This is a genomic window from Variovorax sp. LARHSF232, assembly GCF_052871435.1.
Genome location: NZ_JBIXJS010000009.1, coordinates 1 through 94,088 on the forward strand (window position 1 = coordinate 1; position 94,088 = coordinate 94,088).

Genomic DNA, 94,088 nt, shown 5'->3' on the forward strand with positions numbered 1-94,088 from the left:
GGTGCAATTCGCGGCGCCAGCCTAGGCGCCGGCGAGGCCGTGTGGCTGGCCACACAACGAGCCGGCAACAACGGATGGCGCCGCGAATTGCACCGGCCCGAAGGGTTGGGCCTGCAAGGGGGCGCATGCGTCGTTGCAACTGCTCGCCGGGTGTTCAACCCGGCTCAATGCGGTGGCCAGGCCAGCAGCAGAACGCCCACCAGGGCCACGAGCAGCGCCAGGACGATCCAGACAAGGGGCATGCGCGAAGAAGGATGCGGGGGCAGGCGGTATTCCTCCAGCCGGCCGGGCAGGGTGCTGACGATGTCGTCGATGTCGTGATCGGGGTCCAGGCGCGGATCGGCTCCGATGGCATCGAGCAGCCTGTGCAAGGTGTCGTCGTCGCGCACGTCGTCGGCGCCGTGCAGGCGCTCGCCGCGCATGCGCCGGCAATAGGCCGAGAAGATCTTGCCTTGTGCCGTGAGCCCGATGTGTTCGCCGCTCATCGCGAGGATCCCATGCTCGATCAGCGCATCGAAGCCCCGGCGCACCGACGGCCGCTCCTGCACCGGCACGCGCAACTGCAGCCCGGTGCGCGAGGTGCGATTCGATCCGGTTTCCGCGCAGCGCTGGCGCACCAGCGTCACCAGCACGGCGGCAAAAGTCGCGCGCTCGGTCAACGCATGCTCGCTGCTTTTTGCTGCGGTGTTCATCATGACGAATCCGACGAGGATGTCCTCGGCTGGATTTTGTCAGCCGTTGCTGCCCGAAGATGTGTCCGAATGCGTTTGCGGCTGTCGGTCGATGGCGCGTTGCCAGGCCGGCCAAATGGCTACATGGCCCAGATTCGCGGTGGGGTGGCGTTCATCTGCCATAGCTCGCCGCGCCAGGCGCGCCAGACTTGGCGCAGCAGTTGCATGGCGGGTTCCACCACAGGCGCCAGCACGCGCAGCACGATCACTTCGTCATGCGGGCTGGTTGCGCCGGCGCTGGCCTCGAGGCTGCTGGCCTCGCACAGGCCGCGCGCCAGCTCCAGCGCCGCCTCGCGCCGTGCGCGCGCAATGGGCGAGCCGGCCACGAAGAACAGCGAGGCCAGGCAGCGCTGGCCGGCCAGGCCCAGTGGGCCGTTCATGAGGCGCGCATCGGCCGCATCGATGCGGCCGCGCTCCAGCCACACGCCCGGCACTTCGATGTGCTGCAGCAGGCTGCCTCGCTCGAAGGGTTGATCGGCGCCGGGAAGGCCCAGCGCGGCGACGTCCCAGCCGATCAGCTCGGCACCGGGCGCGGCCTCGATGCAAAGGCGGTTCTCGGCCCGGCAGGCGTTGTAGCAGATGGCTTCCAGCGGCAGCCATTCCAGGCGCGCGCCGGCCTCCAGCGTGACGCGGGTGCGCTGCAGTGCCAGCTCGCCTTCGCTGCGGTAGAAGCGGCTGGCGCCCGGGGTGGTGATCAGCCCGTGGCTGCCGCCTTCGGCGCGTACCGTGATGTCGAGCGTGTCGCCGCCCACCAGCCCGCCGGGCGGATGGATCAGCACGTTGTGGCAGACCGCATCGCCCTCGGGGTACAGGCTTTGCAGGATGCGCAGCGGGCCGCTGTGGCTGAAGCGGGCGATGCTGCGTTGCCGGGCCTCGTCGCGCTGATAGTGAAGATCAAGCCGGGCGTGCCAGGACATCGGGCCTCTTCATTCCTTCCAGGCGCCGATGTGCGCGGCCGAGGCTTCGTCGACCAGCGCCGGCCCGATGCATTCGATCTTGTGCGGCGAGGCACGGAACACGTCGCGGCAGGACAGCTCGGCATCGCGCTGCTCGCCGCGCGCGCCGCGAAAGACGCGCAGGCGCTCCGCATCGATGCCGTAGACCACTCGTCCGATGGCCGACCAGAAGATGGCGCCGGCGCACATCACGCAGGGTTCGGCCGATGAGTAGAGAGTGGCCTTGGCCAATTCGTCGCGCCCGATCCTGCGTGCGCCCAGCATGCGCACCGCGTTGGTCTCGGCATGGCCGGTGCAGTCGCCGGTTTCGCTGCTGTTGCAATAGGCCTCGGCCAGCACTTCGCCGGCTTCGGACACGACCACCGCGCCAAAGGGCCGGTTGCCGCGCCGGCGCGCCGCGTGCGACCAGACGATGGCCTTGCGCAGATAGCGGCCATCGCGTTCGTTCAGGGTGTTTTCTTCAGGGAAGCTCATGCCATGCAATCATGCATGAGCTGTGCCACGCACTTTTTTGGGGGCCTATTCGGCCCGGATGTCGTTCTTTTTCACCACTTCGCCCAACAGCTTGTAGTTGTCGCGCGTCATCGCGCCCAACTCTTCGGGCGTGCCGCCACCCGGCTCGTCGCCGCGGTCGGCGATCGTCTTTTGCACCTTCGGGTCTTTCAGCGCGGCGTTGGTGGCGGTGTTCACCTTCTTCACGATGTCGGAGGAAAGGCCCGGTGGGCCGTACATGCCGATGAAGGAGATCACCTGGAAGTCCTTGATGCCGCGCTCGGTGGCGGTGGGCACGTCGGGGAAGGCCGGGATGCGCTTGGGGCCGGTGGCCATCAACGCCTTGAGCTGGCCCGACTTGACGAAGGGCGCCACCACCGAGGCGGCGTCGAACATGCAGGGGATGCGGCCCGCCACCAGGTCGGTCATGGCCGGGCCGCTGCCCTTGTAGGGCACATGGCTCATCTTGGGTTTGCCGATGCGCTCGCGGAACAGCTCCATGGTGGTCTGCACCAGGCTGCCGGGGCCACCGGAGGCGTAGTCGACGATCTTGCCTTCCTTGTCCTGCGCCTTCACCCAGGCGATGAATTCTTCCACCGTCTTCACCGGCAGGCTGGTCGGCACCACCAGCAGCAGGCCCGAGGTCAGGATCAGCCCGATGGGCACGAGCTTGAGCGGATCGGCCACGGCGGTGGTCCGGTAGGTATGGGGGTTGAGCACCATGTTGCTGCCGTTGCCCACCAGCAGGCGGTAGCCGTCCGGCGGCTGCTTGGAAACGTAGTCGGTGGCGATGTTGCCGTTGACGCCCGGCTTGTTGTCGATCACCACGCTCTGGCCCAGGCTCGCCTGCATGCCGGCGGTGAGCACGCGCCCCGCAAAGTCGGTCTGGCCGCCGGGTGGATAACCCACCACCAGGGTCACGGGCTTGCTGGGCCAGGCGTCTTGCGAAAGCGCCAGTTCGGGCCACAACAAGGCGGCACCGAGGCCGCCGGCGCCGATCTGCAGCATGGCGCTGCGGCGCGAAAGAAGAGAGAGCTTCGAGTCGTCTTGCGTCATCGCCTGTCTCCTCTTGGCGAGGCCAAGTGGCACATGATAGGCATATAGGCCGCTGGCTCACCACTTCGAAACGCTGGCCAGCAGAAAATCCACCATGGCCTGCACGCGCATCGGCTGCTTGCGCCGCGGGGCGTGCACCAGGTGCGCCGTCTGCGAAGGTCCCGTCCATTGCGGCAGCAGGCGTACCAGCGTGCCTTTGCGCAGCAGCTCGGCAACCATCCAGGAAGGCTGCAGCGCGATCCCCGCGCCGGTCTTGACCGCCTCCAGCATGGCGATGGCGCTGTTCACCCGGTAGCGCGCGGCCAGGGCCACCGTCGTGCTGCCGCCGCGGCGGCAGCCCAGGGTGAGCACGTCGCCCTGGCCCGCATAGCGCAGGTAGTCGTGCCGGGGCAGGTCTTGCGGCCGCCGGGGCTGCCCCTTGCGCTGCAGGTACTCGGGCGATGCAACCAGGTAGCGCGGCCACACGGCCAGCGGCTTGGCGACCAGGTCCGAAGGCAGAGCGCCGCCGATGCGCACGGCCAGGTCGATGCGCTCTTCGATGGGGTCGACAAAACGGTCTTCCAGCACCAGCTCCACCTCGAGCAGGGGATGCTGCTGCAGGGCCTGCAGCATCAGGCCGTTGAGGCGCAGCTCGCCGAGCGCCACCGGCGCCGAGATGCGCACCAGGCCCTTGGGCTGGCGCACGCGCTGCTTCAGCTCGGCCACGGCCTCGTCGTATTCCTCCAGCAGTTGCTTGGCGCTGGCGAGAAAGCGCGCGCCTTCATCGCTGGGCACCACGCGCGAGCTGCTGCGCTCCAGCAGGCGCGCGCCCACCGAGTGCTCCAGCGACGCCACCAGCTTGCTCACCGTGGGCTGCGTGGTCTGCAGCTCCCGCGCGGCGGCCGACAGGCTGCCCAACTCCACCGCCCGCACGAAGGCGCCCATGGCTTTCAGTCGATCCATCGATCATTCCAATTTCGAATGCTGTGTCTTCCATTTTAATGTCTGTTCATGCAAATCGGAAGAGGCCAAAGTCGCGGCTCTTGCAACCACCATCGAACAAGGAATTGCCGTGAGCTACCGCTACTTCATCATCAGACGGGCCTTGGCCGCCGTTCTCGCCGGCGCCATGAGCCTTGCCGCTGTCGCGCAGGCCGCCGAGCGCTGGACCACCAGCTGGATCGCGCCGCCCGAGCCCACCTGGGGCAGCGACTTCGCCTTGCCGCTGGGCATGCCGGAGCACTTCGAGAACGCCACCCTTCGGCAAAGCCTGCGCCTCGCCGTCGGCGGCGAGCGCATCCGGCTCGTCATCGACAACCGGTACGGCGACAAGCCGCTGAAGGTCGGGCGTGCGCATGTGGCGCTGGAGGCGGGCGGCGAGCGCGCAGAGAAAGGCGCCGCCTGGGCCCGCTTCCAGGGCAGCGGCGAGGTGCTGGTGGCCGCCGGCGCCAAGGCCGTGAGCGACCCCATCAGCCTGCCGGCCGCCGCAGGTGCGCGGCTGCGGGTCGACCTGTACCTGCCGCTGCGCACCCAGCTGGCCGGCTTTCACTGGGATGCGCGGGAGCGCACGCTGCTGCTGCCGGGCGACATGAGCGGGCAGGTCGCAGCCGCCGCCAATGGCCAGGCCTTCACGGCACGCGCCTTCCTGTCCGCCGTGATGGTGGAGAGCAGCAGCAAGCGCGAGCCTGTGACGGTGGTCGCGCTGGGCGACTCGATCACGGATGGCAATGGCTCGACCCCCGGCGCCGATCAGCGCTGGCCCGACTTCCTGGCCCGTCGGCTGGCGCCGCAGGATGTGGCCGTGCTGAACGCGGGCATCTCGGGCAACCGCTTGCTGCGGCCCGGCATGGGCGAGAGTGGATTGGCGCGGCTGGAGCGAGATGCGCTGCAACAACCGGGCGTGCGCGCGCTCATCGTCCTGCTCGGCACGAACGACATCGGCTGGCCCGGCGCCGCCTTTGCGCCGCGCGAAGGGCAGGTGCCGCTGGAAGAACTCGTCGGCGGCTTTCGCCAGCTGGTGGCGCAGGCGCACCTGCGCGGCGTGCGGGTGATGGCCGCCACGCTCCCGCCCTTCGAAGGTGCGCTGGCGGGCACGCCGTTCGAGGGGCACTACAGCCCGGCGAAGGAGGCGGCGCGCCAGGCGCTCAATGCCTGGATCCGCGAGGCGGGGGCCTTCGACGCGGTGGTGGATTTCGACCGGGTGCTGCGCGATCCCGCAAGGCCGATCCGCCTGCGCGCGGAATTCGACTCGGGTGACCACCTGCATCCCAACGACGCCGGCTACCGCGCGATGGCGCAGGCCGTGGACCTCGAGGCGCTTGGTCTGGGGCTACATTAGGCCGGCCGCGCGCGCAGTGGGCCGCGCGGCGAACCGAAGGAGCGCATCGTGGGATTGTTGGATGGAGTGCTTGGCAACGCGTCGAAGATCGACCCTGCAAGGATCCAGGAGGAGTTCAGTCAGATCCTGGCTCCGGGCGAGAAGGTCGAGCATGCGTATCAGTTGATCCGCGACTACTTCGTCTTTACCGACAAGCGCTTCGTGCTGGTCGACAAGCAGGGCATCACGGGAAGCAAGACCGACTACCACTCGATCCCCTACAAGAGCATCACGCACTTCAGCATCGAGACCGGTGGGACCTTTGATCTCGATGCCGAACTCAAGATCTGGATCTCCGGCACCGCGGCGCCGATCCAGAAGCAATTCAACAAGAAGCTCAGCATCTACGAGGTGCAGAGCGTGCTCGCGAGCTACGTTCTCAGGTAGCGCGAGCGAACTCGCGCGCACCCCTCAGAAGCGGTCCGCCAGCCCCATCGCCGGATCGCTGACAGAGTGCCGGCCGGTCTCGACGCGGCCCGCAAAGCGCCGCGCGTAGGCAGCGTCGGCATCGCAGCTGACCAGGAAGTCGTACCAGTGGCCGCTGCCGCCCAGGCTCCAGCGGATGGTGGCGTGGCCCCCGCCCTTGACGCGAACGTTCCAGCTGCCGTCGTGGTTCTTGTCGTGGCCTGCACGGTCGTCGCGATCTTCGTTGTTGCCGTCCCCCCGGGCTTCGGGGCGCGCGTAGGCCTTGTTGGATTGCACGGTGAAGCGGCAGTCGCGCCGGCCGTCGTTGCGCAGCTGCAGGAAGAGGTCGCCGCCAAGCTTCTCGTAGCCCACGCGGATCTCGGGCACCGGTGCACCGTCGGCGCGCTGGCGATTCAGGTCGCCCTTGAAGTGGCGGTGAAAGCCGTTCGGCCCCAGCACCCACAGGTCGTACAGGCCGGCGTCGTCGGTCATGGCGGCCCAGAAGTCGTTGAACTGCTTGCCGGGTTCGACCACATAGCGGCGCGGCAGGCGGTCCGACAGGTGCAGCTTGTCGTAGACATGGAACACGGCGGCGGCGCTGCCGCTGTTGGCAAACAAGAGCTGGACGCGGCCATTGAGCGTGTCGGTGCGCGCGCTGGTGTGCAGCTCGTAGGGCAAGGCGCGCGAGGGACGCACGCCGGTGGCCTGCGCCGGCAGCAGCAACGCATCGGCGGGCGGAATGATCTTCGGCAGCGCCTGCTGGGCGGCGGTCAGCGCATCGGCCTCGTCCTTGGTCTTGCGTCCTGCCAGCGTGGGCAGCGGCTCGTCGTTGGGACGCTCGAAATTGAAGGCGCTCGTGAGGTCGCCGCAGACGGCGCGGCGGTAGTGGCTGATCTGCGGCTCGGCCACGCCGAAGCACTTCTCCAGGAACAGCAGCGTGGAGGTGTGGTCGCAGACCTGCGAATTGACCCAGCCGCCGCGGCTCCAGGGCGACACCACCCACATCGGCACGCGCGGGCCGGGGCCGTAGGGCCGGCCGTCCATCGCGGGCTGGTTCGAGGTGGCGGGCGTGTAGTTGTGATACTCGACGGCGGTGTCGGCGTCGGCCATCGTCGAGCCGCCGGCAAGCGTGCCGTCGGCATTGCGCGAGGGCACGGCCGGCGAGGGCAGGTGGTCGAAGAAGCCGTCGTTCTCGTCGAAGTTGATCAGGAGCACGGTCTTGCTCCAGACCTCCGGGTTGGCCGTGAGCGCGTCCAGCACTTCCTGCACGTACCAGGCGCCCTTGGCCGGGCTCGACGGCCCGGGATGCTCGCTGTAGGCGGATGGCGAAATGATCCACGACACCGCCGGCAGGGTGCCGTTGCGGATGTCCTCGCGAAAGGTCTCCAGGAAGCCGTAGGGCATGGTGTTGCCGAAGCCCTTGGCCAGCGGGCTGAGCGCGTCGTCGACCACCGGGTCGTAGAACGGGCCGGCGGCGGTCACCGGCTGCGTGATGTCGGTCTTGGGCACATAGACCGGGCGGCGCGCCGGCGGCATCCGCTCGATCGCCGAGCGCCAGTGGCGAAAGCCCATCATCTCGTTGCAGCCGTAGTTGTCGATCAGGCTCTGGTAGACCTTCCAGCGCACGCCGGCCTTTTCCAGGCGGTCGGCGTAGGTGGTCCAGGTCCAGCCTTGCGTGGACGGCCCGATGTCGTTGCCGCCGTTGAACTGGTTGTTTAGCGCCGCGACCTGCACCTTGCTGCCGTCGGCCGGGCTGATGCCGTTCGGGCCATTGGTGCCGCTCCAGTAGAACAGGCGATTGGCGATGGTGCCGGTGTGCATGCCGCAGTGGTAGTGGTCGCACAAGGTGAAGGCTTCGGCCAGTGCGCGCTGGAACGGGACTTCCGCCGTCTCGTAATAGCCCATCGACAGCTGGTTCTTGGCGTCCGGCCACTTGTACATGCGGCCGTGGTCCCACGCCGCCTGCGAATCGGACCAGCTGTGCGGTGTGCTGCCTGCGCGTTGCGCGTTGCCCTTGCTGGCGTCCAGGTGGTAGGGCACGAAGGTGCTGGGCGGCGTCGTCTTCGTGTAGGTCTGGTGGAAGATGTTCTTGCCATTGGGCGCCGGCACGGTGAAGCGGTCGCCGAAGCCTCGCACGCCCTTGAAGGTGCCGAAGTAGCTGTCGAAGGAGCGGTTCTCCTGCATCAGCAGCACCACGTGCTTGACGTCCTTGATGGTGCCGGTGTCGTGATGCGCGGGAATGGCCAGTGCGCGGCGGATGCTGGGCGGAAATGCGGTCAGCGCGGCCGAGGCCATGCCGGTGGTGGCGGCGCCTTGCAGGAACTTGCGGCGCGACGAGTCGTTGGTCATGTTCTTTTCCTTTGCGGGGGTCAAGGGATCGGTTTTTGAGCGACGGGTCGCGAGGCTAGAGGGCAGCCGTGTCATGCCCGTGACGTTGCACCCCCGCTGCTACGATCACGCTCCCTCCAAGGAGCAAGCCCAATGAGCATCTCAGTGCGCCGCGACGACATGGCCGGCATCCGGCACCGCGTGCAGATTCGCCAGCACGCCTTCACGGTGGACTCCGGTCCCGCCGCCGGCGGCAAGGACGAGGGGCCGAGTCCGCACGACCTGTACGACGCGGCGCTCGGCTCCTGCAAGGCGCTCACGGTGCTGCTCTATGCCAGGCGCAAGGGCATGCCGCTGGAAGACGTCGAGGTGCAGGTCGAGCGCGACGACAGCCAGGAGCGCCAGGGCACCTACCGCCTCAAGACCTCGCTGCGCCTGGTCGGCCCGCTGGACGAGGCGCAACGCGCCGAGCTGCTGCGGGTGGCCGGCAAATGCCCGGTGCATCGGCTGATGAGCGAGGTGACGACCGAGATAGAGACGGTGCTGTTGGTCTAGCAGATGCCAATTTCGATCGGATGGGGTGTCGTCGCGGTTGGTGGTATGTGCCAATGGAGACATCCATGCCGTTGAGCCTCATGCGTTCTGGTAGACGCCATCCCATGACGCGCATGATCATTCTCGCTGCGGCCTTTATGGGCCTGTTGAGCCAATCTGCGCTTGCCTCGCAGACTGCCTGCCAGTTTTCAACTGGCCAATCGCCTCACCACTACGAACTGGAGTTCGTCGCCTACAGCGATGCAAAGCCGGTGATTGTCTATAGCTCGACGACCTTTGGTTCCGGCAAACGCCTTACGCTGAGCCCGGAAAATTATTCGCTCAAGAACTTCAACCAAAAGGAGGGAAGGGTCGACCTGGAGTTTCGCAACCCGAACGACCTTGCGCTGCCGCCGTCTTTCGGACTCGTCGGCATCGGTGGTCGCGGCTTGTTCAAATCTGGCTCCGTGATCGTCGAGGGAAGCTTCAAATGCGACAACTGAGACCAAGCCGACACTGGATCCTTGCCGCACTGGCGGTGCTTGGCGCCTTTTTGGCCGCGGGCATTGCCGGCTCGGCAGCGGCCGGCGCATTGGGCTTCTGGCACCTGCCCGGCGCCGGCTTCAGTGCCGCCCTGGCGGTGGTCTTGTCCTCGTACTTCGCGCCTCCAAGCCGCAGATTCGTCTGCGCATGCTGCGCCTTTGCCATTGGTGCCATCCTTGCCTGGATGCTTCTCGAACCGTCCTGGTACCCCGAGCGCTACGGGGCACTTGCATACCAGCCGACCCATCTGCCAGTGATCGCTACATACTTGGGTGGCCTTGTCGGGCTCGTGACTGCCGGCGTCCTCAGCCTGCGGTCGGGGTCCAGGTTGTTCAGGCACTAGAGGAGAGAAAAGCCATGCATCACTCCCGACTCTGCGCGCTGCTGATCGACTGCAACACCTCCGATATCGATCAGGCTGCCAGCTTCTGGGCTGCGGCTTTGGGGCGCGCCATCGACATGGGCCATCCAGGCACGCGAGGCAACTACCGCATGCTGGAGACGCCGCCGGACGAGCCCATCGTGCAAATTCAGCGCGTGGACCACGAGAGCAGGGTCCATCTGGACATCGAAACCGATGACATCCCCGCCGAAGTCGCGCGTCTGGAAAAGCTGGGTGCCACGGTCGTCGATCGCCTGGAACGCTGGGTCGTCATGCAAGCGCCGACCGGGCAGCGGTTCTGTGTCGTTCGCATCCAGCGCCCCGGATATCCGAAGAATGCAAATGTCTGGGCCTGAGCGGCTCACGGGGAGTGCTCGATGAAAACAGTCTGGGTGATCGACGGTGCGTACCTGTTCAACTATGGCCGCACGCGCCCCTTCGACTATCTGAAGCTGAAGAACGAACTGGTACGCCTTGGCGGCGGGAGCGCCATCCACGAAAGCTACTACCTCAACGCCACGCGTGACCCGGCAGCCGATGGGCAGAACGCGTTCCACACCTGGCTGAAGTCCGCCGCGCCAAGAGGGCCGAAGATCCGCGTGCAGCTGTACCGGTTGAAGGAGATGCACGTCACGTGTGGCCACTGCGGCAATCAGTTCGACCGGGAAGTGCAGAAAGGTGTCGACGTCGGAATCGCGACGCTCATCGTGAAGCTGGCGGCCCAGAACGTGTACGACCGTCTCATCCTCGCGGCCGGCGACGGTGACTTCGAGGACGCCATCGACTACGTGAAGTCCGATCTGCACAAAGAGGTCTGGATCTGCGGCTCGCAGGCGAATCTCTCGCCCGACCTGCAGTCTTACGCCGACAACGTGGTCTGGCTGGAAGACCTTCATCCTGCGATTGACAAAGAAACCTGAGCTCGGAAGGAAACCGCGCGCACATGAGCGAAAAGAAATCGATTCGTCGTCCCCAGGTCTGCGTGCTGGGCAGTGCAGACCCTGGATCCGCAGCCTATGAACTGGCCGGCGAGGCCGGAGCGCTTCTGGCGAAGCTGGGCATCACGGTGGTCAGCGGCTGTGGAAGCCCGGCGACCCGGGTCGCGGCCGAGCGAGCCATTGGCGCAGGCGGACTGGTGCTGAGCATCGTCCCGCCGGATCAGATGCCTTCGGCAGACTGGCCTGCCACGGTGGTCATCCCCTGTGGAATGGGTGATGCACGCAACCTGCTGATGGCGCTTGCCGGCGATGCATGCATCGTGATCGGTGGGCGGGCCGGAACGATCTCGGAAGTCTGCCTGGCCTGGCTGCACAAGCGGCCATTGCTTCCGCTGGTCGGCTGCGGCGGGTGGTCCGACGACCTGCCGTCCAATCCCCCCGACGAAAGGCAGAACTCGCCGATCCTGCCCTGGGGCTCGATGGCGGAGCTCGAGCGCCAGCTTCGCGGCCTGGCCCTGGCTGGCTAGTTGTCGATCACCTTGCGCGCAAAGCGCTCCAGGTAGTCGAGCAGGCGGTTCGCGCCGGCCACGGCCGCCGCCTCGCTACCACTGGCGATGCCCTGCGCCAGTTCCATGTGGGCCTGGGCCGCCTCGATGATCTCGCCCTCGTGCTGGTAGGCATACCAGAAGCGGCGGCACTGCACGATCAGCGGCGCCACGCTCTTCACGGCCGAAAAATTGCGGCTGGCCTGGTGGTTCACGCAGTCGAGCTCGTGGTCGGCCTGCATGTAGTCGTCCAGGTGGCCGCGGGCGGCCGCCTTCATCATCTTCTCGGCGGCGCGCACGATGTCCTTGCGCTCGGTGCCGCTGGCGCGGCGCGCCGAGCAGGAGGCGATCAGGTTCTCCAGCACGCGCCGGGTGGCCAGCACGTCCAGGTGATCCGCCAGGTCGATGCTGGACACCAGCAGGCCGCGCCGCGGCTGCTGCGCGATCAGGCCGATCGAGGTCATGCGCAGCAGCGCCTCGCGCACCGGCGTTCGGCCCAGGCCGGTGCGCTCGGCGATCTCGGCCTCGACCACCGGGCTGCCGGGCTTGAGCTGCAAGGTGGCGATCAGCGTCTCGATGGCGTCGTAGGCGATGTCGGCGGCGCGGCGCGAGGGGGCGGCGGCCAGCGAGGCGCGGGTGGCTACAGCGGTGTTGGGTGGGGTCATCGTCATGTCTGCTGGCGCTTATTGTGTGCCGGGATGCGCCGGTGTCGGAGCGGTATCGGCCCCAAGGCCGGCGAGGGTCGCAATGCGCACGGGCGACAGCGGTGGCCGCGGCGAGGCTGGCGTCCAGCCGAACAGGAATTGCGCGGCATCGCCGCACACGCGGCCCTGGCAGGGGCCCATGCCGCAGCGCTGGTGCAGCTTGGCATCCGGCCATTCGCTGCAGGCGGCCAACTGCCCGAAAGAGACGTCTTCGCAGCGGCACACCAGGGTGTCGGGTCGCGGCAATGCGCGGATGGCGGGCGCCAGCGCAAAGTGCCGGTGCAGGCGCGCAGCGAAGGCATCCCAGCGGGCACGTTCGCTGTGCAGGCGCTGCGCCGCCTCCTGGTCGCCGACGGCCGCATGGCCCGCGATGGCGCCCTGCGCCAAGGCGCGTTCGCTACCGCCAAAGCCGGTGCACTCGCCGGCCGCATAGACGCCTGGCAGGCGGGTGGCCTGCCAGGCGTCGACCGCCAGCGCCGGCGTGTCGCCGGTGCCGGAAAAAGGCGTGAGCGCGCAGCCGAGCAGTTGGCCGAGCCCGGTGTTGGGCACGAGGCCAAAGCCCACGGCAAGCCGGTCGCAAGCCATCTCGTGCTCGCGCCCGCCTTGCACGAGCCGCACCGATTCGAGCCGCGCCCCGCCCTCGGCCGCGATCACATGCGAGGCCCAGCGATAACGCGCATCGGCCAGCTGCAGGGCCTGCATTGCCTTGCCCGGCCAGCGCACCAGGCTTGCCGCAAAACGGATGACCGACGCAGCCGATGCCTGCTCGGCGATGCGCAGCACCTGCGCGCCGGCCTGGCGCGCGGTGGCCGCGGCGGCCAGCAGCAGCGGGCCGCTGCCGGCGATGACGATGCGTTCGCCCTGCACCGGCAGGCCTGCCTTGATCAGCGCCTGCAGGCCGCCGGCGCCGGTCACGCCCGGCAGGGTCCAGCCCGGAAAGGGCAGCAGGCGCTCGCGCGCGCCGGTGCAAAGAATCAGGCGCTTCCAGTGGATGCGCCAGGCGCGCTGGGCGTCTTCGACCAGCAGTTCGTTCGGTGCGGGTGCGGCGATCACGCGCGCGCCTGGGCAGACGCGGATGTTGGCGCAGCGCGCCAGCGCATCGCGGCGCTCGCGAGCGGCCGGCGGCAAGCGGGCGCCGGGCCCGTCGCGCCAGATCTGGCCGCCGGGCGCGGGGTTGTCGTCGATCACCACGATGGAAGCGCCGCTGGGCGCCGCGGCCAGCGCGGCCGCCATGCCCGCGGGGCCGGCGCCCACGATCAGCAAGTCGCAGCTTTCGCGCTCGATGACGGGCACGCTCATCGCAAGGTCTCCACGCGCATGCCTTCGCGGCAAGGGGTCTGGCAGGCCAGCAGGCGGCGCCCGTCGACCTGCACGCGGCATTCCTGGCAGATGCCCATGCCGCAGAAGGGCGCGCGCGGCTGGCCCGTGACCGAGATGCGGGCAACGCCGCCGGCCATCTGCAGCGCGGCCGCCAGCGAGGTGCCTTCTTTCACGCGCACCGCCTGGCCGTCGATGTGGAGCTGCAGGGTGCCGTTCATGCTGCGGTCTCGATCAGCAACCGTTTCGGCGCGAAGGGCGCCGGGTCGAAAGGCGCCGAGCTGTCTGTCATCAGCGCGGCCAGCAGGCTGGCGCTGCCGGTGGCGGTGGTGACGCCCAGGCCTTCATGGCCCAGTGCAAGCCATAGCGATTCGCGCGATGGATGCTTGCCCAGCAAGGGCAGGCCGTCGGGCGTGGCGGGGCGCAGGCCGGTCCAGCTGCGGATCGCGTTGAGATCGCCCAGGCCGGGCAGGTAGTCGATGGCGCGCTCCAGCATGCGCGCCAGCATCAGCGCCTCGACCGCTGGATCGGTGGTGTCGAACTGGCGCGAAGAGCCGATCAGCAGTTGCCCGGTGGGCCGCGGCTGCACGTTGAAGGCCACCGAATCGCCCTGGGCGTGATGGGCGCTCGTGACGTAACCCAGTTCCACCAGTTGGTGCCGCACCGTGCCGGGGTAGCGGTCGGTGATGAGGAGGTGGCCCTTCTTCGGGCGCAGCGGCAGCTCGGGGCACAGCGCCAGCGCCTGCATGCCGGCGGCCAGCAGCACCTGCGGGGCGCGGCGCCAACTGCCGTCGATGAGGCGCACGGCGCCGTCGTCCTCGATGGCAACGACCCGGGCCCGCTCGACCTGGATGGCATCGCCATGCTGGGCCAGCAGCCAGCGCGCGGCGTTCGGAGCGTAGACGATGGCGTCGCCGGGCACATGAAGCGCGCCGGCCAGGCCGGGGCGCAGGGCGGGTTCGGCATCGGCCAGCGCCTGTGCGCCGAGCACGCGGCTGTCGATGCCGTGCTCGGCCAGGCGCAGCCGCTTGCGTTCGGCCTCCTGCATTTCCTCGTCGTTGGCCGCGATCCACAGCGTGCCGCAGGCCACGTAGGCGCAGTCGGCCGGCAGGCGCGGCGCCAGCGCGCGCCATTGCATGAGCGAATGACGGCTCAGTGCCAGCTCGGCCGGGTTGTCGTCCATGTGCACCAGGTGGCCCATGCCGGCCCCCGTGGCGCCGGGCAGGCCGGCATCGATCACGTGCACGCGCCGCCCGGCTTGCGCCAGTGCGTGCGTACACGCGGCGCCGACGATGCCGGCGCCGATCACGATGACGTCGGCCCGATGCATCAGAGGCGGATGCCCCAGGCGAAGGGATCGTTGTCGTCGACGAGCAAGGTGCACTCCGCGCTGATGTGCGCTCGCCCGCGGATGGTGGGAATTACGCGCCCTTCGGCGTCCAGCACGTAGCTGGCCTCGAATCGGCTGCCGATGATGCTGGCCTGGGTCCACACCTCGCCGGGCGCCAGCTTGCCCTCGGCCGCCAGGCAGGCGATCTTGGCGCTGGTGCCGGTGCCGCAGGGCGAGCGGTCGTAGGCCAGGCCCGGGCACAGCACGAAGTTGCGGCTGTCGGCACCCTCGCCGTCGTCGCCGAAGAGCTCGATGTGATCGATTTCCGCGCCCTCGGCGCCGGTGATGCCCTGCGCCGACAGCGCCGCGCGCAGCTCGGCGCAGTAGGCGGTGAGCTGCACCAGGTTGTCGCTGGCCACGCGCTGGCCGTGGTCGCTGGCCAGAAAGAACCAGTTGCCGCCCCAGGCCACGTCGCCATGCGCCGTGCTGCCGTCCGCGAGGCGCACCGCCACCTGGCGCCGGTGGCGAAAGGCGGGCACGTTGCGCACGCTGACCGAGCCGTCGTCGTGCAAGGTGGCGCTCACCGTGCCCACCGGCGTCTCGATGCGGTGCTCGCCGGGGCCGATGCGGCCCATGTGGGCCAGGCTCGCCACCAGGCCGATGGTGCCGTGGCCGCACATGCCGAGGTAGCCGCTGTTGTTGAAGAAGATCACGCCGGCGGCCGCATCGCTGGCCACCGGCTCGCACAGCAGCGCACCCACCACCACGTCGCTGCCGCGCGGCTCCAGCACGGTGGCGGCGCGCCATGGGTCGTGCTCGGCGGCCAGCAGCGCACGGCGCTCGGCCATGCTGCCGCTGCCGAGATCGGGAAAGCCTTGGACGACGAGGCGCGTGGGCTCGCCGCCGGTGTGGGAGTCGATGACCTGGATGCGCTGCATGTGCGGTGCCTCAGTAGCTTGCGAGGGCCTTGGGCGCCGCGTCCTTGAAGGTGAACACCGTGATCGGCGCCTGCTTCAGGTTGCCCTTGTCGTCGTAGGCATAGGTGGCGGCCACGCCCTTGTAGCTGCTCTTGTAGAGCTCGGCGCCCACCTTGTCGGGGTCGATCGAGTTGGCCTTCTTCATGGATTCGGCGATGAACATCACCTGGTCATAGTAAGAGGCCGCATAGGCGTCCGCATCGGCGTTGAAGCGCTTCTTGAACTTGGCGCGGAAGGCGGGGCCTTGCTCGGCCTTCTCCACCATCGAGCCGCCCTGGGCGCAAAAGACCGTGTCGTTCACCGCATCGCCGCCCAGCTTGCCCATGGCGGGGCTGCACAGGGTGTCGCCGCCCAGCAGCTTGGTGTCGGTCATGCCCAGCTGCTTGAGCTGGCGCGCCATCGGCGCGCCTTGCGGCGCGTAGCCACCGAAGAAGATCGCCTGCGGCTGCTTGGCCTTGAAGTTGGTGAGGATGGCGTTGAAGTCGATCGCCTTGTCGGTGGTGAACTCGCGGCCTACTACCGTCAGGCCCTGCTTCTGCGCCTCCTTGCCGAACTCCTCGGCCAGCCCCTGTCCGAAAGCGGTGCGGTCGTCGATCACGCCGACCTTGCTGACCTTGAGCACCTTGGCCGCGTACACGGCCATGCTGGCGCCGATCTGGTTGTCGCTGGCGATGATGCGATACAGGTTCTTGTAGCCGCCGTCGGTCACCTTCGGGTTGGTGCCCACGGTGGAGACCAGCACGTTGCCCTGGCCGTAGACGCGCGAGGCCGGAATGGCCACGCCCGAGCAGTAGGGCCCCATCACGTACTTGATGTTGTCGTCGACGAACTTCTGCGCCACCGCGACGCCGCTCTTCGGATCGCACTGGTCGTCTTCGGACGAGAGCTCGAACTTGAGCGTCTTGCCGCCCACCACCATCTTCTTGGCGTTCAGTTCCTCGATGGCCAGGCGCACGCCGTTCTCGTTGTCCTTGCCGGCGAAGGCGTTGGGCCCGGACAGCGGCCCGCTGTGGCCGATCTTGACGATCTGTTCCTGGGCCTGCGCCTGGGATGCCAAGGCGGCGCAGGCGAGCAGGCAGTAAAAGGGGATCGACTTGGCTTGTCTCTTCATTTTCTGTTTTCCTCGATCAAGGGTGGTGGGACAAAAGGAAGCTCTGTTTACGCCAGCTTGGCGCCGATGGCGCGCAACTGCGCGATCTGCGGCGCCTTGGGCAGCCAGATCTTGTCGAACTCGGCGATCAACGGCGCCGGGTTGAAGTCGCCGGCGTTCCTGAAGGCGATGCCGCTGGCCTTGAACTTGTCGACCAGCCCCAGTTCGGTGGTGACGATGTCCTTGATCTGCGCGTCCAGCGACTGCTTCACCAGCTCGCGGATCAGTTCCTTGTCCTTGGCGTCCAGCGTCTGCCAGATGCGCCCCGAGACCAGCGGCGCAAAGGGCATGAACAGCGCATTCATGGGCATCAGCACCTTGGAGACGCGGTCGAAGCGCTGGTTCCAGGAGAACTCGATGTCGGCCTCCAGCCCGTCCACCTGGCCGTTGGACATGGCGTCGAACACCGCCGGCGTGGGAATCGGCGTGGGCGCGGCGCCCAGCAGTTGATAGAAGTCGCGGTACACGGGGGTTGGGTTGATGCGCAGCTTCATGCCCTTGAGATCGGCCGGGCTGGCGATCGGCTTGGTCGCGAACACCACCCGCATGCCGGTGATGCCCCAGCCCAGGCCGATGGTGCCGGTCTCGCGCGGCAGCACGTCCAAAAGCTTGAGCGCCTCGGGTGTGCGCACCAGCGAGGCCACTGCCGTGGTCGAGCGCACCAGGTAGGGCGCGTTGATGGCCGCCACGCTGGCCACCCGTGAGCCCAGCTCGGCCGCCTGGATCCAGCCCATGTCGAGCGCGCCCGACTGCAGCTGCTGCATCATGGCCGACTCGTTGCCGAGCTGGCCCGAATGGAACACCGTGACGGACAGGCGCCCATCGGTGCTCTTTTTCAGCGATTCGCCAAAGGCCAGCGCCGCCCGGTTCCACGAATGGCCGGCCGGCGTGATGAGGCCGAGGCGAAATTCCTTGGCCGCTGCCGCGCGCGAGGGCGTGCTGAAAGCCAGCAGGCTGGACGCGGCGCCGCCGGCGGCGGCTTGAACGAAGTGTCGACGGGTGAGGGACATGCAAGTGCTCCGGTGGTTGACAAGAAAGAAGAACGGGACGGCTACTGCGGCTTGAGCAGCGCCAGCGACAGGCTCGGGAAGATCGACAGCAGCACCAGCGCCGCGCAGCAGATCAGGAAGAAGGGCAGGGTGACCATGAACATCTTTCCGGGCTTGGCGCCGGTCACGGCCGAGGCCACGAAGAAGCTCAGGCCCACCGGCGGCGTCATCAGCCCCAGCACCAGGTTGACCACCACCACCACGCCGAAGTGGCGCGGGTCGATGCCGTAGATCTCGGTGGCGATCGGCAAGAGGATCGGCACCGTCATGATCAGGCCCGGAATGCCGTCGATCACCGTGCCGATCACCAGCAGGATGGCGTTGGTGATCAGCAGAAAGCTCACCGGGTCCTTGGCGACGGTCTGGATCCAGGCCGCCGCTGCCTGCGGCACCTTGCCGTAGATCAGCAGCCACGAGAACACGGCCGCCGCCGCCACCAGGAACAGCACCACCGCCGAGTAGATGGCGGACTTGAGCAGGATCTCCGGCATCGACTTGAAGCTGAATTCCTTCGTGACGTAGCGCCCCACCAGGGCCGCCGCCAGCGCGCCCACGGCCGCGGCCTCGGTCGGATTGGCAAAGCCGGTGAGGATGGAGCCGACGATGACGATCGGGATCAGGAGCGTGGGGCAGGCCGTGGCGATGGTGGAGAGGCGCTGGCGCCAGGTGCGCTTCTCGGTGCGCGGGTAGTTGTAGATGACGCCCATGCCGGCGATCACCACGAAGAAGAGCAGCGTGAGCACGATGCCTGGCAGGATGCCCGCGATCAGCATGTCGCCGACCGCGACCTGCGCCAGCACGCTGTAGACCACGAACATCACCGAAGGCGGAATGATCGGGCCGAGCATGCCGCCATACACCGTGAGGCCGGCGGCGAAGGTCTTGTCGTAGCCCTCGCGCTCCATCTGCGGCACCATGATCTGGCTCATGATCGCCACCTGCGCGGTGGCCGAGCCGATGATGGACGACACCAGCATGTTGGCCAGGATGTTGACGTAGGCCAGGCCGCCCTTGACCGAGCCGATGAAGGCCAGCGCCAGCTCCACCAGGCGCCGGGTGATGCCGCCGCCGTTCATGATTTCGCCGATCAAAATGAACAAGGGAATGGCGATCAGGCCGTAGCTGTCGACCCCACCGAACATCTGCGTCGGGAAGGACTGGAACAGCACCGTGTCGCCCGAATTCAGGATGTAGACGATGCCGGCCAGACACAGGCAGGCGCCGATCGGCACGCCGACCAGAAGCACGAGGAGAAAGAAGGCGGAGGTCAGCATGAGTTCTCAGTTCACTGCGTCGGCGTTGACGACGTGGAATTCGGTGTGCACTCGCTTGGGCTGCAGCCCGATGTCTTCCAGCAGATTGGCCAGCGCATGCACGCTGAGCGTGATCGAGAAGATCGGCAGGATGAGTTGCACCACCCACACCGGCCAGTTCAGGGTCTGCGTGGTCTCGGTGTAGAGAAAGTTGAAGGACTCGGCGGCGTATTCCTTGGCGTCGAAGCCAAAGCGCACGATGCCCACGGGATCCAGCCAGACCCAGCACATCACCAGCAGTGCCAGGCCCAGCAGCAGCACGCCGGTCGAGGCGCTGGCCTTGGCGGCGGCGGCGGCGCGCGCCGGCAGCTTGTCGGTCAGCAGGGTCACGGCAAAGTCCAGGCGCAGCCGCGTCATGGCCGAGGCGCCGATGAAGGTCAGCCAGACCACGGTGTAGACCGAGGCCTCGTCGACCCAGTAGAGCGGCGCGCCGGCGTAGCGCGTCACCACGTTCAGCAGGATCAGCGCCACGAGCAAGCCCATGAGGCCGGTGAGCAGATGGCGCTCGCAGGCGAGGACGGCGTCCGACGCGTCAAGCACAAGGCGGCTCATTCGCCCCAGGGCCTTGGTCTTCATGGCGATCAGGCGACCGATTGGTACTTGGCCGGCCGCGTGGCCAGCGCCTTGGCCACGATGGCTTCGACGGCGTCGCGCTCTTCGCCGATCAGCGGCAGGCGAGGGCGGCGCATGTGCTCGGTGCCCACGCCGACCAGCAGGTCGATCAGCTTGAGGTTCTGCACCAGCTTGTTCGACACGTCGAGGTGCAGCATGGGCGTCATCCACTGGTAGAGCTTGAGCGCTTCGGCGAACTGGCCGGCCTTCATCAGGTCATACAGCGCCACGGTCTCGCGCGGGAAGGCGCAGCCCACGCCGGCCAGCAGGCCATCGCAGCCCAGCGCCAGGCCCTCGTAGGCCAGGTCGTCCACCCCCAGGAAGAGCTGGTAGCGATCGCCCACCGCGTTGCGCAGGTCGGTGATGCGGCGGATGTCGCCGGTGCTTTCCTTGATGGCGGCGATCCATTCGCAATCAGCGAGCTCGAGCATGTGCTCGGGCTTGAGGTCGACGCGGTAGGCGACCGGGTTGTTGTAGATCATCAGCGGCTTCTGCGCGGCCTTGGCCATGGCGCGCACGTTGGTCATGGCTTCGCGCGCATCGGCCACGTAGATCACCGAGGGCATCACCATGAAGCCGGCCACGCCGAGCTTGTTGGCGCCGGCGATGTAACGCAGCGCCTCGCGGGTGCTGGTTTCCGACACGTTGGCCAGCACCGGCACGCGGCCGGCGGCGGCGTCGATGGCGATCTTGGCGACTTCCAGCTTTTCTTCCAGGCTCAAGGTGCTGGCTTCGCCCAGCGAGCCGCAGGTGACGATGCCGTGCACGCCATTGCGGATCTGAAAGTCGATGTGGCGCGCGGTGCCTTCGGCGTCGATGCGTTCATCGGCGAAGAACTTGGTGGTGATGGCGGGAAAGATGCCTTGCCAGCGGGGGTTGCTCACGGAGGTGCTCCTTGGATGGGTGGGTGAGGGATGAAAGAACGTCGTTGTTAATATATTAGTGAGATATCAAAGGTATCTTGTCAGGGTATTTAGCAGCTTGCGTGCCAGCTTGAAATGGGCGATCGAGGTGTTGGATGCCGCGATTTGCCCCATGCGCGTGCGCAGCGTGGTGCACGCGCACCGAAAGTGCCGAGTACTTTCGGGGGATGGGACTGCTCCCGATGCGGGGCAGCCCGAATTACACAAAGATACAAATCACGGCTGCAATGGCCGCTGCTCTTGCTTCTTGCTGGTTGTGCACCTCCCGGAGGACCCCATGAAAATCTGCGCGCGTTCGATCGTCACCACGGCTTGGCTGGCGCTGGCCGCGCATGCCGCCATGGCGGCGCAGATCGTCGTCGGGCAGGTGGCGCCGATGTCGGGCCCGGAGGCTCGCCAGGGCCGCGCCTACGGAGTCGGCATGCAGATGTACTTCGATGCCATCAACAAGGAAGGCGGCGTCAACGGCCACACCTTCACTTTGGTGCGCAAGGACGACTTGGGCCAGCCGGCCGAAACCGTGGCGCTGACGCGCAAGCTGTTGGCCGACGAGAAGCCGCTGGTGCTGGCCGGCTACTTCGGCAGCCGCAACATTTCGGACCTGGTGGCCTCGGGCATGCTGGAAAGCGAGCGCGTCGCGCTGGTGGGTTATCGCAGCGCCGAGATCCGCGACGAGACGCCGTTGCTCTACAACGTGCGCGCCGGCCTGCGCGACGAGCTGGCGCGCCTGACCTCGCACCTGTCCACCGTGGGCATCCGCAAGCTGGGGCTGTTCTATGAAGACGGCCCCAATGCGCAAGCTTTGGTGGCGGCAGCCGACGCCGCGGCCAGGAAGGTGGATGCCATCATCATCAAGCGCGCGTCCTACCCAGCCAACACGGGCAAGGTGAGCGACGCGGTCAACCAGTTCGTCGAGGCCAAGCCGCAGGCCATCATCATGGTTTCGAGCGGCGCGGCCGCGGCCGCCTTCATCGAGAGCTACCGCAGCTCCGGCGGCACGGCGCAGATCTTTGCCCACTCGGGCACCGAGCTGGAGCAGCTGTCGCAGCGCCTGGGCGAGGAGCAGATGGCCGGCGTGGTGATCGCCCAGGTCACGCCCAGCCCCTACAAGATCAGCGGGCGCCTCAGCAAGGAGTTCACCGACACCGCCAAGGCGCAGAAGGTCGATTCGCCGGTGAGCTACGCCATGATGGAAGGCTACATCGCCGCCCGCGTGATCGTCGAAGCCGTGCGCCGCCAAGGTGCGCGCCCGACGCGCGAGGGCATGGTCACGGCGCTCAATTCGATGGACGCGTTCGACATGGGCGGGTATGCCGTGGCCTTCAAGCCGACCCAGCGCACGGGGTCGCGCTATGTGGAGCTGTCCATCGTGAGTAGTGTGGGGAAGATTCGGCAGTAGGCTTTGTTCGGGGTGGCGCGGCAGGTGTTTGCCGCGGCGGGCTCATGGTGCGGCGGTCGATGCTGCGCATCGACTCCACTGCGATGCTCGCGCAGGAGGCGTGCGTCGCAGAACTCGCGACGTTCACCTCGTTCACTCTGCTCAAACAACTGCGACGAGTCAGATGTTCGCCGCCGCACAAATCGCTCGCCGCGGCAAACACCTGCCGCGCGGGAGCGCTGCCGTAGATCAACCCGGAAACCAACGGCCGATCAGGCGCCTGGCGTCTCGGCAAGGGCCTGTGTGCCCCTGTGCCGGCGCGCCTCCCGGGCGCCGAGAAGCGCAGCGGGCGCGGCCCGCACGCGTGCCGAAGGACACGCGTGCTTCAACCTCTAGCTTGCGGCAGCTGTCTGAGCAGAGTGAACGAAGTGAACGCCGCGAGTTCTGCCGCAGGGCCGGGCTCGCGAGCATCGCAGGGGAGTCGGCGCTACGCGCCGACCGCCCGAGCGAAGCGCCGGCGCAGGGGCACGCAGGCCTTTGCTGCCCCCAAGCCAAAAACACTAGATCAAATTCCGCATCGCCTGCGCCGTCTCCCGCAACACCGGCAACACCCGCGCCACCGCGTCCTCGCTCGACTCATGCCCCATCGGCATCGTGATGTTCAAGGCGCCGACCAGCTCCCCGCGCCGGTCGCGCAAGGGCACGGCGATGCCGCGCGAGTTCAGGTCCAGCTGCTGCTCCGACAAGGCCCAGCCCTGCGCGCGGATGCGTGCCAGCTCCAGCCGCATGCGGTCCTTGCTCGAGATGGTGTGCTGCGTGAACACCGCCAGCTCGTGCGTGGCCAGCCAGGTGGCCTGGTCCTCGTCGCTGCGCATGGCCAGCATCAGCATGCCCGAGGCCGTAACCTGCGCGGGCACGCGCGCGCCCAGCACGTAGCCGGTGCTCATGCTGCGGTTCGGGCCGTTGCGGGCGATGTAGACCACTTCGTCGCCGTCCATCACGCTCAAGTAGGCGATCTCGTGCGTGCCGGCCGCCACGCGCTGCAGGAAGGGCTGCACGATGCGCGGCAGCCGCGCCGATTCCAGGTACGACTGCCCCAGCCGCAGCACCCGCGGCGTCAGCCAAAAGAGCTTGCCGTCGCTCGCCACATAGCCCATGTGCTGCAGGGTCAGCAGGTAGCGCCGGGCGGCGGTGCGGGTCATGCCGGTGCGCTGGCCGGCCTGGCTGGCGGTCATGCGCGCGTTGGCGTCGTCGAAGGCTTCGATGACGCTCACGCCGCGCTCCAGGCCGGCGATCCAGTCGCGCTTGTCCAGGCCGGCGGGTGGCTGCTTTTCATCAAGGTTCATGGTCGTCGATGCTAGGTGATTCCCTGGAATTGCTCCATTGTCGTACGTCAATGTTCGATGATCGATCCTTTGAGTGCTTCTGCGCTTGCCATTGCCCGATCTGCGGCTAAAGTCCGAGCCTGCCAAAAAGCCGGCAGAACGATAGTCGAACATCCGGAGACGCGCCATGCATTCCATCCAAGGCAGCACCGACCTCTTCCTGATCCCGGGAGATCCGGTGCTCAACGTGCGCCTGCCGCGCATGTTCAACGCGGTGTTCGAACGATTCGAGATCGACGCGGTGCTGGTGCCGGTGCGGGTGCCGGTGCGCGACCTGGCGGTGTTCTTCAAGGCCAGCTTTCTGGCCAAGAACCTCCGGGGCATGGTGATCGCGCCGCCGCACAAGCCGCTGGTCACTCACCTGCTGGACGGCTGCGGCTTGTTCGGCCGCGTGGCGGGTTCGGTCAACGTGGTGCGCCGCACCGAAGACGGCGCGCTGGAAGGCGACCTCTTTGACGGCGAAGGCTTCACCAGTGCGCTGGAGCACTTCAACATTCCCTATCGCGGCAAGCGCGTGCTGATTCTCGGCGCGGGCGTCACCGGCGCGGCCATCGGCGTGGCGCTGGCCGACGGCGGCACGGTGAATGGCGCCGAGCACGTGGCCTTCCACGATCCGGTGGCGGGCAAGGCGGCCGGTTTGGCGGCGCAGCTCGATGCCTTCTTCGACGCCACCGTGGCGGCGGTGGATGAAAGCGACCCGGCCGGCTACGACCTGGTGGTCAATGCCACGCAACTGGGCTTGCAGCCCGGCGATGCGCTGCCCTGCGACGTGTCGCGCATGGAGCCGCACGCGGCGGCATTCGACGTGCTGCTGCGCGGCCAGCCCACGCCCTTCGTGCGTGCGGTGCGCGAACGGGGCCTGCATGCGCAGCCGGGCTTCGAGATGCTGATCCAGCAGATTCCCTACTACCTCGACTACTACGGCTACACCGAGGCAGCGCAAGGCGTGCGCGATGACGCGGGCTTCCTGCGCGACCTCATCTACCCGGCCGAGCTGGCGGATGAAGCCCGCAACCCGCGGCGCTACCACTCGGACAGCGTGGCCTGAGCACAGATTGAGCGCACACGTATTTTCGGAACGACACCATGAGCATTTTCGAAGGCTTTCTCTCCACCCCGGAGGTGCTCGACGCCTTCAGTGATCACCATTTCGTCGACGCCATGCTGCGCTTCGAAGCGGCCTTGGCGCGCGCCCAGGCGCAGCTCGGGCTGATCCCCGAATCGGCCGCGCATTCCATCGTCGGCAGCTGCAAGGTCGAGCTGTTCGACGTGGCCAAGATCGTGCGCGACAGCGGCCGCGCCGGCAGCGTGGCGATTCCGCTGGTCAAGTCGCTGAAGGAGGCCGTGGGCCTGTTCAACGCCGACGCCGTGCCCTATGTGCATTTCGGCAGCACCAGCCAGGACGTCATCGACAGCGCGATGGCGCTGGTCACGCGCAATGCCGTGCAGCTGATCGACGCCGACCTGGGCAAGGCGATCGGCGCGCTGCTCCAGCACGCCAGGCACCATGCACAGACGCCGATGCTCGCGCGCACCCTGATGCAGCCGGCCTCCGTCACCAGTTTCGGCCTCAAGTGCGTGAACTGGGCGGCGCCGCTGGTGCGCAGCCGCGCGCGCATTGCCGAGGCGGCGCGGCATGCGCTCAAGCTTCAGCTGGGCGGCGCCGTCGGCACGCTGGCGCAGATGAAAAGCCTGGGCCCGGACGTGCGCGCGCGCATGGCGCAGGACCTCGGCTTGGTCGACGCCGGTGGCGCCTGGCATACGCAGCGCGACGAATGGGTGGCCCTGGGCTGCGAGCTTGGCATTTTGGTGGGCAGCCTGGGCAAGATCGCCGGCGATATCGCGCTCATGGGCCAGTACGAAGTCGGCGAGCTGGCCGAACCCAGCGAGCCCGGGCGCGGCGGCTCGTCCGCCATGCCGCACAAGCGCAATCCGGTGGCCTCGATGGTGGCGCTGGCCGCGGCGCAGCGCGCGCCGCAACGGGTGGCGGCGCTGCTTGCCGCGATGCCGCAGGAACACGAGCGCGCCCTGGGCGCCTGGCAGGCCGAGCTGGCCGAATGGCCGCAATTGCTGATGAGCGCGCACGGCAGTGTCCGAGCGCTGGCAGGGGCCTTGCCCGGCCTGCAGGTGGATGCGGCGCGCATGCGTGCCAACATCGACGGCTTGCGCGCCGAGCTGCCGCGCGAGGCGGCCGACGAATGGTTCGATCCGGCGCTGTCGCAGCCGGCCGGCGCCATCGCGCTGGTGCAGATCGAGGCGCTGCGCGCGCAGGCCGCCTTGGGCGCCGGAAAGGAAGCCACTCGATGACATCCAAGAACGAGAACAAGGCGCCGAGCGACTACGACGCCGGCATGATCAACCGCCGCCGCGTGCTGGGCGATGCCTGGGTCGACAAGTCGCTGGCCAACCGCAATGATTTCAACGCCGAGTTCCAGGACCTGATCACCCGCCATGCCTGGAACGACATCTGGGGCCGGCCGGCCCTGGGCGACAAGACGCGCCGCTTCATGGTGCTGTCGATGCTGCTGGGCATCAAGGCGTACGAAGAATTCGTGATGCACGTGCGCGCCGCGCTGGACGGCCCGCCCGAGTCGCGCCTGAGCCCCGAAGACATCAAGGAAATCATCATGATGTCGGCCATCTACGTCGGCGTGCCGGCCGCCAATCACGCCTTCGGCCTGGTGACGGCCATCTTGCGCGAGCGAGGCCTGCTGCCGCTGCTGCCGGACCCCGGCGCGTGAAGCCTTCGGCCGCGCCGCCACTGAGCTTCGCGCTGCTGCTGCCATTGCTGCTGGCGGCGCAGCCGGTGGCCACCGACAGCTACCTGCCGGCACTGCCGGCGATTGCCACCGAGCTGGGTTCGGCCAGCAACAGCCTGACCATGTTCGTGCTGGCCTTCGGCATCGCGCAGATCCCGATCGGCAGCCTGGCCGATCGCATCGGCCGCCGGCCCGTGCTGCTGGCCGGGCTGGCGTTCTACGTGGTGGCGGCACTGGCCGGTGCGCTGGCCGACAGCGCGGCCATGCTGGCCGGCGTGCGTGCGCTGCAGGGCGCGGCGATGGCGGCCATCCTGGTGTGCTCGCGCGCCGCGGTGCGCGACCTTTATCCGGCGCACGAAGGCATGCACGTGATGGCGCGCGGCCTCACCGGCCTGGGCGTGGTGGCGCTGGTGGCGCCGGTGCTGGGCGCCTTCATCGTGCAGTGGGCCGGCTGGCGCTGGGTGCTGGGGCTGATGGCGCTCTATGCCGCCATCCTGCTGGCGATGTGCTGGCATTCCTTTGGCGAGACGCAGCCGGCGCGCGATGCCGCGCAGCCGGCTTCTGCAACCGGCGGCGGGCTGCGCGAGGTGTTCGCCAGCCGCAGCTTCCGGATCTGGAGCAGCGTCTCGGCCGCCAGCTATGGCGGCATCTTCTGCTTTCTGCTGCTCTCGCCGCTGGTCTACATCGGCTACCTGGGCCTCCCGCCGGCCGTGTACGGCTGGATTCCATCGGGCGGCTCGGCCATCTACATCGGCGCCACCATCGCCTGCCGCAAGCTCCTTTATCGCTGGGGGCCGTTTCGCACGGCGCGGGTCGGCGCGCTGCTGAGCCTCACGGGCGCCGTCATCCAGGCGCTGGGCTGCTGGCTGCTGCCGCTGAGTGCCTGGCCGCTGCTGCTGGGCCATGCGGTGTTCTGCATGGGCCACGGCATCCACCAGCCCTGCGGCCAGGCCGGCGCGGTGGGTGACCTGCCGCGGCTGGCGGGGCGCGCCGTTTCGTGGTCCGGCTTCGCCATGATGGCGGTGGCCTTCTGCGTCGGCCAGCTGGCCGCGCATTTCATGGAGCTGCCCGGCTATCCGCATGGCGCCTGGCCGATGGTCGTGCCGATGCTGGTGGCCGGCACGGCGCTGCTGCTCATCGCCTTCGCCTGGCTGCCGCTGCTTCAGCAGCAACAACAGCAGCAGCAACAGCAACATCACACCTACAAGGAGAAAACATGATCCAACTCAACATCCGGCGTGAAGGGCAGGGCCCGGTCGTCGTGCTGAGCCACGCGCTGGGCTGCGACCTGCACATGTGGGACTTTGTTGCCGCCCTGCTGGCGCGCACGAACACCGTGCTGCGCTACGACCACCGCAACCATGGCGGCTCGCCCGTGGTGGCCGGCGCGCTGACGATGGAAACGCTGGCGCAGGATGCGGCCGCGCTGATCGAACGCGAGGCCGGCGGCGCTCCGGTCCATTTTGTCGGCCTGTCGATGGGCGGCATGACGGCGCAGGCTTTGGCCGTGCTGCGGCCGGACCTGCTGGCCAGTGTGGTGATTGCCAACTCGTCCGCCCACTACCCCGACCAGGCGCCCTGGCAGGCGCGCGAAGCGGCCGTGCGGGCCCAGGGCATTGCCGCCATCGCGCCGGGTGCGGTGGCGCGCTGGCTCACGCCGGAATACGCCGCCACGCCCGAGGGCGCCGCGCGCGCCAAGGCCCTGCACGACACCCTGGTCGCCACCGATCCCGAGGGCTACATCGCCAGCTGCAACGCCGTGGCGGCGATCGACTTCCGCAAAAGCAACCGCCGAATCGCCCGCCCGACGCTGGTGATCGCCGGCACCCGCGACGAAGCCACGCCGCTCGCCATGTCCGAGGCCATGGTGGCCGCCATCCCGGGCGCGCGCTTGGGCCAGATCGAGGCAGCGCACCTGAGCGCGGTGGAGCGGCCGGCCGAATTCGTGCAGTTGCTGCAGGGTTTCCACGCCGCGTTGTAGCCGGCGGAGCAGCCGGCCGAACGCTAGTACAAAAGAAAAAACCGCGCTCTGGCCGCGTCAGCCGGCCGGGGGGAGAATGGGCGGCATGAGCACCCCCCACTCCACCCCCCAACGGCAGCTGCGCATCGACTTCGTTTCCGACGTCTCCTGCCCCTGGTGCGCCGTCGGCCTCGGCGCGCTCGAGCAGGCGCTGGCGCGGGTCGCGCCCGAGATCCAGGCCGAGCTGCACTTTCAGCCCTTCGAGCTCAACCCGCAGATGCCGCGCGAAGGGCAGGATTCGATCGAGCACCTGACCGAGAAATACGGCATCAGCGAAGAGCAGGTGCGCGCCAATGGCGAGAACATCCGCCAGCGCGCTGCCACGGTGGGCTTCGACTTCAGCCTGGACCGCCGCAAGCGCGTGTGGAACACCTTCGACGCGCACCGCCTGCTGCACTGGGCCGAGCTGGAAGACGTGAACAAGCAGCGTGCGCTCAAGAAATCCCTGTTCAAGGCCTACTTCACCGACGGCCTCAATCCCTCGGATGCCGACCTGTTGATCCGACTGGCCGGCGAGGCGGGCCTGGACACGGTGCGGGCCCGCGAGATCCTGGCCAGCGACCTGTATGCGGCGGAAACGCGCGAGCGCGAGCGCCTGTACACCGGCGCCGGCATCCATTCGGTGCCGGCCATCATCATCGACAACAAGCACCTGATTTCCGGCGGCCAGCCGGCGGAGATCTTCGAGCGCGCGCTGCGCCAGATCGCCGGCGCCGCGCCGCGACAGCAAGAAACTGCACAAGCCTGAGCGAGAAAGAGAGGGGGACCCCATGGCCTCGTCGTCGATCGCCCAACTGCTGGGCACCCAGCTGCCGCTGATCCAGGCGCCGATGGCCGGCGCACAGGGCAGCGCCATGGCCGTTGCCGTCAGCAATGCCGGCGCGCTGGGCTCGCTGCCCTGCGCCATGCTCACGCCCGACGCCATGCGCGCCGAGCTGACCGCCATCCAGGCGGCCACCGGCGGCAAGCCGTACAACGTCAACTTCTTCTGCCATCACGTGCCGGTGCCCAGCCCGCAGCGCGAAGCGGACTGGCGCCAGGCCCTGGCGCCTTACTACGCCGAGTTCGGCATCGACCCGGCAGGCATCGCGGCCGGTGCGGGGCGCAACCCGTTCAGCGCCGAAGCGGCGGCCGTGCTGGAAGAGTTCAAGCCGGCGGTGGTGAGCTTCCATTTCGGCCTGCCTGCCGACGATCTGCTGGCGCGCGTGCGCGCCTGGGGCGCCAAGGTGCTGTGTTCCGCGACCACGGTGGACGAGGCGCGCTGGCTGGCCGCGCGCGGCGTCGACGCCATCATTGCCCAGGGGCTGGAAGCCGGCGGGCACCGCGGCCACTTCCTGTCGCCCGACCTGACGCGCCAGATGGGCACCTTCGCCTTGCTGCCGCAACTGGTGAAGGCGGTGGACGTGCCGGTGATCGCGGCCGGCGGCATTGCCGACGCAGACGGCGTGCGGGCGGCCATGGCCCTGGGCGCGGCCGGCGTGCAGGTGGGCACGGCCTACCTGCTGTGCCCAGAGGCCACCATCAGCGCGCCGCACCGCCTGGTCCTGTCCGGCAAGATCGGCGCGGCGCACCTGCACACCGCGCTCACCAACCTGTTCACCGGCCGGCCGGCGCGCGGCATCATGAACCGGCTGATGCGCGAGCTGGGGCCCCTCGGCGACGTGGCACCCGAGTTCCCGATGGCCACCGCCGCCATCGCGCCGCTGCGTGCCAAGGCAGAAAGCCAAGGCAGCGGGGATTTTTCTCCGCTATGGTCGGGTCAGAACGCGAGCGGCTGCAAGCCGATCCCGGCGGCCGAACTGACACGCGAGTTGGCGGCCGGCTTTTCAGCGCGCAGTTGATCAAACCGAATCACGAGTTAATGAGAAAAGGACCTTAGCCACATGCCTGAGCGCGACGACCCACGAGAGTTCAGACCCGTTCGCGAATCGTCCGTGTGGACGGCCGTCATCCTGGTGCTGGTGCTGCTGGGCGCCGGCGCCCTGTGGTGGCGCTGGTCGCAGACCCAGGCGCCGAGCGAACCCGCGGCGGTGAGCACGCCGCCCGCCGGCGCCCCGGCGGATGCGCCCGCGCCGCCGCCGGTGGCCGCGCAGCCCGAGGCCAGCGCGCCGCAGAACCCCATCGAGGCGCCGCCCGATGCCTTCCTGCCGCAGCTGTCCGATTCCGACGCCAAGGTCACGGCCGCGCTCAACGAGCTGCTGGGCCGCAAGAACGTGGCCGGTTTTCTCAACACCGACGGCTTCGTGCGCCGCTTCGTCGCCACGGTGGACAACCTGCCGCGCGAGCACGCTCCCTCGCGCATGTGGCCGGTGCAGCCGATGGCGCCGCGCTTCCTGGCCGGCGGCAGCGGCGAGACGCAGACCGTCAGCGCGGACAACGCCCAGCGCTACACACCGCTGGTGCTGCTGGCCGAGCAGGTGGAACCGACCGCCGCGGCCACCATCTACTTCAAGCTGTATCCGCTGTTTCAGCAGGCTTTCGAAGAGCTGGGCTACCCCGGCAAATACTTCAATGACCGCCTGATTGCGGTGATTGATCATCTGCTGGCCGCGCCCGAGCCCGAGGGCCCGGTGCGCGTGCGGCGCGTCGAAGTGAAGAGCGACATCCCCACGTCCCAGCCCCTGGTGCACTACGAATACGCCGACCCGCAGTTCGAAGCCATGTCGGCCGGGCAGAAGATCATGGTGCGCATGGGTCTGGTCAACGAGCGGCGCCTGAAGGCGCGCCTGAAGCTCTTCAAGGCGCAGGTGGTGGCGGGCGCCGCGACGGCGAAGAAATGAGAGCAGGGAGCCACAACGCACCCATCCGGGTCGCCGACATCGGCGATTTCGACGTTCTGATCGATGCGCGCTCGCCGTCCGAATACGCGCTCGACCACATTCCCGGCGCCATCAACTGCCCGGTGCTCGACGACGAAGAGCGCCGCATCGTCGGCACCCTGTACAAGCAGACCGGCGCCTTCGAAGCGCGCCGCGTCGGCGGCGCCATGGTGGCGGCCAATCTGGCCAGGCACTTGCGCGAGCGCTTTGCCGACCAGCCCCCCAACTGGAAGCCCTTGGTCTACTGCTGGCGCGGCGGCCTGCGCAGCGGCTCGATGGTGACCTGGCTGCGCCTGGTGGGCTGGGACGCGCAGCAGCTGGCCGGCGGCTACAAGAGCTACCGGCGCCATGTGATCGACCGCATCGACGAACTCTGCCCGAAGCTGGACCTGCGCGTGATCTGCGGCGCCACCGGCAGCGCCAAGACGCGCGTGCTGCAGACCCTGGCCGCGCGGGGTGCGCAGGTACTGGACCTGGAGGACTGCGCCCAGCACAAGGGCTCGCTGCTGGGCGCCTTGCCGGGTGTGCCCCAGCCTTCGCAAAAGAACTTCGAGACCGGCCTCGCCACCGCGATCGAGAAGGTCGACCTGTCGCAGCCGCTGTACGTGGAAGGCGAAAGCGCGCGCATCGGCAAGCTGTCGTTGCCGCTGTCGCTGGTGGCGCGCATGCGCGAGGCCCCGCGCATCATCGACATCGAGGCCAGCAGCGAGGCGCGCCTGGCCTATCTGCTGCGCGACTATGCCTACCTGGGCGACGACCGCGAGGCGCTGGCCGAGCAGCTGGGCAAGCTGAAGGAAATGCAGGGCAAGGAAAGCGTGGCGCGCTGGCAGCAGTGGGCAAGGGCGGGCGAGCTGTCGCCCCTGTTTGCCGAGCTGATGGCGCTGCATTACGACCCGCACTACCAGCGCTCGCAGGAAAAGCACTTCAAGGCCTGGGCCACGCGCGAGCGTCTACACGCCGACGATCTGTCGGATGCCGCGGTGGCCGACCTCGCGCAGCGCGTGCTGGCGCTGGGTTAGACGCCGTAGTAGCCGTTGACGGCCGCGCCGTAGGCCTCGTCGTAAGCGGGCGCCGCATCTTTCGAATAGCGCGGCGCGCCTTCCAGCTTCGGCGTGGACAGCGGCACGACATAGCCGCCCAGGCCCTTGTCGTAGGTCAGCAGGCGCCAGGGAATCGGATAGCGGTCGCTGCCGATGCCCAGGAAGCCGCCGAACTCCATCACGGCGTAGCGCACCTGGCCGGAGAACTTGTTGATGATCAGGTGGTCGATCGTGCCGAGCTTGTCGCCGTCGGGGTTGTAGACGTTCGTCCCCTGCACGCGCCCGGAAGAGATCATGGAATTGATGGGCATGTTCATCATGTCTTTCATGCTGGCTCGGCACGCGCCTGCGCTGCAATCGGAAGGGGCCAACACCGCATGTAGGCCTGCGCGCACAGGCCTCGCGAGGGCTCGCCAGAGGCCCACTTCGCCGGACCCATTACACTTCCGCCCGCCCCAGCATTGGCGGGGACGCCGCTGGCAACGCGGCGCGAACACATCAAGGAACCTAAAAAATGAACCGCATCGAACTGGTCGAGAAGATCGCCACCGCCCACACCCTGAGCAAGGCTGAAGCCGCGCGCGTCCTCGAAACGGTCACCGGCGCCATCGTCAACGCAGTGAAGAAGGGCGACGCCGTCCAGCTCGTGGGCTTCGGCACCTTCAAGCAAGCCGCTCGCGCAGCGCGCTCGGGCTTCAACCCCCAGTCGGGCACGAAGATCAAGATCGCCGCCGCCAAGGTGCCCAAGTTCGTGGCCGGCGCCGCCTTCAAGGCCGCCGTCGACCCGAAGCTGGCCAAGCGCAAGGCCGAGAAGGCCGCCGTGGCCAAGCCCGCTGCCAAGAAGGCTGCACCTGCGAAGAAGGCCGCTGCGCCCGCCAAGAAGGCCGCCGTGGCAGCCAAGCCTGTCGCCAAGAAGGCTGCTGCAAAGAAGAAGTAAGCTGGTCTGCCCGGCCCCTTTCCGGGCCGGCAGTCTGCAAGCAGGAAACCGCCTTCAGGGCGGTTTTTTTGCTTTTTTGCCCCATCCATGAACCACCCTACAGAACCGCAACAGAGCTTCGAGCGCGCCAAGCAGCACTTCCTCGATGGCCTTGAATCGCTGGGGAAAGAACGCCTCGAAGAGGCCGAGCAGTCCTTTTCCGCGTCGCTGGCGCTGCTGCCCGATCGTGCCTCCACGCTGATCAACCTGGCGGCGGTCCGTGTCAGGCTGTCACGGCCACAGGACGCGCTCGACACCGTGGAAACCTTGCTGAGGCTGGAGCCGCAGAACGCGGAAGCCTGGTTCCACCGCGCCGAGGCGCTCGCCCAGCTAGGCCGAAGCGAAGAGGCGCTGCAGAGCTTTCGCCAAGCCGGCGAACTGAACCCAGCGGCCATGCCCTGGTACCGCCACGGCCAGGTCCTGCAGTCACTCGACCGGCATGAGCAAGCCCTGCATTCCTATGAGCGCGCACTGGCGGCCGATGCCACCTTCGCGCCGGCGTGGACCAACAAGGGCAACATCCTGCGCGAGATGTCGCGCCTGCCGGAGGCGGCGCAGGCATTCCGCGAAGCCGTGAAGCACGGCGGTGCCGACGAGCTCAATGCCTACTACCTCGCGTCTGTCACGCCCGGTGGTGGCGGCGCGGGTGCGGCGGCCTCGCCCGCAAGCTACGTGGAGGGCCTGTTTGACGCTTATGCCGACGACTTCGATCACCACATCGTCGACGTGCTGGGCTACCGCGCCCACGAGGTTCTGGCGAACGAACTCATCCGCCTGACGCGTTCGCGGCGCTTTCATTCGGCACTGGACCTGGGCTGTGGCACCGGCCTGTGCGGCGCCTTGCTGAAGGACGTGTGCGACCGAATGGCCGGCGTCGACCTGTCGAGCCAGATGCTGGCGAAGGCCCAGGCAACGGGCTGCTACGAACAGCTCGTCCACGGCGACATCGACGGCTTTCTGCGAAGCAACACGGACCGCCATGACCTGGTGGTGGCAGGGGATGTCTTCATCTACATCGGCGATCTGGAATCCATCTTCACCAGCGTCGGACGTGCGGTCCCTTCCGATGGCATGTTCTGCTTCTCGCTGGAAGTGCTTCCCTCGAACAAGGACATGGACTTCGAATTGCAGCCCAGCCTGCGTTTCGCGCATTCGGAGCACTATGCGCGGCGCCTGGCCGAAGCCAACGGCTTCGAGGTGGTGCAAGCCTTGCGTGCCCCGCTGCGGCAGGACCAGCGTCAAGCGATCGAAGGCCTGTTCGTCTTCCTGCGCAAGCGACCGGCGTAGCAGGCAGTCAGGCCGTGCCGCCCAGCTGCGCCTTCAGGAACTCCACCGTGCGCGACCAGGCCAGCTTGGCGGCAGCCGCGTCGTAGCGCGGCGTGGTGTCGTTGTTGAAGCCGTGCTGCGTGCCGGGGTACTGGTAGGCCGTCAAGCGCACGCCGGCGGCCTTCAGCGCGGCCTCGTAGGCCGGCCAGGCGGCGTTGATGCGGTCGTCGATCTCGGCGCGCTGCACCAGCAAGGGCGTCTTCACCTTGGCGGCCTGCGACGGATCGGGCGTGTTGCCGTAGAAGGGCACGCCGGCCGCCAGGTCGGGCAGGCGCGTTGTCAGCTCGTGCACCATGCCGCCGCCCCAACAGAAGCCGACGGCGCCGATCTTGCCGTTGGTGTCGGACCGGGTCTTGAGCCAGGTGACGGCGGCGATGAAGTCCTCGCGTGTCTTGGCCTGGTCGAGCTTGCCGAAGGCGGCGCGTGCCGCGTCTTCGTCGCCGGGGTAGCCGCCCAGCGACGTCAGCGCGTCGGGGGCGAAGGCCATGAAGCCGTCGAGCGCGAGGCGGCGCGCGATGTCCTCGATGTGCGGATTGAGGCCGCGGTTCTCGTGAATGACCAGCACCGTGGGCAGCTTGCGCGTGCCGGCGTCGGCAGGCCGCGCCAGGTAGCCCTTCATGGTGCCGCTGCCGGCGCTCGCCGGATAGCTGATGCGCTCGATCTTGAGCCGTGCATCGGTGGGCGGCACCTGCTGGCCGGCCGCGAAGTTGGGGCTCAGCATCGCCAGCAGGCCGGCGGCCGTCATGCCGGCCTTGGCGAATTTTCTGACCCCGGACAGGAAACCGCGCCGGTCGATGTCGCCGTGCACGTAGGCATCGAAGAGGACGAGCAAGTCCTGGTCGAAGTCACTGGCGGTGAGGCGCTGTGGTGGTGGCTGCTGCATGGGTGATGCTCCTATAACCATCCTGCTCGTCGAAATCGGTAGTAGAGGTAGCTGCACACGCTGGCAATCAGCACCAGCGCGGCTGCATAACCATAGCGAAACGGGGCGACCGCATGCTTGACGACCATGACACGCTGCTTCAAGTCGTATAACTGCTTGATGCTTTCTCTGGCGGCGCCCTTGGTGAAGATCTGCTGCTCGATCTTCTCCAGTTCAACCTCCAGCGCATCGATGATGGGGAAGTACCGATCGACCACGGCATCCATCAGCGCGTACAGCACAAATCCGGAACCGTTGCGCAGCAGTTCGGGTTCGCGCTCGCAGCGCTGCCTGACGCCCAGGAAGCCTTGCTTGCTCCGGTTTCGAACCGACAAGATGTAGTTGTGGCCCACGAACACATCCACCTCTCCGGAATTGAAGTCGCCGGGGCGCTCCGGCTCGGGCTCCAGCAGGTGCATCACCACAAAAAGAGAAGGGCCGTATTCCTCGATCTTGGGTCGCTGATGTCCGTGTTGCGCGTCTTCAACGGCCAGTTCGTGCAAGCCGAATTCTTCGCGCATCTCGTCCAGCTCAGCCGGCGTTGCGTCAGCCAGGGCGACCCAGACGAAGCAGCCGGACCGCACGATGTATTCGCTGATGTCGGCCACCGGGATGTCTGCAAGCTTGGAGCCGTTTTCGTAGGCAACGCAGTTGATCAGCATCGAAACCTCGGAGGTGCATAGGGGGGCCAGGCGATGGTGCCACAGGACGTCGTCAGGCCGAGGGGCCGCTTGGCTGTCCACGGGCTCCACCGTTTGGATGATGCGTCGCCTGCCGGCACAAGCGTTCAATGTGCGCGCCCCGCAGCACCAAAGGAACAAGATGCGATTCAAGTCCAAGGCCCAGCGTGGCTTTCAGGTTTTCGCCGTCACCGGTGTCAATACCGTGAGCTTCGGAATCACCGCCACGGCGGCCGCTCGCAAGGGGCTGCTCGGATTCGCCGTGGAGCGCATCGACCCGGTCGAGAACGAGACCTACATGATGGAGGGCATGAAGGTATTTCCTTCGGTGGTGCCGGCGCCGGACGAGAAGACCCGCGTGTCGACCTGGGACCACCCGATCCAGAGTTTTGTCTGGGACGACTTCACGGCCAAACCGGAGCGCAGCTACACCTACCGCTTCCATCCGGTGCGCGGGCGCCCCAAGAATCTGGATCACAGCGCGCCTTTTGTCGAGATCGAGGTCGAGACCGAGGCGCTGTTTTCCAAGCAAGTGCACGACGTCTTCTTCAACCGAGGCGTCGCCAGCAGCCAGGCCTACGCCCGCAAGTTCAAGAACCAGCAGCCCGATCGCATCCGGGACCCTGCGCTCAAGCAGCGGGCGCTGGACTGGCTCAGCCGGGAGCTGGACGACGCCATCCTCAAGTTCATCCGGCAAGCCAGGGCGGGCGATGTCCTGCTGGGCTGCTTCTACGAGTTTCGCTACATGCCGGTTGCCGCGGAACTGGCTGCCGCCATCGAGCGCGGCGTGGACGTGCGCCTGATCGTCGACGGCAAGGACAACTCCCACATCGACAAGAAGACGGGCAAGCGGGTCGAGGCCTTTCCGCGCCAGGAGAACCTGAAGACCCTCCAGGACGCGGCCATCCCGAAGAAGCGGGTGCTGATGCGGCAGATGCGGCCCGACAGCATCCAACACAACAAGTTCATGGTGCTGTTGCCCAAAGGCAAGAAGCCCACGCAGGTATGGACCGGGTCCACCAACCTGTCCAACGGGGGCTTTCATGGGCAGACCAATGTGGGCCATTGGGTCCGCGATGCGGCAGCGGCCGAAGCCTTCCATCAGTATTGGCAATTGCTGTTCAAGGACCCGGGCGCCATGGAAGGGAAGTCACCCGAAGGGCGCAAGGCCAACGCCGAGTTTCGCGCGGCCGTGGAGCAGATATCGCCATCCATCGCGTCGGTCGATTCACTGCCCCAGGGCATTACCCCCATCTTCAGCCCGCGCAAGGGCCTGGCCGCAGTGCAGACCTACATCGGCCTGCTGGACAACGCGCAATCGCTGGCCTGCATCACCCTGGCTTTTGGCATCAACAAGGATTTCGAAAGTGCGTTGGCCGATCACACTGGCAAGAGCGCGCTCAGCTTCATCCTTCTCGAAAAGCAGGACAAGAAAAAGGACAACAGCCAGACCGCCTGGGTGAGCCTCAATGCCAAGCAGAACGTCTACCAGGCGTGGGGTTCGTTCCTGAATGACGCGGTGTACCAGTTCGCGCGGGAAACGAACGCCAGAAAGCTGCAGCTGAACCAGCACGTGAGCTACGTGCATTCGAAGTTCATGCTGGTGGACCCCTTGGGCAAGGATCCCATCGTCGTGACCGGGTCTGCCAACTTCTCGAACGCGTCGACCTCTGACAACGACGAGAACATGCTGGTGATTCGCGGCGACCAGCGCGTGGCGGACATCTACTTCACGGAATTCAACCGGCTGTTCTTTCACTACTACTTCCGCTCCGTGGTCGAGGTGACATCACGGATGGCCGAAGAATCGGCGTCGGAACTTCCGCCAAAGAACGCGCCGCAGTTTCTGAAGGAAAGCCCCGAGGAGTGGCTGAAGGACTACGCCCCCGGAAAGCTCCGGACGAAGCGGGTTGCCGCGCTCGCTTCGATGCAGAGCACGCGTTGAGCCGCGCCTTGCGTCACATCGCCTCGAGCCCCACCTTCTTCATCATCGCTTGCGTCAAGGCCATCTCCTGCTTGAAGCCCTGCACATAGGCGGCGGAATCCTGCATGTCGACTTGCCCGCCTTGCTGCTGCAGCGCGGCGACGACCTTGGGCTGCGCCATGGCCTGGCGGAAGGCCGAGCGGATGCGGTCGACCACCGCGTCGGGCGTGCCGGCGGGCACCGAGATGCCGCCCCAGCTGGTGAGCTCCACGCCCTTGATGCCCAGCTCGGCCAGCGTGGGCACGTCGGGCAGGGTGGCGTTGCGCTTGGGGCCGGCGACGGCCAGGGCGCGCAGCTTGCCGGCTTGGATCATGGGATAGGCCACGCTGAAGATCGGCGCGCCGAAGGCCACCTGGTCGCCCATCACCGCGTTGACCAGCTCGGACGCGCCCTTGTACGGCACGTGCATCACCTTGGCGCCCGATGCGTCCAGCAGCATCTCCACGCCCAGGTGCGAGGGCGTGCCGACCCCGCCGGACGAATAGCTCAGCGCATCGGGCTTGGCCTTGGCGCTTGCCAGCAGGTCGTTCAAGGTGCGGATGTCGGAAGTTGCCTTGACGACCACCACGATGTCGGAGCTGGTCAGCCGCATCACGTGCCGAAAGTCTTTCAGCGCGTCGTAGCCCGGGTTCTTGTACATGTGCATGTTGGCCGCCATCGGTGCTGCCGAGTAGACCCAGGTGTAGCCGTCCGCCGGCGACTTGGCCGCGATGCGCGCGCCGATGTTGCCGCCCGCGCCGGCCTTGTTCTCGATCACCACCGGCTGGCCCAGGATCGGGCCCACCGCCTCGGCCAGGATGCGCGTGGTGGTGTCGGGGCCGGTGCCGGCCAGGTAGGGCACGACCCACTTGATGGGGCGGCTGGGGTAGGGGTCCTGCGCCAGCGCGAGGCCCGGCGTCGTCGTCATCATCAGGGCCAGGGCGGCGAGCGAGCCTTGCTGCAGCAGGCCGCGGCGGGTCGATTGGGTGGTGGTCATTTCGTTGTCTCCTTCTCGCTCAAGAGTTCCTTGGCGATGGTGTTCTTCTGGATCTCGCTGGTGCCGGTGAGCACGCGGTACATACGCAGCATGCGGAACAAAAATTCCACCCGCCGCCCCTGCACGATGCCTTCGCCGCCATGCACCTGCACCGCGCGGTCGGCCACGCGGAACGCCGTCTCGGAGCAGAACAGCTTGGCCATCGAGGCCTCGGCCCGCGCCTCGGCGCCGGCGTCGAGCTGGCGCGCGGTGCAAATCATCAGCGCGCGGGCCGCCGCCAGCTCGGTGGCCGCCTCGGCCAGCATGTGCTGAATGGCCTGGAACTGGCCGATGGCGCGGCCGAACTGGCGCCGCTGCATGGCGTAGTCGCGCGCATCGGTAAGCGCCACCGTGGCCAGGCCCACCATCGCCGGGCAGTGCAGCAGGCGGTTCACCGTGATGCGGCCCAGCGCCAGCGCCAGGCCGCGGCCCGGCTCGCCGATGAGGTTGGCGGCCGGCACGCGGGCGCCTTCGAGCACGATGTCGCCGGTGCTGCTCTGGCCGGCCATGGTCTTGTAGCCTTGCTCCACGCGCACGCCGGGCGCCTTCAGATCGACGAAGAAGGCCGACACCTCGCGCTGCTGCGCGCCCTCGTCGGCGGTGGAGGCCATCAGCACCGCGTAGTCGGCAAAGGGCGAGCCGGAAATGAAGCGCTTCTTTCCTGTGATGACGTAATGGTCGCCATCCTTCACCGCGCGCGTCTGCACCGCGCCGGCGTCCGAGCCGGCCTCGGCCTCGGTGAGGGCGAAGCAGATGGCCTTGTCGGCCTGCGCCACCGGGAGGATGAAGTCGCGCATCTGCTCGGGCGTGGCCTGGCGCGCCAGCGCGCCCACGCGCGGCGGGCCGCTCAACTCGCCGAACACGTGCGGGGCAAAGGGCGAGCCCGTGGCGTAGATGGCTTCCTTGATGAGTACGTGGTCGAGCACCGTGAGGCCCAGGCCGCCCATCTTGGCGGGCAGCGTCATGCCGTAGAAGCCCAGCGCGTGCGAGCGGCGCCACACGCGCTGAAGCAGCTCGCGCGGCGCGCCGTGCTCGTGGTCGATGTGGTGCTCGCGCGCCAGCTCGGCCAGCTCGCCGTTCAGGAAGGCTTGCACACGGGCGATGATCTCGGCGGCGCGCTCGGAGCCTTCGAAGGGGCCAGCGAAGATGGGCGCTGAAGTCGTGTTGGGGGTTGTGGTCGTTGCGTCCATGATCAGTTCACCATCCGTTCCTGTCCGGCCCAGTAGGGCGCCTGCACGGCCTTTCGCATCACCTTGCCGTTGGGGTTTTTCGGCAGCGTGGTCACGAACTCGATGTGGCGCGGCCGCTTGAAGCCGGCCAGCCGCTCGCCGCAGAAGGCGTCGAGCACGGTGCGCACATCGGTTTGCGCGCGGCCCGCCTTGAGCACTACGTGCGCCGCCACCGACTCGCCCCACTTGTCATCCGGAATGGCGAACACGCAGGCGTCCTGCACCGCCTCGTGCTGGTAGAGCACAGCTTCCACCTCGGAGGGATAGACGTTGAAGCCGCCGCTGATGACCATGTCCTTCTTGCGGTCGACGATGTAGACGTAGCCCTCTTCGTCCATGCGCGCCAGGTCGCCTGTGTGGTAGCGGCCGTTCTTCAGCACCTCGGCCGTCAGCTCGGGCGCGCGCCAGTAGCCGGCAAACACGTCTTCGCCGCCCACCACGATCTCGCCGATCTCGCCCGTGGCCACCGGCTGGCCATCGTCATCGAGGATCTGCACGTCGCATTCCAGCAGCGGCCGGCCGCACGAGGCCAGCCGCTCGGGCCGCGCCGCGCGGGCATGCAGGTGATCGGCCACCGTGAGCGCGCACACGCCCGAGGTGGTCTCGCCCGCGCCATAGCCCTGGGACAGCACCGGCCCGAACACGTCCATGGCCCGCAGGATGCGCGCCGGCGCCATCGGCGCTGCGCCATACCCCAGGCGCACCAGATCGGGCAGCGGCCGGTACTGGCCTTCGAGCTCGGCCAGCAGCATGTTGATCATGGTCGGCACCATGAAGGTGTGCGTCACCCGGTCCGCCTTCATGTCGGCGATGAAGCGCGCCGGCTCGAAGCTGTCGAACAGGCGGATGCTCACGCCGCAGCACAGTGCCGGCACCAGCTGCATGCCCGAGGCATGCGTGATCGGCCCCACCAACCCCAGCACGTGGCCTTCGTGCATGCCCTCGCTGCGCAGCAGGAACTTGCGCAGCTGCGCCAGGCGGTTGCCGAAGGTCTGCATGGCGGCCTTGAGCACGCCGGAGGAGCCGGAGGTGTAGTGCAGCACGGCGACTTCGTCGGCGTGGACGGTGACGGGCGTGAAGGTGTCGCTGGCGCGGTCGAGGGCGGATTCGTAAGTGCTCTTGTCGTCGCCGCTTGCTGCTTCATCGACCAGCAGCAGGTGCGGCATTGCCCCGCGGATGTGCGGGCGAAAGGATTCGGCGCGCGCGGCGGTAGTGACGATGACCGCCGCATCGCTGTTGGCCGCGGTCTCGCCCACCTCGCTGGGCGAGAGCCGCGCGTTGAAGGGCGCCTTGATCAGCCCGGCCTTGTAGCAGGCCAGCTCGACCTCGACGATCTCCGGGCGGTTGGGCAGGTAGATGCCGACGCGGTCACCGCGCTTCAGGCCCAGGCCTGATGAAGAAGAAAGCAGCGCGTTGGCCAGGCGGTTGGAGCGCTGCTCCAGCTCGGCGTAGGTCAGGCTGCGCGTGGCGGTCTTGACGGCGATGCGCTTCGCATTGGCGCGTGCGCTGCGGGCCACTAGCGCGCCGACGTTGGCGACGGGGCGCGAGGTGGCGCTGCCCAAGGGAAGAGGGGGTGCGGTAGTGATGGCTGTCTCCTGGAACTGGTGCTCTTCGCTGCTGTGGTGGCAGTGAGGAAGGGCTTGGGGGCAGTGTTCCAGGGGACGGGGATATCAGGGAAATACTGTTTGGTGATGGTGGGATATCAATCGGATGTATGGAGCACGGCCAGCGCGCTTCGAACAGGCGTCCGCCGCGACTGACCAGATGTCGGGCATCTCCGCCAGTGGGGGCATCGGCGAAGTCCGATGGCGCATTCCTGGCAACGTCAGGAGAATGTTCCTATGGCAGCAATCTCAAAGGAGAATCCATGAGCAAGGCCAGGAACCCTTCTGAAAGTACCGGTACGCAGCACAACAAGGCGGGGACGCATCAGCCGACGCAAAGGAACGAAGGACGGCGTACACCCGACAGCCGCAACGACCGCGAGAGTCAAGCGGGCAGTTCCAATCAGACGCAGCAGCGCAGAGGTCGCACGGGCGCTTAGCCCATTGAGACACTGGACTCGGAACCACCTTCTCTCAGGCTAGCCAGCGGGCGGCCGCTTTTCCGCAGCGGCGATCATCACGCCTGACAACGTGCCGTAAGCCGTTTCCCAGGCGATGCGCACGTCGGGGGTGAAGTCGGCGCCCAGGCCTTCGTCGAGCGTGCCGATCAGCGCTGCGCCGACCACCGCGTAGTGCGCCGGCACCGCACCGTAGCCGACGTGGCGCTCCGCCAGGCGCTCGGCCACCGGCACCAGTGTGTGGAGCTGATTCAATTGACGCGTCACGCTGCCGAGCATCGTCATCAACTTGCGGCCCTGCTCGACCATGTCGCCTTTGAACAGTGCACGAACCTCCGGCGCCAAGTCGAACAGGCGCGAATAGAAGATCGCCGCGGCCTGGTCGGAGATCAGCGCGACTTTGGCAAAGCTGGACTGCACCAGCTCGATCTGGGTGGGGGTCATCTGGAAACTCCTCGGTTGGTGGTTGCGGGTCTGTCGGGAATCAGTAGGTCTTGTAGGCAGGACCTGCCGAAGCGAGATCAAGCCCATCAACTCAGGCAGCGGGAAAATGAGCTTCAGGGCTGCGTAAGCCGTTTGGGGGGCGGATCGCGCTGGATGGGTGCTTTCCGTATCCGCAAATCTAGGCGCACGCGCCAAATTGATGCAGTACCAAATGCATGGCAATGGAGTGACTTTTGTCACTCCGGGGTTGTGGGATACCTGCCCCGTCGAGGCCCCGCCCTAGCTTCCTGCCGGTATTGCGCTGACCAGAAGGTTTGCGTGGTGGCGTCGATCGGGAGGCAGCATCGCTGCCCCGAAAAGCGCATCATCTTGTCTGACGGACCACGATGCGGGCTGATGCGAGGCAGAACGTGGCAAGGTTCAGAAGGATTCTCTGGATTGGCGCTGGGCTCGGCGCCGTGGTGGCGCTTGTCGCGTTCACGGTGGACGAACTGAAGACATCCCGGCTGCAGTCGGCGCTGTGGCGGGATCTCGCAAACGACGCCCGGTTCAGCGTCGACGCCGGCACCAGCGACGCCATCCGTTTTCCCCACACCGGGCCCTACGACGAGCGACTGGGCTACCACGATCTGCCCGGCTACATCGATCGCCTGCAGCCCCAGGGCTATGTTGTCACCCGCCAGGCGCGCATGTCGCCGCGGCTGATCGAGCTGCAGGAGCGCGGGCTTTTCATCCCCTACCGCGAGAAGAACCAGGCGGGCCTGACCGTACGCGACTGCCGCGATGCCTCACTGCTGCATACGCGCGTGCCAAAGCGCGTGTACGAGCGCTTCGAGGACGTGCCGCCGCTGCTGGTGAGCGCACTGCTGTTTGTCGAGGACGGCCACTTGCTGGACGCGCAGCCGGCGCAGCGCAACCCCGCGCTCGACCCGGAGCGCTTCACGAAAGCCGCATTCGAACAATTGCTCCGGGCGGTCGATCCGAGCCGGGCGGCGGCGGGCGGCAGCACGCTGGCGACCCAGATCGAGAAGTACCGCCATTCCCCCCAAGGCCGCACCGCGTCGATCAGCGAGAAGCTGCGCCAGATGGCGTCGGCCTCGCTGCGCGCCTACCAGGACGGCGAGGACACATTGGCTCGGCGCCGCCAGATCGTCGTCGACTACCTCAACACGGTGCCTCTCGCCGCACGCCCGGGCATCGGCGAAGTGCACGGCCTGGGCGACGGCTTGTGGGCCTGGTATGGACGCGACTTCGGCGAAGTCAACCGCCTGCTCGCAGCCGACGACGCGGGTGCCACGCCCACGGAGGAAGCACTCCGGCGCCGGGCCGAGGCCTTCAAGCAGGCACTGTCGCTGATGATCGCGCAGCGCCGCCCGACGCAGCACCTGCTGGGCGACGGCGCAAGTCTGGCGCGACTGACGGACAGCTACCTGCGGCTGATGGCCGACGCGGGCGTGATCGCGCCCTCGCTGCGCGATGCGGCGCTGCCCCTCCCCTTGTACCTGCGGCCCGAGCTGCCGCCGGCTCCGCGCCCCGACTTCGTCCAGCGCAAGGCCGCGAACGCGCTGCGTACCCACATCGCCACTCTGCTCGGCGTGCCGCGCGTCTACAACCTCGAGCGCCTCGACCTCGAGGCCGAAACCAGCCTGGACGGTCAGGCGCAGGCGCTCGCCGCGCGGGTGCTGGCGGGACTGCGGAAGCCCGCCGCGGCGAAGGAGGCGGGACTGGTCGGCTTCCATATGCTCCACCCGGGCGCGGACCCCGCCCCCCTGGTCTACAGCTTCACGCTGTTCGAGCGCGGCGCGCAGGCGAACCTGCTGCGCGTTCAAGCCGACAACATCGACCAACCCTTCGACGTGAATCAGGGCGCGCGGCTGGACCTCGGCTCCACGGCCAAGCTGCGCACCCTGGTGAGCTACCTCGAAATCGTCGCCGAGCTGCACGCGAGCTGGGCCGATCTGAGCCCCACCGAGCTGTCGGCACTGGCGGTGAGCCCGCGCGACCCACTGGGCGCGTGGGCTCGGCAGTACCTGCTGCGCGCCAATGACCGCGACCTCGCACCGATGCTCGAGGCGGCCATGGAGCGCCGGTACTCAGCAAGCCCGGCGGAGGCCTTCTTCACCGGCGGCGGCCTGCATCAGTTCGAGAACTTCGAGCGCTCGCGCAACAGCAGCTCGATGACGGTGCGGGAGGGTTTCAAGCATTCGGTCAACCTGGTGTTTATCCGCCTGATGCGCGACCTGGTGCGTCACCGGATGTTCGGCGGTGAGTCGAACGCCGAGCGCCTGCTGAGGGATCCTGCCGATCCGGGCCGGCGCGAAATGCTCGCTCGCTTTGCCGACCGCGAAGGCTCAGCCTTCCTTGTTCGCTTCTATCGCAAGTACCAGGGCAAGTCGGCCGCGGACGCCGAAGCGCTGCTGCTGCGCGGCGTGAGGCCAACGGCGCCGCGCCTGGCGAGCGTGCTGTTCACCATCGAGCCCGAAGCCAGCGAGGCGCAGCTGGACGAACTGCTGACCCGACAACTCGGCCACGGCGCCGGCTCGCCGCGCGCACTGCGGGCAATGCGGAGCACCTACAGCGCCCTGTCGCTCGCCGATCGCGGCTATGTCGCACGCGTGCACCCGCTCGAGCTCTGGTTGGTGGGCTTCTTGCGGCGTCACCCGGGCGCGACATTGACCGAGGTGCTGGACGCCAGCGCGCGCGAACGCCAGGAGACTTACGCCTGGCTCTTCAAGACGCGCCACAAGAACGCGCAGGACAAGCGAATCCGCGAACTGATCGAGCTCGACGCCTTCGCGCAGATTCATCGTTCGTGGCGGCGACTGGGGTATCCGTTCGCATCGCTCACGCCTTCCTACGCGAGCGCGATCGGCGCCTCGGGCGACCGCCCGGCCGCGTTGGCGGACTTGATGGGCATCATCGTTGGCGACGGCGCACGGCTGCCGACGCAACGGGTCGGCGCGCTGCACTTCGCCCGCGACACGCCCTACGAGACCCGGCTCGAGCCGCGCCACGCGACCGTCGAGCAACTGCTGCAGCCCGAGGTCGCCGCGACGGTGCGCCGCGCGCTCGTCGAGGTGGTGAACGACGGCACTGCGCGGCGCCTCAAGGGTGCGCTCACCGACGCTAGCGACCGCCAAATCGAGATCGGCGGCAAGACCGGCACTGGCGATCACCGCTACGAGATCATCGGCCGCGGCGGACGGGTGATATCAGAGCGCAAGATCGCCCGCACCGCCACCTTCGTGTTCTTGATCGGCGATCGTTACTTCGGCACCATCATGGTCTACGCGCGCGAACCCTATGCCGCACGCTTTCGGTTCACGAGCGCGTTGCCGGTGCAGTTGCTGAAGTCGCTCGGCCCGCAACTGCTGCCCGTGCTCCGGCGCGGCGGGTGTACGGAGGATTGATTGCGTTGGGGTGCTTCGCGACGAGCACCGACGGACGATGAGATCTCCTCTTCGACAAAGCGCAGAACCGCCTCGATCAACGCCTCCCGCGGATAGGCGTTCTGTGTCACCACAGTCGCCGCGATCGCCGCCCGGGTGCGATTGAGCGGCACTGCAATCGCCCAGTGGTCTGCATTGAGATATCCCATCAGCCCGCTCCCCGGCACGATCTGGTCGTAGAAGATCACCTGGCTGTCATTGCGAGCGTCGATCTGCGCCAGCTTGTTCCGGCTTCCCCGCAGGATGAGCGAGACGCGCTCGGGCTGCGGCAGCGTCACCAGCGAGAAGTAGCGCACCTGCGGCGGTAGCGTGGGGTTCTGCGCCAGCCAGGCCTTGCGTACTTGTGGGCGCAGCGCTTCCACGGCGCCGTTGTCGCCCGTATCGCAACTGGCCCCGGGAAAGTGCTTCATCAAATTGGCCTGGTCTTGCGTGGCGTCGTTGGCCAGTGGCGAGCCGCCGACAGCGCCGGCCACGCTTACCATCGCCGCGACGCGCGCACGGATCTCCGGGTAGGTCACCAGCGCATCCAGAATGTCGGGCGCCCCCTTGGAATAGCCGACGAGCACGATGCGGGGCAGACCTTCCTGCGCTGGCATCGCCATCAGCGCGTCGCGGATCATTCGCGCGTTGCGGGCCGTGCTCGACAGCGGATCGACCTTGAGCAGGTCCAGGTCGTAGCCGAATTGCGCCACGTGCCGCTTGGCCGTTCCCGGTGGCTGCAGCCAGGGCTCGAAGCATTCATATCCCACCCCCGGCACCACCATCGCAACCAGCCGCCGCCTGGAGGCGCCGAGCTCGACGTGGCGGCCTGTGCCGCTTGGCTCGCCATCCAGGCGCGTCAGCGCATCGTCGCAAGGCCGGTAGTCCTCGATCTGGTTCTTGCGCGCCTCGAGCACGGCGCAAAAGATCTCGCGAAAGCGCGCCCGTTGATCCTCCACGCCCGCCTGCGCCGCCGGCACCAGCACCAGCGGCGGGCCTTGCGTGTCAAAGGGCACCAGAGGCGGTGACGTGCAGGCGGCCAGCAGCGCAAACAGGCAAGCTGCAGTGGCGCTGGCAGCGACACCAAGAGATCGGCGCATGGCCGTGAACATCATCATGGCCATGGCCTTTCAATCTCAGTAGTAGTAGCGCCAGTCGAAGATCAGCCGAAGCCCCAGCGACCAGACGGTATCCAGCTTCGGCGCCGGCGCACCAATTGGAAAGCGCACCGATTCGCCACGCGGCACGTCGGCCGCGGCGTACAGCTGCAGCAGCACGGACGAACTCTGATTCGTTGAAAAAGACCGGTACGGCCGGTACTCGAAGATGGGCAGCTCGTACGACGTGGACTTGAAGTTGACGACCCGGCCGAAGTCCCCTGGGTTGGCCCCCGGGGCCAGCAGCTGGTCGTCGCCCGACAAGCCATAGAAGGTGATGCCCAGCTCGCGCCCCAGCACGAACTGGAAGCGGCCCACGGGCGTTGCCCAGCCCGACTGCAGGCCGAGCAGGCCGCCATTGCCGGCCGACACCGCCATGTCCGCATAGGCCTTGGGGTTCACGAAGTACAGCGGCGAGGCCAGCAGCAGATCGCCCGGCACGATGTAGTAGGGCATGCGCAGCCGCAGCGACAGGCCGGTGCGCGCCGGCAGCGCCGCGCTCAGGTTGCCGCCCAGCGCGGCGGCGCCCGCGCTGCTGTTGCTGAACTGGTTGGTCGAGGGCGAGTCGGCGCGAAAGCCGACCGACGCATAGACCAGCCCGTCGCCGGCTTCGCCCATCACGCCGTCCAGGCCAAAGCCTGCGCGCACCGACAAATCCAGCCCGACGACGGCGCCGTTGCTGGTCTGGCCCGCGACAAAGCCACGATCGATCGCGCGCGTGTCGAGCGAACCGGCCAGGCCGATGAACGGCCCCACCTCGCTGCGAAAGCGCGGCATGGCCCCCAGGCCCGGGCCGAGGCCGGGCACCGCCGTCGCCGTCAGGGTCGATGCGAGAAGGGGGATGTCTTCCTGCCGCACGCGCAGCTCCGGTTCGCGGCGCGGGAAGTTGCTGGTGCGGCACACGTCGAAGGCATCCGGCTCGGCGGGCGCGCCCGGCAGCGGGGCGAACTGGGCCGCCGTCATGCGGCCCGAGGCCACGTCCAGCACCTGCTGCAGGCTGGCCTGGACGGACGCGGATGCCACCCGGGCATCTTCGATGCGCATGTGGGCATCGCCCATCAGCACCACCGAGCTGCCGCCGCCGCGCCAGGTGAAAACTTCCAGGCCGCTCTGGTTGTAGAAGTCGTGGGTGCCCTGGCGCTGCGACGCATCGCCCCAGGCGCCGGCGATGTGGCCCGCCGCGAAGGTGTCCTGCAGAAAGTGCAGCGCGAAGGCTTCGTCGGCCAGCACCGCGCGCGCCAGCGCATCGCGCTGCGCCGCATCCAGCGTCTCGCCGCTGCTGCGCAAGCGGCTGGCCTTCTGCAGGGCGCTCAGGTGGAACCACGAGTACACGCCGATGGCATTGAGGTCGGAGCCAGGGCGCAGCGTCAGTTCCGCATAGTCCGTGGGTTTGACGTCGGTGGTCGGCCGGGCCAGAAGGAAGTGGGCGTTGTTGGAGCCGGCCCGCGTCGCGTACTGCGGATCGGCGCGCTGCAGGCGGATGTCGGCGGTGCGCAAGGCATTGACGCGCTGGGCGCGCACGGCTTCGCTGGCGAGCCGGCGTTGCGCGTCCGACAGCACGTCGGTCGCCTTGCCGCTCAGCTCGGGCTGGGCGGTGACGGGCAGGCGCGCCAGGTCGACCTTCAGCTGGGCGGCGACGTCGGCCACCGAGAGCACCCACGGGGCGTTGCGTGCCGTCTCCAGCATCTCCCGGCTCGAGCAGGAATGATCGCCGGCGATGGCCGAAAGGGCGGCCCAATCGATGCAGGAGGGCGCGAGTTCCTGCGCGGCGTCGGCGCCCTGTTCGCACAGGCGCTGCTCGCTGCCGGCGCGCGCGCTTCGCCACAACTGGTCGAAGACGGCCTTGTGCTCGCTGTCGAGCTGCTGCACCGCCATCAAGGCCAGCTCCCGGTGTTCGGGATAGACCCAGGCCGACGCCGGGCCCGCAGCCGACAGAGCGGCCATGCAGGCCAACCACACCTTCACCTTGCGCGCATCAAGCTTGGACACTTGGATACCTCGCTGCAGCGTTGAACGGGAGATCGGGACTTTAGCGAGAACCATGCTTTCGGCAACATGCCATGGCCGCGGCCTGGCGGGAACAGGATGGCCCCTGGCTCCATCCAATGGGCACAGGGGTCAAAAAAAATGCCAGTGCATCCATCCGTCACCGCCGGCACGGCGCCAGGCCCTGCGTCTGATGCCGAACTGGCTACCCGCGCCGCCCGCGGTGACACCGACGCCTTTCAGCAAATCATGCGAAGGCACAACCGCCTGCTGTTTCGCACCTGCCGCAGCATCCTGAAGAGCGACGAAGAGGCGCAGGACGCGCTGCAGGAGGCCTACCTGAGCGCCTGGCGCTCGATTTCCAGCTTCCGCGCCGAAGCGCGCCTGTCGACCTGGCTGGTGCGCATCGTGGTGAACGAGGCGCTCGGGCGCTTGCGCCGCAGCAAAGGCGCAAGCGCCCAGGTGCTGCCGCTCGACGCTGCCGCCGTCGACTTGGCGGGCAGTGGCGGCGATGCGCAGGAAGAAGAGGCCTGGATGCAGGCCGACGCCCGCGAGCAGCCCGAATGCCTGGCGATGCGTGGCGAGATGCGCCGCCTGATCGAGGCCCGGATCGATGCCTTGCCCGAAGTGTTCCGCACCGTGTTCGTGCTGCGTGCCGTGGAAGACATGAGCATCGAGGACGTGGCGGCCGCGCTGGCAATTCCCGAAGCAACCGTGCGCAGCCGCTTCTTTCGCGCCCGCGCCCTGCTGCGCGAAGCGCTGTCGCGCGAAGTCGACGTCGCGCTCGGCGACACCTTCAGCTTCGGCGGCGCCCGCTGCGACGCCATCGTCGCGCACGTCCTGGCCGCCATGGATGACGAAGGAGCTCCCCATGATCACCCCCACGCGTGATTGGCTGAACGTGGGCGCAGCGGCAGCCATCGCTGCTGCCGCCCTGGCCGGGTGCGGCGGCAGTGACGATGATGATGGTGCCGCCGACTCGGCCGCGCAGCAGCAGGCTGCGCTGGTCGCCCAGGGCAAGCGGATCTTTCGCTTCGACACCTTCGGCGACGAGGCCCAGTGGACCGACACGCTGCGCATTCACGAGGTGATCCGCACGGCGGTCAGTCCCCAGGCCGCGCTGGCGGTCGGCCTGAAGGTCGACGCCGAGGCGCTGCCCCCGCCTGTGGTCAAGGGCATCCAGGACGGGAGCATCGATCTCAACAGCCCCGACACGACCGTCGCCTTGCTGAAGCTGGACGCGGTGGTCGGCCTCAAGGGCAGGGTGGAGGCAGTCGCCGGCAAGGATGTGCTGACTCGCGTCGGCGTCACCTGCGCGCTGTGCCACTCGACCGTCGACAACTCCTTCGCGCCGGGCATCGGCAAGCGGCTCGATGGCTGGCCCAACCGGGACCTGAACCCCGGCGCCATCATTGCACTGTCTCCCGCGGTGGACGCCGCCAAGAAGGCCGCCTACCTCTCCTGGGGCAAGGGCAAGTACGACCCGCGCTTCAACATCGATGGGATCAGCAAGCCCGTGGTGATCCCGCCGGCCTATGGGCTGGACGGCATCCATGCCATCACCTTCACCGGCGACGGCAGCGACATCGCCTACTGGAACCGCTACGTGGCCGTGACGCAGATGGGCGGCCAGGGGAGCTTCTCCGAGCCGCGCCTGGGCGTCAGCATCACCAACGGCACGACGGACCTGGTCTCGAGCAAGTTGCCCGCTCTGCAGGCCTACCAGTTGTCGTTGAAGGCCCCCGCTGCGCCGGCGGACAGCTTCGACCCCGCTGCAGCCGCACGCGGCAAGCTGGTCTTCGACGGCGCGGGCAAGTGCGTGACCTGCCACAGCGGCGCCTTGTTCACCGATGCCAACGCGACGCTGCATCCGCCCCTTGACTCGATGGCGGAGCCGGAAACGCCCAGCTACGCATCCCGCTCGGCCACCAAGATGTACCGCACCTCGCCGCTGCGAGGCGCCTGGCAGCACCCACCTTATTTCCATGACGGGTCGGCCGCCACGCTGGAGGACGTCGCGGCCATCTACAACAGCAAGCGATCGCTGGGCCTCAGTCCGCAGGAGATCGCGGATCTCGCGCAGTATCTGAAGTCGCAGTAAGGCCGGCCCCTCCTGGGTGTATGGTCGCGCTTCCCAGCGCCAAGCCGGCGCTGGGCCCGCCCCAGGAGATCTCGCCATGCCCGCGCGCAGCCTAGTTCCCGCTCTGACAGTCGCCCTTGCAGCCACCTGCCTCGCATGGGCGCCATCAGCCGCGGCGCAGTCCGGTGCCGCCGCATTGCGCGCCACCTACGACAAGCTCGCCCCAGCCTTGGCGAACAGCCAATTCGGCCGGCCGATGGTCCTGAATTCGGCCGAAACGGGGAACACGCTGCAAGGCGAGGTGTACGGCGTGCTGGACCGTCCGCTGGCCAAGGTCAGCGCTGCCCTGAACAAGCCGGCGCAGTGGTGCGAGATGATGCTGCTGCACCTCAACAATCGCGCCTGCCGTCTCGACGCGGCCAACAAGACCCTGACACTGAGCGTGGTGCGCAAGTACGACATCCCCGTCGAGCAGGCCTTCGAGCTGAGCTTTCGCGGTCGCCTCGTCAGCGCCACGCCCGACTACTTCGAGGCCAGGCTGAACTCAGGCAAGGGACCGTTCGGCACAAGCAACTATCGCATTGCGCTGGAAGGCATCCCGCTGAAGGACGGCAAGTCGTTCATTCACTTCAGCTACGCCTACGACCAGAGCTCCGCGACCCGCGTGGCGTCCAAGAGCTACCTGGCCACCTTCGGCCGCGGCAAGGTGGGCTTCACGGCCATCGGCGGCGAGCAGCAGCAACAACAGCAGCCATCCGGCGATGCGGAACTGATCGGCGGCATGCGAGGTCTGGTGGAGCGCAACGCGATGCGCTACTTCCTGGCCGTGGACGCCTACTCGGCGGCGCCGCAAGATTTCGAGAAGCGGCTGGCGCTGTGGTACGCGGCAACGGCGAAATATCCGCGCCAGCTGGACGACCTCAGCGAGGCCGAGTACCTCAAGCTCAAGCGCATGGACCGCCAGCGCCAGGGCGGCGCGTCTTAGTAGATGGCGCCCGCCCCACTCAGTTGACCGCGACGTTCTTGTCGCGGATGACCTTGCCCCACTTGTCGAAGTCGGTGCGGATGCGCAACGCCATCTGCGCCGGGTCGCCATAGGCCGCCGCGGCACCTGCCTTCACCAGGCGCTCCTGCACGTCCTTGTCGGCCAGGATCTGCTTGACCTCGGCGCTCACGCGATCGACCACCGGCTTGGGCGTGCCGGCCGGCGCCAGCAGGCCGCCCCAGGAGACGGCGTCGAAGCCCTTGAAGCCCTGCTCGGCCACCGTCTTCACATCCGGCAACTGCACGACGCGCTGCGGCGAGCCGACGGCAATGGCGCGCAGCTTTCCGGACTGGATGTGCGGCAAAGCAGCCACCAGGTCGGCGTACATCACCGGCACCTGGCCGCCCAGCAGGTCGGTCACCGCGGGCGTGCCGCCCTTGTAGGCGATGTGCTGCATGTCGAAGCCGCCCAGGTCCTTGAGCATTTCCATCGTCAGGTGGCCGAAGCTGCCCGGGCCGGAGCTGGTGTAGTTGAGCTGGCCCTTCTCGGCCTTTGCCTTGGCGATCAGGTCGGGCAGGGTCTTCACATCCGGCAGCACGGTGGGATTGACCACCACGACGATGGGCAGGTCGTACACGCTGGCGATGGGCGCGAAGTCCTTGGCCACGTCGTAGCCGGCTGACTTGTACAGGTGCGGCGCCAGCAGCGTGGGCGTGGCCAGCATCATCAAGGTGTAGCCGTCGGGCGCGCTCTTGGCCACGAACTGCGCGGCGATGGTGCCCGAAGCGCCGGCGCGGTTCTCGACCACCACCGGCTGCTTGAGGCGCTCGGCCAGCTTCTGGCCGACCACGCGCGAGGCGGTGTCGGTGGGGCCGCCGGGCGGAAAGGGCACGATCAGCTTGATCGGGCGCGCGGGCCAGTCCTGTTGCGCGATGGCCGGGGCGGCCGCGACGACGGCCAGCGAGGCAATGCCGATCGCCGCCAAAGCCTGGCGGCGGGTGAAGTTTTCGAATCTCATCAAGGAGTCTCCCGTTTCAGAAAATCAAAGAACGCCGCCCTGCCGAAGCGCGGCAATGGCCTGCGCGTCCATGCCCAGCAGCTCGCCGAGCACGCGCTCGGTGTCTTGCGCGAGCAGCGGCGGCGCGGCGCGCACGGGCATGCGCTGGCCGTCGAAGCGGTAAGGAGGCGCCAGCACCTGCACCCGGCCCGTTTCGGGGTTGGGCAGCTCGGCCAGCAGGCCGGCCTCGGTACTGCGCGGCGACTGCAGCGCCTCCAGCAGACCCAGCACCTCGCCGCAGGGAATGCCGGCCGCCGTCAGGCGCGCCAGCAGCAGCTCGCGCGGGCGGCGGGCCAGTTCGGCGCGCAGCTCGGGCAGCAGCACATGGCGGTTCTGGGAGCGGGTGAGGTTGGTGGTGAAGCGCTCGTCGGCCGCCAGGTCCGGCCGCTCCAGCACCTCGATGCAGAAGCGCTGGAACTGCGCGTTGTTGCCCACCGTGATGACCACCGGGCCGTCGGCCGCATCGAACACGCCATAGGGCACGATGGAAGGATGCGCGTTGCCGTACTTGGGCGGGTCGTTGCCCATCAGCAGCGCCTCCATGCCGTAGTAGGCGGTGATCATCAGGCCGCAGTCGTACAGGGCCATCTCGACATGCCGCCCCTGCCCAGTGCGCTGGCGGTCGAACAGGGCGGCCAAGATCGCCTGCGCCGAGTACATGCCGGTGAACATGTCCACCGCCGCCACGCCAAACTTCAGCGGGCCCTGGCCTTCCTCGCCGTTCAGTGCCATCAGGCCGGCCTCGCCCTGCACCACCAGGTCGTAGCCCGGGCGCGCGGCCTCGGGGCCGTCGGTGCGGTAGCCGGTGATCGAGCAGTACACGAGGCCCGGATTGATGGCCTTCAGCGACTCGTAGTCCAGCCCCATCTTCGCGATGCCGCCGAACTTGAAGTTCTGGATCACCACGTCGCTCTTGGCGGCCAGCTCGCGCACCAGGCGCTGGCCCTCGGGCTTTTGCAGATCCACGCCGACCGACTGCTTGTTGCGGTTGGCGCTGTTGAAGTAGGCGGTGTTGCGCGAGCCCACGCGCAGGCCCCAGTCGCGCGTGTCGTCGCCGCGGCCAGGGTGCTCGATCTTGATGACCTCCGCGCCCAGGTCGCCCAGCGCCTGCGCGCACATGGGGCCGGCCAGCACGCGCGACAGATCCAGCACGCGCACGCCGGCGAGTGGAAGGCGAGGTTCGCCGCCCACGGGGCCGGTCACTGCACGGCCTCCTGGCCCAGCGCGATGTAGCGCGCCAGGTGATGGTCCTCGTCGCCGAGCTGGTGGTCGATCATCACCAGCCGCTTGGCGTAGTGCGACAGCGGCAGCTCCCAGGTCATGCCGATGCCGCCGTGCAGCTGGATGCACTCTTCCGCAACGCGGGTGCCGATGCGGCCGATGCTGTACTTGGCCGCCGACAGCGCCTTCTCGCGGCCGATGCGCTCGCCGCCGTCGATGGCGGCGGCCGCATTGATGACGGCCGAGCGCGCCTGCTCGATCTCCAGCAGCAGGTCCGCCATGCGGTGCTGCAAGGCCTGGAAGCTGCCGATGGGCACACCGAACTGCTTGCGCACGCGCAGGTATTCGAGCGTGTCGCGCTTGGCCACTTCCATCCCGCCCAGCGATTCGGCGGCCAGGGCCAAGAGGCCCCAGCCGAGCGCGTGCTCGAGCACCGCGGCGCCTGCGCCCTCGGCGCCCAGCAGGGCCTCGGCGCCCACGCGCACCCCTTGCAGCGTCAGCTCGGCGGCCCGCCCGCCGTCGATCTTGCGGTAGCCGCGCCAGGCCAGGCCCGGCGCGTCGCCCGGCACCAGGAACAGCGAGATGCCCTCTGCGTCGTCATCGGCACCGTGCGTGCGCGCCGATACCAGCAGCAGCCTGGCGTTCTCGCCCTGCTGCACGACCGCCTTGGCGCCGTTCAGCGTCCAGCCTTCGCCGGATCGCTCGGCGCGCGTGGCGACCCGCGTCGCCTCGTAGTGCGAGCCCGGCTCTTCGTGCGCCAGCGCAGCGATGGTGCTGCCGTCGATCAGCGCGGCAATGCCTTCCTTTTGCGCCGCAGTGCCGGCCCGTGCAATGGCACGGCCCACGAGCAGCGCGCCGAGGAAGGGCTCCACCACCAGGCCCTTGCCCAGGCTCTCGAAGACGACGGCCACGTCGAAGCCGGCGCCGGCGAAGCCGCCCACGTCCTCGGGGAAGAGGGCGCCCAGGGCGCCGATCTCGGCCAGTTGCGACCAGTGTTCGCGGCTGAAGCCCTCGTTGCTCTGTGCGATGCGGTCACGCGCGCCGAATGCGTACTGCTCGGCGATGAAGCGGTCCAGCGAGTCCGCCAGCATGCGGCGGTCTTCGGTGTGTTCGAAGTTCATGATGGTGCGCCCCTCACAGGCCCAGGATCATCTTGGAGATGATGTTCTTCTGGATTTCATTGGAGCCGCCGAAGATCGACAGCTTGCGGTTGTTGAAGTAGGCCGCGGCCAGCGGCGCCGCCTCGGCCGGGCCGACCGGCGCTTCGTCGTAGCCTTCATGCAGCGCGGCCTCGATGAAGGGCTGCGCATACGGCCCCATCGCGCGGCGGGCCAGCGAAGAGATCTCCTGCCGGATCTCGGTGCCGCGGATCTTCAGCATGGAGCTTTCCGCACCCGGCACGCCGCCACCGGCCACGGCGGCGATCACGCGCAGGTTGGTGGTCTTCATGTTCTCCAGGTCGATCTCGACCTTGGCCAGGCGCGCGGCGAACAGCGGGTCTTGCGCCAGCGGGCGGCCGTTGCGCTGCACCTTGGCGGCGATGCGCTTGAGCTTTTCCAGCGCGGCGACGGAGAAGCCCACGCCGGCGATGTTGGTGCGCTCGTAGGTCAGCAGGTACTTGGCATAGGTCCAGCCCTTGTCCTGCTCGCCGACCAGGTTCGCGGTCGGCACGCGCACGTCGGAGAAGAACACCTCGTTCACCTCGTGCTCGCCATCCAGCGTGATGATGGGCCGCACCTCCACGCCGGGCGCGTTCATGTCCACCAGCAGGAAGCTGATGCCCGACTGGGCCTTGGCCTCTTTGTTGGTGCGCACCAGGCAGAAGATCATGTTGGCGTGCTGGCCCAGCGTGGTCCAGGTCTTCTGGCCGTTGACGACGTAGTGGTCGCCATCGAGCACTGCCGTCGTCTTGACCGAGGCCAGATCCGATCCCGAACCGGGCTCGGAGTAGCCCTGGCACCACCAGTCCTCGCCGTTCAGGATGCGCGGCAGCCAGTACTGCTTTTGCGCCTCGCTGCCGTATTTGATGAGCACCGGCCCCAGCATGTTGACGCCGAAGGGCACGATGCGCGGCGCGCCGGCCAGCGCGCATTCGTTCTCGAAGATGAACTTCTGCACCGCGCTCCAGCCCGGCCCGCCGTACTGCCGCGGCCAGTGGTTGGCCAGCCAGCCGCGCTCGTGCAGGATCGCGTGCCACTGCACCATGTCCTCGCGCGTCAGGCGCAAGGCGTTCTTCACCTTGAGCGACAGCCGCTCGGGCAGCCGGTCGCGCAGGAACTGCAGCACCTCGCTGCGGAACGCTTCGTCTTCGGGGGTGAACTGGAGGTCCATGTCAGCGCCTCTTGACGTCAGAAGATTTCGAACAGGCCCGCCGCGCCCATGCCGCCGGCGATGCACATCGTCACCACGCCCCACTTGGCCTTGCGGCGGCGCCCCTCGAGCAGGATGTGGCCGGCCAGCCGCGCACCGGTCATGCCGAAAGGGTGGCCGATGGAGATGGCGCCGCCGTCCACGTTCAGGCGCTCGGCCGGAATGCCCAGCGTCTGCTGGCAGTAGATGGACTGCGAGGCGAAGGCTTCGTTGAGTTCCCACAGGTCGATGTCGTCGACCGTGAGGCCAAAGCGCTGCAGCAGCTTGGGCACGGCGAACACCGGGCCGATGCCCATTTCGTCGGGCTCGCAGCCCGCCACCGCCATGCCGCGGAAGGCGCCCAACGCCTGCAGGCCCAGGCGCTCGGCCTCCTTGGCTTCCATCAGCACGCAGGCGCTGGCGCCGTCGGACAGCTGCGAGGCGTTGCCCGCGGTGATGAACTTGTCGGCGCCCTTCACCGGCGCCAGCTTGGCCAGCGATTCGTAGGTGGTGCCGGCGCGGTTGCAGGTGTCGTGGTCGACGGTCACCTGCTTCTTGCTGACTTCGCCGGTGTCCTTGTTGGTCATCGCCATGGTGGTGGTGACGGGCACGATCTCTTCGCGATAGCGGCCGGCCTCCTGCGCTTGCGCCGTCTTGCGCTGGCTTTCCACGGAGAAGCGGTCCTGCGCCTCGCGGCTGATGCCGTAGCGCTGCGCCACGATGTCGGCGGTGTCGATCATCTCCATGTACAGCTGCGGCTTGTGTTCGATGATCCACGGGTCCAGGCCCGAGTTGCCGTCGTCGCGGGTGCGGATGCCGGAGATGCTTTCCACTCCGCCCGCGATCATGGCCGGCGCGCCGTCCACCACGATGCGCCCGGCGGCGATGGCGATGGCCTGCAGGCCCGAGGCGCAGAAGCGGTTCACGGTGGTGCCGGCAATGGTCAGCGGCAGTTCGGACCGGATGATGGCCTGCCGCGCGACGTTGCGGCCGGTGATCCCCTCGGGATAGCCGCAGCCGAGGACGGCGTCCTCGATCAGCGCCGGATCGACGCCCGCGCGCTCGACGGCGGCGCGCACCGCGAAGCTGGCCAGCGTCGGGCCGGGCGTGATGTTGAGCTCGCCGCGGTGCGACTTGGTGAGCGGCGTGCGGGCGGTAGAGACGATGACGGCCTGGCGCATGAGCTTGTCCTTGAAGGTTGAGGATGAGCGCCGCCGCCCCCTCTTGGGGGAAACGGCGCGGGGGAATCGAAATTCAGCGCTGGGGCTGGTTCAGGCTGGAGAAGTCCTTGCCCCCGGCCACCAGCTTTTCGAGCAGCGGCGCGGGCTTCCAGAACAGCGGGTCTTCCTTGGCGAAGGCGCGGATGTCTTCCAGGATCCTGGGCAGGCCCACCATGTCGGCGTACTTCATCGGGCCGCCGCGATGGCGCGGGAAGCCGTAGCCGTAGAGGAAGGTCACGTCCACGTCCAGCGGGCGCAGCGCGATGCCCTCGGCCACCACCTTGGCGCCCTCGTTGACCATCGCGGCCATGTAGCGGCGCATGATTTCTTCGGCCGTGAACTTGCGCGGCGCGATGCCTTTCTTCTGCCGCTCGGCATCGACGATGGCCAGCACCTCGGGGTCGGGCTGGCCGACGCGGGCGCCCTGCGGATAGAGGTAGAAGCCGCGGCCCGTCTTCTGGCCGAACCAGCCGCGCTCGCAGACGCGGTCGGCCACCTCGACGTAGCGCGCCTTGGGGTCGCGCGTGGCCGCGCGGCGCTTGCGCGTGGCCCAGCCGATGTCGCCGCCGGCCAGGTCGGTCACCTGGAAGGGGCCCATTGGGTAGCCGAAGCCGCGCACCGCCTCGTCGATCTCGTAGGGGCTGGCGCCGTCTTCCATGATGTAGTCGGCCGCCTGCTTGTACACCGCCAGGATGCGGTTTCCGATGAAGCCGTCGCACACGCCGGCGCGCACCGGCACCTTCTTCATGCGCTTGGCCAGCGCGAAGGCGGTGGCCACCACGTCCGCGCTCACCTTGGCGGGCACCACGATCTCCAAGAGCTTCATGATGTTGGCCGGGCTGAAGAAGTGCAGGCCGACCACGTCCCCTGCACGCGCAGTGCTGGCGGCGATGGCGTCGATGTCCAGGTAAGAGGTGTTGGTGGCCAGCACGGCGCCGGCCTTGCAGACGCGGTCCAGCTCCTTGAACACGGCCTTCTTGACCTCGAGGTCCTCGAACACCGCTTCGATGACCAGGTCGACCTCGGCGAAGGCGTCGTAGGTGGTGCTGCCGGTGTAGCGCGCCATGACGGCGGCCTTGGCCTCTTGTGTCATGCGGCCCTTGGCAATCAGGCCGTCGTAGACCTTCTCGACGTTGGCGCGGCCACGATCGATGGAAAGCTGATCGCGCTCGACCATCACCACCGGCAAGCCGGCATCGAGCGCGGACACCGCGATGCCCGCCCCCATGGTGCCGCCGCCGACGATGCCGATGCGCTCCAGCTTGCGCGGCTGCGCGGCCCTGGCCTCGGGCACCTTGGCCACTTCGCGCTCGGCAAAGAAGGCGTGGATGAGGCCGGCGCGCTGCGGGCTGTCGATGCAGGCGAGGAAGGCCTCGCGCTCCAGCTTCACGGCCTCGTCGAAGGGTTGGTCGAGCGCGGTCTGCACGGCTTGCACGATCTTCATGGGCGAGAACAGGCCGCGCGACTTCTTGGCCGTGTCTGCCTTGGCGGCGTCGATGGCGGCCTGCGCGGTGGCGCGGTCGGCCAGGCCCTGCGCGTCGCGGGTGCGGCGAACACCGGCGCCTTGCGCCAGCAGTTGGGTGGCGTGGGCCAGGCCCGCGGCCTGTGCGTCTTCGCCCGCGGCTAATTCGTCCACCAGGCCGAGCGACAGCGCTTCCTTGGCCTTGACGTGGCGGCCGCTCAGCATCAAATCCAGCGCGGCCTGCGCGCCCACCAGGCGCGGCGCACGCACCGTGCCGCCGGCGCCGGCGCCGGGCATCAGGCCCAGCTGCACCTCGGGCAGGCCCAGCTTGGCGTCCTGCAGGGCGATGCGGTAGTGCGCGGCCAGCGCAATCTCCAGCCCGCCCCCCAGTGCGGCGCCGCGAATGGCGGCGACCACCGGCTTGCCGCATGCTTCGATGCGGTTGCACACCTCGGGCAGCGAGGGCGGTTGCGGTGCCTGGCCGAACTCGCGGATGTCGGCGCCGGCTACGAAGTTGGCGCCTTCGCCCACGATCAGGATCGCCTTCACGCCGGCGTCGGCGTCGGCCGCCTCGACGGCCTCTTTCAGGCCACGGCGCACGGCCGACGAGATGGCATTGACGGGCGGGTTGTCGATGGTGATGCACAGCACATCGCCATGGCGGGCGCTGCGGACGACGGGGGCAGGTGCGGGAAGGGTGGTCATGCGGGTGTCTCCGTCGCAAATTTTGATATGCCAATCCGATATCTACAATTGCCATGGAGATTGACACACTGTCAATTTCTGATTGACAGTAGGCCCCGATCCCATGGACCAGAACGCCCTTTCCCTGTTCGTCGAGATCGTCGAAGCCGGCAATCTCAGCGAGGCCGCGCGGCGCCTCCGCATGAGCCGCGCCAATGTGAGCCACCGGCTCGGCCAGTTCGAGCGCGGCCTGGGCCAGCAACTGCTGCGCCGCACCACCCGCCGCATCGAGCCCACCGAGATCGGACTGCGCCTGTACACGCACGGCTGCGCCATCCGCGATGAACTGCAGGCCGCGAGCGAATCGGTGGCATCGCTGGGCCAGAGCCTGCAGGGGCGCGTGCGGCTGTCGGTGCCCAGCGGCTACGGTCAGCTCGTCATGTCCGATTGGCTGGTGGACTTCAAGCGCGCCTACCCCGGCATCGTGCTGGACGTGATGTTCGAGAACCGGGTCGAAGACCTGATGCGCGAAGAGGTCGACATCGCCATCCGCGTGATGTCCGAGCCGCCGCAGAACCTGGTGGCGCGCGACATGGGCCCGGTGGGCTACGTGGCATGCGCCAGCAGCGCCTGGGTGCGCGAACATGGCCTGCCGGCGCAGCTGGACGATCTGCGCAACGTGCCGCTGATCACCTCGGCCGTGCACGGGCGGCAACTGCGCGTGTCGGCCTACCTGGGCCAGGAGCGGCACGAGGTGCTGCTGGAGCCGACCCTCATCTCCGAGAACTTCCTGTTCCTGCGCAAGGCGATCCTCGCCAGCCTGGGCGTGGGCATCGTGCCGGACTACGTGTTCGAGGAAGAGCTGCGCAATGGAGAAGTGGTGGCCGCGCTGACCGAGTGGCGCCTGTCGATCTTCGGCACGCACATGTACATGCTCTACATGCCCGGCCGCCACCGCACCCGTGCCGCCGCGACCTTCATCGAGTTCATGCTTGCCAAGGCCACGCAATCGCGGGACGTCGCCACATGAAGCATCTGGGCCGGCTGATTCGAAGCGCCAGCCTGAGCGGTTATGTGGACCTGGTGAAGTCGCTGGGCCGGGACCCGGCGACCTTCATGCGCGCCGTGGGGCTGTCGGCCAAGCTGCTGGATGACCCCGAGACGCTGATTCCCGGCGACGCCGTGCGCGAGCTGCTCGAAATCACCGCGCGCGCCACGCATGCGGAAGACCTGGCGCTGCGCCTGGCAGCCCAGCGCAAGCTCTCCAACCTGGGGCCGATCAGCCTGGTGCTGAAGGAGGAGCCCACGCCGCGGGCCGCGCTCGACACGCTGTGCCGATACCTGAAGCTGGTGAACGCCTCGCTGATCACCCGCATCGAGGACACGGGCAAGGTCGTCATCATCCGCGAGGACTTGCTGCCCAGCCCCGGCTTGCCGATGCGCCAGTCGATGGAGCTTGCCATCGGCATCATGTTCCGCATCCTGGGCGAGTTGATCGGGCCGCAATGGCGGCCGCTTCAGGTCTGCTTCACGCACCGCCCGCCGGCGGACGTTTCCGCGCACCAGGCCTTCTTCGGCCGCATCGTGAAGTTCAACCAGGAGTTCAACGGCCTGGTCTGCGTGGCGGAGGACTTGGCAAAGCCGCGCAACTTCGAGGACCAGGGCGTCGCGCACTTTGCGCGCGAATACCTGGAAGCGGCACTGCGCAATCGCCATGAAAGCGCACGTGGAACCTGTCGCGAGCTGATGCTGGCCTTGCTGCCGGGCGGCATCTGCACGGCACAGGAGCTTGCACGGCACTTGCGCGTCGATCGGCGAACGCTGCATCGCCGCCTCGATGCGGAGGGACTCAGCTTCAGCACTTTGCTCGATGAGGTGCGGACCGAACTGGCCACGCGCCACCTGCGCGACAGTGATTTGCCGCTCGGCGAGGTGGCGGAGTTGCTGGGCTTCTCGGGGCCCAGCAGCTTCAGCCACTGGTTTCGCGTCAACTTCGGCTGCAGCGCCTCGCAGTGGCGCAGTCAGGCCGCCTTGCGCAAGAAGCCCTGATTGCCCCCGTTGCGATTCGGCGCGAAGCCATTGGCCAGCAGCGACTCTTCTACCGTGTCGTAGAACACGCCGATCTTGCTGATCTCGCGCGCTTGGCTGGCTGTGGCCACCTCGCGGCCGAACTCGCGCGAGATGCGCACCAGCTGCTCGATCTGCGCCACGGTGCCGATCTTCGCGCTGCGCGTCTGGTTCCAGAGAACGTCTTCGGTGCCGCAGCGCACGTGCAGGCCCATGGCGATGCCCATCATGTTGACCGGCAGCACGTTGCGCACCGAGCTTTCCACCGTGAGCACCGCACCATCGGGAACCGCGCGCACGAAGTTGGCCAGGTTGTAGATGTTGGGCGCGTCCATGCCGCCGCTGATGGCCACCCAGTTCATCACCAGCGGGCCCTTGTAGACGCCGCGGCGCATCAGGCGCTCGACCGACTCGAAGCTGTTGATGTTGTAGCCCTGGAAAGCGCTCTGGATGCCGGCGGCCGTCAGGCGGCGGATGTGCTCCTCGACCCAGCCGGGCTGGGCCGGCACGGTCATCTCCTTGTAGGCCTCGAAGATGGCGGGGATCTCGCGCGAGGTGCCCTTGAAGTCGGCCAGTTCCGCATGCTCGGTCACGTTCATCTGCGAGGTATTGACGGTCACCGTGACCTGGTCGGGCTTGGGCTCGAGCTCGGCCAGCATGTGGCGGGTGTCGTCACTCAGCCACTTGGCAGCGGCGCCTTCGTTCTCCGGCGCGAAGCTGATCGAGCCGCCCACCTGGATGATCATCTCGGGTACGGCCCTGCGCACGCCGGCGATCAGCTCGTTGAACTTGGACAGGCGCTTGCTGCCCTTGCCGTCGAGTTCGCGCACGTGCAGGTGCAGCACGGTGGCGCCGGCGTTGTAGCAGTCCACCGCCTTCTGGATCTGCGCCTCCATCGTGACCGGGATCTCTTCCGGAAAGTCCGAGGGAAGCCAGCCCGGCGCGTAGGGGGCAGCCGTGATGATCAGGGGCTGCTGGTTCTCGGGGAACAGGTGGCCGTCGAGGAAGTTCATGGCGTCGCGTCTCCAGGTTTCAATGCAGGGATGTGTCGAGGCGATCAGTACGGAACGTCGCCGACGATGCCGGCCCGTTCCATCTTGCGCGGCGCTGGCCAGTAGTCGTTCACCGCGTAGTGCTGGGTGCTGCGGTTGTCCCACACGACCACGTCGCCAGGCTGCCAGGACCAGCGCACCTGATATTCGGGAATGGTGGCCCGGCTGATCAGGTAGTTCAGCAGCAGCGAGGCACCCGGCGTCTTGTCGATGCCGTGGCGCACGTTCTCGGGGGTGTTGTAGTTGACCAGGTGCGTCGTGAACGCGCCGACATACAGCACCTTTTCGCCGGTCTCCGGATGCGTTCGCACCACGGGGTGCTCCACCGGTGGGTGGTCCTGGCCCAGCTTCGCGCGGGCTTGCGGCGTCATGACGGCGCCGAACGAGTGTTCGATGCTGGCCTTGGCACGCAGGTTCTTTAACTTCTGCTTGATCTCATCGGGCAGTTCGTCGTGCGCCAGCACCATGTTCACCCAGATCGTGTCGCCACCGATCTCCGGGCACTCGATGCAGCGCAGCACGGCGCCCATTGCAGGGTTCTGGCGCCACAGGCCGTCGCTGTGAAAGGTGTTCTCGTAGCTGTGCTTGCTGTCGCTGCGGTAGATGCGGACAAGGCCCGGATGCGCCGGATCGCTGTCGACCACCGGGTGATCCTCCAGCGCCCCGAAGCAGCGCGCAAAGGCCACGTGCTCGGCGCGCGTGATCTCCTGCCCGCGAAAGAAAATCACCTTGTGCTTGAGCAGTGCGGACTTGATGCCTGCAAAGAGCGCCGGGTCGCGCGACGCCTCGCCGAGGTGGACGTCCATGACTTGCGCCCCGATGGCGGGCGTGATGGGCCTGATCTTCATCTTTGGTCTCCGGTGGATTGCGTGACGGCGATTGGGGCCTGCCTAGTTCGCCTGAATGTTGAACTTCTTGACGATGGCGGCGTTGCGTTCGGACATCGCCCTTGTCTCGCGGACCAGCGCAGCCGTGTCGACGCTCAGCTCGGGCTCCAGGCCCACCTCGCTCAGCTTCTGGCGCACCGCCGGCGCCTGGCCCGCCTTTTCGATGCTGGCGTGAAACTTCGCCAGCACGTCGGCCGGCAGCTTGCTGGATCCGATGAAGCCGACCCAGCCCATGAACTGAAGCTCCGGGTAGCCGAGCTCGGTCGTGGTCGGCACGTCGGGCAGATGCCTCGACCGGCTTTTCCCCGAGAAGGCATAGGCGCGCAGCTTGCCGCTCTTGATCAGCGGCACCGCCGTCAGCATGCCGTCGAACATGATGTCCACCTGGCCGCCGAGCAGGTGCTGCAGGGCGGGCGGCGAGCCGGGATAGCCGACGTGCTGCAGGTCCAGCTTGGCCTGATCGCTCAGGATCAGGCCCGCATAGTGCGAGACGGTGCCCGGGCTGTAGCTGGCGAAGCTGGCGGAGCCCTTGCGCGTTTTCAACTGCGCAACGAGGCCCTGGAAGTCCTTGGCCGGGTAGCTCGCCGCGGTGACGAGGACGACGCCCGACCGCGCCACCGCCGCGACGGGGATCACATCCTTGAGCGGGTCGAAGGGCATCTTCACCACGTGCGGCGTCTCGGCCAGCACGTTGCTCGCAGCCAGCACGATGGTGTTCTCGTCGTGCGGCGCCTGCAGCATGGCCTGGATGCCGATCGCGCCGCCTGCGCCGGGGCGGTTCTCCACCACCACGGGGCGGCCCATGTCGACGGCTATCTGCTGCCCGACGACGCGGGCGACGATGTCCATCGTGCCGCCCGGGGGCGCCGGAACGATGATCTTCAGCGGCCGCTCGCCCGCTGCCCAGGCGCTCAATGCCAACGACCACCCCATCAGCGCCATCGAAGCGCGTGCCAGGCTCAGCAGCTTCATGTCTTGTCTCCGGTTTTGTTGTCGGGCCGACTTGCCCACGCCACGAGTATCCGGCGCGCGTCCGCGGGCTTCTTGCTTATCCGGGACATCGTTTTGCTTATCTGTGACACACGTGGCAATGCGGTTCCCGTCCTGATGTTCCGCCGCAAGAATCGCGTCGATGCAACCACGAAGAGGCATGCCATGACACAAGCCATCCGCTTCCACGAGACCGGCAGTGCGCAAGTCCTGAAGCTGGAGGACGTCGAAGTCGGTGAGCCCGGCCCGGGCCAGGCGCGCGTGCGCCACAGCTACATCGCCGTCAACTTCATCGACATCTACTTTCGCACCGGCCGCTATCCGTTGGCGCTGCCCAGTGGACTCGGATCCGACGCGGTGGGCGTGGTGGAGGCCGTGGGGCCGGGCGTGACGGACCTGCGCGTGGGCGACCGCGTCGGCTACCTGATCGGCCCGCAGGGCGCGTACTCGCAGGCCCGCGTAATGCCGGCCGAGGTGCTGATTCCGCTGCCGGGCGGCATTTCGGATCGCAGCGCAGCGACCTTGATGATGAAGGGCATGACGGTGCAGTACCTGTTCCGCCAGGTCTATCCGCTCAAGGGCGGCGAGACCATCCTGTACCACGCGGCCGCCGGCGGCGTGGGGCTGATCGCCTGCCAATGGGCGCGGGCCATGGGCGTGACGATGATCGGCACCGTCAGCACCGACGAGAAGGCGGCCATCGCCAAGGCCAACGGCTGCACCCACACCATCGTGACCTCGCGCGAGAACATCGCCCAGCGTGTGCGCGAGCTCACCGATGGCAAGGGCGTGCCGGTGGTGTACGACTCGGTGGGCAAGGACACGCTGGAGGCCTCGCTCGACAGCCTGCAGCCGCGCGGATCGCTGGTCAGCAACGGCACCTCATCGGGGCCGGTGGTCATCGACACCCGATTGCTGGCCGCCAAGGGCTCCATCTGGCTCACGCGGCCGACGATGATGCATTACATCCAGCCCCGCGCGCACATGCTGGAGATGGCCCGGGAGCTGTTCGATCACGTGCTGGCCGGGCGCATCGTCAGCGAGCCGCAGCAGAGCTTCGCGCTGGCCGACGCGGCCGAGGCGCACCGCGCACTGGAAGGGCGCAAGACCACCGGCGCCACCGTCCTCGTGCCCTGAGAAGCGGTGAACAGAGAGCAGGTCAAGCGCTCGGCGCGGTTTCGGCCGAGGCCGGCGCCATGGTCGCGAGGAACTGCTGTCCCACGGCAGCGATGATTTCCGCGCGTGGCGCGTGGAGTAGCTGCACCAGGGCGATTTCACGGTGCTCGGCGGCCTGCGGGATGGGCAGCAGCCGCAGCATCGGGTCGGCCGCCCAGTCACGCTCGGCCAGGCGCGGCAGCATGGCCACGCCCAGGCCGTCGCGGACCAGGTCGACGATGGCTTCGATGGAGTTCAGTTCCAGAAACTCCTGAGGCTTGGCGCGCAGCCGCCGCAACGTGCGCTCTACCAGCTCTCCGGTGTGCTCGCTGCGGTCGAAGCGGATGAAGGGGTAGCGCTCCACCATGGCGCGCGGGCTGGACGGGCGTGAGGCGGCAGGCGTCAGCAGCACCATGGCTTCGGCATACAGCGGCGTCCAGAGCAGCGAAGGGCGGCTGATGGCCGGGTTGCGCACCACCACCGCGGCATCGAGCTCACGGCTTTCCACCTGGGCGATGAGTTGGTTGGACTTGCCCGAGACCACGTGCAGATCCACAGCCGGGTGGCGGCGTTTGAGCTCCAACGTGGCACGCACCAAGCGCCCCAGCCCGGACACGACGGCTCCGAACTGCACCGTGCCGGCCAGCGGCGCGTCGGCCTGCGTGCCGTGTTGCGCCTGCTCGTACAGCGTCACGATCTGCGTGGCCACCGGCACCAGCGCGCGGCCCTGTTCGTTGAGCGTGACCAGCTTGCCACGGCGGGCGAAGAGCTTGCGCTTGAGGTCGCTTTCCAGCGAGCGCATCTGCAAGCCGACGGCCGCCTGGGTGAGCGCCACCCGGTGTGCGGCGGCGGTAAAGGAGCCTTCGGCGGCCACGGCGAGGAAGGTGCGCAACACGCGCAGGCTGGACATGATGAGAAAGATTTTCTTTCAAGTTGGCGAAGAAATTATCGCTTTCGCAAAAGTTTTTCCATCATCAGAATCCACGGCTGTTCACCCGGTTCTGTTTCTGGAGATTCCCTTGACCAAGCACCTTGCGCATCGACTCTTTGCCTCCTGCGCCACCCTGGTGGTCGGCGCCATGGGCTTGGCGGGCCCTGCAGCCGCCGCCGATGCCTGGCCTTCGCAACCGCTGAAGATGATCGTCGGCTTTGCGCCGGGCGGCGGCAACGACATCCTGGCGCGCATCCTCGCCAAGGAGCTGCAGCAAAGCCTGGGGCAGTCCGTCGTGGTGGAGAACCGCGCAGGCGCCGGCGGCCTGATCGCCAGCGAGTTCGTGGCCAAGGCGCCCAAGAACGGCCACACCCTGTTGCTGGGATCCATCGGCGGCAACACCATCGCGCCGGTGCTGGCCAAGAGCCTCGCTTTCGACCCGCGCAAGGACCTGGCGCCGATCTCGCTGGTGGCCGAGTCCGGCAACGCGCTGCTGGTCAACGCCAAGCTGCCTTACAAGAACGTGAAGGACTTCATCGATGCCGCGCGCAAGGAGCCGGGCATCATCAACTACGCGTCGTCCGGCACGGGCTCCACCCTGCATCTGGCAGGTGCCCTGTTCGCGCAGCAGGCCGGCGTCAACATCGTGCATATCCCCTACAAGGGCAACAGCCAGGCCCTCACCGATGTGGCCGGTGGCCAGGTGCAGGCCATCTTCTCCGGCATTCCGCCGGCGATCGTCTCGGCCAAGACGGGCCAGACCCGCATCCTGGCCGTGACCAGCAAGCAGCGCGTGAAGTCGCTGCCCGATGTTCCCACCATCGCCGAGGCCGGCTTGCCGGGCTACGTCTTCAGCTCCTGGTATGGGCTCTTCACCACCGGCGGTACCGACCCGGCCATCGTCGAGCGGCTGGCGCGCGAGGTGCACAAGATCATCAGCAAGCCCGAGGTGCAGGCGCAGTTCGACGCCCAGGGCGTGGAGCCGGTCACCAGCGACCCCAAGAGCTTTGCGGCGCAGGTCGACCGCGAACTCAGCCGCTGGAGCCGAGACGTCAAGGCCATGAACATCACCCTCGATTGACCCCCATGACCCGTTTGAACTTCAACCCCGGCAATCCATACGCCTCCACCCGCATCCCCGTTTTTGCGCGCAATGCGGTGTCCACCTCGCACCCGCTGGGGGCACAAGCCGGGCTGCGGATGCTGTGGAAAGGGGGCAATGCGGTGGATGCCGCCATCGCGGCGGCGGCGACCATGGCCATCGTCGAGCCCGTGAGCAACGGCCTCGGCTCGGACGCCTTCTGCATCCTCTGGGACGGCAAGGAACTGCACGGCCTGAATGCCTCCGGCCGTGCGCCGCAGGGCTGGACGCCGGAATACTTCGAGCGCCGCTACGGCCGTCAACCCAAGCTGCCGCGCCGCGGCGTCGATTCCATCACCGTGCCGGGCGCCGTCAGCGCCTGGGCGGCGCTGCACGAGCGCTTCGGCTCGCTGCCTTTCGCCGAACTGATGGAGCCTGCAGCCGAAATCGCGGAGCGCGGCTACCTCGTGCCGCCGGTCGTGCAGCAGAAATGGGCTGCGGGCGCGCCCGAGCTGCAGGATCAACCGGGCTTCAGCGAAAGCTTTCTACCCTCGGGCCGTGTACCGCGCGTGGGCGAGCTGTTCCGCTTCCCGGCGGCAGCGCGGGCACTGCGCTCCATCGGCGCAAGCGCCGGTCGCTCCTTTTATGAAGGCGAGATCGCGCAGGCGCTGACGGCCTTCGTCCAACAGCACGGCGGGTGCCTGGGCATGGCCGACATGGCTGCGCACCGGCCCGAATGGGTCAAGCCCCTGGCCAAGGACTACCGTGGCTTCACCCTGCACGAGATTCCGCCCGGCGGCCAGGGCATTGCCGCGCAGATCGCGCTGGGCATCTTGTCGAACTTCGACCTGGCCAGCCTGCCGGTGGACTCGGTGGCCTCCCAGCATCTGCAGATCGAGGCCATGAAGCTCGCCTTCGCCGATGTCTACCGTTACGTCGCCGATGCCGGCATGGAAGTGACGGCCGAACAGATGCTGGACGATGCCTACCTGGCCGCGCGCGCCCGCCTCATCGACCCGAAGCGCGCACAGGACTTCAAGGCCGGCAACCCGGTCCAGGGCGGCACCATCTACCTGACCGCGGCAGACGAGAGCGGCATGATGGTCAGCTTCATCCAGAGCAACTTTGCCGGCTTTGGCTCCGGCGTGGTGGAGCCGAGCTTTGGCATCAGCCTGCAGAACCGCGGCCACGGCTTCAGCGGCGACCCGGACGGCCCGAACCGCGCCAACCTGGTGGGGCCCGGCAAGCGCCCCTTCCACACCATCATTCCGGCCTTTCTCACGCAGGACGGCCAGCCGGTGATGAGCTTCGGCGTGATGGGCGGCAACATGCAGCCGCAGGGCCACATGCAGACCCTGGTCCGCATGATCGACTACGGGCAGTCGCCCCAGGCGGCCTGCGATGCACCGCGCTGGCGCTTCAACGAAGGGATGGAGATCAACGTCGAGTCCTCCATGAGCCCGGCCACCGTCGCCGGCCTGCAGGCCCTGGGCCACCATGTGGAAGTCATCGACGACCCCTACCAGGACTTCGGCGCGGGCCAGTTCATCTGCCGCATGGGCGAGCCGGCCAGCGAGGGCTACCAGGTCGCCAGCGACCCGCGGCGCGACGGGCTTGCCGCGGGCTTTTAGCAGGTAGTCGGCGCGCCCGGCTCACAGCTGAGTCGGAACCTTCTTGCGTTCCTGGTTGCTGCGGCGCCGAGTCGGGCTCGTCGCGTGCGCTCTGGCAGGCATTGGAATCGGCGCTATGGGAAGCCCGCTCCTTCCGGGGCGGTGGGCCCCGGAATTGTTGCAGTCGGCCTTGTCTCATCGGTGCTTTTCTGGGTTGTGGGCATCTGGAAGAACGAGCGCCTCGCCTGGGCGCGTCCTTCTCCCTGCCAAGTACAGAAGACTTAGACCGGCCGGGACCGGACCTTCGGAACGACTGCACAATCGCGCGAATTTCACGACGAGCGGGTTCATCGAGCTCGGCTTTTCGGAGAACCTTCAACTTCAGCTCTGCGATAGCAGTGATCAGTATGAGTCCATGCAAATCCGCTCACCGGCCGAAGGTGCGCCGATCATCGTCATATGAGCGAGCGGCCTAGCCCTTCGTTGCCCCCGACCTGCTACAGCGGGCTTCGCCCGCTTTCGCAGGCGGGTGAACTCAAACGTTAGGCCTCACGCGAAGAACCTAGTCAATGCACTACCTTCAATGCCGTCGATTCATCAGCTTGACCATTCTCCTGACTACTGCCGCCGGCGCACAGAGCGGGGGATCCCAACCGAATCCGGCTGCCTCTGACACTGCTGCCTCAACATCGGCTCGCACGGCAACCGCCGAAGATGCCAGAGTCGTCGAATCCTCGGCACTTGGCGCTTGCTTTAGGCGACCACCGCAATACCCGGCCGCGGCACTAAGAGATGAGCAAGAAGGAAGAACGGTCGTGTCCTTCGAGGTGTCGGCTACCGGTGTCGCCGAGCGTCCTGTGGTGTTCCGTTCCAGTCAGTTCGCGCTGCTCGATGAAGCCGCTCTGAACCACATGAAGAAGTGCCTGAAGATCACCGCCACCGGGACCTCCGGCGCGCTCCCGCCTGGTCGCTATGCGCTGCCTTTGGTATGGCGCCTCGAATGAGGCCTAACCCTTCGTTGCACCCGAAGTGCTACAGCGGGCTTCGCCCGCTTCCGCACTCGGGTGAACTCAAACGTTAGCCGGTCCAAGGTCTGCGTTGAGCAAGCCGGAGCCTTCGCGGCTGTGGCACAGTCCGGCCACAAGCAGACCTCCGGGGCCGGGGCAGAATTCGGCACAACAGCAACGACCTGACTCATGAACAAAGACATCGAGGAAGAGCCCCCCTGGGATGCTTCACTTGCGAAGACCCTGCCTGGCCAACTGGTCCTCGTGGGACTTGCCTACTTTGAAACGGATGCCGAGGAGCCCTTCGAGCAGCAACAGCTGTTCGGGCGCGTCGTCGCGGCAGATGAGCGCAAGGGGATACTGCTGTCTCTGGAAGGTCGAAGAACCGGCGAGGAGTTCAACCTGCCTCCCGATACACGTTCATTTCGACAGGCGGGGCCAGGCGAATATCGGCTTCGGACAACAGGCGAAACGGTCGTCAATCCCGACTTCACGGTGACGTTCTCCATACGCAAGCAAGCGAAAGCGGAAGCGCAGAGCAGCGACTGAGTGCGGGCCAGGAGCCGCCGCACGGCGAGCTAGTCCGTTTGCACAGCTGAACAATGGAATACAGGATGCCTACCAAACTGAAAACGTTCGCGACGCCGCTCGATCCATTTTGGCGGTGAGATTCTCAGTACCAAGACCCCCGGAGGAACGCACTTCTACAATCTTGTCGATGGCGCGAGGTGGGATCTGACGGTCAGTCAGTTCGCAGAGCCGGTGCCCTATGACGATTCCCCCACGTCGCGCGATGCAGCTCTCGCGGATACGTCCGATGAAAAGTACGCGCTCATCAAAGCCCGCCTTGAGCAAGCCATGTAGCGCCTTGCCACCTACCGGGTACGGCCAGTTGCAGTTGTCCGCCCGTCGCATCGAATTTCCGGTTCGAACCCTATTGGCGACAACAGGCGGGCACTCAAGATGGCCTCGGTTTCAGGACTTGTGTCGGGCTGCGTTCGGACCTGAACCGAGATTGCATAGGCCAAAGGTACATCTAAGAGACGGAAGGGCTCAGCGCAACCAGCTCTTGATGCGCCGGGCGAGCGCATCGCGGCTGATGCCATAGCGTTCGTGGAGGGTCGGCAGCGCACCCGCATCGAGAAAGGCGTCGGGTAGCCCCGCAAGCTCGAATCCCGCAGGCTGCACCCGATGGCGCAGCAGCGTGCTCGCCACCGACTCGCCCAGCCCGCCGATCACCGAATGGTTCTCGGCCACCACCACCAGCCGGTGCTTGTAGCGCACCGCCTCGAGGATAGTGGCCTCGTCCAGCGGCTTGATCGTCGGGCAGTGCAGCACCGCGACGCCGATGTTGTCGGCGGCCAGGGCATCGGCCACCTCCAGCGCGCGCATGGTCATGAAGCCGCTGGAGATCACCAGCACGTCGTTGCCCTCGCGCAGCAGCTTGGCCTTGCCCAGCTCGAACTTGTAGTCGTATTCGTCCAGCACCAGCGGCACGTTGCCGCGCAAGAGGCGCATGTAGACCGGCCCCTTGTGCGCCGCGATCTGCGGCACCGCCTGCTCGATGTCGAGCGCGTCGCAGGGATCGACGATGGTCAGGCCCGGAATGCCGCGCATCATCGCGATGTCCTCGGTCGCCTGGTGGCTGGGGCCGTAGCCGGTCGTGAGGCCCGGCAGCGCGCAGCAGATCTTGACGTTGAGGTTCTCCTCGGCAATCACCTGGTGGATGAAGTCGTAGGCGCGCCGGGTGCCGAACACGGCATAGGTGGTGGCGAAGGGCACCAGCCCCTCCTTGGCCATGCCACCCGCCGCCGCCATCAGCAACTGCTCGGCCATGCCCATCTGGAAGAAGCGATCGGGGTAGGCCTGCGCGAACAGGTGCAGGTCGGTGTACTTGGCCAGGTCGGCGGTCATGCCGACGATCTCCGGCCGGCTGGCGGCCAGCGCCACCAGTGCCTTGCCGAAGGGCGCGGCCTTGACGCGCTGTCCCTCGGTGGCGATGGAGGCGATCATCGCCGAGGTGGTCAGGCGCGGTTTCTTCTTGGCTTCGACGACGGCGTTCATGCGGTGGCTCCTTCTGCTTGCATGTAGGGCTGGGATTGGTCGAGGATCTCGATGGCCTGCTGCCATTCGGGCGGATCGACGCGGATGAAGTGGTTCTTCTCGCGGCTTTCCAGGAAGGGCACGCCTTTGCCCATCAGCGTGTTGAACAGGATCACGCGCGGTTTCGCCGCCGCGAGCGCGCGGGCCGCATCGAAAGCCTGCAGCACCGCCCCGAGGTCGTTGCCGTCGACGCGCTGCACATGCCAGCCGAAGGCCTCCCACTTGTCGGCCAGCGGCTCGAAGCCCAGCACCTTGGTGGACGGGCCGTCGGCCTGCTGGTTGTTGATGTCGACCAGGCAGATGAGGTTGTCCAGGCAGTGGTGCGCCGCCGACATGGCCGCCTCCCAGGTCGAGCCTTCGTCGAGTTCGCCGTCGGACATCGAGTTGTAGATGAAGGCCGGGTTGCGCTTCTGCTTGAGCCCCAGCGCCATGCCCACGGCAATGGGCAGGCCCTGGCCCAGCGAGCCGCCGGAGATTTCCATGCCCGGCGTGTAGGCCGCCATGCCCGACATCGGCAGGCGGCTGTCGTCGCTGCCATAGGTCTCGAGTTCGCTCTCCGGAATGACGCCGGCCTCGATCAGCGCGGCGTAGAAGGCGATGGCGTAGTGCCCGTGGGACAGCAGGAAGCGGTCCCGGCCTTCCCACTCGGGCTCGTCGGGCTTGATCTTCAGAGCGTGGCCATATGCCACTGCCAGCACGTCGGCATAGCCGAGTGCCTGGCCGATGTAGCCCTGGCCTTGCACTTCGCCCATGCGCAGGGCGTAGCGGCGGATTCGATAGGCGCACTGCGCCAGCGTGGCGAGGGCGGTGACGGGAGATGTCATCAAGGACTCCTGGTTGAAGAAAGACGGCGCGCGGTCAGCGCAGGATGAAGGCCGGCACGTAGGACACCAGTCCCAGCACCAGGAAGGCGACCACGTAGAAGGGCCCCAGTTCGCGAACGGTCTGCCCGACCTTCACCTTGGCCAGCGCACTGGTGATGAAGAGGGTGGTACCGACCGGCGGCGTGTACAGCCCGATGGCGAGGTTCACGACCATCATGATTCCCAGCTGGGTCATGTCCATGCCGATCGACGTCGCCAGCGGCACGAACACCGGGGTGAGCAGCAGCACGGCGGCGGGCAGGTCGATGAACATGCCGAGCGCGAGCATCAGGAGGTTCATGAACAGGATCACCAGCCAGGCCGAATGCACGTTCTGCTGCACCCACAGGGCGATGCCCTGCGGCATCTGGTCGAAGGTCAGCAGCCAGCCGATGGCGGCCGAGGTCATGATCACCAGCAGCACCACGCCGGTGGCCAGGCCCGCATGGACGATGCAGGTGTGCAGGCGCTTCCAGCTCAGGTCGCGGTAGATCACGGCCGACACCAGTCCTGCATAGAGCGTCGAGAGCACGGCCACCTCGGTGGGCGTCGCGATGCCGAAGCGCAGGAAGATGATGATGAGCACCGGCAGCACCACCGCGGGCGAGGCATAGCGCAGGTGGTGGATGAAGGCCGCATAGTCGAAGGGCGCGGTCTCGCGCGGGAAGTTGCGCCGCTTGCCCACCCACCAGCAAGCCGCCATGAAGCCGCCGCACATCAGCAGCCCGGGCAGCACGCCGGCCACGAACAGCGAGGCGATGGACGCGTTGGCCGACAGCGCGAACAGGATCATCGGGATCGAGGGCGGGATCAGGATGTCGATGGTCGCCGCCGCCGCCAGTGTGGCCGCCGAGAACGCCGCCGGATAGCCCAAGCGCTTGTGCCACGGGATGAGCAGCGAGCCGATGGCCGAGGCATCGGCCACGGCCGAGCCGGACACGCCGCCGAACAGCGTCGACGACAGCACCCCGACCTGCGCCGGCCCGCCGTGGAAGCGGCCGATGAGCGTGGAGAGCACGCCCACCAGGGCTTCGCCCAGCTTGCCGCCCATCATGAGCGAGCCGGTCAGCATGAAGAAGGGGATGGCGATGAGCGGGAAGCTCTGCACCTGCGCCACCATCTGCTGCACCAGCAGGTCCAGCGGCACGCGGTCGGAAGTGGCGGCTGCCGTCATCGCGGCCATCAGCAGCGCGTGGGCGATGGGCATGGCGACCACGGCCGCGCCTATGAATACGAAGAGGATGAGTGCACTCATGACATGTCTCCTGCGTACTTGCGATTCACCAGTGGGCGGTCGGCACCGCGGCCTCGTCGGAGGGCGCGGACTCCGGCCCGGCGTGCCAGGTCTGCCAGGCCGACTGCAGCGCCAGCACCGCCAGTAGCGCCATGCCGCCCATCACGCAGCCGTAGGTGATGGAGTTCGGCAGTTGCAGGATGGGCGAGTGCTCGTCGTGCGCGATCTCGAGCATGCGGAAGGTGGCGACCGACAGCGTGCCGTACAGGCCGACCACGGTGAGCCAGACCAGCGTGCCGATCACGCGGCGGGCGGCGGGCGGCACCTTGTCCATCATGAAGGTGGTCGTGATGTGGGCGCCCTGGGCCGAAGCCAGCACGATGCCCGACATCACCAGCCACGGGAACAGCAGTTCGGGCACTTCGTTGGCCCACTGCAGGCTGGAGCCGGTGACATAGCGCAGCACGGTGTTGGCCACCAGGATCAGGAAGATCACGCTGGTGCTCAGCCACAGGATGAGCTGGCAGATGCCGACCACGGCACGCTCGATGGCGCTGGGGGAGTGGGTGGTCATGGCCGTAGCCTCACTTGACGCGAACCGCCTCAATGACCTTCTTCACGTAGGGCCCGATCGGCGAGGTCACCCACTTTGCGTCGACCGGCGCGGTAGCCTTCTCGAACACGCCCTTGTCCACCGTGCTCACCTGCATGCCCTTGGCCTTCAGGTCGGCGAGCAGCTGGTCTTCGGAGTCCTGCGAGAGCTTGCGCTGCAGCGCGGTGGCCTCGGCGGCGGCTTCCTGCACCGCCTTGCGGTCGGCCTCCGAAAGGCGGTCCCAGGTGCGCTTGCTCATCACGAAGGGCGTCATCTGGAACTGGTGGCTGGTCAGGGCCAGGTGCTTCTGCACCTCGTAGATCTTGCTGGCGTGGATGTTCATGATCGGGTTCTCCTGGCCGTCGACCACGCCCTGCTGCAGCGCCACGTACAGCTCCGCGAACTTGATCTGCTGCGCCTCGGCGCCGAGCGCCTGCATGATGTCCACCAGCACGCTGTCGGGCGGGGTGCGCATCTTCAGGCCCTTCATGTCCTCGACCTTGGCGATCGGCCGCTTGCTGTTGGTCATGTGGCGGATGCCGTTGTCCCAGTAGCCCAGCACGACCAGACCCTTGGCGGCCGACTTGTCGGCCAGCTCCTTGCCCAGCGGGCCGTCCAGCACCTTGAAGGCCTGCCCCGCGTTGGCGAAGAGGAAGGGCATGCCGTAGGCGGCGTACTCTGGCACGGCGTTGGCGATGGCGCCCTGCGAGTTGGCCGAGATGTCCAGCGCGCCGGTGCGCAGCGCCGTCACCATCGCCGCGTCGTCGCCCAGCTGGGCTGAGGGCGCGATCTGCACCTCGATGCGGCCACTGCTTTTGGCCTTGAGCGACTCGGCGAACTTCACCGACGCTTCATGGCGCGGGTTGCCCGGGGCCGCACCGTGGCCGAGCGTGAGCTTGGTGACCTGCGCCTGGGCTGCCAGGGGCAGCAGCGCGGCGGCCACGGCCGCCAGCAGGGCGCGATGAAAAGTCTTGCGTTGCATGGTGTTTGTCTCCTTGGGAATCGGTGAGTGGGGCGGCGGTCAGTGAATCAACATGCCGCCGTTGACATCGAGCGTGATGCCGGTGCAATAGGCCGCCAGGTCGCTGGCGAGGAACACGCAGGCGCCGGCCACGTCGTCCGCGCGGCCCAGGCGCGCCAGGGGGATCGTCTCGGCGATCTCGGCCTTCTTGTCCGGGGTCAGCTTGCCCTGCGTGATGTCGGTCTCGATGAGGCCGGGCGTGATGCAGTTGATGCGGATGCCCTGCACGCCGAACTCGCGGGCCATGGCGCGTGCCAGGCCCAGCACGCCGGCCTTCGCGGCCGAGTAGTGCGGCCCGCCGAAGATGCCGCCGCCGCGCTGCGCCGACACGGACGAGATGCAGATGACCGAGCCCTGCTTGCGCTCGGCCATGGCTGGCAGCACCGCTTGCGACATGTACAGCGTGCCGCGCAGGTTGACGTCGAGGATGCGGTCGTAGTCGCCGCCTGTGATCTCCAGGGTCTTCACCGGCTGGGTGATGCCGGCGTTGTTGACCAGGATGTCGATGCGCCCGAAGGCCTTCAGCACGGCGGCCGCGGCCTGCGCGCAGGCGTCCTTGTCGGTGACGTCGGCGACCAGGCCGAGGTGGCCTTCGCCCAGCCGGGCAGCGGCAGCGGCCGGCTCGGCCCGCGCCAGGTCCAGGATGACGACTCGGGCGCCATGCGCGGCCATTTGCCGTGCGGTGGCGTAGCCCAGGCCGTTGAGTCCGGCGCCGCCAGTGATGACGGCAATCTTGTCGTTGAGAAGCATGTGTTCCATCTCCAGGTAAGGGGTGGAACGGATTCTTCTTGGGCGCTTACATGATGACAAGCGAAGTTTTGTCACCGTAAGATGACGTCTTGTCATCTACCGTGAGGGTTGGCCCTATGAGCTCCGTACCTGCCGTCAACAACCTGATGGCCTTCGAGGCCGTGGCCAGGCGCCGCAGCTTTGCGCTCGCGGCAACTGAACTGCACCTGACGGCTTCGGCCATCAGTCACCAGGTGGCGCGGCTGGAGTCGCAACTGGGCGTTCGCCTCTTTGAGCGCAGCGCGCACAGCGTGCGGCTAAGCGCCGCCGGCGAGAGCTACTTGGCGCGTGTGGGTGGTGCCCTATCGGCGATCGCCGCCGCCACCGACGACCTGCGCCAGGGCGTCAGCAACAGCCTGTACGTGCACAGCGCGCCCAGCTTCGCCAGCCTCTGGCTGATGCCGCGCATCCAGGCCTTTACGCTCGCCTACCCGGACATCTCGCTGAACCTGTCGGCAGCGCACACGCACAGCGACTTCGGACTGGGGCAGGCGGACATTGACATCCGCTACGGCGTGCCGAACTGGTCGGACCTGGTGGTCGAACCGCTGTTTGAAGAGCGCATCGTTCCCCTGGCCAGCCCGGCGTTCATTCGCGAGCACCGGCTCAAGCGCGTGGAACATCTGCTGGACGTGCCGCTGATCCAGAGCAATGTCGGCATCGTGCAGTGGGCCGACTGGTTTGCCCAGTTCTCAGACCGGCGCTCACCCGAGCGCTTCACCCTGCGCTTCGACCGAGCACAGATGGCGCTGGACGCCGCCACGCAGGGACTGGGCGTGGCGCTCGAGAGCACGACCATCGGCGGCAGCCACATCGCCGAGCGCAAGCTGCGCCCGGTGCTTGGACTCGAGATGGCGATTCTGGTGAAAGGGCACTTCGCGGTCTATCCGGCGCGTCATGCCAAGCGCGCCGCGGTTGAGGCCTTTCTGGCGTGGCTGCATCGCGAAGCATCCAAAGGGATGCCGTCCCGCTCATAGGAGTCGATCCGCTCGGCGCCCATCGACCTCAACTCGGAAGAGCACGTGGATCGGCCCATCGTCATCGTTGTTGCGCAAGCGCCTGATTTCATTGGGTGGTCGCGTTCAAGTACTACGACCCTCAAGAACAGCTCAACGCTGCAGCCACTCCGCTTCCCAGTCGCCACGCTCGATCATGGCGCGGGCCTGGCCCGCCAGTGCATCGATGACCACCTGCGTGGCGGCATCGGCCGGCTTGCCGGCGTGGGTGGCCAGGGTATAGGTGCGCGGCAGGGCAGGCCGGGTGATGCGCGCGACGATCCAGTCGGGGCGGTGCGGCGGCGCATCCTGCATGGCGCAGGCGGGCGTCAGGGTGAAGCCGGCCCCGTTGAGATACAGCGAGCGGATCACCCGGGCCGAATCGTGCTCGTGCACGATGTTGATCGGCAGGCCCAGGGCCGCCGCGGTGTCTTCCACGGTGCGGCGGATGGCGTAGCGGCGCGATTGCAGCACCAACGGCTGGGCCACCGCGTCGGCAAAGTCGATCTCGGGGCGCGGCTGTGGTGTTGTTGCCGGCGCCGCGCTATTCCTGGCGCCGCGCGTCTTCTTGGCGGGCTTGTGCAGCAGCTTGGCCACCGTGCCGTCCGGGTCCTGCCCGCAGAAGTACATCGGCTCGCGCGCCAGGGGCTTGCACTGCAAGCCTTCGACCTGCGGCGTGTCGACCAGGATGCCGATGTCGGCGCGCCGGTCCAGCATCGCCTTCTTCACCATCAGGCTCAGGTCGTCCAGCACGAAGACGCGGATGCGCGGGTGCGTGGTCTTCAATTGCGCCAGCACCGGCCCCATCAGCAGCGAGGCCAGCAGAAAGGGCAGGGCCACCGTCACCGAGCCTTCGGGGCCCTGGGGCAGCCGCTGGATGCGCTCGCGCACCGCATCGGCATCGCTCAACAGGCGGCGCGCGTCCTCGTACAGCTGCAGGCCGGCCGGCGTGGGCGTCACGCCGGCATGGGAGCGGTCGAAGAGCTGCGCGCCCAGCTCGGCTTCCAGCTTCTTGATCTGCGCCGTCAGCGCCGGCTGGGCGATGTACAGCGTGCCGGCCGCGCGCGAGAGGCTGCCGGCCTCCAGGACGGCGATGAAGTAGCGCAGGGTGCGAAGGTCCATTGCCCGCGATCTTAGTGAGGGTGGCAAGGCCGCTTCGGCAGGCGCATCATGCGGATCCCGCCGTAACAAAGCCCCCGAGGTGCCGCCATGCAAACGGTCGTTCCCGACGAAGTCAGCACGGATTTCCTGCAGGCATTTGCCGACGCCTGGAATCGCCATGACGTCGATGCGCTGATGTCCTTCATGGCCGAGGATTGCGTCTTCGAATCCTCGGCCGGCCCCGATGCCTGCGGCACCCGCTACGTGGGCCGGGAGGCCGTGCGGATTGCCTTCGCGGACGTGTGGGCGGTCTTTCCTGATGCGCAGTGGGGCAACGCGCGCCACTTCGTCCATGGGGACCGCGCCGTCTCGGAGTGGACCTTCACCGGAAAGCGCGCGGACGGAAGCCGGGTGGAGGTGCAGGGCTGCGACCTGTTCACGCTCCGGGGCGGCAAGATCCTTCTGAAGAATTCCTATCGCAAGAACCGGGCGCTGCCTGTGTAGCCGCGAGCGGCCAGCCCGCCTACTCGACGGTGACGTTGCCGTCCTTCACCAGCTTGGCGAACTTGACCGTCTCTTCGCGGATGCGCGTGGCCATCTCGGCGGCGCTGTCGCCGATGGGGTCGGCGCCGATCGCCAGCATCTTCTCGGCGAACTCGGGCGACTTGATGATCCGCGTCATCTCGGCGTTGAGCCGGGCGACGACGTCCTTGGGCGTGGCGGCGGGCGCCAGCACGCCGAACCAGGTGCCAATGTCGAAGCCCTGCAGCCCGGCCTGCTCCAGGGTCGGCACGTCGGGCAGCACCGCGGAGCGCTTGGCCGTGGTGACGGCCAGCGCGCGCAGCTTGCCGCCCTTGATGTGCTGCAGCACCGGCGTGATGGTGTCGAAGGACATCGCCACCTGGCCGCCCAGCAGGTCGGTGGTGAGCGGGCCGCTGCCCTTGTAAGGCACGTGCAGCAGCTTGATGCCGGTGCTGGCCTGGAACTGCGTGCCGATCAGGTGCTGCGCGGTGCCGTTGCCGTTGGAGCCGTAGGCCAGCTCCTTGGGCGAGGCCTTGGCAAAGGCGACCAGCTCGGCCACCGTCCTGGCGGGCGCCTGCGCGGCGTTGACCACCAGCACGTTGGGCACCATCGCCACCGTGGTGATGGGCGCCAGGTCCTTCTGGAAGTCGTAGGGCAGCTTCTTGTAGACGCTGGTGGCAATGGTGTGGTGCACCGCACCCATCAGCAGGGTGTAGCCGTCCGGCTTGGCCTTGGCCACGTAGTCGGCGCCCAAGGTAGCGCCGGCGCCCGGCTTGTTTTCGACGATGACGGGCTGCCCCAGGCGCTTGCTCATTGCATCGGCCAGGGCGCGGGCCAGCACGTCGGTGGTGCCGGCGGCCGGGAAGGGCACGATCAGGCTGATCGGCTTGGCGGGCCACGGGTCCTGGGCCGCCGCCCAGGGGGTGATGGCCAGGCCGAGTGCGCCCAGGCACGCAGCCGCCAGCGTGCGACGGCGGGTCGCGATTACTTGTGTCATGGCTTGTCTCCAGTGGGACGGTCTTGCGCCGTTCAGGGCTTCATGCCGCTTTTTGCTGTTGCTGCTGCTCGCCGCGGCGCAGGCGCTCGCAGACCGCACGGGTGACCTGCTCGGTGGTCGCCTTGCCGCCCAGGTCGCCGGTGTGCAGCGACGGGTCGGCGGTGACGGCCTCGATGGCTTGCATCACGCGCTGGGCCGCGTCGTTCTCGCCCAGGTGCTCCAGCAGCATCACCACCGACCAGAAGGTGCCGACCGGGTTGGCCAGGCCCTTGCCCATGATGTCGAAGGCCGAGCCGTGGATGGGCTCGAACATCGAGGGGTAGCGGCGCTCCGGGTCGATGTTGCCGGTGGGCGCAATGCCCAGGCTGCCAGCCAGCGCGGCGGCCAGGTCGCTCAGGATGTCGGCATGCAGGTTGGTGGCGACGATGGTGTCGAGCGATGCCGGCTTGTTCACCATGCGAGCGGTGGCGGCGTCGACCAGCTCCTTGTCCCACTTCACGTCGGGAAACTCCCTGGAGATCTGCAGCGCGATCTCGTCCCACATCACCATCGCGTGGCGCTGGGCGTTGCTCTTGGTGATGACGGTGAGCAGCTTGCGGGGCCGCGCCTGGGCCAGCTTGAAGGCGAAGCGCATGATCCGCTCGACGCCGGCGCGGGTCATCATCGACACGTCGGTCGCCACCTCGATCGGATGGCCCTGGTGCGCGCGGCCGCCGACGCCGGCGTATTCGCCCTCGGAGTTCTCGCGCACGATCACCCAGTTGAGGTCTTCGCGGCCGCAGCGCTTGAGCGGCGCGTCGATGCCCGGCAGGATGCGCGTGGGGCGCACGTTGGCGTACTGGTCGAAGCCCTGGCAGATCTTCAGGCGCAGGCCCCACAGCGTGATGTGGTCGGCGATATGCGGGTCGCCCGCCGAGCCGAACAGGATGGCGTCCTTGCCGCGCAGGGCGTCCAGGCCGTCGTCCGGCATCATCACGCCGTGCTGGCGGAAGTAGTCACCACCCCAGGCGAAGTTCTCGAACTCGAACTTGAAGCCGCTGCCGCTTGCAGCGGCCAGCACTTCCAGCACTTGCTGGCCCGCGGGCACGACTTCCTTGCCGATGCCGTCGCCGGGAATGGTTGCGATCTTGTAGGTCTTCATGGTGATGCGTGAGGTCCGTGAGTGGAGGGCGATGGCGCAACTTTAGGAGTGGATTCCGGTGTTGGATCGGCGCTAAAGTGAAGCCATGCTTAACCTGAAGTCAACAATGGAGTGGCGATGAGCGGTGCTATCCAGCCGGCCGACCTGGGCTTCTTCTCCACCCTGGCGAGCGCCGGCAGCCTGAGCGCGGCGGCGCGCGAACTCGGCGTCACCACCCCGGCGGTGAGCAAGCACCTGGCGCAGATGGAAGCGCGTGTCGGCGTGCTGCTGGTCAACCGCTCGACCCGGCGCATGAGCCTGACACCCGAGGGCGAGCTCTACCTGGCGGCGGCGCGCCGCATCATCGGCGACATCGACGCCATGGAAGAGATGCTGGGCGGCGCCAAGGCCAAGCCCAGCGGGCTGCTGCGGGTGAACGCCACGCTGGGATTCGGTCGCAGCCACGTGGCGCCGCTGCTGTCGCGCTTCGTGCGCAAGCACCCGGAGGTGGAAGTGCAACTGCAGCTGTCGGTGAATCCGCCCGCGCCGACGGAAGACCTGTTCGACGTCTGCGTGCGCTTCGGCGCGCCGCCGGACAGCCGGGTGATCGCCCGGCGCCTGGGCGCCAACCGGCGCCTGTTGTGCGCGGCGCCGGCCTACCTGGCCAGGTACGGCACGCCGAAGGTGCCCAACGATTTGACCCGCCACAACTGCATCGGCATCCGCCAGGGCGACGATGCCTACGGGGTGTGGCGCCTGACAAGTGGGCGTAGTGGGCGCGGGCGCAGCAGCAGGACCGAATCGGTCAAGACGCGCGGCAACCTGAGCACCAACGACGGCGAGATCGCGGTGAACTGGGCGCTGGACGGCCACGGCATCCTGATGCGCGCCGAGTGGGACATCGAACGCTACCTGCGCAATGGCCGCCTGGTGCAGGTGCTGCCGCAATACCAGACGCCCGACGCCGACATCTATGCAGTCTATCCGCAGCGGCACCAGCTGGCGGCGCGGGTGCGGGCCTTCGTCGACTTCCTGGCACTGTCGTTCTCACAACAGGAGGCGATGGGCAAGCGCCCCTGACTGAATGGCCGGGAACTCTTACTCTGTTTGGGGGATGGCATGCGCGCCTGATCGCGAAACAATGGATGCATGCAGCCAAGCGCGCTCGTCCAGCCACAGCATCAGGCCGTCCCGGTCCGGGACGCCGGCCCGCGGCTGCGGGCGCCGCAGGCGCCGCAGGCGCGCCTGAGCGGCGCCGAGCTGCGCGAGCTCAGCGCTCAATGGCGGCAGCGCGCCGGCGAAGACCCCGAGAAGGCCCATCGCATTGCCGACGCCCTGGAGTGGCTGGCGGCACATCGCGACGCGGCGACCCGCGCGCCGTCGCTGATCGAGCGGCTGCGCGCCGGCATTTCGCGCTCTCTTTCATCCGGGCGCTGACCGTCGGTTTTCGCTCAGCGCCGCGCGAGGAATTGCGTCATGCGGTGCAGCTCTTCCTCGAGCCCGCGTCGGAACGCCACGTCGCGCGGCTGCTTGCCGGCATAGCCGAAGGCGATCTGCAGCGGGGCCGCCGCCGCCGTCGCATTGGCCCAGCCGATCACGCGGTCGCCCCAGAGCATCGGCAATGCGTAGTAGCCGAACTGCCGCTTCGGCGCGGGCGTGTAGGCCTCGAACTTGTACGTCCAGCCCCAGAGCAACTCGAAGCGGCGGCGGTCCCACACCACCGGGTCGAACGGGGCGAGCAGGCGCACCGCATCGTCGGGGGCATGCCGCCGCGACGCCGGATTCTCGTCGGCGGGCCAGTACCAGGTGATGCCGTCGATGCGGCAACTCGCAAGTTCGTCGCGCGCGACGCGCAGCGCGGCCTGCGTCTGCGCCGAAAGATGCGGCGCGCCGTAGCCGAGCAGCCGCACGAGGTAGGTCAGGCTGGCCGCGGGCAGCGGCGCGTACTTGCGCACCACGAGCTCGATCAGCGCGGCGGCGCGCCGCGCGCGGCCCGCGGGGCTCTCGTCGGCGGGTGGATGGGCCACGGCCTCGTACACGCGCGTGCCGCTGTCGCGCCGCGCCACGCGCAGCAGGCCGCGGTAGTGCAGGCCGTCGAGCAGCCGCGTGCTCGCATTGCTCGAGCCGCCCCAGTAGTTCTTCACGCGGCCGTGCGCGAAGTGCTGCTCGACCTCGCGCGGATGCACGGGGCCGTGCTCGCGCACGAAGGCCAGCACGTCGGCGGCCTTGCGCCGCGTGTCGGCATCCCAGGCCCGCCTGGCTTCGCGCGGATGCATCAGCGCGAGGTGCTCGCGCGGCAGGAAACCGTAGTTGACGAGGCAGTCTTCCTCGACAGCGAGGCGGGTGTAGCGGCTCTCGAGATCGCCCGCGCGGTAGTCCTTCACGCGGTGGCGCAGCGTGAGGTCCTGGGCGCGCGCCGGCGCGCGGATCGGATCGGCCTGCACGAAGCCGAGCTGGCGGATCGCGGCCGGCAGGGTGGTCGGCCTGAAGAGCGTGCGCGCCACGGCGTAGCGGCGCAGGTCGTCGAGGGTCGGGTCAGCCATTCGCGGATTGCAGCACAGGCGTCGGCCCAGCCTGGCCCGCCCGGGTCAAAGCCTCGAACTTCGCGGCGAGAAAGTCGACCAGCGCCCGCACGCGCGCGGGCACGAAACGCCCGCTCGGCAGCAGCGCATGCAGCGGGTAGGGCTCGGTCTCCCACTCGGGCAACAGGTGCAGCAGCCGGCCGCTCGCGATGTCGTCGCGCACGTCGAGCGCCGACTTCAGCGTGATGCCGCGGCCTGCCACGGCCCACTCGCGCGCCAGGGAGGCGTCGTCGACGCTGCGGTCGCCCTTCACGCGCACTTCGGTCCATTGGCCGTTCTGCCCGAAACGCCAGGCGCGGTGGCGGCGCCCGCCGCGGTTGAAGGTGAGGCAGTTGTGGTGCACCAGGTCCTGCGGCGTCTTCGGCGCGCCATGGTGGCGCACATAGCCGGGCGACGCGGTCAGCAGCGGACTCGTCATCGCAAAGGGCCGCGCCACGAGTCGCGAATCGGCCAGCGCGCCGTAACGCAGCGCGAGGTCGACCTCGTCACGCGTCACGTCGAGCAGCCGGTCGCCGACCGAGAGCGAGAGCTGCAGCCCCGGGTGCAGCACGAGGAATTCGTCGAACCACGGCAGCAGCGTGCTGCGCGTGAGGTCCGACGGCGCGGCCACGCGCAGCGTGCCGACGAGTTCGCCGCGATCGGCCGTGACCAGCGATTCGCCCTCGTCGAGCAGCTCGAAGGCGCGCACCGCATAGTCGAGCAGCGTCTGGCCCTGCGGCGTGAGCCGCATGGCGCGCGTCGAGCGTTCGAACAGGCGCGCGCCGAGCTGCGTCTCCAGCCGCTTGAGCGTGGCGCTGGCCGCCGCGGGCGTCATCCCGAGCGCATGGGCGGCGGCCGTGAGCGTGCCGCCGCGCGCGGTCTGGACAAGCACCTGCAGGTCCGACAGATTTTCAATTTTCATTTGAAAGTGTTGGTAATCCAGCGCTCTTATCAAAGCAGGATTGCCATCCTACAGTCCAGGCACCGTTTCAGAAAAGGACTCCGCCATGAAAGCCATCGGCTACTACCAACCCCTTCCGATCGACAACCCCGAATCGCTGCAGGACATCGAAGTGCCCGCGCCCGTGGCGGGCCCGCGCGACCTGCTGGTGCGCGTGAAGGCGGTGTCGGTCAACCCGGTCGACACCAAGGTGCGCAAGAACATGGCACCGGACGCCGGCCAAGCCAGGGTGCTGGGCTGGGACGCCGCGGGCACCGTCGAGGCGGTCGGCGCGCAGGTGAAGAACTTCAAGGTCGGCGACCGCGTGTACTACGCCGGCTCGATCGTGCGGCCCGGCGCCAACGCGGAACTGCACGCGGTCGACGAGCGCATCGTGGCGCTCGCGCCGAAGAGCCTCGACGATGCCCAGGCCGCCGCGCTGCCGCTGACCACCATCACGGCCTACGAACTGCTGTTCGAACGGCTGCGGGTGCCCAAGGGCGGCGGCGCCGGCCAGACGCTGCTGGTCACGGGCGGTGCCGGCGGCGTGGGCTCGATCCTGATCCAGCTCGCGCGCCAGCTCACGCAGCTGCGCGTGATCGCCACCGCCTCACGCGCGGAGACGCGGGCCTGGTGCCTCGCGCTCGGCGCCCATGCGGTGATCGACCATTCGAAGCCGCTTGCGGCGGAACTGCGGGCCGCGGGCATCGGCGAAGTCGACATGGTCGCGAGCCTCACGCAGACCGACCAGCACTATGCGCAGATCATCGAAAGCATCAAGCCCCAGGGCCAGCTCGCGGTGATCGACGACATGAAGATGCTCGACGCGATGCCGCTGAAGACCAAGTGCATCTCGCTGCACTGGGAAATGATGTTCACGCGCTCGCGCTTCGAGACGCCCGACATCGCCGAACAGGGCGCGCTGCTGGCCGAGGTGGCCGCGCTGGTGGACGCGGGCCGCATCCGCACCACGGCGAACGCCGGCTTCGGCACCATCAACGCCGCCAACCTGAAGAAGGCGCACGCGCTGATCGAGAGCGGCAAGGCGCAGGGCAAGGTGGTGCTGGCGGGGTTCTGAGCTGCTTCGCTGGACTAAAGCGCGCTTCAGCCCGCCTCGTACTCGCCCACCGGCACGCAGCTGCAGAACAGGTTGCGGTCGCCGTACACGTTGTCCACGCGGCCGATCGGCGGCCAGTACTTGGCTTGCTTGAGCGAAGCCAGCGGGAAGGCCGCCAGTTCGCGCGCGTAAGGCCGCGTCCACTCGCTCGTGAGCAAGGTGGCCGCGGTGTGGGGCGCGTGCTTCAGCGGGTTGTCGTCTTGCGGCCAGACGCCTTCCTCGATGCGGCGGATCTCGCCGCGGATGGCGATCATGGCGTCGATGAAGCGGTCCAGCTCGGCCAATGGCTCGCTCTCGGTAGGCTCCACCATCAGGGTGCCGGGCACCGGGAAGCTCAGGGTCGGCGCGTGAAAGCCGTAGTCGATCAGGCGCTTGGCCACGTCTTCGGCGGTGACGCCGCTCGTTTCCTTCAGGGGGCGCAGGTCAAGAATGCATTCGTGCGCCACATGGCCGTTGGGGCTGGCGTACAGGGTGGGGTAGTGCTCGGACAGGCGGGCGCTGATGTAGTTGGCCGACAAGATCGCCACCTCGGTCGCGGCCCGCAAACCCTGGGCGCCCATCATGCGGCAGTACATCCAGCTGATCGGCAGCACCGCGGCGTTGCCCAAAGGGGCCGCCGAGATGGCGCCCACATGCGGCACCTCGCCCGAGGTAGCATGCCCGGGCAGGTAGGGCACCAGGTCCGCCACCACGCACACCGGGCCGACGCCGGGGCCGCCACCGCCGTGCGGAATGCAGAAGGTCTTGTGCAGATTCAAGTGGCTCACGTCGCCGCCGAACTCGCCCGGCGCGGCCACGCCCACCAGCGCGTTCATGTTGGCGCCGTCCACGTACACGCGTCCGCCGTGGGCATGCACGATCTCGCACAGCTCCTTCACGCGGGTTTCGAACACGCCGTGCGTGCTGGGGTAGGTGATCATGACGCAGGCCAGGTCATTGGCATGCGCCTCGCAGGCGCGCTTCAGGTCGTCGATGTCGACGTTGCCCTGCGCGTCGCAGGCCGTCACCACCACCTTCATGCCGGCCATCTGCGCGCTGGCCGGGTTGGTGCCGTGCGCCGACGAAGGAATCAGGCAGACCTTGCGGTGGCCTTGGCCGCGCGCCTCGTGAAAGGCCATGATGGCCAGAAGGCCCGCGTACTCGCCCTGCGAGCCGGCATTGGGCTGCAGGCTGATGTCGGCGTAGCCGGTGGCCTCGCACAGCCAGGCGCGCAGCTGCGCGTCGAGCTGGGCATAGCCCAGCATCTGGTCGGCCGGCGCAAAGGGATGGATGTCGGCGAACTCGGGCCAGGTGATGGGGATCATCTCGCTGGTCGCGTTCAGCTTCATGGTGCAGCTGCCCAGCGGGATCATGCTGCGGTCCAGGGCCAGGTCCTTGTCGGACAGGCCGCGGATGTAACGCAGCATGGCGGTCTCGCTCTTGTGCGTGTTGAACACCGGGTGCGTCAGGAAGGCGCTGGTGCGGCGCAGCTCGGCCGGGATGCGCGACGGCGCGCTGCCGGCCGCGTCGTCGAACTTGGGGGCGCTCTTGCCGGCAGGGGCGAACAAGGACCACAGCGTCTCGACATCACCCCGGGTAGTGGTCTCGTCGAAGGACACGCCCAGGTGCTGGAGCAGGCGCCGGCGCAGGTTGATGCGGCGCGCCAGGGCGGCCTGCACGATGCGGTCGGTGTCGTCGCCGGTCTTCACCGTCAGCGTGTCGAAGGCACTGTCGTTCACCACCGTCAGGCCCATCTGCGTCAGGCCATGGGCAAAGATGGCGCTCAGGGTGCTGACCCGTTCGCCGATGCGCGTGAGGCCATCCGGTCCGTGATAGACCGCGTACATGCTGGCGATGACGGCCGGCAGCACCTGCGCGGTGCAGATGTTGGAGGTGGCCTTCTCGCGACGGATGTGCTGCTCGCGCGTCTGCAGCGCCAGGCGGTAGGCCGGCTGGCCGTGCTCGTCGACGCTGACGCCCACCAGGCGCCCCGGCAGCGAGCGCTTGAACTCGTCGCGGCAGGCCAGGTAGGCGGCATGCGGGCCGCCGTTGCACAGCGGCATGCCGAAACGCTGCGTGGTGCCGCAGACGATGTCGGCATCCCATTCGCCGGGAGGCGCCAGCACCGTCAGGGCCAGCAGGTCGGCCGCCACGCACAGGGCCGCGCCCTTGGCATGGGCCACGCCGGCCAGCGGGCGCAGGTCATGCACGGCGCCGGTGGTGCCGGGGTACTGCGCCAGCGCGCCGAAGAATTCGCCGGCCGCCATCAGCTGCGGCATGGTTTCGGTCAGGGTGCTCACCTTGATCTCGATGCCCAGCGGCGCCGCGCGCGTCTGCAGCACCTCGATGGTCTGAGGATGGCAGTCGCCCGAGACCAGGAAGACGTTGCTCTTGGCCTTGACGCTGCGCCGCGCCAGCGTCATCGCCTCGGCGGCGGCGGTGGCCTCGTCGAGCATGGAGGCGTTGGCGATGGCCATGCCGGTCAGGTCGCACACCATGGTCTGGAAGTTGACCAGCGCTTCCATGCGGCCCTGGGAAATCTCGGCCTGGTAGGGCGTGTAGGCCGTGTACCAGGCCGGGTTCTCCAGGATGTTGCGCAGGATCACGCCCGGCGTGTGGGTGCCGTAGTAGCCCTGGCCGATGTAGCTGCGAAACACCTTGTTCTTGCCCGCCAGCGCCTTCATCTCGGCCAGCGCCTCGGCCTCGCTGGCCGGGGCCGGCAGCCGCATCGGGTGCGAGCGCCGGATGGCCGCCGGCACGATGCCGTCGATCAGCTCGGCGCGCGTGGCGGCGCCGACCACCCGCAGCATGGCGGCTTCATCTTCCGCGTCGATGCCGATATGGCGGGCAATGAACTCTTCGTGGTTCTCGAGCTCGCGAAGCGTGGGCGTGGTGGGGGGCGTCAGGGCGGAAGAAGAAGTCGGCATGGCGGACAGCAGCAAAAGGTGGGGAGCAGGCGGCAGGCCGATCAGGCTGCGGCGGAGAATTTCTCGTAGCTGGTGGCGTCCATCAGGCCGTCGAGCTGGCTCGGCTCGGCCAGCTTCACCTTGAAGAACCAGCCGGCACCCATCGGGTCGCTGTTGGCGAGCGAAGGGTCGGCGCGCAGCGCCTCGTTGACTTCGACGACTTCGCCTGCGAGCGGCATGTAGACATCGGCCGCGGCCTTGACCGACTCGACCACGCCGGCCACCTCGCCCTGCGCATAGTCGTTGCCCACCTGGGGCAGGTCGACGAAGACCACGTCGCCCAGCGCGTCCTGCGCATGCTGGGTGATGCCGACGGTGGCGTTGTCGCCGTCGACGGAAACCCATTCATGGTCTTTGGTGTACTTGAGAGTCATGCTTGGCTCCAGATTGAAAATGAAGAGAGGAAGGAGAAATCTATCCGCGGTAGTAGCGGGTCGGAACAAAGGGGAGGGTGCTGACTTCCATCGGCACCGGCTTGCCGCGCACGATGGCCTGGATGCGGGTGCCGGGCTCCGAGAAGGCGGTGGCCACGTAGCCCATGGCGACGGGCCGGTCGGCCGTGGGGCCAAGCAGGCCGCTGGTCACCTGGCCGATGGCCTTGCCTTCGAAGGACTGCAGCTCGCTGCCCTCGCGCACGGGAACGCGTTCCAGCGCAACCAGGCCGACGCGCTTGCGCGTGAGGATCTTCTGGTCCACATGGCCGGCCAGGTCGGCCGACACGGCCAGCTGCGCCAGGATCTTGTTGGCGCCCGGAAAGCCGCCGGCGCGCGCGCCGCCGTCGCGGCGCACCTTCTGGATCGCCCAGTTGAGCGAGGCTTCCACCGGCGTGGTGCTGGTGTCGATGTCGTTGCCGTACAGGCACAGGCCCGCTTCCAGCCGCAGCGAGTTGCGCGCGCCCAGGCCGATGGGCAAGACCTCGGGCTGGGCCAGCAGCAGGCGCGCCAGCGCCTGCGCCTGATCAGCCGCCACGGAAATCTCGAAGCCGTCTTCGCCGGTGTAGCCGCTGCGGGTGGCAAAGGCAGGAATGCCGCCGATCTGCACCGCGCCGCCGGTCATGAAGACGAAGCGCTCGATGCCGGGCGACAGGCGGGTGAGGGCGGTGACGGCCTGCGGGCCCTGCAGCGCGAGCAGGGCGTGCGCGGGCATGGGCAGCACGGCGCAGCGCTTGCCGATGCGCGCCTGGATGTGGGCGATGTCCGCCGCCTTGCAGGCGCCATTGACGATGACGAAGAGCGAGTCGTGGCCTTCGTTGAAGAACATCAGGTCGTCCAGGATGCCGCCTTCATCGTTCAGCAGCAGGCCGTAGCGCTGCTTGCCGGGGGCCAGGCCGATCACGTCGACCGGCATCAGGCTTTCGAAGGCGGCGGCGGCGTCGGGGCCTTGCAGGCGCAGCTGGCCCATGTGCGAGATGTCGAACAGGCCGGCGGCCTCGCGGGTGTGCTTGTGCTCGGCCATCAGGCCGCTGGGATATTGAACCGGCATGGAATAGCCGGCAAAGGGCACCATGCGCGCGCCGAGCTCCACGTGGAGCGGGTACAGCGGGGTCTTGAACAGTTCGTCGGATGCGGCGGTCAAGGCGCTTTCTCCAATAGGGGCAGTCGAATTCCATGGCGCATGCCATGGGCCACCCCTGCTGTCCGCTTTACCTGAGAGATTCGCCCCACGATCGGGGTTTGCTCCTTCGGTGGGTGCCACGCCTTGTACGGCGTTGCACCTCTCTCCAGCCGGGAAACGTCCTGCAACAGCAGGGCGCCTTGTCAGTCCTTTTGCCTGAGCGTTCGGGCCCTCTCTCGGAGGTCCTGCGCCTTCGGCGGCCCCGTCATCGAATGCGGGGCTCTCTCCTGACGCCGGAAGTGTAAGGGATGGCCGGGCCCAGCGTGGCGCCGGCGCTGCCGGCAAAATGCAGGCTGGCGCGGCCCGTGTTGGCAGCGTCCGCTCTTGGCCCATCAAACCCTCGACATGACCACCCCTTTCGATTTTTCCACGGCCAGCGTGGCCGAACTGGCGCGCGCCGACGCGCGCCGCGCCCTGCAAGAAGACGTGGGCGCCGGCGACCTGACCGCCGCCCTGGTGCCGGCCGGCCGGCGCGCCACTGCGCGTGTGTTGACGCGCGAAAACGCGGTGCTCTGCGGCACGCCCTGGGTCGAGGCCGTGCTGCAGCAGCTGGAGCCGCAGGCCAGGCTGACCTGGCAGCGCAGCGAGGGCCAGCATTGCGAGCCCGGCCAGACCGTGCTGACCATCGAGGGCGAGGCCCGCGGCCTGCTCAGTGCCGAGCGCACCGCGCTCAACTTCCTGCAACTGCTGAGCGCGGTGGCCACCCGCACCGCGCAGTACGTGGAAGCCGTGCGCGGCACGCGCGCACGCATCGTCGACACCCGCAAGACCTTGCCGGGGCTGCGCCTGGCGCAGAAGTACGCGGTGGGCGTGGGCGGCGGCACCAATCACCGCATCGGCCTGTACGACGCCATCCTCATCAAGGAAAACCACATCGCCGCCGCCGGTGGCGTGGCGGCCGCACTGCGTGCCGCGGCTGCCGCAGGGCCCGCTGCCAAGTTCGTGCAGATCGAGGTGGAAACCCTGGACCAACTCGAGGTCGCGCTGGCCAACGGCGCCCGCATGGTGCTGCTGGACAACATGGATCTGCCCACCCTGCGCGAGGCCGTGCGCCGCAACGCGGCAGCGGGCGACGCGGATGCGCGCGCCGTACTGGAGATTTCCGGCGGCGTGACATTGGAAAGCGTTCGCGCCCTGGCCGAGACCGGTGTCGACCGCATCTCGATCGGCGCGCTCACCAAGGACGTCAAGGCCATCGATCTGTCGATGCGCTTCGTGGGGCTGTGAGCATGTCTTCTGCTGACGCATCTTCCGTCATCGTCGAAGTCGATTTCGAGCAGCCGGCCGGCACCGTGTGCAACACGCGCCATGCCTGGGCCCGCGTGCCGGTCGAGCCCACGCAGACCGAGCGCGCCGCACTGAAGGAGCGAATCCGCCGCCTGCTGGCCGAGCGCAACGCGGTGATGGTGTCGCACTACTACGTGCACCCCGACCTGCAGGACCTGGCCGAGGAAACCGGCGGCCTGGTCGGCGATTCGCTGGAGATGGCGCGCTTCGGCCGCGACCATGCGGCGCGCACGCTGGTGGTGTCGGGCGTGCGCTTCATGGGCGAGACGGCCAAGATCTTGTCGCCCGACAAGCGCGTGCTGATGCCCGACCTGGATGCCAACTGCTCGCTCGACCTGGGCTGCCCGGTCGACGAGTTCAGCGCTTTTTGCGACGCGTACCCCGATCGCACCGTGCTGGTCTACGCCAACACCAGCGCCGCCGTGAAGGCGCGCGCCGACTGGGTGGTCACCTCCAGCTGCGCGCTCGACGTGGTGAGCGCGCTGACGGCAGCGGGCCAGAAGATCCTGTGGGCACCGGATCGCCACCTGGGCGACTACATCCGCCGCGAGACCGGTGCCGACATGGTCAGCTGGCAGGGCGCCTGCATCGTGCACGACGAGTTCAAGGGGCTCGAGCTGGAGCTCTTGAAGAAGGAGCACCCCGAAGCCCGCGTGCTGGTCCACCCCGAGTCGCCGGCCGACGTGATCGCGCTGGCCGATGCGGTGGGGTCCACCTCCGCCATCCTGAACGCGGCGAAGCAGCTGGACGCCCAGCAGTTCATCGTGGCCACCGACAGCGGCATGCTGCACAAGCTGCGCACGCTCAATCCCGGCAAGACCTTCATCGAGGCGCCCACCGCCGGCAACGGCGCCACCTGCAAGAGCTGCGCGCATTGCCCCTGGATGGCGATGAACGGGCTGGCCAACCTGGCGCATGCGTTGGAGACAGGCGCTGGAGAGATTCATGTCGATCCGGCGCTTGGTTTGCGTGCGCGTGTGCCGATCGATCGGATGCTGTCCTTTACTGCGGGCTTGAAGTCAGGAGTGCCGGCGGGTGCGTTGTTGTCGGGGATGGGGGCGGTTTAGGTCGTTCGTTCCGGGGGGCGCGTCAGGTGTTTGCCGCGGGGCCGGGTCCGCGAGCATCGCAGGGCGGTCGGCGCGTCAGCGCCGCCCGCCCGCGCGGAGCGCCGGCGCCGGGGGCCGCCGGGGGGTGGGGC

At 67.8% G+C, this 94,088-nt stretch carries 90 protein-coding genes and 2 riboswitches; of the genes, 40 read left to right on the forward strand and 50 right to left on the reverse strand.

Annotated elements, in window-relative coordinates; genetic code table 11:
- Positions 1 to 164: 164 nt before the first annotated feature.
- The 5 genes from ACIPRI_RS20610 to ACIPRI_RS20630 form a co-directional block, all read right to left on the reverse strand.
- Entirely contained in the window at positions 165 to 695 is a 531-nt protein-coding gene (locus ACIPRI_RS20610; RefSeq protein WP_446623343.1) for a hypothetical protein, read from the reverse strand.
- Between the two features lie 116 nt (positions 696 to 811).
- A complete protein-coding gene (locus ACIPRI_RS20615; protein WP_446623344.1) occupies positions 812 to 1,648 on the reverse strand; it encodes an urease accessory protein UreD in 837 nt (278 codons plus the stop codon).
- Between the two features lie 9 nt (positions 1,649 to 1,657).
- A complete protein-coding gene (locus ACIPRI_RS20620) occupies positions 1,658 to 2,161 on the reverse strand; it encodes a nucleoside deaminase (protein WP_446623345.1) in 504 nt (167 codons plus the stop codon).
- A gap of 45 nt (positions 2,162 to 2,206) precedes the next feature.
- Positions 2,207 to 3,235 (reverse strand): Bug family tripartite tricarboxylate transporter substrate binding protein, encoded by a 1,029-nt coding sequence (locus ACIPRI_RS20625; RefSeq protein ID WP_446623346.1) that lies wholly within the window; start codon positions 3,233 to 3,235, stop codon positions 2,207 to 2,209.
- A 57-nt stretch (positions 3,236 to 3,292) separates the two neighbouring features.
- A complete protein-coding gene (locus ACIPRI_RS20630) occupies positions 3,293 to 4,177 on the reverse strand; it encodes a LysR substrate-binding domain-containing protein (protein ID WP_446623347.1) in 885 nt (294 codons plus the stop codon).
- 109 nt (positions 4,178 to 4,286) lie between these two features.
- Here ACIPRI_RS20630 and ACIPRI_RS20635 point away from each other — a divergent pair, with 109 nt between their 5' ends.
- Both ACIPRI_RS20635 and ACIPRI_RS20640 read left to right on the forward strand, forming a co-directional pair.
- Positions 4,287 to 5,552, forward strand: coding sequence for an SGNH/GDSL hydrolase family protein (locus tag ACIPRI_RS20635; protein WP_446623348.1), 1,266 nt, complete (start codon positions 4,287 to 4,289; stop codon positions 5,550 to 5,552).
- 48 nt (positions 5,553 to 5,600) lie between these two features.
- On the forward strand, positions 5,601 to 5,978 hold the full coding sequence (locus ACIPRI_RS20640) for a PH domain-containing protein (protein WP_446623349.1): 378 nt from the start codon (positions 5,601 to 5,603) through the stop codon (positions 5,976 to 5,978).
- 24 nt (positions 5,979 to 6,002) lie between these two features.
- Here ACIPRI_RS20640 and ACIPRI_RS20645 read toward each other — a convergent pair whose 3' ends face one another.
- Complete coding sequence (locus ACIPRI_RS20645; protein ID WP_446623350.1) at positions 6,003 to 8,345, reverse strand: phosphocholine-specific phospholipase C; 2,343 nt, start codon at positions 8,343 to 8,345, stop codon at positions 6,003 to 6,005.
- Between the two features lie 132 nt (positions 8,346 to 8,477).
- Here ACIPRI_RS20645 and ACIPRI_RS20650 point away from each other — a divergent pair, with 132 nt between their 5' ends.
- The 5 genes from ACIPRI_RS20650 to ACIPRI_RS20670 all read left to right on the forward strand — a co-directional run bounded on the left by ACIPRI_RS20650 (position 8,478) and on the right by ACIPRI_RS20670 (position 11,248).
- Complete coding sequence (locus tag ACIPRI_RS20650; RefSeq protein WP_446623351.1) at positions 8,478 to 8,879, forward strand: OsmC family protein; 402 nt, start codon at positions 8,478 to 8,480, stop codon at positions 8,877 to 8,879.
- Between the two features lie 104 nt (positions 8,880 to 8,983).
- Positions 8,984 to 9,361, forward strand: a complete 378-nt coding sequence (locus ACIPRI_RS20655; RefSeq protein WP_446623352.1) for a hypothetical protein — start codon at positions 8,984 to 8,986, stop codon at positions 9,359 to 9,361.
- Positions 9,362 to 9,758: 397 nt separating this feature from the next.
- A complete protein-coding gene (locus tag ACIPRI_RS20660; RefSeq protein WP_446623353.1) occupies positions 9,759 to 10,139 on the forward strand; it encodes a VOC family protein in 381 nt (126 codons plus the stop codon).
- A 21-nt stretch (positions 10,140 to 10,160) separates the two neighbouring features.
- A complete protein-coding gene (locus ACIPRI_RS20665; protein ID WP_446623354.1) occupies positions 10,161 to 10,703 on the forward strand; it encodes an NYN domain-containing protein in 543 nt (180 codons plus the stop codon).
- 23 nt (positions 10,704 to 10,726) lie between these two features.
- Positions 10,727 to 11,248 carry an SLOG cluster 4 domain-containing protein gene (locus ACIPRI_RS20670; RefSeq protein WP_446623355.1) on the forward strand — a complete coding sequence of 174 codons (522 nt, stop codon included), beginning with the start codon at positions 10,727 to 10,729 and terminating at the stop codon, positions 11,246 to 11,248.
- Here the strand turns inward: ACIPRI_RS20670 and ACIPRI_RS20675 are convergent.
- From ACIPRI_RS20675 to ACIPRI_RS20720, 10 genes are read right to left on the reverse strand one after another with little or no spacing between them, the layout of a single operon-like run.
- Positions 11,245 to 11,931 (reverse strand): GntR family transcriptional regulator, encoded by a 687-nt coding sequence (locus ACIPRI_RS20675; protein WP_446623532.1) that lies wholly within the window; start codon positions 11,929 to 11,931, stop codon positions 11,245 to 11,247. The genes ACIPRI_RS20670 and ACIPRI_RS20675 overlap by 4 nt on opposite strands.
- Before the next feature lie 18 nt (positions 11,932 to 11,949).
- Positions 11,950 to 13,269 carry an FAD-dependent oxidoreductase gene (locus ACIPRI_RS20680; protein ID WP_446623356.1) on the reverse strand — a complete coding sequence of 440 codons (1,320 nt, stop codon included), beginning with the start codon at positions 13,267 to 13,269 and terminating at the stop codon, positions 11,950 to 11,952.
- On the reverse strand, positions 13,266 to 13,496 hold the full coding sequence (locus ACIPRI_RS20685; protein WP_446623533.1) for a (2Fe-2S)-binding protein: 231 nt from the start codon (positions 13,494 to 13,496) through the stop codon (positions 13,266 to 13,268). The genes ACIPRI_RS20680 and ACIPRI_RS20685 overlap by 4 nt, the downstream gene beginning before the upstream one ends.
- An 8-nt stretch (positions 13,497 to 13,504) precedes the next feature.
- Entirely contained in the window at positions 13,505 to 14,617 is a 1,113-nt protein-coding gene (locus ACIPRI_RS20690) for an NAD(P)/FAD-dependent oxidoreductase (RefSeq protein ID WP_446623357.1), read from the reverse strand.
- Positions 14,617 to 15,555 (reverse strand): 4-hydroxyproline epimerase, encoded by a 939-nt coding sequence (locus ACIPRI_RS20695; protein ID WP_446623358.1) that lies wholly within the window; start codon positions 15,553 to 15,555, stop codon positions 14,617 to 14,619. Before ACIPRI_RS20695 ends, ACIPRI_RS20690 begins: the two co-directional genes overlap by 1 nt.
- Before the next feature lie 10 nt (positions 15,556 to 15,565).
- Positions 15,566 to 16,705, reverse strand: a complete 1,140-nt coding sequence (locus ACIPRI_RS20700; RefSeq protein ID WP_446623359.1) for a branched-chain amino acid ABC transporter substrate-binding protein — start codon at positions 16,703 to 16,705, stop codon at positions 15,566 to 15,568.
- Between the two features lie 47 nt (positions 16,706 to 16,752).
- Positions 16,753 to 17,754 (reverse strand): TRAP transporter substrate-binding protein, encoded by a 1,002-nt coding sequence (locus ACIPRI_RS20705; RefSeq protein ID WP_446623360.1) that lies wholly within the window; start codon positions 17,752 to 17,754, stop codon positions 16,753 to 16,755.
- Positions 17,755 to 17,795: 41 nt separating this feature from the next.
- Positions 17,796 to 19,067, reverse strand: coding sequence for a TRAP transporter large permease (locus ACIPRI_RS20710; protein WP_446623361.1), 1,272 nt, complete (start codon positions 19,065 to 19,067; stop codon positions 17,796 to 17,798).
- 6 nt (positions 19,068 to 19,073) lie between these two features.
- Positions 19,074 to 19,682, reverse strand: coding sequence for a TRAP transporter small permease (locus ACIPRI_RS20715; RefSeq protein ID WP_446623362.1), 609 nt, complete (start codon positions 19,680 to 19,682; stop codon positions 19,074 to 19,076).
- Positions 19,683 to 19,687: 5 nt separating this feature from the next.
- Positions 19,688 to 20,602: a dihydrodipicolinate synthase family protein gene (locus tag ACIPRI_RS20720; RefSeq protein ID WP_446623363.1), complete on the reverse strand. Its 915-nt coding sequence runs from the start codon at positions 20,600 to 20,602 to the stop codon at positions 19,688 to 19,690.
- Positions 20,603 to 20,918: 316 nt separating this feature from the next.
- Between ACIPRI_RS20720 and ACIPRI_RS20725 the strand changes: the two genes are divergently transcribed.
- Together ACIPRI_RS20725 and ACIPRI_RS20730 are read left to right on the forward strand one after the other, a co-directional pair.
- Positions 20,919 to 22,040 (forward strand): ABC transporter substrate-binding protein, encoded by a 1,122-nt coding sequence (locus tag ACIPRI_RS20725; protein WP_446623364.1) that lies wholly within the window; start codon positions 20,919 to 20,921, stop codon positions 22,038 to 22,040.
- Between the two features lie 59 nt (positions 22,041 to 22,099).
- Positions 22,100 to 22,267: a hypothetical protein gene (locus ACIPRI_RS20730; protein WP_446623365.1), complete on the forward strand. Its 168-nt coding sequence runs from the start codon at positions 22,100 to 22,102 to the stop codon at positions 22,265 to 22,267.
- 312 nt (positions 22,268 to 22,579) lie between these two features.
- On the opposite strand, the gene ACIPRI_RS20735 is transcribed toward ACIPRI_RS20730, so the two are convergent.
- Positions 22,580 to 23,365, reverse strand: a complete 786-nt coding sequence (locus tag ACIPRI_RS20735; RefSeq protein ID WP_446623366.1) for an IclR family transcriptional regulator domain-containing protein — start codon at positions 23,363 to 23,365, stop codon at positions 22,580 to 22,582.
- A 166-nt stretch (positions 23,366 to 23,531) separates the two neighbouring features.
- On the opposite strand from ACIPRI_RS20735, the gene ACIPRI_RS20740 reads away from it, so the two are divergent.
- From ACIPRI_RS20740 to mnmH, 9 genes are all read left to right on the forward strand, one after another.
- Positions 23,532 to 24,452 (forward strand): shikimate dehydrogenase family protein, encoded by a 921-nt coding sequence (locus tag ACIPRI_RS20740; RefSeq protein WP_446623367.1) that lies wholly within the window; start codon positions 23,532 to 23,534, stop codon positions 24,450 to 24,452.
- Positions 24,453 to 24,490: 38 nt separating this feature from the next.
- Entirely contained in the window at positions 24,491 to 25,711 is a 1,221-nt protein-coding gene (gene pcaB / locus ACIPRI_RS20745; RefSeq protein WP_446623368.1) for a 3-carboxy-cis,cis-muconate cycloisomerase, read from the forward strand.
- On the forward strand, positions 25,708 to 26,145 hold the full coding sequence (locus ACIPRI_RS20750; RefSeq protein WP_446623369.1) for a carboxymuconolactone decarboxylase family protein: 438 nt from the start codon (positions 25,708 to 25,710) through the stop codon (positions 26,143 to 26,145). Before pcaB ends, ACIPRI_RS20750 begins: the two co-directional genes overlap by 4 nt.
- Positions 26,142 to 27,383, forward strand: a complete 1,242-nt coding sequence (locus tag ACIPRI_RS20755) for an MFS transporter (protein ID WP_446623370.1) — start codon at positions 26,142 to 26,144, stop codon at positions 27,381 to 27,383. The genes ACIPRI_RS20750 and ACIPRI_RS20755 overlap by 4 nt, the downstream gene beginning before the upstream one ends.
- Positions 27,380 to 28,144, forward strand: a complete 765-nt coding sequence (locus ACIPRI_RS20760) for an alpha/beta fold hydrolase (RefSeq protein ID WP_446623371.1) — start codon at positions 27,380 to 27,382, stop codon at positions 28,142 to 28,144. Before ACIPRI_RS20755 ends, ACIPRI_RS20760 begins: the two co-directional genes overlap by 4 nt.
- Positions 28,145 to 28,220: 76 nt before the next feature.
- Positions 28,221 to 28,931, forward strand: a complete 711-nt coding sequence (locus ACIPRI_RS20765; protein WP_446623372.1) for a DsbA family oxidoreductase — start codon at positions 28,221 to 28,223, stop codon at positions 28,929 to 28,931.
- A gap of 22 nt (positions 28,932 to 28,953) precedes the next feature.
- Positions 28,954 to 30,024 carry an NAD(P)H-dependent flavin oxidoreductase gene (locus ACIPRI_RS20770; protein WP_446623373.1) on the forward strand — a complete coding sequence of 357 codons (1,071 nt, stop codon included), beginning with the start codon at positions 28,954 to 28,956 and terminating at the stop codon, positions 30,022 to 30,024.
- 42 nt (positions 30,025 to 30,066) lie between these two features.
- A complete protein-coding gene (locus ACIPRI_RS20775; protein ID WP_446623374.1) occupies positions 30,067 to 30,963 on the forward strand; it encodes a DUF3014 domain-containing protein in 897 nt (298 codons plus the stop codon).
- Entirely contained in the window at positions 30,960 to 32,021 is a 1,062-nt protein-coding gene (mnmH, locus tag ACIPRI_RS20780; protein ID WP_446623375.1) for a tRNA 2-selenouridine(34) synthase MnmH, read from the forward strand. The genes ACIPRI_RS20775 and mnmH overlap by 4 nt, the downstream gene beginning before the upstream one ends.
- On the opposite strand, the gene ACIPRI_RS20785 is transcribed toward mnmH, so the two are convergent.
- The gene (locus ACIPRI_RS20785) at positions 32,018 to 32,353 is read right to left on the reverse strand and encodes a PRC-barrel domain-containing protein (RefSeq protein WP_446623376.1); all 336 of its coding nucleotides are present in this window, start codon (positions 32,351 to 32,353) and stop codon (positions 32,018 to 32,020) included. The genes mnmH and ACIPRI_RS20785 overlap by 4 nt on opposite strands.
- A 203-nt stretch (positions 32,354 to 32,556) precedes the next feature.
- Between ACIPRI_RS20785 and ACIPRI_RS20790 the strand changes: the two genes are divergently transcribed.
- Together ACIPRI_RS20790 and ACIPRI_RS20795 are read left to right on the forward strand one after the other, a co-directional pair.
- A complete protein-coding gene (locus ACIPRI_RS20790) occupies positions 32,557 to 32,979 on the forward strand; it encodes an HU family DNA-binding protein (protein ID WP_446623377.1) in 423 nt (140 codons plus the stop codon).
- A gap of 87 nt (positions 32,980 to 33,066) precedes the next feature.
- Positions 33,067 to 34,305, forward strand: a complete 1,239-nt coding sequence (locus ACIPRI_RS20795; protein WP_446623378.1) for a tetratricopeptide repeat protein — start codon at positions 33,067 to 33,069, stop codon at positions 34,303 to 34,305.
- Positions 34,306 to 34,312: 7 nt separating this feature from the next.
- On the opposite strand, the gene ACIPRI_RS20800 is transcribed toward ACIPRI_RS20795, so the two are convergent.
- Positions 34,313 to 35,227: a dienelactone hydrolase family protein gene (locus tag ACIPRI_RS20800; protein ID WP_446623379.1), complete on the reverse strand. Its 915-nt coding sequence runs from the start codon at positions 35,225 to 35,227 to the stop codon at positions 34,313 to 34,315.
- 11 nt (positions 35,228 to 35,238) lie between these two features.
- On the reverse strand, positions 35,239 to 35,928 hold the full coding sequence (locus ACIPRI_RS20805; RefSeq protein WP_446623380.1) for a CorA family divalent cation transporter: 690 nt from the start codon (positions 35,926 to 35,928) through the stop codon (positions 35,239 to 35,241).
- Between the two features lie 160 nt (positions 35,929 to 36,088).
- On the opposite strand from ACIPRI_RS20805, the gene ACIPRI_RS20810 reads away from it, so the two are divergent.
- Positions 36,089 to 37,891 carry a phospholipase D-like domain-containing protein gene (locus tag ACIPRI_RS20810; protein WP_446623381.1) on the forward strand — a complete coding sequence of 601 codons (1,803 nt, stop codon included), beginning with the start codon at positions 36,089 to 36,091 and terminating at the stop codon, positions 37,889 to 37,891.
- Positions 37,892 to 37,904: 13 nt separating this feature from the next.
- On the opposite strand, the gene ACIPRI_RS20815 is transcribed toward ACIPRI_RS20810, so the two are convergent.
- The 4 genes from ACIPRI_RS20815 to ACIPRI_RS20830 form a co-directional block, all read right to left on the reverse strand.
- Complete coding sequence (locus ACIPRI_RS20815; protein WP_446623382.1) at positions 37,905 to 38,906, reverse strand: Bug family tripartite tricarboxylate transporter substrate binding protein; 1,002 nt, start codon at positions 38,904 to 38,906, stop codon at positions 37,905 to 37,907.
- The gene (locus ACIPRI_RS20820; RefSeq protein WP_446623383.1) at positions 38,903 to 40,135 is read right to left on the reverse strand and encodes an acyl-CoA dehydrogenase family protein; all 1,233 of its coding nucleotides are present in this window, start codon (positions 40,133 to 40,135) and stop codon (positions 38,903 to 38,905) included. The genes ACIPRI_RS20815 and ACIPRI_RS20820 overlap by 4 nt, the downstream gene beginning before the upstream one ends.
- Before the next feature lie 2 nt (positions 40,136 to 40,137).
- Positions 40,138 to 41,736, reverse strand: coding sequence for an AMP-binding protein (locus ACIPRI_RS20825; RefSeq protein ID WP_446623384.1), 1,599 nt, complete (start codon positions 41,734 to 41,736; stop codon positions 40,138 to 40,140).
- Between the two features lie 521 nt (positions 41,737 to 42,257).
- Complete coding sequence (locus tag ACIPRI_RS20830) at positions 42,258 to 42,680, reverse strand: globin family protein (protein ID WP_446623385.1); 423 nt, start codon at positions 42,678 to 42,680, stop codon at positions 42,258 to 42,260.
- 482 nt (positions 42,681 to 43,162) lie between these two features.
- Between ACIPRI_RS20830 and ACIPRI_RS20835 the strand changes: the two genes are divergently transcribed.
- A complete protein-coding gene (locus ACIPRI_RS20835) occupies positions 43,163 to 46,090 on the forward strand; it encodes a transglycosylase domain-containing protein (RefSeq protein ID WP_446623386.1) in 2,928 nt (975 codons plus the stop codon).
- Here ACIPRI_RS20835 and ACIPRI_RS20840 read toward each other — a convergent pair.
- A complete protein-coding gene (locus ACIPRI_RS20840; RefSeq protein WP_446623387.1) occupies positions 45,982 to 47,232 on the reverse strand; it encodes a hypothetical protein in 1,251 nt (416 codons plus the stop codon). The genes ACIPRI_RS20835 and ACIPRI_RS20840 overlap by 109 nt on opposite strands.
- Positions 47,233 to 47,244: 12 nt before the next feature.
- Positions 47,245 to 49,254 carry a hypothetical protein gene (locus tag ACIPRI_RS20845; protein WP_446623388.1) on the reverse strand — a complete coding sequence of 670 codons (2,010 nt, stop codon included), beginning with the start codon at positions 49,252 to 49,254 and terminating at the stop codon, positions 47,245 to 47,247.
- Between the two features lie 144 nt (positions 49,255 to 49,398).
- Between ACIPRI_RS20845 and ACIPRI_RS20850 the strand changes: the two genes are divergently transcribed.
- The 3 genes from ACIPRI_RS20850 (at position 49,399) to ACIPRI_RS20860 (ending at position 52,316) form a co-directional block, all read left to right on the forward strand.
- A complete protein-coding gene (locus tag ACIPRI_RS20850; protein ID WP_446623534.1) occupies positions 49,399 to 50,142 on the forward strand; it encodes an RNA polymerase sigma factor in 744 nt (247 codons plus the stop codon).
- Positions 50,123 to 51,352, forward strand: a complete 1,230-nt coding sequence (locus tag ACIPRI_RS20855) for a c-type cytochrome (protein ID WP_446623389.1) — start codon at positions 50,123 to 50,125, stop codon at positions 51,350 to 51,352. The genes ACIPRI_RS20850 and ACIPRI_RS20855 overlap by 20 nt, the downstream gene beginning before the upstream one ends.
- 76 nt (positions 51,353 to 51,428) lie before the next feature.
- Positions 51,429 to 52,316: a hypothetical protein gene (locus ACIPRI_RS20860; protein WP_446623390.1), complete on the forward strand. Its 888-nt coding sequence runs from the start codon at positions 51,429 to 51,431 to the stop codon at positions 52,314 to 52,316.
- A gap of 19 nt (positions 52,317 to 52,335) precedes the next feature.
- On the opposite strand, the gene ACIPRI_RS20865 is transcribed toward ACIPRI_RS20860, so the two are convergent.
- The 6 genes from ACIPRI_RS20865 to ACIPRI_RS20890 all read right to left on the reverse strand — a co-directional run bounded on the left by ACIPRI_RS20865 (position 52,336) and on the right by ACIPRI_RS20890 (position 60,330).
- Positions 52,336 to 53,334, reverse strand: a complete 999-nt coding sequence (locus ACIPRI_RS20865; RefSeq protein WP_446623391.1) for a Bug family tripartite tricarboxylate transporter substrate binding protein — start codon at positions 53,332 to 53,334, stop codon at positions 52,336 to 52,338.
- A 24-nt stretch (positions 53,335 to 53,358) separates the two neighbouring features.
- The gene (locus ACIPRI_RS20870; protein ID WP_446623392.1) at positions 53,359 to 54,576 is read right to left on the reverse strand and encodes a CaiB/BaiF CoA transferase family protein; all 1,218 of its coding nucleotides are present in this window, start codon (positions 54,574 to 54,576) and stop codon (positions 53,359 to 53,361) included.
- Entirely contained in the window at positions 54,573 to 55,715 is a 1,143-nt protein-coding gene (locus tag ACIPRI_RS20875) for an acyl-CoA dehydrogenase family protein (protein ID WP_446623393.1), read from the reverse strand. The genes ACIPRI_RS20870 and ACIPRI_RS20875 overlap by 4 nt, the downstream gene beginning before the upstream one ends.
- A 13-nt stretch (positions 55,716 to 55,728) precedes the next feature.
- Complete coding sequence (locus tag ACIPRI_RS20880; RefSeq protein ID WP_446623394.1) at positions 55,729 to 56,925, reverse strand: acyl-CoA dehydrogenase family protein; 1,197 nt, start codon at positions 56,923 to 56,925, stop codon at positions 55,729 to 55,731.
- Positions 56,926 to 56,942: 17 nt separating this feature from the next.
- Positions 56,943 to 58,124, reverse strand: a complete 1,182-nt coding sequence (locus tag ACIPRI_RS20885) for an acetyl-CoA C-acyltransferase (RefSeq protein WP_446623395.1) — start codon at positions 58,122 to 58,124, stop codon at positions 56,943 to 56,945.
- Between the two features lie 73 nt (positions 58,125 to 58,197).
- Complete coding sequence (locus ACIPRI_RS20890; protein WP_446623396.1) at positions 58,198 to 60,330, reverse strand: 3-hydroxyacyl-CoA dehydrogenase NAD-binding domain-containing protein; 2,133 nt, start codon at positions 60,328 to 60,330, stop codon at positions 58,198 to 58,200.
- A 103-nt stretch (positions 60,331 to 60,433) separates the two neighbouring features.
- Here ACIPRI_RS20890 and ACIPRI_RS20895 point away from each other — a divergent pair, with 103 nt between their 5' ends.
- Both ACIPRI_RS20895 and ACIPRI_RS20900 read left to right on the forward strand, forming a co-directional pair.
- Positions 60,434 to 61,339 (forward strand): LysR family transcriptional regulator, encoded by a 906-nt coding sequence (locus tag ACIPRI_RS20895; RefSeq protein ID WP_446623397.1) that lies wholly within the window; start codon positions 60,434 to 60,436, stop codon positions 61,337 to 61,339.
- On the forward strand, positions 61,336 to 62,358 hold the full coding sequence (locus ACIPRI_RS20900) for an AraC family transcriptional regulator (RefSeq protein ID WP_446623398.1): 1,023 nt from the start codon (positions 61,336 to 61,338) through the stop codon (positions 62,356 to 62,358). The genes ACIPRI_RS20895 and ACIPRI_RS20900 overlap by 4 nt, the downstream gene beginning before the upstream one ends.
- Here the strand turns inward: ACIPRI_RS20900 and ACIPRI_RS20905 are convergent.
- The 3 genes from ACIPRI_RS20905 to ACIPRI_RS20915 are packed head-to-tail and all read right to left on the reverse strand — an operon-like array spanning position 62,331 to position 65,257.
- Entirely contained in the window at positions 62,331 to 63,389 is a 1,059-nt protein-coding gene (locus tag ACIPRI_RS20905) for a 3-keto-5-aminohexanoate cleavage protein (protein ID WP_446623399.1), read from the reverse strand. The two genes, ACIPRI_RS20900 and ACIPRI_RS20905, sit on opposite strands and share 28 nt — an antisense overlap.
- 44 nt (positions 63,390 to 63,433) lie before the next feature.
- Positions 63,434 to 64,276, reverse strand: a complete 843-nt coding sequence (locus ACIPRI_RS20910; RefSeq protein WP_446623400.1) for a TauD/TfdA dioxygenase family protein — start codon at positions 64,274 to 64,276, stop codon at positions 63,434 to 63,436.
- A gap of 42 nt (positions 64,277 to 64,318) precedes the next feature.
- The gene (locus tag ACIPRI_RS20915) at positions 64,319 to 65,257 is read right to left on the reverse strand and encodes a Bug family tripartite tricarboxylate transporter substrate binding protein (protein ID WP_446623535.1); all 939 of its coding nucleotides are present in this window, start codon (positions 65,255 to 65,257) and stop codon (positions 64,319 to 64,321) included.
- 213 nt (positions 65,258 to 65,470) lie between these two features.
- On the opposite strand from ACIPRI_RS20915, the gene ACIPRI_RS20920 reads away from it, so the two are divergent.
- Entirely contained in the window at positions 65,471 to 66,442 is a 972-nt protein-coding gene (locus ACIPRI_RS20920) for a quinone oxidoreductase family protein (RefSeq protein WP_446623401.1), read from the forward strand.
- A gap of 22 nt (positions 66,443 to 66,464) precedes the next feature.
- Here the strand turns inward: ACIPRI_RS20920 and ACIPRI_RS20925 are convergent, their stop codons facing one another.
- Positions 66,465 to 67,370 carry a LysR family transcriptional regulator gene (locus ACIPRI_RS20925; RefSeq protein WP_446623402.1) on the reverse strand — a complete coding sequence of 302 codons (906 nt, stop codon included), beginning with the start codon at positions 67,368 to 67,370 and terminating at the stop codon, positions 66,465 to 66,467.
- 109 nt (positions 67,371 to 67,479) lie between these two features.
- On the opposite strand from ACIPRI_RS20925, the gene ACIPRI_RS20930 reads away from it, so the two are divergent.
- The 5 genes from ACIPRI_RS20930 to ACIPRI_RS20950 all read left to right on the forward strand — a co-directional run bounded on the left by ACIPRI_RS20930 (position 67,480) and on the right by ACIPRI_RS20950 (position 71,953).
- Positions 67,480 to 68,472: a tripartite tricarboxylate transporter substrate binding protein gene (locus ACIPRI_RS20930; protein ID WP_446623403.1), complete on the forward strand. Its 993-nt coding sequence runs from the start codon at positions 67,480 to 67,482 to the stop codon at positions 68,470 to 68,472.
- A gap of 5 nt (positions 68,473 to 68,477) precedes the next feature.
- On the forward strand, positions 68,478 to 70,103 hold the full coding sequence (locus ACIPRI_RS20935) for a gamma-glutamyltransferase family protein (RefSeq protein ID WP_446623404.1): 1,626 nt from the start codon (positions 68,478 to 68,480) through the stop codon (positions 70,101 to 70,103).
- A gap of 548 nt (positions 70,104 to 70,651) precedes the next feature.
- On the forward strand, positions 70,652 to 71,086 hold the full coding sequence (locus ACIPRI_RS20940; protein ID WP_446623405.1) for a TonB family protein: 435 nt from the start codon (positions 70,652 to 70,654) through the stop codon (positions 71,084 to 71,086).
- A gap of 192 nt (positions 71,087 to 71,278) precedes the next feature.
- Positions 71,279 to 71,638 carry a hypothetical protein gene (locus tag ACIPRI_RS20945; RefSeq protein WP_446623406.1) on the forward strand — a complete coding sequence of 120 codons (360 nt, stop codon included), beginning with the start codon at positions 71,279 to 71,281 and terminating at the stop codon, positions 71,636 to 71,638.
- Between the two features lie 102 nt (positions 71,639 to 71,740).
- Positions 71,741 to 71,953 carry a YunG family protein gene (locus tag ACIPRI_RS20950; RefSeq protein ID WP_446623536.1) on the forward strand — a complete coding sequence of 71 codons (213 nt, stop codon included), beginning with the start codon at positions 71,741 to 71,743 and terminating at the stop codon, positions 71,951 to 71,953.
- A gap of 189 nt (positions 71,954 to 72,142) precedes the next feature.
- Here ACIPRI_RS20950 and ACIPRI_RS20955 read toward each other — a convergent pair whose 3' ends face one another.
- Genes ACIPRI_RS20955 through ACIPRI_RS20980 form a run of 6 tightly spaced genes read right to left on the reverse strand, consistent with a single transcriptional unit; the run spans position 72,143 to position 77,652 of the window.
- Positions 72,143 to 73,153, reverse strand: a complete 1,011-nt coding sequence (locus ACIPRI_RS20955) for a transketolase family protein (protein WP_446623407.1) — start codon at positions 73,151 to 73,153, stop codon at positions 72,143 to 72,145.
- Positions 73,150 to 74,016, reverse strand: a complete 867-nt coding sequence (locus ACIPRI_RS20960; RefSeq protein ID WP_446623408.1) for a transketolase — start codon at positions 74,014 to 74,016, stop codon at positions 73,150 to 73,152. Before ACIPRI_RS20960 ends, ACIPRI_RS20955 begins: the two co-directional genes overlap by 4 nt.
- Positions 74,017 to 74,050: 34 nt before the next feature.
- Positions 74,051 to 75,310, reverse strand: coding sequence for a TRAP transporter large permease (locus ACIPRI_RS20965; protein WP_446623409.1), 1,260 nt, complete (start codon positions 75,308 to 75,310; stop codon positions 74,051 to 74,053).
- Between the two features lie 25 nt (positions 75,311 to 75,335).
- Entirely contained in the window at positions 75,336 to 75,863 is a 528-nt protein-coding gene (locus tag ACIPRI_RS20970; RefSeq protein ID WP_446623410.1) for a TRAP transporter small permease, read from the reverse strand.
- 10 nt (positions 75,864 to 75,873) lie between these two features.
- Positions 75,874 to 76,863, reverse strand: a complete 990-nt coding sequence (locus tag ACIPRI_RS20975; RefSeq protein ID WP_446623411.1) for a TRAP transporter substrate-binding protein — start codon at positions 76,861 to 76,863, stop codon at positions 75,874 to 75,876.
- Positions 76,864 to 76,902: 39 nt separating this feature from the next.
- Positions 76,903 to 77,652, reverse strand: coding sequence for an SDR family NAD(P)-dependent oxidoreductase (locus ACIPRI_RS20980; protein ID WP_446623412.1), 750 nt, complete (start codon positions 77,650 to 77,652; stop codon positions 76,903 to 76,905).
- A 116-nt stretch (positions 77,653 to 77,768) separates the two neighbouring features.
- Between ACIPRI_RS20980 and ACIPRI_RS20985 the strand changes: the two genes are divergently transcribed.
- On the forward strand, positions 77,769 to 78,668 hold the full coding sequence (locus tag ACIPRI_RS20985; RefSeq protein WP_446623413.1) for a LysR substrate-binding domain-containing protein: 900 nt from the start codon (positions 77,769 to 77,771) through the stop codon (positions 78,666 to 78,668).
- Positions 78,669 to 78,800: 132 nt separating this feature from the next.
- Here the strand turns inward: ACIPRI_RS20985 and ACIPRI_RS20990 are convergent, their stop codons facing one another.
- Positions 78,801 to 79,808 carry a LysR family transcriptional regulator gene (locus tag ACIPRI_RS20990; protein WP_446623414.1) on the reverse strand — a complete coding sequence of 336 codons (1,008 nt, stop codon included), beginning with the start codon at positions 79,806 to 79,808 and terminating at the stop codon, positions 78,801 to 78,803.
- Between the two features lie 87 nt (positions 79,809 to 79,895).
- On the opposite strand from ACIPRI_RS20990, the gene ACIPRI_RS20995 reads away from it, so the two are divergent.
- Positions 79,896 to 80,291, forward strand: coding sequence for a nuclear transport factor 2 family protein (locus ACIPRI_RS20995; RefSeq protein ID WP_446623415.1), 396 nt, complete (start codon positions 79,896 to 79,898; stop codon positions 80,289 to 80,291).
- Positions 80,292 to 80,310: 19 nt separating this feature from the next.
- Here ACIPRI_RS20995 and ACIPRI_RS21000 read toward each other — a convergent pair whose 3' ends face one another.
- Both ACIPRI_RS21000 and ACIPRI_RS21005 read right to left on the reverse strand, forming a co-directional pair.
- Entirely contained in the window at positions 80,311 to 81,306 is a 996-nt protein-coding gene (locus ACIPRI_RS21000; RefSeq protein ID WP_446623416.1) for a Bug family tripartite tricarboxylate transporter substrate binding protein, read from the reverse strand.
- A 40-nt stretch (positions 81,307 to 81,346) separates the two neighbouring features.
- Positions 81,347 to 82,447, reverse strand: a complete 1,101-nt coding sequence (locus ACIPRI_RS21005) for a tartrate dehydrogenase (RefSeq protein WP_446623417.1) — start codon at positions 82,445 to 82,447, stop codon at positions 81,347 to 81,349.
- 117 nt (positions 82,448 to 82,564) lie between these two features.
- On the opposite strand from ACIPRI_RS21005, the gene ACIPRI_RS21010 reads away from it, so the two are divergent.
- Positions 82,565 to 83,506: a LysR substrate-binding domain-containing protein gene (locus ACIPRI_RS21010; RefSeq protein WP_446623418.1), complete on the forward strand. Its 942-nt coding sequence runs from the start codon at positions 82,565 to 82,567 to the stop codon at positions 83,504 to 83,506.
- A gap of 69 nt (positions 83,507 to 83,575) precedes the next feature.
- A complete protein-coding gene (locus ACIPRI_RS21015) occupies positions 83,576 to 83,863 on the forward strand; it encodes a hypothetical protein (protein ID WP_446623419.1) in 288 nt (95 codons plus the stop codon).
- A gap of 14 nt (positions 83,864 to 83,877) precedes the next feature.
- On the opposite strand, the gene ACIPRI_RS21020 is transcribed toward ACIPRI_RS21015, so the two are convergent.
- Both ACIPRI_RS21020 and ACIPRI_RS21025 read right to left on the reverse strand, forming a co-directional pair.
- Positions 83,878 to 84,969, reverse strand: coding sequence for a DNA glycosylase AlkZ-like family protein (locus ACIPRI_RS21020; protein ID WP_446623420.1), 1,092 nt, complete (start codon positions 84,967 to 84,969; stop codon positions 83,878 to 83,880).
- The gene (locus tag ACIPRI_RS21025; protein WP_446623421.1) at positions 84,962 to 85,909 is read right to left on the reverse strand and encodes a LysR family transcriptional regulator; all 948 of its coding nucleotides are present in this window, start codon (positions 85,907 to 85,909) and stop codon (positions 84,962 to 84,964) included. The genes ACIPRI_RS21020 and ACIPRI_RS21025 overlap by 8 nt, the downstream gene beginning before the upstream one ends.
- Positions 85,910 to 85,994: 85 nt before the next feature.
- Between ACIPRI_RS21025 and ACIPRI_RS21030 the strand changes: the two genes are divergently transcribed.
- Positions 85,995 to 87,005: a zinc-binding alcohol dehydrogenase family protein gene (locus tag ACIPRI_RS21030; RefSeq protein ID WP_446623422.1), complete on the forward strand. Its 1,011-nt coding sequence runs from the start codon at positions 85,995 to 85,997 to the stop codon at positions 87,003 to 87,005.
- A 26-nt stretch (positions 87,006 to 87,031) separates the two neighbouring features.
- Here the strand turns inward: ACIPRI_RS21030 and gcvP are convergent, their stop codons facing one another.
- From gcvP to gcvT, 3 genes are read right to left on the reverse strand one after another with little or no spacing between them, the layout of a single operon-like run.
- A complete protein-coding gene (gene gcvP / locus ACIPRI_RS21035) occupies positions 87,032 to 89,950 on the reverse strand; it encodes an aminomethyl-transferring glycine dehydrogenase (RefSeq protein WP_446623423.1) in 2,919 nt (972 codons plus the stop codon).
- Between the two features lie 41 nt (positions 89,951 to 89,991).
- Positions 89,992 to 90,363, reverse strand: coding sequence for a glycine cleavage system protein GcvH (gene gcvH / locus ACIPRI_RS21040; protein WP_446623424.1), 372 nt, complete (start codon positions 90,361 to 90,363; stop codon positions 89,992 to 89,994).
- A 40-nt stretch (positions 90,364 to 90,403) separates the two neighbouring features.
- Complete coding sequence (gcvT, locus tag ACIPRI_RS21045) at positions 90,404 to 91,564, reverse strand: glycine cleavage system aminomethyltransferase GcvT (RefSeq protein ID WP_446623425.1); 1,161 nt, start codon at positions 91,562 to 91,564, stop codon at positions 90,404 to 90,406.
- 48 nt (positions 91,565 to 91,612) lie between these two features.
- Positions 91,613 to 91,723: riboswitch (glycine riboswitch) on the reverse strand.
- Positions 91,724 to 91,737: 14 nt separating this feature from the next.
- Positions 91,738 to 91,843, reverse strand: a riboswitch (glycine riboswitch).
- Positions 91,844 to 91,948: 105 nt separating this feature from the next.
- Between gcvT and nadC the strand changes: the two genes are divergently transcribed.
- Both nadC and nadA read left to right on the forward strand, forming a co-directional pair.
- Entirely contained in the window at positions 91,949 to 92,830 is an 882-nt protein-coding gene (nadC, locus tag ACIPRI_RS21050) for a carboxylating nicotinate-nucleotide diphosphorylase (RefSeq protein WP_446623426.1), read from the forward strand.
- A gap of 2 nt (positions 92,831 to 92,832) precedes the next feature.
- A complete protein-coding gene (nadA, locus tag ACIPRI_RS21055; protein ID WP_446623427.1) occupies positions 92,833 to 93,957 on the forward strand; it encodes a quinolinate synthase NadA in 1,125 nt (374 codons plus the stop codon).
- Positions 93,958 to 94,088 lie beyond the last annotated feature (131 nt).

Bases quoted from the DNA above. Each gene is read 5' to 3' on its own strand.
- ACIPRI_RS20840 (WP_446623387.1), bottom strand. From the start codon at position 47,232: ATGGCCATGATGATGTTCACGGCCATGCGCCGATCTCTTGGTGTCGCT.
- ACIPRI_RS20955 (WP_446623407.1), bottom strand. From the start codon at position 73,153: ATGAACGCCGTCGTCGAAGCCAAGAAGAAACCGCGCCTGACCACCTCG.
- ACIPRI_RS20935 (WP_446623404.1), top strand. From the start codon at position 68,478: ATGACCCGTTTGAACTTCAACCCCGGCAATCCATACGCCTCCACCCGC.
- ACIPRI_RS20795 (WP_446623378.1), top strand. From the start codon at position 33,067: ATGAACCACCCTACAGAACCGCAACAGAGCTTCGAGCGCGCCAAGCAG.
- ACIPRI_RS20760 (WP_446623371.1), top strand. From the start codon at position 27,380: ATGATCCAACTCAACATCCGGCGTGAAGGGCAGGGCCCGGTCGTCGTG.
- ACIPRI_RS20715 (WP_446623362.1), bottom strand. From the start codon at position 19,682: ATGAAGACCAAGGCCCTGGGGCGAATGAGCCGCCTTGTGCTTGACGCG.
- ACIPRI_RS20905 (WP_446623399.1), bottom strand. From the start codon at position 63,389: ATGAACTTCCTCGACGGCCACCTGTTCCCCGAGAACCAGCAGCCCCTG.
- ACIPRI_RS20860 (WP_446623390.1), top strand. From the start codon at position 51,429: ATGCCCGCGCGCAGCCTAGTTCCCGCTCTGACAGTCGCCCTTGCAGCC.
- ACIPRI_RS20885 (WP_446623395.1), bottom strand. From the start codon at position 58,124: ATGCGCCAGGCCGTCATCGTCTCTACCGCCCGCACGCCGCTCACCAAG.
- ACIPRI_RS20820 (WP_446623383.1), bottom strand. From the start codon at position 40,135: ATGGACGCAACGACCACAACCCCCAACACGACTTCAGCGCCCATCTTC.
- ACIPRI_RS20740 (WP_446623367.1), top strand. From the start codon at position 23,532: ATGCATTCCATCCAAGGCAGCACCGACCTCTTCCTGATCCCGGGAGAT.
- ACIPRI_RS21030 (WP_446623422.1), top strand. From the start codon at position 85,995: ATGAAAGCCATCGGCTACTACCAACCCCTTCCGATCGACAACCCCGAA.
- ACIPRI_RS20830 (WP_446623385.1), bottom strand. From the start codon at position 42,680: ATGACCCCCACCCAGATCGAGCTGGTGCAGTCCAGCTTTGCCAAAGTC.
- ACIPRI_RS20815 (WP_446623382.1), bottom strand. From the start codon at position 38,906: ATGACCACCACCCAATCGACCCGCCGCGGCCTGCTGCAGCAAGGCTCG.
- ACIPRI_RS20855 (WP_446623389.1), top strand. From the start codon at position 50,123: ATGATCACCCCCACGCGTGATTGGCTGAACGTGGGCGCAGCGGCAGCC.
- ACIPRI_RS20620 (WP_446623345.1), bottom strand. From the start codon at position 2,161: ATGAGCTTCCCTGAAGAAAACACCCTGAACGAACGCGATGGCCGCTAT.
- ACIPRI_RS20655 (WP_446623352.1), top strand. From the start codon at position 8,984: ATGACGCGCATGATCATTCTCGCTGCGGCCTTTATGGGCCTGTTGAGC.
- ACIPRI_RS20785 (WP_446623376.1), bottom strand. From the start codon at position 32,353: ATGCCCATCAATTCCATGATCTCTTCCGGGCGCGTGCAGGGGACGAAC.
- ACIPRI_RS20945 (WP_446623406.1), top strand. From the start codon at position 71,279: ATGAACAAAGACATCGAGGAAGAGCCCCCCTGGGATGCTTCACTTGCG.
- ACIPRI_RS20665 (WP_446623354.1), top strand. From the start codon at position 10,161: ATGAAAACAGTCTGGGTGATCGACGGTGCGTACCTGTTCAACTATGGC.
- ACIPRI_RS20630 (WP_446623347.1), bottom strand. From the start codon at position 4,177: ATGGATCGACTGAAAGCCATGGGCGCCTTCGTGCGGGCGGTGGAGTTG.
- ACIPRI_RS20695 (WP_446623358.1), bottom strand. From the start codon at position 15,555: ATGCAGCGCATCCAGGTCATCGACTCCCACACCGGCGGCGAGCCCACG.
- ACIPRI_RS20980 (WP_446623412.1), bottom strand. From the start codon at position 77,652: ATGCTTCTCAACGACAAGATTGCCGTCATCACTGGCGGCGCCGGACTC.
- ACIPRI_RS20890 (WP_446623396.1), bottom strand. From the start codon at position 60,330: ATGACCACCCTTCCCGCACCTGCCCCCGTCGTCCGCAGCGCCCGCCAT.
- ACIPRI_RS20805 (WP_446623380.1), bottom strand. From the start codon at position 35,928: ATGCTGATCAACTGCGTTGCCTACGAAAACGGCTCCAAGCTTGCAGAC.
- ACIPRI_RS20615 (WP_446623344.1), bottom strand. From the start codon at position 1,648: ATGTCCTGGCACGCCCGGCTTGATCTTCACTATCAGCGCGACGAGGCC.
- ACIPRI_RS20880 (WP_446623394.1), bottom strand. From the start codon at position 56,925: ATGGACCTCCAGTTCACCCCCGAAGACGAAGCGTTCCGCAGCGAGGTG.
- ACIPRI_RS20765 (WP_446623372.1), top strand. From the start codon at position 28,221: ATGGGCGGCATGAGCACCCCCCACTCCACCCCCCAACGGCAGCTGCGC.
- ACIPRI_RS20975 (WP_446623411.1), bottom strand. From the start codon at position 76,863: ATGCAACGCAAGACTTTTCATCGCGCCCTGCTGGCGGCCGTGGCCGCC.
- pcaB (WP_446623368.1), top strand. From the start codon at position 24,491: ATGAGCATTTTCGAAGGCTTTCTCTCCACCCCGGAGGTGCTCGACGCC.
- ACIPRI_RS20965 (WP_446623409.1), bottom strand. From the start codon at position 75,310: ATGAGTGCACTCATCCTCTTCGTATTCATAGGCGCGGCCGTGGTCGCC.
- ACIPRI_RS20725 (WP_446623364.1), top strand. From the start codon at position 20,919: ATGAAAATCTGCGCGCGTTCGATCGTCACCACGGCTTGGCTGGCGCTG.
- ACIPRI_RS20750 (WP_446623369.1), top strand. From the start codon at position 25,708: ATGACATCCAAGAACGAGAACAAGGCGCCGAGCGACTACGACGCCGGC.
- ACIPRI_RS20625 (WP_446623346.1), bottom strand. From the start codon at position 3,235: ATGACGCAAGACGACTCGAAGCTCTCTCTTCTTTCGCGCCGCAGCGCC.
- ACIPRI_RS21020 (WP_446623420.1), bottom strand. From the start codon at position 84,969: ATGGCTGACCCGACCCTCGACGACCTGCGCCGCTACGCCGTGGCGCGC.
- ACIPRI_RS21025 (WP_446623421.1), bottom strand. From the start codon at position 85,909: ATGAAAATTGAAAATCTGTCGGACCTGCAGGTGCTTGTCCAGACCGCG.
- ACIPRI_RS20940 (WP_446623405.1), top strand. From the start codon at position 70,652: ATGCACTACCTTCAATGCCGTCGATTCATCAGCTTGACCATTCTCCTG.
- ACIPRI_RS20770 (WP_446623373.1), top strand. From the start codon at position 28,954: ATGGCCTCGTCGTCGATCGCCCAACTGCTGGGCACCCAGCTGCCGCTG.
- ACIPRI_RS20610 (WP_446623343.1), bottom strand. From the start codon at position 695: ATGATGAACACCGCAGCAAAAAGCAGCGAGCATGCGTTGACCGAGCGC.
- ACIPRI_RS20775 (WP_446623374.1), top strand. From the start codon at position 30,067: ATGCCTGAGCGCGACGACCCACGAGAGTTCAGACCCGTTCGCGAATCG.
- mnmH (WP_446623375.1), top strand. From the start codon at position 30,960: ATGAGAGCAGGGAGCCACAACGCACCCATCCGGGTCGCCGACATCGGC.
- ACIPRI_RS20705 (WP_446623360.1), bottom strand. From the start codon at position 17,754: ATGTCCCTCACCCGTCGACACTTCGTTCAAGCCGCCGCCGGCGGCGCC.
- ACIPRI_RS20800 (WP_446623379.1), bottom strand. From the start codon at position 35,227: ATGCAGCAGCCACCACCACAGCGCCTCACCGCCAGTGACTTCGACCAG.
- ACIPRI_RS20730 (WP_446623365.1), top strand. From the start codon at position 22,100: ATGCTGCGCATCGACTCCACTGCGATGCTCGCGCAGGAGGCGTGCGTC.
- ACIPRI_RS20865 (WP_446623391.1), bottom strand. From the start codon at position 53,334: ATGAGATTCGAAAACTTCACCCGCCGCCAGGCTTTGGCGGCGATCGGC.
- ACIPRI_RS21000 (WP_446623416.1), bottom strand. From the start codon at position 81,306: ATGACACAAGTAATCGCGACCCGCCGTCGCACGCTGGCGGCTGCGTGC.
- nadA (WP_446623427.1), top strand. From the start codon at position 92,833: ATGTCTTCTGCTGACGCATCTTCCGTCATCGTCGAAGTCGATTTCGAG.
- ACIPRI_RS20680 (WP_446623356.1), bottom strand. From the start codon at position 13,269: ATGAGCGTGCCCGTCATCGAGCGCGAAAGCTGCGACTTGCTGATCGTG.
- ACIPRI_RS20990 (WP_446623414.1), bottom strand. From the start codon at position 79,808: ATGGACCTTCGCACCCTGCGCTACTTCATCGCCGTCCTGGAGGCCGGC.
- ACIPRI_RS20910 (WP_446623400.1), bottom strand. From the start codon at position 64,276: ATGAAGATCAGGCCCATCACGCCCGCCATCGGGGCGCAAGTCATGGAC.
- ACIPRI_RS20790 (WP_446623377.1), top strand. From the start codon at position 32,557: ATGAACCGCATCGAACTGGTCGAGAAGATCGCCACCGCCCACACCCTG.
- ACIPRI_RS20970 (WP_446623410.1), bottom strand. From the start codon at position 75,863: ATGACCACCCACTCCCCCAGCGCCATCGAGCGTGCCGTGGTCGGCATC.
- gcvH (WP_446623424.1), bottom strand. From the start codon at position 90,363: ATGACTCTCAAGTACACCAAAGACCATGAATGGGTTTCCGTCGACGGC.
- nadC (WP_446623426.1), top strand. From the start codon at position 91,949: ATGACCACCCCTTTCGATTTTTCCACGGCCAGCGTGGCCGAACTGGCG.
- ACIPRI_RS20960 (WP_446623408.1), bottom strand. From the start codon at position 74,016: ATGACATCTCCCGTCACCGCCCTCGCCACGCTGGCGCAGTGCGCCTAT.
- ACIPRI_RS20645 (WP_446623350.1), bottom strand. From the start codon at position 8,345: ATGACCAACGACTCGTCGCGCCGCAAGTTCCTGCAAGGCGCCGCCACC.
- gcvP (WP_446623423.1), bottom strand. From the start codon at position 89,950: ATGCCGACTTCTTCTTCCGCCCTGACGCCCCCCACCACGCCCACGCTT.
- ACIPRI_RS20670 (WP_446623355.1), top strand. From the start codon at position 10,727: ATGAGCGAAAAGAAATCGATTCGTCGTCCCCAGGTCTGCGTGCTGGGC.
- ACIPRI_RS20675 (WP_446623532.1), bottom strand. From the start codon at position 11,931: ATGACCCCACCCAACACCGCTGTAGCCACCCGCGCCTCGCTGGCCGCC.
- ACIPRI_RS21015 (WP_446623419.1), top strand. From the start codon at position 83,576: ATGCAGCCAAGCGCGCTCGTCCAGCCACAGCATCAGGCCGTCCCGGTC.
- ACIPRI_RS20710 (WP_446623361.1), bottom strand. From the start codon at position 19,067: ATGCTGACCTCCGCCTTCTTTCTCCTCGTGCTTCTGGTCGGCGTGCCG.
- ACIPRI_RS20915 (WP_446623535.1), bottom strand. From the start codon at position 65,257: ATGGCGCTGATGGGGTGGTCGTTGGCATTGAGCGCCTGGGCAGCGGGC.
- ACIPRI_RS20650 (WP_446623351.1), top strand. From the start codon at position 8,478: ATGAGCATCTCAGTGCGCCGCGACGACATGGCCGGCATCCGGCACCGC.
- ACIPRI_RS20700 (WP_446623359.1), bottom strand. From the start codon at position 16,705: ATGAAGAGACAAGCCAAGTCGATCCCCTTTTACTGCCTGCTCGCCTGC.
- ACIPRI_RS20925 (WP_446623402.1), bottom strand. From the start codon at position 67,370: ATGTCCAGCCTGCGCGTGTTGCGCACCTTCCTCGCCGTGGCCGCCGAA.
- ACIPRI_RS20660 (WP_446623353.1), top strand. From the start codon at position 9,759: ATGCATCACTCCCGACTCTGCGCGCTGCTGATCGACTGCAACACCTCC.
- ACIPRI_RS20985 (WP_446623413.1), top strand. From the start codon at position 77,769: ATGAGCTCCGTACCTGCCGTCAACAACCTGATGGCCTTCGAGGCCGTG.
- ACIPRI_RS20920 (WP_446623401.1), top strand. From the start codon at position 65,471: ATGACACAAGCCATCCGCTTCCACGAGACCGGCAGTGCGCAAGTCCTG.
- ACIPRI_RS20690 (WP_446623357.1), bottom strand. From the start codon at position 14,617: ATGCATCGGGCCGACGTCATCGTGATCGGCGCCGGCATCGTCGGCGCC.
- ACIPRI_RS21010 (WP_446623418.1), top strand. From the start codon at position 82,565: ATGAGCGGTGCTATCCAGCCGGCCGACCTGGGCTTCTTCTCCACCCTG.
- ACIPRI_RS21005 (WP_446623417.1), bottom strand. From the start codon at position 82,447: ATGAAGACCTACAAGATCGCAACCATTCCCGGCGACGGCATCGGCAAG.
- ACIPRI_RS20995 (WP_446623415.1), top strand. From the start codon at position 79,896: ATGCAAACGGTCGTTCCCGACGAAGTCAGCACGGATTTCCTGCAGGCA.
- ACIPRI_RS20735 (WP_446623366.1), bottom strand. From the start codon at position 23,365: ATGAACCTTGATGAAAAGCAGCCACCCGCCGGCCTGGACAAGCGCGAC.
- ACIPRI_RS20900 (WP_446623398.1), top strand. From the start codon at position 61,336: ATGAAGCATCTGGGCCGGCTGATTCGAAGCGCCAGCCTGAGCGGTTAT.
- ACIPRI_RS20810 (WP_446623381.1), top strand. From the start codon at position 36,089: ATGCGATTCAAGTCCAAGGCCCAGCGTGGCTTTCAGGTTTTCGCCGTC.
- ACIPRI_RS20875 (WP_446623393.1), bottom strand. From the start codon at position 55,715: ATGAACTTCGAACACACCGAAGACCGCCGCATGCTGGCGGACTCGCTG.
- ACIPRI_RS20895 (WP_446623397.1), top strand. From the start codon at position 60,434: ATGGACCAGAACGCCCTTTCCCTGTTCGTCGAGATCGTCGAAGCCGGC.